This is a genomic window from Paenibacillus sp. J2R1T-4 (assembly GCF_059692235.1).
Map to the genome: position 1 here is coordinate 1 of NZ_JCAUBA010000018.1, position 115,343 is coordinate 115,343.

Genomic DNA, 115,343 nt, shown 5'->3' on the forward strand with positions numbered 1-115,343 from the left:
ACGAATACTAATCGGTCGAGGGCTTATCCAATACACTCATACCCGAGTGACAAGCACAACAAACACGGCTCGTTACCGTTATTCGCATCCAGTTTTCAGGGTACAACCCTGAATGTAAGATCTGCCTCATCGTTTGGTGACGATGGCGGAGGGGAACCACGCGTTCCCATCCCGAACACGACCGTTAAGCCCTCCAGCGCCGATGGTACTTGGACCGCAGGGTCCTGGGAGAGTAGGACGTTGCCAAGCGCAATAAGAAGCCAAAATGATCTCCGAATATCAATTCGGGTGAACATTTTGGTTTTTTTAATAACTTATGCTCCATGTATGGGATACTACAAGCAAGGTATTGCGCCGACTTCTTTTATGGAATGATTGGAAGAAACCCGTTCTGCCTTGACATCAAAAAAGCCATTTTGTTACTATGGCAATAATATATTTTTGGATATACCACTCTAAATAGATGCAGGGGGACTTATTCGTGTGGGAAACTAAGTTTGTGAAAGAGGGATTAACGTTCGACGATGTCTTGTTAATTCCCCGGAAGTCTGAGGTTTTCGGTCCGAAGGAAGTTGACGTATCGACCAAGCTGTCTAATCAGCTCAAGCTCAATATACCTTTAATTAGCTCCGCCATGGATACCGTTACAGAAGCTAAGCTTGCCATCTCGATCGCAAGAGAAGGCGGGATCGGCATTATTCATAAGAATATGTCCATTGCCCAACAGGCGGAAGAAGTGGACCGTGTTAAACGATCCGAGAGTGGTGTAATTACGAATCCATTTTCCCTAACTGCTGAACATCATGTGTATGACGCTGAAGAGCTTATGGGCAAATATCGCATCTCTGGGGTGCCTATCGTAGATAAAGACAACAAATTGGTCGGGATTCTGACCAATCGTGATCTCAGATTTGTGCATGATTATTCCATTAAAATCAAAGAAGTGATGACGAAGGACAATCTAGTCACCGCACCTGTAGGTACAACGCTTGCTGAAGCTGAGGTGCTTCTGCAGAAACACAAGATTGAGAAGCTGCCTCTTGTAGACGAGAATAACAATCTGAAGGGCCTCATCACGATCAAGGATATCGAGAAGGCTATACAATTCCCTAACGCAGCCAAGGACAAGCAAGGAAGACTATTGGTAGGCGCAGCCCTCGGAGCTTCTAAAGATGCCTTAGAACGTGCTACAGCGCTTGTGAATGTTGGTGCAGATCTGGTTGTGGTGGATTCCGCACATGGTCATCATATTAACATCCTGGAAACGGTACGCAAGCTTAGAAAGCAATTCCCGGATTTGATCATCGTTGCAGGGAACGTAGCTACTGGAGACGGTACTCGTGATCTTATCGAGGCTGGAGCATCTATTGTCAAGGTAGGGATGGGACCTGGTTCTATCTGCACAACACGTGTCATCGCAGGGATTGGTGTGCCACAGATCACAGCGATTTATGATTGTGCTACAGTGGCGAAGAAATACGGAGTTCCAATCATTGCTGACGGCGGAGTAAAGTACTCAGGTGATCTTACTAAGGCTATTGCCGCTGGTGCAGACGCCATTATGATTGGGAGCTTGTTCGCAGGGACAGAAGAAAGTCCTGGAGAATCAGAAATTTTCCAAGGACGTCAATATAAGGTTTATCGCGGGATGGGTTCGATTGGCGCTATGAAGGACGGGAGTAAGGACCGCTACTTCCAGGAAAATGAATCCAAGCTTGTCCCAGAAGGCATTGAAGGCCGTGTCGCTTATAAAGGACCATTGAAGGATACGATACACCAGCTGGTGGGCGGATTAATTCAAGGGATGGGGTATTGCGGGACTCGTTCACTTGAAGAGCTTAAGAACGATACGCAATTCATCCGTATTACCGGTGCCGGTCTCAGGGAGAGCCATCCACATGATGTGCAAATTACAAAAGAAGCACCGAATTATTCGTTGTAATTACAAAAAGACTATCTCAATTCTTGAATCAAGAGTTGGGACAGTCTTTTTTACTCGTTCATAGATCCTAAGACTTTCGTCCTAACGCTACAATTTGTAAATTGTGTCATGGACGTTTTCAACTTTTGCCCTACTATCTACGTATGTTACAATGAGAGAATAGAAGATTAGATGAGGAGTTGGGAACAGAGTGTCAGTTGGAAACAAGAAAAAGAAGTGGTTTGGTTGGGTTGGAAGCAGTGTACTTGGACTTCATATGTTGCAATTATTTCTATATGCCCCTGTGGCGCAAGCTGCCGACCCAGTAGATTTGAAGTTGGACGGTAAAGCAGCGATTGTAATGGAGGCCTCGACCGGACAGGTGCTATATGATTTTAATGCAGATGAGCTTCTCCCTCCTGCTAGTATGTCCAAGATGATGACTGAGTACATTGTGATGGAGACCATCAAGGCAGGTAAAATCAAATGGGATGATGTAGTTACGACTAGCCGATATGCAGCGGATGTAATCGGGTCCGGTAATTTATTAGCGTTCCAAGAGAAATCGACCGTCAAGGATTTATTCGGAGCGATGTCCATCTATTCGGGTAATGATGCTACAGTTGCCTTAGCTGAATTTGTTGCAGGTACGGAAGAGAATTTCGTCAAGATGATGAATGATACGGCTAAGAAGCTGGGCTTTAACCCTAAATCGCAGTTTATTAATTCCACAGGGTTATCAAGGGCAGATCTGGGCAAATATCAACCAACCAACACAACTGGAGAAACCATGATCACGGCAAGAGATGCAGCAACTCTGGCCTATCATATCCTTAATGAACATAAGGAAGTATTAGAATTCTCAAGTATTCCAGCCAAAAAATTCCGGGAAAGTGATAAAGAGCCGATGATCAACTGGAACTGGATGCTTGAAGGGAATAAGGACAGCGTGAACTTCAAAAAATTTGTATACCCTGGGTTGGATGGTCTGAAAACGGGTCATACAATTGAAGCTGGTTATTGTTTTACAGGAACTGCTGTGAAGGGCGGAATGCGGCTAATAACAGTCATCATGAGTGCTTCTTCGATGGAGCAACGGTTCTTAGAGACACGTAAGCTGTTGGATTATGGATTCAATAACTTCGAAATGAAGCCGGTTCTCGCGGCCAAGAGTGAAATAGAATCGCTTAAAACCGTTCATATTAAAAAGGGTGTAAAGACACAGGTTCCTGTTGTAACCGAGAACAATGTGGATTTCGTTGTGAAGAAAGGCGAAACCCCTCAGATCGAGGTCACTGCAGCCCCTAATGAGGAAGTGAAAGCAGCACCGATTCATACTGGGGATGCCCTTGGAAAAGTGACGGTGAAATATGCAGGAATGGAGAAACAAGTGAACTTGGTTGCCTCTCAAGATATGGAAAAGGGTAGCTGGTTTAGGTTGTTTTTCCGAGCGATCAAAAACTTTTTTGGAGATATTTTCTCAGGGATTGCGAATGGATTGAAGAACGTCTTCTAAAAGTATTGTGAAAAAGGGAAGCTTGCTGTACAATGACTTTTTAGAGCATACTGACACTATTCTAAGCATAGATCTACCAATGGATCAGGAGGGTATTAGCAATGGAAACAGGAACATGGGGCGTCAAAAAAGGGATGGCCGAAATGCAAAAGGGTGGCGTCATTATGGACGTCATGAGCGCGGAGCAAGCTAAGATCGCGGAGGCTGCCGGAGCGTCTGCTGTAATGGCATTAGAGCGCGTACCATCAGAAATCCGAGCGCATGGCGGAGTTGCCCGTATGGCAGATCCGACCATTCTTGAGCAAGTTATGAAGGTAGTAAGTATCCCGGTTATGGCCAAAGCTCGTATTGGTCATTACGTGGAAGCGCGTGTATTGGAAGCACTAGGAGCAGACTACATCGATGAGAGTGAAGTATTGACTCCGGCCGATGATATTTTCCATATTAGCAAAAAAGAATTCACGGTACCTTTCGTATGCGGAGCCAAAGATCTAGGCGAAGCTCTTCGTCGTATCAGTGAAGGCGCAGCTATGCTTCGCACGAAGGGTGAGCCAGGAACGGGTAATGTAGTAGAAGCAGTTCGCCACCTTCGCATTATCAATGGTCAAATCCGCAGAATCCAGAGCCTTTCCAAGGACGAGCTGTATAACGAGTCCAAAGTGTTAGCTGCTCCTTATGAGCTTGTTCTATATGTACACGAGAATGGGAAGCTTCCAGTTGTTAACTTTGCGGCAGGCGGCGTAGCAACTCCATCCGATGCAGCATTAATGATGCATCTGGGTGCAGATGGTGTGTTCGTAGGATCTGGTATCTTCACATCCGAACACCCAGAGAAATTCGCCAAGGCGATCGTGCAAGCGACAACGCATTATACGGATTACGCATTGATTGCTGAAGTGTCCAAGAACTTGGGAACGGCAATGAAAGGGATCGAAATCTCCACGCTGAATGCTTCTGAGCGTATGCAAGACCGCGGAAGGTAAGCAAGAGGAAAGAAGGGTTTTACGATGAAGATTGGCGTTCTTGCGCTGCAGGGCGCTGTTGCCGAGCATATTCGAATGATCGAATTGGCAGGGGCCGAAGGCGTTATTGTGAAGAGAACGGAGCAACTTAAAGAATTGGATGGGCTTATTCTTCCAGGAGGAGAGAGCACCACAATTGGAAAGCTCATGCAGGATTACGGATTCATTGAGGCACTTCAGACGTTCTCGGATGAAGGCAAGCCATTATTCGGGACATGTGCAGGCTTGATTGTGTTAGCCGACCAAATTGAAGGACAAGAGCAATCTCATCTTGGCGTAATGAATATGACCGTACAGCGTAATGCATTTGGCAGACAACGTGAAAGCTTTGAGACGACTTTAGCGATTAAAGGGATCTCAGAAGGCGTACGAGCTGTATTCATTCGGGCACCGTTGATCAAATCGGTAGGTGAATCTGTAGACATCCTGTCAGAATACAAGGGAGAAATCGTTGCGGCGAGACAGGGCAACCTTCTTGCGGTATCCTTTCACCCAGAGCTTACGGATGACTTTCAGTTACATCAATATTTCGTTACGATGGTTGAACAATCCCAAGCCTCATCTGTTCAAGGATAAGAGCTGGCTGAGTAGGCACCTGAATCGGCATAGTCCGCTCAGGTGCTTCTTTGTTGAATATTTATCAAGAGTATAGTACATTATATTCCATACACTATGTCCCTTACGGGAGGGGTTTTTTTGTTTGACGTCAAGCTGCTAAGAAGTGACAGAGCTAGAGTAGAAGAGGCTCTGAGCCACAGAGGCAAGAATTATGAAGAGTTGAGCTTATTTGAAGGTGTGGACACAAGAAGAAGAGAACTGCTTCAACAATCCGACCAGCTGAAGAATAGACGGAATACCGTTTCTCAAGAAGTTGCGCGTCTCAAGAAAAGCGGTGATAATGCTGAAGCGCTTATTATCGAAATGCGTGATGTCTCGGATACGATCAAACAGCTGGACGATGAAATTCGTGTGTTGGAAGAAGATTTGAACAAAATATTGTTATCGATTCCGAACATGCCCCACTCATCTGTACCGATTGGCCGTTCCGAAGAAGACAATATAGAGCTACGCCAATGGGGCGAAGTCCCTGTTCTCTCTTTTGAACCGAAGCCGCATTGGGAGATTGCACACGCTCTGGGTATTCTTGATTTCGAAGCTGCCGCCAAAGTAACGGGATCGCGCTTCGTATTCTATAAAGGGTATGGCGCGCGCTTAGAGCGTGCTCTGATGAACTTTATGATGGATCTGCATGCAGATCAGCATGGCTATGAAGAAATGCTTCCTCCTTACCTTGTGAACCGCGACAGCTTAACAGGGACCGGACAACTGCCCAAGTTCGAAGAGGATGTATTCAAGGTGAACGGAACGGAATATTTTCTGATTCCAACTGCAGAGGTGCCTGTAACGAACTATCACCGAGATGAGATTATGAATGGGGAAGAGCTGCCTAAGAATTATGTAGCGTTCAGCGCATGCTTCCGCTCGGAGGCAGGTTCTGCAGGAAGAGACACACGGGGTTTGATTCGCCAACATCAATTCAACAAGATTGAGTTAGTCAAGTTATGTAAGCCAGAAGAGTCGTATGCTGAGTTAGAGCAATTAACTCAAAACGCGGAAAAAGTGCTTCAGCTATTGAAGCTTCCATACCGCCTGCTCAGTTTGTGTACAGGGGATATTGGATTCTCATCTGCAAAGACGTATGATCTCGAAGTATGGTTGCCAAGCGGGGATTCGTATCGCGAAATCTCTTCCTGCAGTAATTTCGAGGATTTCCAAGCGAGACGCGCGAATATTCGCTTCCGCCGAGATGCCAAAGCTAAACCGGAATTCGTACATACGTTAAATGGTTCTGGTCTGGCTATTGGAAGAACGGTAGCGGCGATTCTGGAGAATTATCAACAAGCCGATGGCAGTGTACGTATTCCAGACGTTCTTCGCCCTTATATGAACGGTCTAGAATCCATTCCTGCACGATAGATCTTATAATTTTTGGTCAGCTCTTGTAAGCGGGCGCCGGCTGTGGTACAATGCTTTTTGTCACTATAGACAACAACGTCTTAGTGACAGCTTGGAGAGGTGGTCGAGTGGTTTAAGGCTCTGGTCTTGAAAACCAGCGAAGGGGAAACTCTTCCGTGGGTTCGAATCCCACCCTCTCCGTATAGATAGGACGACAAAACGACCTTAGGGTCGTTTTTTTGTATATCTGCCACATGTAGCAATTAGTTGTTACGGCTATGAGCGTTCATGGCTTATTTTGTGCTTCTCCTCATGGAATAAAACCTTTCCTCTAGCGGCATTTTAAAGTTGGAGGAGGTGGTTATAGAATGAGTAGTTCGGATACGTTGACGGTGGATCAGGAGAAGTTAAGAGAGGCATGGAGTAATACTCTGCCCGCTGTAATGAATAATTCTGATCAAGTGGAAGTTCATTCCGGACCAGCAGAGCAGGAGCTCCGAATCCACATCGCTTCAGCAGGACGCACCAAATATTCACTGGATTTCAGTGTCATTTATGTGGATTCCCGCGAAGTTAAAGTGGAGCTAGTCGACGTCCAGAAGGATGATCAATCCGTGGATGAGCATACAGAGATGGTTCAAGACCTCGTCCAGCAATATGTTAGATATCTTCATGAATGTGCACAAAATCTGCAAAGAATAACCCATAAGTAACTTTTCGGAGGGATCTAGAGATGGGCAAAAATAAGGCCAAGGATAAAAACCTGGCCAACGTAGTTAAGGATTTGGAGCGGACGCCAGTAAACAGCCATCAAGCCCAGCAATGGCAGCAAGATACAAACGATCGAAGACACCAAGATGCTCTTAATCACGATGAAGAGTAAATCACGATCACAATCCATTACGCTTAGGGAGGTACTTCTGCATGTCTAAACCAACTGCACAGCCTGTTGATACTCCATACACAAAGCAGCCTAGGAAGCAACGTAACCAGGCCATGCAAGAACCGCTTTCGGGCTCCAAAAAAACGAAGCAAGCTAACCATAGCCGCCATAATAACGGAGAAGGTTAAAAATGGTAGAATAATTACCTCAGCTAAGCGGCATCATACTAAGGACGGTGTGAAGAGAGGTGTGGTTCCGTTGAATGCTTTCAGCAGAATGTTCACTTTATGATCAACTACCTCTTTACAGAAAGTCGAGGGGATGTGCCAAAGACACTTTAGTGTTCTACAAACACATTAAGATTGTTGGCTGACAGCAATCATCCAAGGTTACTGAAGAAATAGGTTAGGTAGATCGTCTATCATCCACCGTCAAAAAAGGACCCGTGAGGGTCCTTTTTGTTGTGTGTCATTCGTTAATTTAACGTTTAACAACGGCTCTTAACAAACTGTGCAATGATTTTGGCTAACGACTCCGGTGCCTCCATCATGCTCATATGACCGGCTTGTTCGATGCGAGCTTGTGTAATATGAGGAGCTTGTACGGAGAAGGTTTTCTCGGCTGGAATAATCTGATCCTCACCGCCAGCGACGAGCAGAATAGGAAGCCCCGCATCGCGCAGCACCTTATTCCGGTCTGGACGATCACGCATCGCTTCAGCCGTATGAATCGCACCTTCAGGCTTTGTTGCATACCCGATCTCTAGTGCCGTCTGGACTAATCCAGCCATCAATTCTAAATGATCAGGAGCGAATAGCTTAGGGATCAAGCCGTCAATAAAAGGTTCCATGCCTTTTTCTTTGATTGTCTCGATCGCTTTATTACGGTTGGCCTTGCCTTGATCATCATCAGGCCGGGCTGTGGAATGAACAAGCCCAAAGCCGGAAATAAGCTCTGGATATTTCTCAGCAAATGCTAGCGCTACATAACCGCCGAGGGAATGACCAAGCAGAACCGGTTTATCCAGTTCTAGGCGCTGTATAAGGGCAACTAGATCATCCGCCATCATCTCGACCGTATAACGTACATCAGGGGCCTCTGAACGCCCGTGACCGCGGAGGTCGGGGGCTATGACTCGATAATCTGAATTGAGAAGCTCACTAGTTTTTGTCCAATACACGGAACTGCCGCAAAAACCATGTACCAGGACTAACGGACGTCCGGCTCCACTATCCTCATAAGCAAGCTGAATTTGAGAGGTCATATGTCGTCATCCTTCCTTTTACCGAATTATCTCTTAGTATGCCTTTAATACGAATAGAAAGCAAAAAATCCCCTTCGTAAAGGAGATGACGGAGTTAATCCTATGATACATAAAAATGGCGACCCCGAGATGACTCGAACATCCGACCTAACGTTTAGGAAACGTTTGCTCTATCCACTGAGCTACGGGGCCGCAGCAAGAAACATTATAGCATATTTTGCAGAAGGGATACAGCGGTTATATTTTACGAAGAAAAAACGTCTCTCTGGATGAGATATACGCGAAAAAATAAGTAAAAAGACCTAATTTTTGGCCTGTGGCAAATGATCTGGGACAAATTAAATAAATATTTTACCTTTCCTAGCTAAAATAGGTGTCAAAGTACACATATTTTCTGTAAAATAATACACAGAGCTTACAAGCCCATTATGGGATAATGAAATAGATATAGATATATAGGATGTTGACAACACCCCCCAGTAAGGAGAAAGGACTACTACCAATGCGCCTAATTCCAACACATATGTGTGTGCCCGGCATGAGATTAGGCAAACCGATCTTTAGCAGCGAGGGACAAATCCTAGTCGGCTACCAGTACCAGCTTACGCAGAATGTGATTAACAAATTGCAAAAGATGGGCATAGAGTACCTTCATATTGAGGACACTCAAACCGATGATATAATCATTGAGGATTTAATCAAGGAAGAGACTCGAGTCAATCTCAGATCTACGCTGCTTCATATACTTGATCGCGTTGCCAGCACAAGCTACGATCCAAGGACCTCTAACGGCCAATTGTATAAACTATGCTCCAAAAGTGTCAGTATGGTTGTGGACGATTTACAACACCATGAAACGATTATGTTAATGAACATGAATGTGTTTCAATCCAATGCCTACGAGCAGCATTACATCCAGAAGTCGATGAATATATGTGTATATGCGACTAAGTTCGGGATGTTAGAAGGCTATTCAGGAGAGGAACTGGACTCATTCAGCCTTGGCGCGCTCCTCCACGACATTGGCAATCTCAAAGTACCGAGAGAAATATTGACCAAGCAAGCTACTTTATCCCCTGCAGAGTACGCCGAAATCAAAAAGCATACGGAGTACGGCTTCAAGCTTCTGAAGGAAGAGGCAGGCATTCCTATTGAAGTTGCCCACTGTGCGATGCAGCATCATGAACGTATCAATGGGACCGGTTATCCGCATGGTCTGAAGGGTGATGAGATCCATCCTTATGCTCAATGGATCGGGTTATTCGACACGTATGATTCTCTAACACACCCAAGGGCGCATCGTGAAGCCATGCTTCCGCATCAAGCTATTGAGATTCTATATGGCGGTGCCGGCACATTATTCGATATTCACAAGGTCAGACAATTCCGCAACAGAGTAGCTTTGTTCCCGATTGGACTAAGTGTGGAGTTAAATTCTGGTGAGACGGGAATTGTGTCTAAGGTGAATAACGATTTCAAGCATAGACCAGTCATCCGCGTTTTGCGCAATCCTTATGGAGAACCGCTTAAGCAGCCCTATGAGATTGATTTATCCAAGCATTTGAACATAATGATTTTCCGTGTAGGAGAAGCAGTCAGCAACAAGTAGTGGCTTCTTCAGAAAAGGTGAGTAGGGATGAAAGATATTGTGACGTTAGTTCGTAACGTCCCGCTGTTCCAGCATTTGAAAGACGAGGAGCTAGTGATGATCTCCTCGCTCTTCATGGAGCGCAAATATAAGAAGAATTCCATTATATTCTTCGAGGGTGATACAGGAGACGAGCTGTTCCTGGTCAAGAGCGGAACCGTGAAAATTTATCGCATCGATAATTCAAAGCAAATAATTCTTACTTTGTTTCGGATGGGCGATTTTTTCGGCGAGATGTCGCTTGTGCAAAAGGGAGTGACTCGCTCTGCCAATGCAGAAACGTTAGAGCCGAGCGTCATTTATACACTCAGCCGATCTATGTTCTTCGAATGTATGGAGCGTGCTCCTGCGCTTTGCATGAAGCTGTTGGAAGTGACGATGAATCGCTTGCGCAAGGCGAATGAACAAATACATGATTTGACGTTTCTAGACGTGAGGACCCGTATTCTGAAGACGGTATATCAATTGTCATTGGACTATGGGGAGCTGAAGCAGGGTCAGACGCAAATTGCCGTGAAGTTAACCCATCAAGAGCTTGCAAACATGGTAGGGACGGTTCGTGAATCCGTAACGAAGGTGCTTCAGGAGCTCCAGGAAGAAGGCACGATTTCTGTAGATCACAAAATGATCACGATCATCGATATGCCAAAATTGAAGAAAAAAGTGCCATCATGAAGAGAGTCGTAAGCAAATGCGATTCTCTTCTTTTGGTGTATTTGTGCTAGAATGGGAAAGAGAAATCATTCTGGTGCATCGGATTAGGATGCCTACATGAAGGAGGGCTTCAGAAATGGAGTACCGAAATCTAGGACGCTCAGGATTAAAGGTTAGTGAAATCAGCCTCGGCAGTTGGTTAACTTACGGCGGCTATGTGGAGAACCAGAAGGCAATAGATATTATACATAGAGCTTATGAGGCCGGCGTTAATTTCTACGATACGGCGAATGCGTATATGCGTGGAGAGGCTGAGAAGGTTGTTGGTGAAGCACTGAAGGGTTATGCCCGTGAATCGGTTGTCCTGGCTACCAAGGTGTGGGGACAAATGGGGGATGGACCAAACGATAGAGGGTTGTCGAGAAAACACATAATGGAGCAATGTGATGCAAGCTTGAAGCGGCTAGGCATGGATTATATTGATCTGTATTATTGCCACAGCTTCGACCCGGTCACACCGATGCAGGAGACACTTCGGGCGATGGATGATCTGGTTCGACAAGGAAAAGTGTTGTACGTGGGTGTCAGCAATTGGAGTGCGGCACAGATGACGGAAGCAGCGCATCTGGCTGATCGGTTCTTGCTGGACCGCATTGTCGCTAGCCAGCCTCCCTACAGCATGCTGAAGCGAGATATTGAACAAGAGATCCTGCCTGTATGTGAGAAGCTCGGGATTGGTCAAGTCGTATATTCACCACTTGCTCAGGGTGTGTTGTCAGGCAAGTACAAGTCGATGACGGATGTGCCGAAGGGCAGCCGTAGAGATACGGAACGGGGCAGTCAAATTATTGGCAGGTATCTTACGGAGCCCAACTTGGAGAAGGTTAGCCAGCTGCAGGAGATCGCGGTTAACGCGGAGCTGAGCATGACGCAGTTGGCTCTTGCATGGGTGCTGACACAGCCGGGTGTATCTAGTGCCATTATTGGCGCGAGCTCGCCCGAGCAATTGGAAGAGAACGTGAAGGCGTCCGGCGTGAAGCTCACGCAGGAACAGCTGGAGCGGATTAATGCTATTCTGGCATAGTGGTTGGATTGATGACAAGAGAAAGAGCCGTCGCCTCAGTGGGATGGCTCTTTGTTGTAATAAGAAGTCCAGTTCGGTTAACCCTTTCCCCTTAGACTGCGGAAGAACTGGGTCAGCAGCTGAGCACACTCCGCTTGCATCACACCATGGATTACATCAACACGATGGTTGAACCGATCATCTTGAAGGAGATTCATCAGGGTACCTGCGCAACCAGCCTTCGGATCCGTTGTCCCGTATACGACCTGTTTGACACGAGATTGAACGAGCGCCCCCGCACACATCGGACACGGCTCCAAGGTGACATATAATGTGCAATCGAGAAGACGCCAAGCTCCTAATCGTTCACTAGCGTCACGAATGGCTATCATCTCAGCATGTGCGGTAGGATCGAAGGTCGTCTCTCGCAAGTTGTGGCCTCTCCCTACAATCTCCCCGTTACGCACGATCACCGCGCCAATCGGTACTTCGCGCTCAGCTTCGGCTTTACGAGCTTCAGCTATAGCTTCCAACATCCATTTGTTATGCTCGTCCATATCCATAATAATAATCCTATCTCCGTTTATATGTCAGATTGAGCCGGAACCTGTACCCGAACATTTATTCTTGTTGTTAACATGCTGTGGATAAACCTGTTGACAACTTACTTTTGAATGTCGATAACTGATATCCACATGGGGATAACTTACTCCGGCTATTGGTGATTCCCGTTGTTTTTTCTAATTTTAGTAGAAGCGATTAGGAATAGCAAGGGTATCGATGTCATTTGAACTTATAGAGTGGTGGGTGGCTATGGAGGAATGGCGTGGATTTAGAGACATGGACCTTATTTGGGGGTAAGTGCTATTGAAATGTGGATGAATGGAGTAAACTCGGGATAACTTTTGTGATTTCGGGGATAGAATGTGGATAAGTCACTCATTTAACATGGTAAGGGTGTAAAAGTGCCTCGTGCCTGTTGATATGTGGGATGGTTAGAAAATCGAGTTGCTCTGGTGAGAGATGACATTCAGGTGGTTCTACTGTATAATGTATAAGTTAAGCTAAGAATCTAAGGAGTGTGTATATAGATGGCTTTATCATGCGGTGTTGTTGGGCTTCCGAACGTAGGGAAATCCACTTTATTCAATGCAATAACTCAGGCAGGGGCCGAAATGGCCAATTACCCGTTCTGTACAATCGACCCGAATGTTGGGGTTGTAGAAGTGCCGGATGATCGATTGACGAAGCTGACGGAGATCGTTGTTCCTCATAAAGTTGTACCCACAGCATTCGAATTCGTAGACATTGCAGGTCTGGTTAAAGGGGCGAGCAAAGGGGAAGGCTTGGGAAATAAGTTCCTGGCTCATATCCGTGAAGTAGATGCAATCGTCCATGTCGTGCGCTGTTTTCAAGACGATAATATTACGCATGTGTCGGGCAAGGTAGATCCGATAGGAGATATCACAACGATTAATCTGGAGCTTATTCTGGCGGATATTGATTCCGTGGACAAAAAGATTGATCGCTCCCGCAAAAACATGAAGGGCGGCGACAAGAAGGTTGCTCAAGAGGTTGAGTGCCTGGAGCGTATAAAAGAAGCTCTGTACTCAGACCAGCCTGCTCGATCAGTCGAACTGACAGCTGACGAAAAGCTGTTAATTCGTGATCTTCATTTGTTAACGATGAAGCCTGTGTTGTATGCAGCCAATGTGAGTGAAGCGGAAGCAGCCAATGCTGAAGACAATCCTTACGTGAAGCAAGTACGGGAGTTCGCTGCACTCGAGGGAGCAGAAGTAGTCCCGATTAGCGCAAAAGTAGAGTCCGAAATTGCGGAGCTGGAAGGCGAAGACAAAGAGATGTTCCTCGAAGAGCTTGGGCTGACAGAATCCGGCTTGAACCGTTTGATTCGTGCGGCATACAAGCTGCTGGGCTTGTACACTTACTTTACAGCTGGCGTGCAAGAGGTTCGCGCTTGGACCATTCGCAAAGGGATGAAGGCACCGCAAGCTGCGGGAGTGATTCATACCGATTTCGAAAAAGGATTTATCCGTGCAGAAGTGGTCTCTTACGATGACTTGGTTAATAGCGGCTCGATGAACGCAGCCAAGGAGAAGGGTCAGCTTCGTCTGGAAGGAAAAGAGTATGAAGTGAAAGATGGAGATGTCATGCATTTCCGTTTCAACGTATAAATAGAGTAGGGAACCAATTAACAGGAGGTGGTAATGATGCTGGACCGTTTGCAAGCACTGGCCGATCGGTATGAGAAATTGAGCGAGCTGCTCTGTGATCCCGATATTGCCAATGATTCAAAGCGGCTTCGTGAATATTCAAAGGAACAATCCGATCTGCAAGAGCCCTATGAGGCTATGACGGAATATAAAAGCGTGATGGAGCAGTACGAAGCGGCTAAGGTGATGCAGAATGAGAAGCTAGACGACGAAATGCGCGAGCTAGTGAAAATGGAGCTCGAAGAGCTGACAGAGCGTAAGGAAGAGCTGGAAGAGCGAATTCGCGTTCTAATGCTCCCTAAGGACCCGAACGACGACAAGAATGTAATTGTGGAAATTCGTGGAGCCGCTGGCGGGGATGAAGCAGCGTTATTCGCAGCGGATTTGTACCGCATGTATACCCGATACGCGGATGCTCAGGGCTGGAAGACCGAAATTCTTGAGGCGAACCTGAACGATCTGGGCGGCTTCAAGGAAATTATATTCATGATCTCGGGCAAGGGCGCATACAGCAAGATGAAATACGAGAGTGGAGCGCACCGCGTCCAACGCATTCCAGTAACGGAGTCGGGCGGTCGTATTCATACTTCGACGTCGACCGTTGTTGTCATGCCGGAAGCCGAAGAAGTAGAGATCGACATTAAGGATTCCGATATTCGGGTTGACACATTCTGTTCGAGCGGAGCGGGTGGGCAGTCTGTTAACACGACGAAATCTGCGGTGCGTGTGACCCATGTGCCAACAGGTATTGTAGCGACTTGCCAAGACGGCAAATCGCAGAACTCTAATAAAGATAAAGCTCTGCAAGTTCTTCGTGCGCGGATATACGACATGATGAAGCAAGAGGAAGATGCGAAGTACGGAACGGAGCGGAAGAGCAAGGTGGGCACTGGAGACCGGAGTGAACGGATTCGGACATACAATTATCCGCAAAGTCGGGTAACGGATCATCGGATCGGACTTACACTGCACAAGTTGGATCAGGTATTGAACGGCGACATGGGGGAGATTATCTCCACACTTACGATAGAAGCCCAATCCGAGCTAATGGACAAAGGGGAATAAGGTTATGTCCACCATACGTGAAGCCTACTTGGAGGCTTCTTCTTTTTTGCAGCAGCAGGCTGTGACGGATCATGCTCTCGTGGCAGAGCTGTTACTCGGCCACACGCTAGGCTTGAGTCGTACCGAGTTATTCCTCAGCTGGTCGGATACTTTTCCAGAGGACAAAAGAGACAAATGGAATGCATACTTGCAACGAAAAGCCGATGGAGAGCCCGTACAATATATAATGGGTGAGCAGGAATTCTATGGGCTTACGTTCCACGTGGAACGATCTGTACTTATTCCGCGGCCGGAGACCGAGCTGCTTGTAGAGCAGATCGTACAGATCGGCAGGCAGATATGGCCTGTTGGGACGCCGGTAGTCGCGGCCGATATTGGCACAGGCAGCGGTGCGATCGCTGTGACCTTGGCTGTCCAGTGTCCTTCGTGGCAACTGCACGCGGTTGATCTGTCGGCTGAAGCGCTTGAGGTAGCCCGGGGCAATGCAGCAAGCAATGGAGTGGCGGAGCGAGTCGCATTCTCTCAAGGGGACTTATTGGAACCTTTCTTGGCTGAAGAAGAAGGGAGTCAGCATCACCTGCAGAATTCTCCGGATATAGTGGTGTCCAACCCTCCCTATATTGAGACGGACGCGATTGCCGGACTAGAAGTGCAGGTGCGCTGCTACGAGCCAGTGCTGGCGTTAGATGGAGGTCCTGATGGATTAATCCTTTACCGTCGGTTAGCCGAGCAGCTTAGCCGGCTTAAGCCAGTATCCCCGCGTCTAGTAGGGCTGGAGGTTGGACAAGGGCAAGCGCAGGATGTTGCGGCTATGCTTCGGGAGAAAGGCTTATGGGAGGATATCCGAATCATTCAGGATCTGGCTGGGATAGAGCGGCATGTGATAGCGATTCGGTGGTAAATGAGACGCTCTTACAGAGAATGAATAGAGCTGAGAGTGTGTTGCTAGATTCATAGAAAAAATAATAGATTCGTAGGTTTAACTCCTTTCCCTCCTGGCCATACTTGGACTAGGTAAGAGAAAGGGGTTTTCTTTTATGGTCAAGCGCATATCATTCCGTCCTTATTTATTCGTAGCTTTCGCAATTATGGTGATGATGTTTTGTTGGGAGTCTAACCGAATTCAAGCTGCACTCTTGGATTCTTCTATACCGGAAGATGCTATACGGATCCGCATTCTGGCTAACTCCGATTCACCGCAGGATCAATGGATCAAGCGTGAAGTGCAGAATGAGGTTGTTCAAGAAATCAGTACATGGGTAATGGATCCCAATGGATTAGAAGAAGCCCGTGCTACTATAGCGGCGAACATCCCGGCACTTGCAAGCCTGGTTGAAGAGGTGCTAGTAAACAATGGGTATACCATGGAATACAAAGTTGAATTAGGTCAAGTGTCTTTTCCTGCGAAACAATTCGGTAATAAAATATATCCTGCAGGGGAGTACGAGGCATTGCGAATTGTTTTGGGCAGCGGAGAAGGGCAGAACTGGTGGTGTGTGTTGTTTCCCCCGCTATGCTTCGTAGGTGTGAAGGCTAAATCAGCGGAAGCAAGTGCAGCAGCGCCTGTGCCAGCAGCAAATGGGAAGAATACGGCAAATAAAACGGTGGAAAAAACAAGTACACCAAACGTGAAGACCGCTTCTGTGGCTGCAGTCAAAGGGAACGAGAGTACAAACACGGCAAGTAAAGCGAAAACAGGTACAGCCACTGTAGTAAGCGGGAAAGCCGTTGCAGATGCAGGGGCCATAATCGATGGTAACGCCGCTCCTAAAGCGGAAGTGAAATTCTTCTTATGGGAAGTAACTAAGAAAATAACCATGAAGGTGAAAAGCTTGTTTGCTTAAGTCAAGATGACAGCTTATTCATGAAGCGATATACTAATGGGATTAGCTATTACTTGATGAGTAAGGATGTATCGCGAACTATGACGAAATATTGGACCGTTGATCCGGAAGGAATAACCGGACAATCTACAGATTTATACAAGATAGAGGAAGCGGGTAGACTACTCGCAGCAGGCGAGATTGTAGCGTTTCCGACTGAGACGGTGTATGGTCTGGGGGCGGACGCGACGAACTCGGCAGCGGTAGAGGCCGTGTTCGTGGCCAAAGGCCGCCCCTCCGACAATCCGCTCATCGTGCACATCGCGGATTGGGAGCAGTTGGACGGGCTCGTCGCCGAAGTCAGCGACGCCGCCCGCCGCTTGATGGCCCGGTTCTGGCCCGGGCCGCTCACGCTCGTGCTGCCGGCGCGGCCCGGCGCCGTGTCACCCCGTGTCACGGCCGGTCTCGCGACCGTGGCCGTGCGGATGCCTGCCCACCCGGTGGCGCAGGCGCTCATTCGGGCGGCGGGCTGCCCCGTGGCGGCTCCGAGCGGGAACCGCTCGGGGCGCCCCAGCCCGACATTGGCGGCGCACGTCCGCGAGGACTTGGACGGGCGCATCGCGGGGCTGGTCGACGGCGGGCCGACCGGCGTAGGGCTCGAGTCGACCGTCGTCGAGGTCGTCGGCGATCGCGTGCATGTGCTCCGGCCAGGCGGTGTGACCGCGGACCAATTGCGTGCAGCGGTGCCCGATTGCACCGTGGAGGATTACGGTGTCGAGCCTGATCCTGATCCTGTTACATCTATTCCGAAATCCCCCGGAATCAAATATACCCATTACGCCCCTAGAGGTGAAATGACGGTTGTCAGGCGGCAGGAGGATTATTCGCCGCAACTATCTTCTTCTTCACAAAAAGATCCAGTTCGAGAGTGGATTCAATCTCAGGTAAACGAAGCGCGTATTCGAGGGGAACGAACAGGTGTTCTGTCCATGCAAGAACGAGCTTCTCACTACGATGCGGATCTGGTTATTGGCTGTGGAGGACCTGACGATTTGGAAACAGCAGCGCATCTCTTGTACGCAGCACTGCGCCAATTCGATGAGCAGGGGATTACCTCGATATGGGCGGAAGCTTATCCTATCGATGGAATTGGAACCGCATTGATGAACCGAATGGTGAAGGCAGCCGGAGGGCGAGTGGTCACCGTATCCCATTAAAAGCTTGGCCAGATTTTCGAACATGTTTCCCCCTTTGTCCGCATATGTTGTTTAGGAACATAGGACAGGACCTTTGGGGGAGATTGCATGCAAGTTGTTACCGCTTCTGCTGCCGCAGGGCAGCTATTAACGATACTCATGATGGCCGTTGCGCTGGGCATGGATGCATTCTCATTGGGGATCGGCATTGGGCTCAAGGGAATACGGTTTTTGCATATTCTTAGAATAAGTTTCGTAATCGCCTTGTTCCATGTTATCATGCCATTGACGGGAATGTTCATGGGGCAATACGTAAGCACGATACTCGGAGATGTAGCTATGTTGGCCGGAGGAGGGTTGCTCCTTCTTTTAGGTGTACACATGGTGTACACCTCATTCAGCAATAAGGATACGGTCGTTATTGATTATCGCTCCATATGGGGGGTTCTCTTATTTTCACTTAGTGTGAGTATCGATTCCTTATCGGTTGGGGTATCACTTGGTCTTTTTGCCACAGATATTATTATGACGGTACTGCTGTTCGGTCTGTTTGGCGGTGTAATGTCCGTTCTGGGCTTACTGGTTGGAAGGAATGCTGGCAAATGGGCGGGACAGTACGGAGAAGCACTTGGCGGCATTATACTGATTGCTTTCGGAATCCGATTTCTAATATAAAGGGGAGAGAATCATGCGCGAGCAGCATATTTTATTCGTTTGCACCGGTAATACATGCCGCAGTCCGATGGCAGAAGGGTTATTCCGGCGAATGGCGGAGCAGGAGGGGCATTCGTGGCAAGTTCGCTCAGCAGGAGTGTCTGCTTTCGGGGGGTCACCCATATCAACACATTCGTCTACTATCCTGAGGAATAAAGGAGCCAAGGCCAAAGGGCAGTCCGACTTATTGACAGGTGACAAGATAGAATGGGCCGATCTTATTCTAACGATGACCTCATCCCATAAACAATTGGTTATGCGCCAGTTTCCGGACACGGTGGATAAAGTATTTACGCTCAAAGAATACGTTCAAGATGATCCCCGTGTATTAAGTTTAATGGCAGAGCGAGGAGAATTGGAGTCCGAGCTGCAGATTAAGCAAGTCTTGTCTCAACAAATAAGCAATGAGGATCTACGCAGGCTGGACATGCTGGAGCGCCAGTTACCAGATCCGGATATCGCCGATCCGTTCGGCGGTTCGTTACAGGATTACGAAGCTTGTGCCTTAGAAATTGAACAAGCTCTCAGGATCCTGCTTCTTAAGCTGCAAAAACAATTGTAATGCTTCATAGCAGATTTGTGCCCACACTTTTAGGTTTACTCATCAACAAAGAGGAAGCAACCCGCTTCCTCTCCCACTAAAAGACTTGTTTAATCCCTCACTTATTCAGCATGGACACGGCACGCTCCACAATTCGATTCCCCGTATCTCCAGGTATTCTGCTATTACTCGTAATACGAGGCTCGTAGCCCCCATTATTGATAGCCTCTTGGGGACATATGTATCCCACAACATGGCCGCTGCATAATTCATTGACCATTGTGAATGGAGCTTGCGATTGGGCTTTGATCTGCAGTCCGAATTCAACGAATAGTTCTGCAGGAACTCCTACGAGGGCAACGGGACCAAGCTTGAATGTTTGGACCTCAACATCCGCCTGAGTCTCACAATCAAGCGAATTCAGAAGCTCAGCGGCAAAAGCCTTGTCTATATTGGTTACTGAATCACTCTGCATAATGTCGCGGGCATCCAATACTTCTTCAGCTGCAGGGCGGCGGTAATCGATTGTGAAATATTGCTGATCCGTTTCGATCTCTAAAGTCTCTTCTGTCGAGATTTTTTCTCTCACCTTAATGACTTCCCCTGCTAGAATACGGCCCATCATCTTATAGTAATTTGGTTTTCTCCTCATTTTACCACTTACATCCAGATGGTTAATATTGCCGCTAGCCCCCATAAAGAACAGACTGACTAAGGAATCTCCGTAAGTCCCCTTAAGCACAGCACTTAGCTCACCTGGGAAGTCAGCGCAAAATTCCGTTCCTCCAACGGTATCTGTATGGCAAGTATAATTACTTATAATTCCAATGGGATTACCGGCAGCGTCATCCATTCGCACAACCAACAGTTCGGTGTCAATAGGGCCCTCAGGCTTTACGATCTCGGGGTTCAAAATACCCGGATTGGTCTTTAAGCTTCCGTCCTTCATCCAGAATCGTCGGTTAAAGGCGATGTCCCCCTCTTGCCCAATGCCGCAACCTATACGGGCCTCTTGCCGTGCATGATAGGCCGTGATGATCGCCTCCGTGGCACGCTCTGCGAGAAACTCCAAATAACCCTGATCCGCCGACAGGAAGGTGGTAGTGAATACGGGGCCCCCTGTATGCGTATGAGTCGCCGCAATCATGATCGCAGCACCGGCTATACCTACAGCCTCTTGGACTCTTCTTCTAACTTCATCCGTCACATAAGGATGGACGAATAAACTATCCAGAACGAGCAGCGCCAGAACTTTTCCTTCCGATTCAATCACACATGCTTTCGCAAACAGTCTGTCCTTGATACCTGTAGCCTTTCGGTCTTCAAAGTAACCGGGAATCGTACTTCCAAGCGTCGGAGTAATATCGATTTCGAACATGCCGCATTTCATATGTATCCTCATCCTTTCTTTTCCTAGAATGAACCCAGCCTATATTCATAATAGTCGGTTCTGGTGCCAAATTCTTTGTCATATCGATCACATATTTTGCACTTTTTGGTTAAGGCTGAATATGATGTCCATGTCTTTACACCGATTCACGAATGCGGTATGATGGAAGCAAGATGTTGGACTCGATGTAACTGGCGACAAGCGGGGATTACCCCAATGGAGCATCGAGACATACGGCCGGTCGCCTGGGCAAGAGCAACGAACGTTTTCGGACGGTCGGTTTGCTCTTTTTTTCATCTTAGCCTTCCTTTCGGTTATACTAGTACCATAAAGTCTAAGTTGAAATAACTTTGCTCTCGCAAAGCATGAAGGAGACACGAGTCCTATGAAAATCGCTATTGGAGCAGACCACGCTGGTTTCCGGTTGAAAGACGAAGTGATCGAGTTCCTGAAGAAGGAAGGGCATGAAGTCGAGGATTTTGGTTGCCATTGTGCAGATTCCATTGACTATCCTGACTACGCTTTACCCGTATGTGAACAAGTCGTAGAAGGCACAGCAGACCGAGGCATTCTCATTTGCGGTACTGGGATTGGGATGTCGATCGCAGCGAACAAGGTAAAAGGTATTCGTTGCGCACTCGTGCATGATCTATTCTCGGCCAAAGCTACAAGAGAGCATAATAACTCCAATGTGTTGGCTATGGGGGAGCGGGTAATCGGTCCGGGTGTTGCTATTGAAATCATAAAAGTATGGTTGGACACAGCTTTCTCTGAAGGACCCCGCCATATTAACCGCATCCAGAAAATCAAAAACTTGGAAGATCGTTCGGTATGATTACTCAACAAGTGGAGCAGGTATTACGCGAGCTTGTACAGGCGGGCGGTATCGGTCTGGGGCAAATAGTCGTAATAGGCACCAGCACAAGTGAAGTCGTGGGCCAGCATATTGGAACAGCAGGAACGGAAGATGTGGCGCAGGCGATTTTCCACGCTGTCGAGAACGTCCGTCAAGAGGTTGGGTTCCAGCCCGCCTATCAATGCTGCGAGCATCTGAATCGCGCACTAGTGATTGAGCGTGATCTGTTTCACTTGCACCCTACGCTTGAGGAAGTGTCGGCCGTGCCGGTTAGACAAGCGGGAGGATCCATGGCTGCTTATGCTTTTCGCCATTTGTCTAATCCATGTTTGGTCGAATCGATTCAAGCGCATGCAGGTCTTGATATCGGGGACACGTTCATCGGGATGCATCTCCGTCGTGTAGCCGTTCCAGTCCGACCCTCGATCCGTACAATCGGACAGGCGCATGTTACGATGGCTTATACCCGGCCGAGATTGATCGGTGGAGTGCGAGCTGTATATATAGTCGAACAAGAAGTTTAATTATACACATTCATCATACTGTGGGAGGAATTATTGAAATGGAAAATTTACGCAAATCGGATCCGAAAATTCTAGAAGCGATTCAACTGGAGAGAGGCCGCCAGCAAGATAAAATCGAGCTTATTGCCTCTGAGAACTTTGTTAGCGAAGCTGTCATGGAGGCCATGGGCACTGTATTGACGAATAAATATGCGGAAGGCTACCCGGGAAAACGTTATTATGGCGGCTGTGAATATGTAGACATCGTAGAGACCATTGCTCGTGATCGTGCAAAAGAGCTATTCGGTGCAGAGCATGCGAACGTACAGCCTCACTCCGGCGCGCAAGCGAATTTAGCCGTATATTTGGCCGCTCTTAATCCGGGAGATACGGTTCTGGGTATGAACTTGGCTCACGGTGGTCACTTGACACACGGAAGTCCGGTCAATGCATCAGGATTGCTATACAACTTCGTGGCTTACGGTGTTAACGAGAAGGATTTCCGCATTGATTATGATGAAGTCCGCAAGCTTGCATTCAAGCACAAGCCAAGAATGATCGTAGCGGGCGCAAGTGCGTATCCGCGTATTATTGATTTTGCAACGCTTGGCCAAATTGCAAATGATGTTGGCGCGTTATTCATGGTTGACATGGCGCATATCGCTGGATTGGTAGCTTCTGGTCTTCATCCAAGCCCGGTTCCTCATGCTCATTTTGTTACTACAACTACACACAAGACGCTTCGCGGCCCTCGCGGAGGTATGATTCTATGCCGCAAATCCTGGGCGCAAGCGATCGATAAAGCCGTATTCCCTGGAACACAGGGCGGACCTCTAATGCATGTGATCGCCGCGAAGGCTGTCGCTTTCGGTGAGGCGCTTCAACCTGAATTTGCGACTTACAGCCGCAATGTAATAAGCAATGCGCAAGTGCTTGCAGAAGCGTTGGCAGCGGAAGGGTTGAATGTTGTATCCGGCGGCACGGACAATCACCTGATGATGGTCGACCTCCGCAACATCAACATCAGCGGTAAAGATGCGGAGCATGTACTTGATGAAATAGGCGTCACGGTGAACAAGAATGCCATTCCATTCGATCCAACAAGCCCGTTCGTAACAAGCGGAATCCGCATTGGTACCCCTGCAGCGACAAGCCGCGGTTTTGATGCGGAGGCTATGAAGCAAATTGCCAAGATTATTGGCATGACGCTTAAGAATCCGAAGGATGAGGCTATTCTTAACGAAGCTCGCGGCTTGGTGAAACAATTGACTAGCCGATTCCCTATGTACGAGAACCTTGGGTATTAAGTTTTTGCAGCACTAGAGGGCAGCTAACGCTGACCCTCTTTTTTTGATAAAAGGTTGTCGTGTAAATGTATCGTGCAACGCATAAAATACAATGCTATAATAGGACGGTATTTGCCTTCAACGTAGTTAAAGTCTATGCTTACGAAGAAACGTTACCTCGGTAAAGCTGTAGGAGGATTCCCCATGAGTAAAGTTTACGTATGTGACCATCCCTTAATTCAACACAAGCTCACATACATACGAGATGAGAACACGACCACCAAAGATTTCCGTGAGTTAGTGGATGAAGTGGCTACATTGATGGCCTACGAAATAACTAGAAATATTCCTTTAGAGCTTGTGAAAGTAAAAACACCAGTAAGTGTGGCGGAGTGCCGCATCATCTCCGGACGCATGCTGGGTTTGATTCCTATTCTGCGCGCGGGACTCGGTATGGTGGATGGAATCTTGAAGCTGATTCCTGCTGCCAAGGTCGGCCATGTTGGATTGTATCGGGATCCAGAAACCTTACAGCCTGTTGAATATTACGTCAAGCTTCCTATTGATGTGGAAGAGCGTGAGCTGATCGTGATAGATCCGATGCTCGCTACTGGCGGCTCTGCTATAGCAGCCATCGATGCCTTGAAGGGCCGGCAATGCAATCAGATTAAACTGATGTGTTTAATTGCAGCACCTGAAGGGATTGAAGCTGTTCAGCAAGCACATCCCGATGTGGATATTTATGTCGCGGCTATTGATGATTACTTGGATGATCACGGTTATATCGTTCCAGGACTGGGCGATGCTGGAGACAGGCTTTTTGGTACCAAATAAATAAAAGTTGGAAGCTCATGGGAAAAGGAGAATTGGATAATGAAACGCCTTAAAATCATGACTATATTCGGGACAAGACCAGAAGCCGTCAAGATGGCTCCGCTCATTCTCGAATTGGAGAAACATACTGAGCATATAGAGTCACTGGTCTGTGTGACCGCTCAACACCGCGAGATGCTGGATCAGGTTTTGGACATTTTTAAGATTAAGCCCGATTTCGATCTCGATGTAATGAAACCAGGCCAAACGTTAAACGAAGTCACCATTCGTGTGCTGCAGGGCTTGGAGCCGGTCTTTATAGAGGCCAAACCAGACCTCATTCTGGTGCATGGGGACACATTAACCTCGTTTGTTGCCAGCTACGCTGCTTTTCTTCAACAAATAGCAGTTGGCCACGTAGAGGCTGGACTGCGCACGTGGAATAAATATTCTCCGTATCCCGAAGAGATGAACAGACAATTAACCGGTGTGCTCGCTGATCTTCATTTTGCGCCTACAGACTGGTCCGCTGGTAATCTTAGAAGAGAGAACAAGTCGGATGCTGCCATTTACATAACAGGCAATACGGTGACGGATGTAGCCCAATATACAGTATCGGAAGGTTACTCTCATCCTGTGCTGGACTGGGTCGGTGATAGACGTCTGATTCTTATGACTGCGCATAGACGTGAGAATCAGGGAGAACCTCATCAGAATATTTTCCGAGCAGTCAAACGGTTAGCGGAAGAATTCGAAGATGTCGCCATTGTATACCCGGTTCATCCAAGCCCTGCAGTCAAAGGTCCAGCCCATGAGATGTTAGGCGGTCACCCAAGAATTAAGCTCGTAGAACCGCTTGATTTAGTAGAAATGTACAACTTCTTCCCGCGCACTCACTTGATCCTGACGGATTCTGGAGGTATTCAGGAGGAGGCCCCATCGTTCGGGATCCCGGTATTAGTGCTTCGAGATACAACGGAACGCCCGGAAGGGGTAGGCGCCGGAACGTTAGAGCTTGTGGGTACGGATGAAGAACTGATCTACAACCGAGCCAAGGCACTTCTTACTGATGAAGCAGCGTATACTCGTATGAGTAAAGCCACCAACCCCTACGGAGATGGGCAAGCATCAGGACGAATTGTACAAGGCATCTTGCACCACTTTGGCCGGATTAACGAGAAACCGGAGCCGTTCACAACCTAGTTGTGAAAAGAATGTTAACTCCTGTCGATAAACCAAACAGTTCTACTGTACGCTGTTTGCTTCCAAAATCCCGAGAGGCGTTGTGCCACAAGGAAAGTTAGGCAAACCGTTCACATAATGTTTGAATTTATTAGAATTGACAAACATTGTCCCGCTTCGATACAATAAGTGAGGATTGTGAGGTCTCTCATCTTGGGGAAACGATATATTTCCATCGGAGGAGGCAGGGACATTGAGTAAGCCCCGTTCACAAGATAATCCATGGAAAGCTGTCGGGCTGGTTAGCGCTATTGGCGTGGAACTGGTCGTTTGCATGCTGGTCGGTTTTTTTGGCGGCCGTTATTTAAGCGATTTGCAAGGCGGGCAGACCATATGGATTGTCGTCGGCATTATGGCAGGCTTTCTTGTCGGAGTAGCTGGCATCTATTACTTACTTAGATTTTACACGGAGGGCTCTGATTCGAATGGATGACTTCACGGCCCATCTGAAAGCGGTACAAAAGTTTACCCTGTTTTGGTTGTCCTTTTGTTTCTTCTCTTGGGTAGTTCTACCTGATTATAGGGATTATTCCATGGGCCTCATTGTGGGGTCGGCTGTCAGTTGGATGAATGCCCAGTACCTGGCATTGAAACTCCGCCAATTGACAAAGGCTGTAGTGGAGAAGACGAATCGCAAGGTGAATCTCGGCTTCATTACAAGGGCTTCCACTTCTTTGCTTGCTATCGTGGTAGCGGCGAAGAACCCGGAACAAATCGCATTGTCCACAACTCTTGCAGGATTATTTATCGTGCAATTGGCAACACTCCTACTGGGTATTGTTTCTAATGTCAGGAGGAAGTAAGTCATATTTCTGCGGAAAGGGGTGAAAATTACTGCATGCATCATTCGGTTATTGTAACATTGGGTGGGATTAAATTTGACTTGACTACGCTCTTCATGGTCACGCTCACTTGTCTCATCGTCTTCATTCTTGCCATCCTTGGAACGCGTAAGCTTTCTGTAACTAAACCAGGCAAGATGCAAAACTTTATAGAGTGGATTGTAGAATTCGTTCAAGGTCTGATCGGCAGCACTATGGATGTGAAAAAAGGACAAGCATTTCTTATGCTTGGCATTACCCTGATCATGTTCATCTTCGTTGGGAATATGTTAGGCCTTCCGTTCCCGATTATCACGGAGCACGAGAGCACCTTCTCCTTCCTGGGACAAGAAGTAGTTACACAAGCTAATCTTAATGACGCTCACGATAAGGGCGATCACGGTGTTGGCCTCGTCTGGTGGAAATCACCTACTGCTGACGCTTCAGTGACAATGGGTCTCGCGCTCATGATTATCGTGCTGACTCACTACTTAGGATTAATCAAGAACACCAAGCAATACTTGCATCACTATATTGAGCCGCACTGGGCGTTTTTCCCGCTAGCGGTTATCAAGGAAGTTTCCAAGCTTCTTACGCTCGGCTTGCGTCTATTCGGTAACATTTATGCGGGTGAGGTATTAATCACGGTTATCCTCATGGCAGGCGTTGCCGGAATTCTACCGCTGATTGTATGGCAAGGATTCAGTATGTTTGTCGGGGCCATTCAGGCGTTCGTCTTTACAATCCTGACTATGGTGTACATTTCCCAGAATCTCAAGCACGAAGAGCACCATCATTAAGTAATGGCTTTAGGCCTACCGCTAAGAGCGGTACGTTCATATAGCAACAAAAAAATTGGTAACCTATTTGAGGAGGAACATTAAAATGGAATTTCTTGCAGCAGCAATTGCAATTGGTCTTGGCGCATTGGGCGCAGGTATTGGTAACGGTTTGATCGTAGGTCGCGCACTTGAAGGTATTTCCCGTCAACCTGAGCTTCGCGGTACTTTGCAAACAACTATGTTTATCGGTATTGGTCTAGTAGAAGCATTGCCAGTTATCTCCCTCGTATTTGCATTGCTTTACACTTTCGTACTTTAATACAGGACGTGGCGGGGAAGGTTGCGGCTTCCGCGCCTTCATTTTGCCGCCACAACACCGCTCAGAAGGGAGTGACCCGAGTTGACTTTTTTATGGACATCGTTTGTATATTCAATCGCAGCTTTCTTGGTCTTAATGTGGCTGCTTAAGAAGTTTGCGTTTGGTCCCTTATTCGGGATGATGGAGAAGCGTCAAGCGCTAATTCATGAACAAATATCAACAGCTGAGAAGAACCGCGCTGAATCCGAGCGTCTGGTGAATGAACAGAAACAAGCCATCCAAGCGGCTCGCAAGGATGCTTATGATTTGATCGAACAAGCTAAAGTAACGAGTACTCGTCAGGCTGACGATATTCTTGCTCAAGCTAGAGAAGAAGCTTCCCGTATCAAGAATGAGGCTTTGAACGACATTGAGAACGAAAAGAACAAAGCGATCGCAGCACTGCGCAGTCAAGTTAGCGCTATGTCCGTTATGATTGCTTCCAAGATTATTGATAAGCAAGTAGATGAGAAGTCCCAGCAAGAACTGATTGACCAATACCTGAAAGAGGTAGGGGGCAATGTATGAGCAGGGAAACGATCGTAGCCAAACGTTACGCGAAGGCGCTATTTGAAGTCGCCTTAGGCCAAGGCAGCGTAGCGCAGGTGGAGGAAGAGCTCAAGGGAATCCTGCAAGTGATTCGTGAGAACGCCGACTACGGGAAACTGCTTGAACATCCGAACATCTCCACCGACGTCAAGATGCAGCTTCTAAAGGAAGCATTTGAGGGTAAAGTGTCAGCAGCGGTGCTTAACACTATGCAGCTGCTCGTGGAAAGAAGAAGAGAATCCGTACTTGAGGATCTTGTAGATAGTTATGTAAAGGTTGCGAATGAGTCATTGGGTCAAGCTAACGCTACCGTGTACAGCGCATACCCGCTGACAGAAGCAGAATCGCAACAGATCACTAATCGGTTTGGTCAATTGACAGGCAAACGAATCCGCGTTTCAAATGTGGTTGACGCCAGCCTGCTCGGAGGAATCCAAGTCCGCATAGGTGATCGACTCTATGATGGCAGCTTATCCGGTAAGCTTCAACGTTTGGAGAAAGCTTTGAAGCAAGCTTAAGCGTTCACTATGTAAGTAATAGGCTATATTTGTAGAAATGCATGTTGTATAAGGACTAAGTTAGGGGTGAATTTCGTTGAGTATCAGACCTGAAGAAATCAGCACTCTGATTAAAAAGCAAATCGAACAGTTCAAGTCCGACATTCAAGTCGTTGATGTAGGTACTGTAATTCAAGTAGGCGACGGGATCGCTCGTGCTCACGGCCTGGAGAACGTTATGGCGGGCGAGTTGCTTGAATTCGCAAATGGCGTAGTAGGTATGGCTCTTAACCTTGAAGAAGATAATGTCGGTATTGTTATCTTGGGACCTTACACGGACATTCGTGAAGGCGACCAAGTTAAACGTACAGGCAGAATCATGGAAGTTCCGGTAGGCGAAGCTTTGTTGGGCCGTGTAGTAAATGCTCTAGGACTTCCAGTTGACGGCAAAGGTCCAATTAACACAACTTCGTTCCGACCAGTAGAAAGTAATGCACCAGGTGTTATCGATCGTAAATCGGTTCATGAGCCTATGCAAACAGGTATCAAAGCGATCGATGCCATGGTGCCGATTGGCCGTGGTCAACGTGAGCTTATTATCGGTGACCGTCAAACAGGTAAAACATCGATTGCGCTTGACACCATCATTAACCAAAAAGGCAACGGAGTAATCTGTATCTATGTTGCCATCGGACAAAAGCAGTCTACAGTTGCGAACGTAGTAGAAACATTACGTCGTCAAGGCGCAATGGAGTATACCATTGTAGTAACTGCAGGTGCTTCCGAGCCGTCTCCTTTGTTGTTCCTGGCTCCTTATGCTGGCGCAGCAATGGGTGAATACTTCATGTTCAAGGGTCAACATGCGTTGATCATTTATGATGACTTGTCGAAGCAAGCTGCTGCATACCGTGAGTTGTCCTTGCTGCTAAGACGTCCTCCAGGACGCGAAGCTTATCCGGGTGACGTTTTCTACTTGCACTCCCGTTTGCTTGAGCGCGCTGCGAAGCTGAACGATGAACTGGGTGGCGGTTCTTTGACTGCATTGCCGTTCATTGAGACTCAAGCTTCCGACGTATCCGCTTATATTCCTACGAACGTGATTTCGATCACGGACGGACAGATTTTCTTGGAATCTGACTTGTTCAACTCCGGACAACGCCCAGCGATCAACGTTGGTATTTCCGTATCCCGTGTAGGGGGTTCCGCACAAATCAAAGCAATGAAGAAGGTTGCTGGATCTTTGAAGCTGGACTTGGCTCAATACCGTGAGTTAGCCGCATTTGCACAATTCGGTTCTGACTTGGATAAGAGCACACAAGCTCGTCTGAGTCGCGGTGAGCGTACGCTTGAAATTCTGAAGCAACCGAACAACCAACCTTTGCCGGTTGAGAAGCAAGTACTAAGTATTTATACGGTAGTTAGAGGACATTTGGATGACATTCCAGTTCAAGACGTTCTGCGTTTTGACCGCGAGTTCCTTGCTTTCGTGGATGCTAATTATCCGCAGGTATATGCTTCGATCCGGGATACCAAAGATCTACAGCCAGATAATGAAAAAGCGTTGGTGGAAGCGATCGGCAAGTTCAAAAAGGGATTTGCTCCATCAGCTTAACCGATAAAACGGTTTGTATAGGCGGATGTTACTTAAGCATCCGCTTCTTGCAAGCTTGCGTACTGCTTACGAAGTTAACTTTCCTATCGGGAAAGTTCGGAGGTGAAATGCATGGCAAAAGGAATGCGCGATATTAAACGCCAAATTAAGAGCGTTCAAAATACGAAGCAAATTACTAAGGCAATGGAAATGGTAGCGGCAGCTAAATTAAGACGCTCCCAGGAAGCTGCAACAGCAGCTCGTCCATATGCTGAGAAGATTCAAGAGGTTGTAAGCAGCATTGCTTCAGGCACCAAGGGGATTAAGAATCCTATTCTTGTCTCTCGTGAGATTAAGAAAACCGGCTACCTCGTTATTACATCGGATCGGGGTCTGGCTGGAGGGTACAACTCCAATCTATTGCGTAAATTAGTGTTGACCATTCGCGAAAACCATAAATCAAGCAATGAGTATGAGATTATGGTGGTAGGGCGTAGAGGTCGGGATTTTTTTAAGAAACGCAATATGCCTGTGCTAGATGAGGTAACTGGTTTATCGGATGCACCTAAGTTTTCGGATATTAAAGAGCTCGCTTCCAGAGCGGTTACTAACTACACTTTAGGTGTTTACGATCAGTTGTATATCGTCTATAACAAATTCCACAATGCCATATCTCAAGAACCTGTCTTAAATAGACTTTTACCGTTGGAAGTAGAAGGAAGCTCAGCTGCGACTGGTGCTAACTATGAGTACGAGCCATCCCCGGAAGAAGTACTGGATGTTTTGCTGCCGAAATATGCAGAAACTTTAATATTCAGTGCTTTACTGGAAGGTAAGGCGAGTGAATTCGGCGCCAGAATGACAGCTATGGGGAATGCTACCAAAAACGCGAATGAAATGGTATCACGGTTGACTTTAGTTTATAACCGTGCACGCCAAGCTTCCATTACGCAGGAAATTTCGGAGATTGTGGCTGGAGCGAGTGCTCAGTCGTAAAGCATGCTTTCGAAATAACTTTTCTTCAAAAAGTTGTAGGAGGAAACAAGATGAATAAAGGACGCGTGTTGCAGGTAACGGGACCTGTTGTCGATATCGAATTCGAAAAAGGTAACCTGCCGAAAATTTTTAATGCGGTCAAAATCGAGAAACAATCGGAAGGTCCAAGCGAGCCTACAATCAACCTTACTGTTGAAGTAGCCACTCACTTAGGCGATAACGTAGCGCGTTGTATTGCTATGTCGTCTACGGATGGTTTGGTGCGAGGCACAGAAGCGGTTGATACTGGCGTTCCAATCAGCGTTCCAGTAGGCGCAGCAACACTTGGCCGCGTATTTAACGTATTGGGTCAACCCATTGATAACGCTGGTGAGGTAGTATCCGAAACGGTGAACCCAATCCACAGACAAGCTCCTGCATTCGATGAATTATCTGTTCAAGCGGAAATACTTGAAACAGGGATCAAGGTTGTAGACTTGCTAGCGCCATACGCAAAGGGTGGTAAAATCGGACTCTTCGGCGGTGCGGGTGTAGGTAAAACCGTATTGATTCAAGAGTTGATCAACAACATTGCACAAGAGCACGGCGGGATCTCCGTATTCGCAGGTGTTGGTGAGAGAACTCGTGAAGGAAATGACTTGTACCACGAGATGAAAGATTCAGGCGTTATCAGCAAGACGGCAATGGTGTTCGGTCAAATGAACGAGCCTCCTGGAGCGCGTGCTCGCGTTGCCTTGACTGGTCTTACAATGGCTGAGTACTTCCGTGATACAGAAGGTAAAGACGTTCTCTTGTTCGTAGATAACATCTTCCGCTTTACACAAGCCGGTTCCGAGGTTTCGGCCTTGTTGGGCCGTATGCCATCGGCGGTTGGTTACCAACCAACGCTTGCTACGGAAATGGGTGGTCTGCAAGAACGTATTACCTCCACCAAGAAGGGTTCTGTTACATCCATTCAAGCGATTTATGTTCCTGCGGATGACTACACGGATCCAGCTCCAGCAACAACGTTTGCTCACTTGGACGCTACTACTAACCTAGAGCGTAAAATTTCCGAGATGGGGATCTATCCTGCGGTTGACCCGTTGGCTTCAAGCTCACGCTTGCTGCAACCGGACATCGTAGGGGAAGAGCACTATAACGTTGCTCAAGGCGTTAAACGGATTTTGCAGCGTTACAAGGAATTGCAAGATATTATCGCGATTCTTGGTATGGACGAATTGTCGGATGACGATAAAATTATCGTTAGCCGTGCCCGTAAAATTCAACGTTACTTGTCCCAAGCGTTCCACGTTGCTGAGCAATTCAACGGGTTCCCAGGACAATACGTTCCAGTTAAAGAAACCGTTCGTTCCTTCAAGGAAATCTTGGAAGGCAAACATGATGATTTGCCTGAAGCAGCTTTCTTGTTCGTAGGTGCGATCGAAGAAGCGGTTGAAAAAGCTAAAAGCATGAAGTAATAGGAACTGTGCCGGTCAAGGACGTTTAGACATAGACTTTTTGACCGGCAAGATCCGTGTAGGCTTACGATGAAGCTTTCTTACCGAAAGCTCTCAGGAGGTATTGGCGTGAGTACTTTTTTATTGGAAGTGGTAACGCCTGAGCGTGTAGTGTATGCCCAGGATGTGAATATGGTCAGTGTAAAAGGTGTATCCGGTGAGCTTGGTATATTACCAAATCACATTCCGTTAGTCACACCGTTGAAGATTGCTCCGATCACGATTAAACGTGGCGGTGCAACGGAGGTTATGGCTGTGAACGGGGGCTTCATGGAGGTTCGGAAGGACAAGGTTGTTATTTTGGCTGAATCCGCAGAACGTCCTGGCGATATTGATATCGAGCGTGCAAGAACGGCTAAAGAGCGCGCAGAGAAACGAATCGCTGGCAAGCAGGATGAAATTGATTTCCGTCGCGCGGAAATGTCTCTGCAAAGAGCAATGAACCGTTTGGACGTCTCCACAAGAAGGTAACAAGCAAAAGCAAAGGATTTCGGTCCTTTGCTTTTTTTGCTTTTTTACAAAGCTTTGTATGATCTACATCATTATGGTAAATGAATAACGGAAGGGACAATTAAAGGACAGGTTGTACTTTCAGTTGTACATAGACGTTTATAGGTGCTTTTGGTATAATTGTGTGGGTGTTTAAAAGAGAAATCAGAACTATTTATAAAGAATGAATAGTACCCTAACCCGAGTTAAGCAACTGCTCCATTGCAGATGGTTAGCTTGAAAGTATGGATCTCTTCACTCAATTGTTTAATGGAGGCGATGGTATGGCGCTGTACACGAACAATTATGTCTTTGTGGCCATTTTTCTTGCGTTGGGAATATTGCTTCCCATTGTGGCGCTGACGGTAGGACGCTGGCTGAGGCCTAATAAGCCAACCGAGCAGAAGCAAACGACATACGAGAGCGGGAATATACCGATCGGCGACAGTCATGTGCGCTTTAACATTCGGTATTATTTGTTTGCCTTAATGTTTGTAATATTTGATGTGGAAACAGTGTTTATGTATCCATGGGCCGTTGCCTACAACCAGCTTGGGTTATTCGCGCTCATTGAAATGCTGATCTTCGTGCTTTTACTAGTTGTTGGACTTATCTATGCTTGGAAGAAGAAGGTGCTGCAATGGACATCAATCTAGAGACAATTAAGCTAGACGATCAGCAAGAGCTGGAGCGTAATGTCCTTACGACTACGCTGGATCAAGTGAAGGGTTGGGCGCGAAGCAGCTCTTTGTGGCCGCTGACGTTCGGTTTGGCTTGCTGTGCGATTGAGATGATGGGTACAGGGGCGGCACATTATGACTTGGACCGATTCGGTGTAATATTCCGGACTTCTCCCCGTCAATCTGATGTCATGATCGTATCGGGAACAGTCACGAAGAAGATGGCTCCTTTACTGCGCCGATTATATGATCAAATGCCGGAACCCAAATGGGTAATCGCAATGGGCTCCTGCGCTACAGCTGGTGGTCCTTATATACGTTCTTATGCTGTAGTGAAGGGCGTAGATCAGATCGTTCCTGTTGATGTCTATATTCCTGGCTGTCCGCCGAATCCGGCGGCTCTTATTTATGGAATTAACAAGCTCCAGGAGAAAATTCGATACGAAGCGAAGACCGGGAAGAAGGTGATCAACCGATGAGCGACGATTCGAATGAAAATAAAGAAGAAAGCGTAACCAATAAACCTGAAAACGCAACTCCTTCCTCAGAAGCTGCTGAGTCTGCTGCGGAAACGAAAGAGGTCAAAGCTCCTGGAGTGGAGGATGCTTCTCCTGCCGATGTTGACCCGGAGAAGGAAGCGAAGCTGAAGGCTGCAGCGGAAGCACGAGCAGCCAGAGCAGCAGCCCGCGCAGCGAGGACTGAGGGGGATGGCGACTCTGCAGGGACTCCTGCAACGGCTTCAGAAGGCGGAGAGGACGCGGAAAAGGAAGCCAAAGCCAAGGCGGCAGCGGAAGCACGAGCGGCTAGAGCAGCGGCACGTGCTGCCAAGACGGAGGGTGGAGGTGAAGGCGATTCTGGCGAGCCCAAAGCACCATCACCGAAGCAACCTGTACTTGATCGCGCTGTTCAGTTGATTAAAGATAACGTCGCCGCGGATGCTGTTGTAGAAGCGGTAATCAACGAAAGAGACCGACATCTTCCCGTTATCACCATTAAGAGTGAGAATTGGGCGGAGACTGCAGCTTTTCTAAAAGAAAATGAAGAGCTGTCGCTGCGATATTTGCGCAATTTGTCTGGCGTAGACTACGAAACCCACATGGAAGTTGTGGTGTACTTAATTTCCCTAGATAAGAAGCAAGACTACTGCTTAAAAATAAAAACGGATCGTAACGAACCGTCAGTTCCTTCCGTAACCCCGATATGGGAAACTGCTAATTGGCAGGAGAGAGAAGTGTATGACCTGCTAGGCATCCATTTCTCCGGTCACCCTGACCTGCGGAGAATTATGATGCCTGACGATTGGGTGGGGCATCCGCTTCGCAAAGACTATGAACCGTTTGATCCGGAGGTGTAACTGTTGATTCGTACTGAAGAATTGCTGCTTAATGTGGGACCACAGCATCCCAGTACACACGGGGTGTTCCGGATTATAGTCAAGCTAGACGGTGAAGTCATAACCGAAGCCACACCTGTAGTTGGATACTTGCACCGGGGAACCGAGAAGCTGGCTGAGGATTTGACCTATACCCAAATCATCCCTTATACGGACCGAATGGACTACGTATCGGCGATGACCAATAACTATGTGCTGGTGCATGCAGTTGAGACCCTAATGCAACTGGAAATTCCGGAGCGCGCGCAATATTTGCGTCTAATCGTAATGGAGCTGCAGCGTGTTGCCAGCCACATGGTATGGTGGGGAACCTATTTGCTCGATATCGGGGCGATGAGTCCGTTTCTATTCGCCTTCCGTGATAGAGAAATCATTATCGATCTGTTCAATGAGCTGTGTGGAGCGCGTCTAACATACAACTACATGCGTGTTGGTGGAGTGAAATGGGATGCGCCGGAAGGCTGGATTGAGAAAGTTCGTAACTTCATCCCTTATATGAGAGAGAAGTTAAAAGAATACGATACCCTAGTATCGGGTAATGAAATTTTTCTTGGTCGTATCAAGGGAGTAGGCCAATATGATGCTCAGACGGCCATTGATTATGGGCTCAGTGGAGCCAATCTGCGTTCTACAGGCGTCAAGTGGGACTTGCGTAAAGACCAACCATACAGCATCTATGATCGCTTTCAATTCGATGTGCCAGTGGGCAAGAATGGGGATTGCTATGATCGCTATTTGGTCCGCTTGGAGGAAATTCATCAATCTCTTCGCATCTTGGAGCAAGCTGTTGAACAATTCCCATCGGATGGCGACATCATGGGTAAAGCTCCTCGTATTCTCCGGGCGCCGGAAGGTGAAGTGTATGTTAGGATCGAATCTCCTCGGGGAGAAATCGGTTGTCATATTGTATCCAAAGGTAAAGACAAGCCATATCGCTTAAAGTTCAGAAGACCTTCTTTCGTTAACCTGCAAATTTTGCCGAAACTGTTAGTCGGTCAATCCATGACAAACTTGATTACGATCCTTGGCGGAATTGACATCGTGCTCGGGGAGGTTGACTGTTAATGTTTGGGATTCTCGAAGAGCAACTGACGTGGACTAACTTCGGCATTATGCTTTCCCTTGGCGTGCTGATGTTATTATTAGTATTAGGCTTTGTTACTTACGCCATTTACTTTGAGCGCAAAGTCATTGGTTGGATGCAATTCCGTATCGGCCCTAACCGTACGGGTCCCTTAGGGTTATTACAGTCGGTTGCAGACGTTCTTAAGCTATTGATCAAGGAAGATACGATACCTCGTCAAGCCGAACGGGAATTGTTCATACTCGCACCGATCATTACGTTTGTACCATCATTCGTGGTTTTGGCCACATTCCCTTTTACGTCTACTTGGCAATTCGCTGATTTGAACGTTGGGATCTTGTATTATGCAGCCTTGTCGAGCATTTCGACGATTGGGATTGTATTAGGCGGCTGGGCGTCCAATAACAAGTACTCTTTGTTAGGCGGTATGCGTTCCGCGGCCCAAATGGTCAGCTATGAGATTCCTCTTGTGATCTCTGTTATCGGTGTAATCATGATGACGGGAAGCTTGAATCTTCGTTTAATCGTTGAAGGTCAGCAAGGTTGGTTCTGGGATTGGAACTTCATTCCGCAAATTCTCGGGTTAGTTGTATTCGTAATTGCTGGTGTTTCGGAGCTGAATCGTACCCCATTTGACCTGCCAGAAGCAGAATCAGAGTTGGTAGCTGGATACCATGTGGAGTACAGTGGATTCCGCTTTGCCTTCTTCATGCTGGCAGAGTATGTGTACGTGTTTGCGATATCCGCATTAACAACTATTTTGTTTTTCGGCGGCTGGTATAGTCCCTTTCCGTTCTTGGACTTCATCCCAGGCATTATCTGGTTCTTGCTGAAATTCTCGTTCTTCGTATTCTTCTTGTTCTGGCTGCGTGCCACCTTACCTCGGGTTCGTGTAGATCAGCTCATGGGGATCGGTTGGAAAGTGCTGCTGCCTTTAGCCTTGGCCAACGTATTTCTGACGGCGATTGTATTGGAGTTCTTACGATGAATTCAATGACGAATGGGGTGAACACCTAATGAAGGGCATTATTAAAGGACTTGGACTTACATTAAAGACGATGACTCAGAAAAAAGTGACCTACGGTTATCCAGACGTTCCTTTGGAGCTGCCTGACCGATTCCGGGGAATCCAATATTTTGATCCTGAGAAATGTATTGTATGTAATCAGTGCGTACGGGTTTGTCCAACCGAATGCATTACGCTAACCGGTAAGAAGAACCCTGACCCGGAGAGTAAGATGAAGCTCGTTATTGAGACCTACGATATTAACTTTGAGATCTGTATTCTATGTGATTTGTGTACAGAGGTTTGTCCAACAGAAGCGATTGTGATGACGAACAATTTCGAGTTGGCCAGCTACAGCCGTGATGAACTGTACAAGGACATGGATTGGCTGCATGATAACAACAAGAATGTCCGCAAAGAGAATAACAACGCGGCTTTGCCTAAAGGGGGAGCGAAGAAGGATGCTGGATAATTTGGTTGATTTCTTCTCCAGCGGGGCCAATATCGGTTTTTTCATTTTCGCATTATTCGCCATAGGCGGAGCGATCTTTATGATCAGCTTTACCAAAGTCGTTCATATGGTCGTTTCGCTTGCGGTTACCTTTATTAGCTTAGCTGGTCTGTACGTGCTGTTGAATGCGGAATTCCTTGCTTTTGTTCAAATCTTGATCTATGCAGGCGCCATCTCGATTCTGATGATATTCGGAATTATGATGACCCAGCACAAGCGAGAGGATGAACCATCCAGTAATCCTGTCCATCAAGTACTGCTTGGGCTTGGTGCATTAATTCTGTTCGGTGTCATTTTCTATGCCATCCAGCAAGCGACATTTCCACAAGCGGATATCCCTCAAGTCCAAGACAACACACTTGAAATCGGGAAGCTACTGTTTAACAAGTATGTGATTCCGTTCGAGCTAGTGTCCGTCCTTTTGACGGTAGCCTTTATTGGAGCCATCGTCTTGGCTAAGCGGGAGGAGGATTAAGCGATGAGCGATACGATTCTGCCTTATTTAACGTTAAGCGCGATCCTGTTCTGTATTGGCCTGTACGGCGCATTATCCAAGAGAAATGCCGTCATTGTGCTTCTGTCCATTGAATTAATGCTCAATGCAGTGAACCTGAACTTGGTTGCTTTCTCCAAAATGGGTGTGAACCCCTCGATGACGGGACAAATTTTCACCTTGTTCAGCATGACAGTAGCGGCTGCAGAAGCAGCGATCGGGATTGCGATTCTCGTGTCTCTCTATCGGAATAAAGGGACGAGTGACGTGACAGAAATGGATATTATGAAGAAATAACTTTGTACTTGCAAGCAAAGCAACTTACCTTGCTTATGCGAAGTAATCTTGCAGATACAAAGGCTAAGTCAATGCTTTCGAAGTGACTTTGCTACGCAAAGTCTAAGTTAATGCTTTCGAAGTGACTTTGCTACGCAAAGTCTTAAGGAGGAAAAAAGCAATGGAATCCTACTCACAATTAGCTTGGCTCATTCCGCTGTTCCCGCTGGCAGCTTTTCTAGTGTTGATTGCCTTCGGCCGTCAGTGGAAAGAGCTTGGTGCCTATGTGGGCATAATCGCGACGCTAGCCTCCTTCGTCCTGTCACTCTTGGTCTGGATTGAACGACTGGGTGACAATGTAAACAACTACTCGTGGAACTCACTCGAGTGGATCAAGGTCGGCGATGTCTCGATCCGCATGGGATTCGAGATCAACAATCTCAACGCGCTAATGTTGCTTATTGTCTCGCTTGTTAGTTTGCTTGTGAACCTGTATTCCAAAGGCTACATGCAAGGTGACGATCGTAAGACTGTATTCTTCAGTTATGTGGCGCTATTTACGTTTGCCATGCTGGGTGTAGTGATTTCAGAAAATTTGCTCGAGCTGTATATTTTCTGGGAGCTTGTAGGATTGGGTTCCTTCCTGTTAATCGGTTTCTGGTACTTTAAACCTGAAGCGCGGGCTGCAGCGAAGAAAGCATTTATCATGACGCGAATTGGGGATGTAGGCTTATTTATCGCCATACTCTTACTATTCTGGTATGTGCCAAGCCATTCTCTTGATTTCACCAGCATTCATAATGCTCTATCCGAACAACAGATTCCTCAGCATATCATTAATTGGATTGCCGTTCTAATCTTCATCGGAGCAATTGGTAAGTCTGGTCAATTCCCGTTACATACCTGGTTGCCTGATGCCATGGAAGGGCCTACTCCAATTAGTGCGCTGATCCATGCTGCGACAATGGTTGCGGCCGGAGTGTATTTGGTGGCGCGAACCTTTGATATCTTCCAGGCATCGCCAATCGCCTTAGATCTGGTCGCCTATGTGGGAGCATTCACAGCCATCTTCGCCGCTACAATCGGGGTTGCACAGAATGACATTAAACGTATACTGGCGTTCTCAACAGTGAGTCAACTCGGTTATATGATGATGGCGTTAGGAATTAGCGCTACCGTTACAGCCGGTATGTTCCACTTGTTTACACATGCGTTTTTCAAAGCTTTGTTATTCCTTGGTGCTGGTAGTGTCATTCATGCTGTACATACTCAGAACATCCACGAGATGGGTGGCCTAAGCCGTAAAATGAAGATTACCACGTGGACATTTGCCATTGGTACGTTGGCACTGTCCGGGATTCCTCCTTTCTCAGGCTTCTGGTCTAAAGATGCCATATTGGCTGAGGCTTTTCATAACGGGCGTTATGGATTGTTCGTGATCGGACTAGTCGCCGCATTCTTCACAGCTTTTTACATGTCCCGATTATTCTTCCTAGTATTTATGGGCAAATCGCGGAATAACACAAATGCACATGAATCTCCATCAGTTATGACTATCCCTCTCGTCATTCTGGCTGTTCTGGCCTTCGGCGCGGGTTTCGTGCAAACACCGTTTAGCGGATGGTTCGGAGAATGGTTGACAGGTCAAGAGGCGGGTCATCACGAAGGAGCAGCACTTGTTATGATACTCTCGACCCTGGTCGGGCTGCTTGGAATTGGACTCGGTTACCTGATGTATGTCAAGAACACTATTTCCAGGGAAATAATTTCTGGGCCTGCACCTTGGTTACTGCAACTCGTTCAACGTAAATATTACATCGACGAAATGTACCAGATCATAATTGTAAAGCCGCTCAAAGGAATAGGTCATGTACTAAATCTGTTCGACGTGTATGTAGTGGACGGTATAGTGAGGTTGTCCGCAGCTGCTGTTACCGGGTTGGGTAGAACCGGTTCACGCTTGCAGAATGGTCAAGTACAAACATACGGCCTTATTACATTACTAGGGCTGTTAATTCTAATGCTGGCGCTTGTCGGAAGGAGGTTCATCTAACATGCTGGATAACTGGCCTATACTATCGATGATCGTCTTCTCCCCAGTGCTCGGTATTCTTGTTCTTCTATTTGTGCCCAAACACAAAGGACGCATGCTGAAGACAATAGCGATTATAACAACGCTTGTGCCTCTTTTGTTATCGGGACTTCTGTATGCTGATTTCAAACAAGATACGGATGAGATGCAGTTCAAGGAAGAAGTGAATTGGATCCAGATTCCTCTTAACAAAGAAGTCGGGGAGATCAGTTCGCTCCAGAGTTTCTATTATGAATTCAATTACACGATGTCGGTTGATGGATTATCTCTTCCTCTTGTGTTCCTCACTGCGCTCGTGACAGCGATGGCTGCATTAGCGTCTGTGCATCTGAAGAAACGGTGGAAGTCATTCTACATTTGGTTTTTGTTGCTTGAGGTAGGGATGTTCGGGGTATTTATGGCCCGGGATCTCTTCATGTTCTTCTTATTCTTCGAGCTGACGCTTATTCCAATGTTTTTCCTCATAGGAATATGGGGGTACATGAATCGAGAGAAAGCAGCGAACAAGTTCCTGATCTATAACGGAATTGGATCGGCGATCATGCTGCTTGCCTTTCTGATTCTTGTGAATACCGCGGGGTTTACGTTAGAACAGACGGAACAAGGAACTAACTTTTTCTATAGTGGCAATGTGGATGTGATTAGTAAAAATTTGTTCCAAGATCCTGAATCCTTCGTTAATGCAACCGAGGAAGTCATTCCGGACAACCCTTTCTATTTGAGTGATACTTTGAAATGGTCCCTGTTCTTCATGCTTCTAATAGCCTTTGGCATTAAGCTGCCGATTTTCCCGTTCCACACGTGGATGTTGAAGGTGCATAAGGAAGCACATCCGGCTGTAGTTATGATTCACTCCGGTATCCTGCTGAAGATGGGTGCTTACGGGCTCATTCGTTATGGGATCTTGCTCTTTCCTGTACAAGCGAAGGATTGGGCAGTGGGCTTAGCCGTGCTCGGGGTTGTGAATATTTTATATGGAGCGATCCTGGCTTTCCGTCAAAAGGACCTGAAGCTGATACTTGCCTACTCCAGTATTAGTCATATGGGAATCGTACTGGTAGGAATCGCCGCATTCAATGAGATCGGGATGCAAGGTGCGATCTTCCAACTCATTTCGCACGGACTGATTTCAGCGCTTATGTTCTTAATTGTTGGGAGCTTATACGAACGCACGCAAACGACCGAAATCAATCAGCTGGGTGGATTATCTGCCTCAATGCCGTTTATTTGCGGGATACTAATGCTTGCGGGAATGGCTTCTCTGGGGCTTCCGCTGTTGTCAGGGTTTGTAAGTGAGTTCTTATCGTTCCTAGGATTGTTCGATACTATGCCAGCGATCACGATCGTGGGTGCACTAGGCATTATTCTTACAGCGGTGTACGTGTTAAGAGGGATTCTCAAAGTGAGCTACGGCCCGATCTCAGAGCCTTTCAAGCAATTGAGGGATGCTCGTCTCATCGAAGCCGTGCCGATGATCACACTGGCCGCTTTCATTATCTTGTTGGGCGTTTACCCGGCGGTACTAAGCCAAACCTTACATTACACCGTAAGCGGGTTCGACCAATGGATTCAAAGTATTGCGAAGGTGGGGGGATAGAACCATGGATCAGCTAGAACGATTACACTTGGCCGACTTGGCCCATCTCGCGCCTGAGCTCACCTTGGTCATCGCCGCGATCATACTATCCTTGTTGGATTTGGTCCTGCCCAAAAAACAGAACCGAAACATTATTGGATGGCTCGCTTTAGTGAGTATTGCAATTTCCATCGTGTTTGTAAGTTTGCAGATCATCGCGATTAATCCGATTGATGAGCTTACGAACAAGATGACCTCTGGCGAACCTATTGAGCTATTAAGCCAGAGCTTCCGAGTAGATGATTTCGGGAACTTATTCAAGCTTCTGCTGCTTGCTGCAACAGGCTTGATTATTCTAATGAGTCTCGGTTCAGTTAAAGAAGAAGAGATTCCGCACAAAGGGGAATTTTATTATTTCTTCCTGCCTGCTGTTCTAGGTGCAATGATTATGGCGTCTTCGGGCGATCTGATCACTTTGTTCATCGGGCTGGAGCTGTTGAGCATTACCTCTTATGTGATGGTAGGCATGCGCAAAAAGGATATGGCTTCAAATGAGGGAGCCTTCAAATACGTCGTATTGGGCGGTATTTCGACGGCCATTATCTTGTACGGAATGTCCTTTCTGTATGGTATCAGCGGCACAACGAATATTATGGAAATTAACATGGCGATTTCCGAAAACTTCAGCGAATTTGAGCCGATCATTTACTTGGCTTTCTTCCTATTGCTCGCTGGATTCGGCTTCAAGATTGCTGCAGCACCTTTCCATACGTGGGCACCGGATGCTTATCAGGGAGCGCCTTCGCCGGTCACCGCTTTTCTGGCTGTCATATCCAAAGCGGCGGGGTTTGCACTCATCTTCAGGGTGCTGTACAACGTCTTTGGCCTAGGTGCCATCCTGCAGACCGATATTCATAGCGATGTATTCCTCGGGGTTGCTGTACTAGCCGCGATTGCAATGATTGTCGGTAATGCGCTCGCACTGCGTCAGAAAAATATGAAACGGTTGTTAGCCTACTCTGGGGTCGCGAATGCCGGATATTTGCTAGTACCGATTTCGTCCCAATACGGGATTGTCCACTACTCCAACTTTTCAGAATTCTTCTTCTACCTGATCGCTTACTTGTTCATGAACATCGGGATGATCGCGGTCTATATGATGGTCAGTGAATCGACCAAGAACGAGGATATTTCTGCTTTTGCTGGGTTGTACTATCGCGCGCCTTATACCGCTGTTGCCGCCGTTATCTTAATTTTGTCTCTGGCGGGGTTACCGGTTACTGGCGGATTCTTTGGAAAGCTGTATATCATGCTAGGCACTTTGCAGGTTCACAAGTACTGGTTAGCCGCAATTCTGATCGGAACAAGTGTGATTTCATTCTACTACTACTTTGGAATCATACGACAAATGTTCATGCGCGCCACGTATCACGAGTCTGAATTCGAGTCTAAAGTTCCGGCTCAAATTACGGTATGGATCTGTGCAGCTGCTACACTAGCATTAGGGGTATTTCCTCATATTGTGCTGGGGTGGATTGAGAATATTTTCAGCCTGCCATATGACTTTTTTATCCGATAAGAATGCCGATGTTTTCGCAGGAAGAGGGCTCTCCGATTAAGGAGAGCCTTTTGTGTTTAATCATTATTACCTAGCTTTCTAGATATAAGTTTATAATAGTTACATTTTGGTTACATATGCTTTAACTATGAGACTTTGAGAAGAAACTTTGTTACAATAGATAGGATGCAACAGGAAGACCATTATTTTTTCAGCAAGGAACCCCTTAAATGGCACACAATAATCGAGTATTTCTGCAGATGGGTCTCCTAGTACTCTTTCTTCTTCTATTATTTAGCTTTACCTCACTACGAGACTATTCAAATTATAGAGGATCTTCATCTCCTTCCCTAGCTTCGACTGATGAGTCTGCTTTAGAAGGGAAGTCTTCCACATGGCTGATTAAATGGAAAGACCAACCTGACGCTGATTTTGCTGCATGGAGCCAAGTAATCCGTACAAACCCTGAATCTGGCACGATTGTGGCTCGACCGGCGCCCGGTGTCAGCGAATCCGAGTGGGTTCACCACTGGAGTCATTCGGAGTCCGTACAATACATAACGGATAATCAATCCTTTGAGATATTCGCAGCGATAACCCCTAACGATCCATTTGTGAGTCGGCAGATGTATCTGGAGCAGATTCATGCTTCCGAGGCATGGGCGCAAGTATCCGCTAATGATTCGATAGTTATTGCACTGGTTGATACAGGGGTTGATCTGGATCATCCCGATCTGAAAGGAAACTTGGTCCCGGGTAAAAATTTAATACAGCGTAATCAACCTCCAAGAGACGATAATGGACATGGAACCAAAGTAGCGGGTGTCATTGCTGCTTCTGGGAATAATAACAAAGGCATCAGCGGTTTGTTATGGAAAGCCAAGATTATGCCGATTAAGGCATTAGAGAAGAACGGCAAAGGTGATGAGGATAAGCTAGGGGAAGGAATTCGTTATGCGGTTGACCATGGAGCCAAAATTGTTGTGTTATCCGTGGGACTGCTTCGCAACGATCCATTCCTCATGGAGACGGTCAAATACGCGGAGGATATGGGTGTCTTGTTAGTGGCGGCAACCGGAAACGATGATGGAGCCTTGGTACGCTATCCTGCTGCCTATCCTAGCGTCCTGGCTGTAGGCGGAGTTCGCATCCATAATCAAGTAGAGCCTCGCTCCAGCTACGGGACAGAGCTCGATTTGGTAGCGCCGTGGTCCGTGTATACGACCGCTATGTTCGGCAGGTATGAATATGAGGAAGGCTCCTCGATGGCTGCGCCTCAGGTTGCAGCAGCAGCAGCACTCGCCTGGACTCGCAATCCTTCCTTGAAGGTACATGAAATACGCAATTTACTGCGTCAGACAGCCGAGGATATCGGGCAGCCCGGATGGGATATGTATACCGGTTATGGATTGCTCCGTGTAGATCGAGCAGTGTCTCAACTCTATGTGAACGATATGTACGAACCGAATGACAATCAAGCGCAGGCCAAGTCTTTTCCGCTTAATTCCATGCTAATGGGTGAGCTTAGGGATGGGCTGGATGCTGATTGGTTTATGCTTGAGGCTCCTTATGAGGGAAGTATTCGATTTGAGATAAACTCAAGTAATCCGGTTCCTGTGAACACAAGATGGGTTCATTATTCAATCGATCATCCTGAAGGCATTCCTTACACCATAAACGCTGGGAGCAGCTTGGAAGTGGATGTAAGTAAAGGGGGGCACCTGTTCTTGCTAATACAGGATACTCCCGCCTCGAAGATAGCATGGACATATCGAATCACTAATACATTTCACATTGGAAGCGACCCGTTCGAAGACAATGACCGTTCATACAAAGCCTACAAGATGGCTCCTCGGAATCAATCGATAACGGGCACATTTCACAAAGAAGGCGATCAGGACTGGTTCTCCATGACATTAGAGCAATCTGGGATTGTTAATCTCAGGCTGACATCAGACACGAATCGAATGGATTTAATACTTAGGGTGCAGCAAAGAGGAGGCAACCTCATGACCATTGATCAGAATGGGGATGGGGAATCCGAATCTTATAGGCTGGAGGCGTTCGCTGAGACCTATTATTTTCTGGTTGACAAAACGAATAGTCAGCAGGTTAATGGTACTTACACATTAGAAGTTCAGTATGAAGGTCGTGTATTGGATGCAAACGAGCCAAATGACAAGTCATTTCAAGCAACCTTGCTTGGTAATGAGTACGAGTTAGAGGGTGTCATTGACCGAAGTGATTCGTTAGAGGATATTGATTGGTTTAAACTTCAGGTAACGGAAGAGAGCTTATTGCAGCTGCACCTAAGGGACATTCCTACCAATCGAAGGATGAATATGGTCCTTCATAATGCCTCGTTAACTTATGTTACCTCTGTTGAGAATAGGCTCGGGGAGACACAAATTGATTTGGTTCACCCGATCTCTCCAGGGACGTATTATGTGAAGCTTAGTGCCGATGCTAATTACAGAGAACAGGTATATCGAATTTCGGCGAAGATTGATTCTCTGATAAGTGGGTATATAGATATAGCTGGCCATTGGGCGCAGCAGGCGATGGAAGAGCTGAGCAGCAGTCAGATTATTTCAGGTTATGGGGACTATACCTTTCGTCCGGAGCGACTCGTTACCCGAGCTGAGGCTGTGAGCATGTTAGTTCGCGCTTTCGGGTATACCAAGCATAAGGCGATCGTATTTGCAGATTTACCCAATACCTTCTGGGCTTATGACGCTATCTCACTTGGAGCGCAGGCCGGAATAATCCAGGGCTACCCCGATAATACGGTGCGGCCTGATCAACCGCTTACTCGTATTGAAATGGCTGTCTTGTTTGCCAATGCTATGAAGATCAGCGGGAAACAGCGTGGCAATCAACCTTTTGAAGATGTTGGGACGGATCACTGGGCAACCCCCATCCTTAAGCAGATGAAGGCTGAAGGGTGGATAACGGGATTCGAGGATGGCACCTATCGACCAGACCAATGGAGTACGAGGGCAGAATTTGCAGTGATGTTAACACGTGTTTTGTCGAGGTAAGAGGAAAAGGAGCAACAAGGGATGGATGTAATGGATCGTGTAGAAAATTCGCTTGCTTTATCAGGATTAACTTATATCACGATTGTGCTGATATCCATCTTCGTCTCTTGGTGGAGCTTGCAGCAGTTTCGATTCGATTTGTTTCTGAAGCAGCCGAAGAGCGCTCCAGCCAAGGTTTTGCAAATCCTTCTCTCCATTGTGCTCGGGTATGAGGTGGCAAGATTCGTCATCGATTACTTTAATTGGTCTCAGCTTCTCCGAGGGATGTTTTAACTTGTCGAATAACATCCTTTTTTGTTGTCAACAATGGTAATAGGATAATAAACTTTTTTGGCTACCGTTCTAAAAGACGTTTGGTCTGCGAAGACTGTAACGGTAGAAAAGCGTACCAAGGAAGCAATTAACAGTTGTTTGAGCTTTTGGCACGATGCTACACTGTACGTTGGGTGTTTGAAGGTAAAAGGGGTAAACCAAAAAATATGGAACTCGCGGAGGGGGATCTAGATGAGCGTAATTATCGTCCGCGGAGGTAAGCGATTATTCGGGAAAGTGAAAGTTAGCGGTGCAAAAAACGCAGTTCTCCCTATTATCGCTGCCTCGATCTTAGGTTCGGAGGGTGAGAGCATCATTCAGGATGCCCCTCCACTAGACGATGTAATGACGATTAGCCAAGTACTTAAAAGCTTAGGTGTTCAAATCACCTATAAAGATGAAGTCATTCGAGTGAATGCCGAACATATTACAGCTTGTGAAGCACCTTACGAATGGATTCGAAAAATGAGAGCCTCTTTTCTAGTTATGGGGCCATTGTTAGCTCGTAAAGGGTATGCGCGAATTTCTTTACCTGGGGGTTGCGCGATAGGAACTCGTCCCATTGATCAGCATTTGAAAGGCTTTGAAGCGCTAGGTGCTGAGATTAATTTAGGGCAAGGGTATATAGAAGCGCGGGTTAAAGGGCGGTTGAAAGGAGCCAAAATATATCTGGATGTGGCGAGTGTTGGAGCTACTGAGAATATAATGATGGCAGCAACACTTGCAGAAGGCACCACAACGATCGAGAACGCAGCGCGCGAACCGGAAATTGTGGATTTAGCGAATTACTTAAACGCAATGGGTGCTCGGGTTCGCGGAGCGGGAACGGGTCTTATCCGAATCGAAGGTGTAGAGAATCTAAGGGGCGTCGTACATACGGTTATCCCTGATCGCATTGAAGCAGGTACTTACATGATTGCGGCGGCTATATCGGGAAGTCAGGTTTATATTGAAGGGGCCATTGGCGATCACCTTCGACCGGTTATATCCAAGCTGCAGGAGATGGGTGTGAGTGTCGTTGAGGATGAGAACGGTATTACCGTTCGTGCAGATAAGACGCTGCGTGCGGTTGATGTGAAGACTTTACCTTATCCTGGGTTCCCTACTGACATGCAGTCGCAAATGATGGCACTTCTGATGGTATCTGACGGGACGGGATTGGTCACGGAGACCGTGTTCGAGAATCGCTTCATGCATGTAGAGCAGTTCAAGAACATGCAGGCCCAGATCAAAGTAGATGGGAGAACTGCAGTAGTCAGCGGCAATGTGAAGCTCAAAGGCGCCAAGGTGTGCGCTACCGATCTTCGCGCAGGAGCGGCATTGATCTTGGCGGCGCTTGTCGCAGACGGGGAGACGGAAATTTCCGGCGTGCACCATATTGACCGCGGATACGTTAACATCACTGATAAGCTGCGTCTTCTAGGAGCGGACATTAAGCGTTACGAAGAGGCCGTCGTGGAACAAGTGGAACAACCGACTAAGGATAAGGATGCAGATCTACCTATATTCTCGATCCATCCACAACCAAGCTGGGCATAAAATACTGTCATCGAACGTACATGGGATACGTACGATGGCAGTTTTTTTTGCGTCCAGAGGAACTCGCTCTCTTATTATCTCGAGTCTCTCGATTGGGGTTCTAGCTCGTCCTTTCATCTCATAGACTGGTGTATGGCAACAGAGATGACAAAGGAAGAGACAAGGAGAGCCAGGATGAACAAACAATTAGCTAGATTGGGCAAAACCGCAGCCCCGTTAGTTGCGATCGCGCTGGGGTCGTTTCTTGTGGTCGCTATTCTGATCCCTGCCATTCTAGTAGATCGCACTCCTGCAAGTGAACGGTCGATTGGGCGTATATCAACGGGAACCACGGATACCGCGAACCGTTCAATCCTCACAGAGCAGGATACAACGATTCTAGTGCCTGTCTATCGAAGCGCTGCCGCGCGAATTGAGCAAGTACCGCTAGAGACCTATGTACGAGGTGTGGTAGCGGGCGAAATGCCGGCAGAGTTCGAAGTTGAGGCTCTGAAGGCACAGGCTCTTGCTGCTCGCACATACATTACGAAACGGTTGATAGAGCAAGATACGAGTCAGGTTCCTGTAAGCGGAGCGATCGTAACCGATACAACGGCCCATCAAGTTTACTATTCGGAGGAAGATCTCAAACGTTTATGGGGCGCAGATAGCTTTAAGGTGCGAATAGAGAAACTGAATCAGGCTGTGAACGAGACTCAGAATCAAATCCTCACATACAAAGGACAAGTTATTCTCGCTGCGTTTTTTTCAACGAGCAACGGGTACACAGAGAATTCGGAAGATTATTGGGCTAACTATATTCCCTATCTACGCAGTGTTGCGAGTCCGTGGGATAAGAAATGGTCCCCCAAATATGAACAAAAGGTTACTTTGAAAGGGAGCGAGGTCTATAAGAGCTTAGGTCTACCCTCCTCTGTCCCGGTTACGACTGGGAATTCCAGTATACGCATATTGGAAACTAGCGACGGTCAAAGAATTAAGAGGTTGCAGATCGCAGGCAAGTCATTTACAGGCCGTGATGTAAGAGAGAAATTGGGACTGGCGTCCTCGCAATTCATATGGAAGGTGAAAGGAAAGGATATAGAGATTACCACCTATGGTTATGGGCATGGGGTTGGAATGAGCCAATGGGGCGCACAGGGCATGGCGAAAGAAGGCTACTCGGCCGAACAAATTGTAAAGCATTACTATCAAGGAATAGAGATTCAACCTGCATCTTCTATCTTGAAAAAATGAAAGGGTAACATTACTAGAAAAAATCTATCACCTTACGTATAAAACCTATCGATCTGGTCAGAATGGTTATTGAGGTGATAACCAATGAGTGAACAAAACAAAGAAACTCAGGTCAAACAGAGCGCTCCGAAAACCAATACCGGAGCCGAAACGGTCAAACTTTCCACATGGAAGAGGTTAACCGCGAAGAAGTGGGTATTTCCTGCAACTTACATGGCAGCGGCGGCAATTATACTAACCTTAATGTGGGTGTACCAGGATTCGGGTAGCAAGTCGTTATCCGAAGAGACAACCGGATTGGAAGTTAACAAACCATCCCAAACCGACGTCTCTAAGAATCCTGATGCACTTGCAGTAGGGGTAAGCGCCGAAGCCATGCAGTGGCCCGTACAGAACAAAGCCGATGTTGATGTGCTCATGAGCTTCTATGACAGTAAGGCTTCTAGTGAAGTCAGACAAGCCGCAATGGTAGAGTATGGGGATACGCTTACGCCTCATATGGGTGTAGATTTGGGACGCAGTGACGATAAACCGTTTGAAGTGCTCGCTGCAGGCAGTGGGAAGGTTACAAGAATTGAGAATGATGCTTTGGTAGGTCAATTAGTAGAGATCACGCACAGCAATGGAACGGTTAGTATTTACCAAAGCTTGGCGGATGTCAAAGTGACCAAAGATGCACAAGTCAAGAAAGGCGATATTATCGCTTCATCCGGACGCAGTGAGCTCGAGAAGGATCTGGGCTACCACATTCACTTCGAGGTTCGTCAAGACGGCACTCCAGTTAACCCGGATTTGTTACTCGGTCAGAAGTAAAATAGTTCGATTAGTCCAAGCAGAGGAATCTTTCCCTCTGCTTTTTTGTTTGTTCCATGATTGAAAAATTAGATTGTCCCATAAAATAATTTGTACGCATGAGCTTGTCACTCTTGGAAACAAAGAATATATGGCCCTGCCCCTCATATAATGTACCAAACTAACTCGAGCAGGGAGGCGAGGGGAGTGCACGATTACATCAAAGAGCGCACGATCAAAATCGGGCGCAGTCTTGTGGAAACGAGACAGACAGTTCGCACGATAGCCAAGGAATTTGGAGTTTCCAAGAGTACGGTGCATAAAGATTTGACAGAACGGCTGCCCGAGATCAATCCGGAACTGGCCAATCAGGTGAAACTTATTTTGGAGTATCACAAATCCATTCGCCACTTAAGAGGAGGAGAAGCGACTAAGGTCAAGTACAAGAGGACACGTTCACCAAAGACTTCCGATCATCTGGTGACAGCCCGCTAGGTCCTGCTCCTACCCTGTGATCATTAACCTCCCCACTAGTTGTAGCACCTCCTCGTGAATTCGGATTATTTCAAAAAGAGGAATTTTGCAAAAGCTGTCGAATTAGATATACTTATTATCTATATACGGATGTCGTTGTGGCGGATGGATTTCAGGGAGGATTTGTTCATGTTTACCAAAGATATTGGGATTGATTTAGGCACGGCCAATGTGCTCATTCATGTCAAAGGGCGCGGAGTTGTGTTGGATGAACCTTCCGTTGTCGCTATTGAGAGCGAATCCAAGCGAGTACTTGCTGTTGGTGATGAAGCCCGCCGCATGGTGGGACGAACGCCAGGCAATATCATAGCGATCCGCCCTTTGAGGGATGGGGTTATTGCCGATTTTGAGATAACAGAGATGATGCTGAAGCATTTTATACAGAAGGTAGGCGGTAAGCGGTGGTACTCGCACCCTCGAATTCTGATTTGTGCGCCCACGAACATCACCTCCGTTGAACAGAAGGCGATTCGCGAGGCTGCTGAACGGAGCGGAGCGAGAGAAGTATTTATGGAAGAAGAGCCGAAGGCTGCTGCCATCGGAGCTGGCATGGATATATTCCAACCTTATGGAAACATGGTCGTTGATATTGGCGGAGGGACCACAGATGTTGCCGTTTTATCCATGGGCGACATCGTGACCTCCTCTTCTATCAAGGTTGCAGGCGATACGTTCGATGCTGCGATCATGAAGTATATTAAAGGAAGGTACAAGCTTCTAATCGGGGAAAGAACTTCAGAAGATATCAAGCTGAGAATCGGAACGGTCTACACGGAAGCGCGTAACGAGGAGATGGACATACGCGGTCGCGATATGGTAACAGGCTTGCCGCAGACCGTCACAATCCGCTCCAATGAAGTGAAGGAAGCTTTATGGGAATCGGTCACTTCAATTGTACAAGCTGCCAAGATTGTGCTTGAACGAACTCCTCCTGAGTTGTCCGCAGACATCATTGACCGAGGCGTTATCTTAACAGGCGGCGGGGCTTTGCTGCACGGAATTGACCAATTACTTGCCGATGAGTTGAAAGTTCCTGTATTGATTGCTGAGGACCCTATGCACTGTGTTGTGAAGGGAACGGGCCTCATGTTGGACAACCTGGATAAAGTCACTAGAAAAAAACTCGGCTAATCAGCCGATAACTATAGTATTAAGCTGAACGTGAGCTTGGCTATTGAATTAAGATCCTGGAGGGATCCCTTTGCTAAGAGGAATGTATACCGCAACCGCGGGAATGTTGTCGCAGCAACGTAAGCATGATACGGTTACGAATAATATCTCGAACGTCAACACCCCTGGCTTCAAGCAGAGCCGGATGGTGTCTCGTTCCTTTCCGGAGATGCTTATCGCTCTGCAGGAAGGCGATTCGACGGGAGCGCCGCGTGTCAATTTGAGTCGTCTGAATACGGGTGTACTTGCGGAAGAAGCGCTCACCGTGAACGTTCAAGGCGACTTGAGAGAGACGGGTAATCCGTTTGATTTTGCTGTTATTTCAGACATTCTTGTAGAGGGACTCCAGTTCGACAATGGCAAGACCATTACGGCTGATGGACAACGGGTGTTTCAACCGCAAGCTTTCTTAACAGTATTGAACGCTAATAATGAACAGCGCTTTACCCGGAACGGGAAATTCACTGTTGACCCTCTGGGACAAGTTGTTACCGCGGAAGGATTCCGAGTAGCCGGGCAAGACGGGCAACCGATCCTCTTAATAAATCCCGATACGGGAGTGCCCATAAGTAACGTAACCATTAACAACCGAGGTCAAATCCTTGACTCCGTCAACGGTATGCCTATTCTGGATGCGAATGGACAGCCTATGGCGTTGTTATTAACGAGGGTCGAGGAGCCCATGAGGTTAGTTGCAGAAGGCAGCGGGATTCTACGCAATGATGAGCAGCTTCCTTCTCTGACAGCTCCTGTCAATCCGAATGACCAGGTGGAAGTGCGCCAAGGGTTCCTAGAACGTTCCAATGTTGATCCCACTCAGGCGACTGTCGATATCATGACTGCCTCACGGATGTATGAGGCCAATCAGAAGATGGTTCAATACTACGATCGCAGTCTGGAAAAAGCAGTGAATGAAGTCGGCCGTGTATAAGAATGGATAGCTAAGCTGTTCATGCTTACATAACTACGAGTAAGGGAGGTTTTTAAAAACCAATGAATCCTTCAATGATCAATTCTTTAGTGTCTTTGAAAGGCCTTCAGCAGAAGTTAGATATCATCGCCAATAATATGGCTAATATTAATACAACCGGTTTTAAGCGCATGGAGGCAACCTTCCATGATGTGCTGACTACCACCATGCAACAGCCTGCTACCTTTCAACAGGTGGGTCGGGTATCTCCGCTTGGGTTAACGCAAGGTTGGGGAGCTAAGCTCAGCTCGGTTCAAACTCAGATGTCTCAAGGTACCATGAAAGCAACAGATCTGCAGACAGATCTCGCAATTGAAGGAGACGCTTTGTTCGAGATCGCCATACCCACACAAGATGCTGACGGTCAAGCGGGGGAGCGTCCAGCATGGACAAGAGATGGCACGTTCTCGCTTAACAGCCGTCTAGGAGATCCGGACAATGTGTATTTGACAACCAAACACGGATATTCTGTACTGGATACTAACAATCAGCCTGTTCGAATCCCCAATTATCATAAAATTAAGATTGAAGAAGACGGCAACATCCTGGCATATAGCGAGCTGGAGCCTGGCACACCTGCAATTCCAATGGGACGTCTGAAGCTGGTGCAGATGGTTCGCCCACAAGTGCTGCAACAGTTAGGGGAGAACCTGTTTACATTACCCAATGCGATTGATCCTGCGCTCGGCGAAGTCGTGAGAGTGGTTGGAACAGATCCGAACAATCCAGAGGCGGATAAATTGGCGGTACGACAAGGCTTCGTAGAGCAATCCAACGTAATCCTGGCGGATGAAACGACAGAGTTGATGTTAACGCAACGTGCATTCCAGCTGAATGCCAAGGCACTGGTTTCGGCGGATAATCTGATGGCGCTCACGAATTCCCTTCGGAGCTGACGACCTATTTTGAACCAATCATCGAAAAAGCAAGAAGGCGCTCGTCCACCGTCGAACACATCAGGTAAGCCATCGCCTACACAACCGACCAAGACAACGCCGAACGAAGCTCAGCCAGAAGCTAAATCTAAGTCCGCTCGCAAACCCTTACCGCCTTGGGTCAGAATAACTTTAAGAATAGCAAGAATTATGCTAGTCCCGATGCTTTGTGTGGCTGCTCTTATTGTTGGCGTAGTGTTTGGCTACGTATATATAGGGGGCAGAGATTCTGCAGATGTGTGGAATTTGGAGACATGGAAGCATCTGTTCGAGTTAGTGTTCGCGAAATAACAGGACTCCCGGGTAAAGGGAGTTTTATTTTTTGTATAAGAACGGTATAATGTATGGATGATAGTACGAATGAGGGAGAGCGATGTGATTGAATCTTCCGAACTTGCTTACGGTATGTCGGTTCATCTTAATTCCGATCTATATTTGTTTCTATAGCCTTGGACATATCAAGACTGCTTTTGCCATTGTCGTTCTGGCAGGGGTTACCGATGTGTTGGATGGCTATTTGGCGCGTAAACGTGGACAGATCACACAACTCGGGATTATGTTAGACCCCTTGGCGGATAAGTGCATGATGCTTACAGTTGTTCTTTCTCTACTGCTCACAGGAAGAATTCCATGGCCAGCGGCAGTGGCTATGTTCATTCGAGAAGCAGGAATGATTGCGAGTTCAGCGTTTTTTCATTTTCGCGGGAAACGAACGGTACCCGCCAATACAATGGGCAAGGTAGCTACGGTCCTGTTTTATTTTGCTTTTCTATTCGTCTTTTTTGATCATTCCTTAGGCATTTTTGTCTTGTGGGCCGCAGTAGGGTTGTCTTTCGTGGCTTCGTTCATCTATATTTTCCTATTCAAATCGCTTAACCCCAAATCGCCGCCGCTACCACAATCGGAATTAAATCCATGACCCTTCTCAGCATAGGAAAAAGAGCATAACGAAGACCGTCGTGGCCTTGCCGCCATGCTCCTTATATGAACCTTATACGCCTGCAGACGGTAAGGGACAGTATTTAGTTTGAGTACATTAGAGATCTTTTATACACGACTGGGTCAAACAAAATCCACAAAAAACACAGTTATTTAAAAGGAGAATGATTTTATGTTAGACGTGAACCAGATTCAAGAGATTATCCCGCACCGATTCCCGTTTCTATTAATAGACCGCATTCTAGAGGTTGAAGAAGGAGTTCGGGCGGTAGGTGTTAAGAATGTTACGATGAATGAACCCCATTTTGCCGGTCACTTCCCGGGTCATCCTGTTATGCCTGGGGTATTAATAGTAGAAGCATTGGCTCAAGTAGGAGCCGTGGCTATTCTCAAGATGGAAGTCAATCGAGGCAAACTAGCTTTCTTCGCGGGAATCGATGAGTTTCGGTTTCGCGGTCAAGTGGTACCAGGTGACACCTTGACGTTAGAAGTGAATATAACTCGATTAAAAGGAACGATTGGAAAAGGGCATGCGGTAGCCAAAGTGGGCGATCGGGTTGTGGCTGAAGGCGGATTGATGTTTGCTTTGAGCAACCGAGCCTAATTTTCTATTCCACAGACATAAGGAGATGGGATGAGATGAGTACTGCACATACACGTTACCAGGAATGGCTCAATGATGCTGACGTTGACGAGATAACCAAACAGGAATTGAAGTCGCTTGAGAGTAAAACAGCTGAGATCGAAGACCGATTTTATCGGGATTTGGAATTTGGGACAGGAGGGCTTCGGGGCGTAATTGGAGCTGGTACTAACCGGATCAATCGGTATACTGTGGCCAGAGCCACCCAAGCATTAGCGCAGTTTGTGCTTGAAGAGCAAGGCTCTGCTGCTGCTGGATCGGTTCCGTCTGTGGCTATTGCATTCGATTCGCGTAATCAATCACCGGAGTTCGCTATGGAAGCTGCGCAAGTGCTTGCGGGGAATGGTATTCGCGCCTATGTATTCGAGTCGTTGAGACCTACTCCAGAGCTATCCTTTGCAGTTAGGGAGCTTGGGGCCACGGCGGGAATCGTCATCACAGCTAGTCATAATCCGCCTGAATATAATGGGTACAAAGTGTACGGCGCGGACGGAGGGCAGCTTGTCCCGGAGAGCGCAGAACGCGTGCTAGCACACATTCAGGCCATCTCAGGGATTGGGCAGGTGAAGCGTCTTTCCAAGGAAGAGGCCGATGCGAAGGCTCTGATTACGACAGTGGGCCCTCAGTTGGATGAGCTTTATCTGAAGGCAGTCACATCCGTTAGTCTCCATCCAGAGGTGGTGAAAGCCATTTCGGATGATTTTCATATTGTGTACACCCCCTTGCATGGAGCAGGTAATATATCCGTACGGCAGGCGTTAGCAGCTATTGGCTTCGATCATGTACATGTAGTGCCTGAGCAGGAGGAGCCGGATCCTAATTTCTCTACTGTACGATCTCCTAATCCAGAAGAAAAGGAAGCTTTTACACTCGCTCTTGAGCTAGCTAAGCAAGTTAATGCAGACATTATAATAGGCACCGATCCTGATTGCGACCGTGTGGGTGCTGTTGTTTTGAACAATGAGGGCGAGTACGTGGTGTTGACGGGCAACCAATCCGGCGCCATTCTGACTCATTATTTATTAAGCGGGTTACAAGAAAAAGGGGAATTGCCAGCTAACGGGGTAGTGATCAAAACGATTGTCACCAGTGAGATGGGCGCTGTCATTGCGGCTTCTTATGGAATCCCAACCTTGAATACATTAACAGGCTTCAAATACATTGGTGCTAAGATGACCGAATTCGATGCTACAGGTTCTCATCGTTTCTTATTCGGCTATGAGGAGAGCTACGGTTATCTCGCCGGGAATTATTGCCGCGACAAGGATGCGGTGCTTGCCTCTATGCTACTCTGTGAAGCAGCTGCCTATTACAAGAGCAAAGGTCAGACACTGTATGAAGTGCTGCAAGACCTATATGCGGTACATGGAGCGTTCAAGGAAGCGCTAGAGTCACGGACGATGAAAGGTATTGACGGGGTAGCAGCCATTCAAGGCATTATGACGGATTGGCGCGGGAATGCGCCTGAGCAAATAGCAGGTATCCCCGTTACTTCTGTAAAAGACTATGCCGAAGGAATAGAAGGTTTGCCGCGTGAGAACGTATTGAAATATACATTGGCTGATCAATCGTGGTTCTGTCTGCGTCCTTCCGGCACGGAACCTAAGATCAAAATATACTTTTCCGTCTGTGGAACGAGCGAGCAAGACTCCAATGCAAAACTAGAGCGTTTGCGAACCGCAGTCATGTCCCGAATAGACAAATAACAGTCATAACAATTGCAGCTTACAAGAAAGTTAGGAGTGGACCGTATTGTTTGAAAGATATATAAGGATCAACGAACGAATGACAAAGTGGCTGTGGCTGCTTGTTATTATTGGGTTGCTAGCTTCGCTTCCGTTAGCTTACAAAAGAGTGCAGACAGAACGATCAACTAAAAATGTAGAGATCGTGTTCGATTATCGCGATCTTCTTGAAGCTTCTCAATACAAGCCGAACTCACAAGCCTATATCCAACAGCAGCTAAAACTGCTTAAGGAAGCTGGAGTAGGCTCGATGGCTGTGTATGAAGCGACCCTTGAGGAGCTCAAAAATAGCCGCAGCATTCAATTATTCACAGCGAATGAGTATGCGGGCTTGACCGGAAAGCTGGCGGGAACAGCAGATAATCACACTTATCTGCTGTTCACTAGCGAAGCTGCAAGAACCAAGCTTCAGGGCATGATTGAGAAAGTGTATCGCCAACGTTTAAATGTCGATGTTAGCACGTGGAGTTATAACAATCAGACAGGGCTGATTATCGCACTCCCTTATGAGGAAGCGAATACGAAGCCATTGCCGCCAGATCCGATTACACTGGATATGCTGCATAATCAGCATCAATTCCAGATTGTAGCTCGACTTTCCAATCGGATGCAGCCTTTTACAACGGGAGAGCTGGATGCTACATTAAAGAACCTAAGCAGCTACGGTGTGAAGCGTATCGTGTTTGACGGTGTAGCGGTGACCGGTTACGACGAGGAAAAAGAAAAGTCGAATATAGCGCATGTCATCGATTTGATGAACAAGTATCAGATCGGTACGGGCGCCATTGAACGTTTGAAGGCTCCACAGAGCGGATTTACGGTTTCTTTTGTCAACAAACTCCAAGGGAATGCCGTTCGAGTCTTCCCGTTGTTCGAGACAGAAGCCAATCTGAAGCCGGACAAGATTGCAGATAAGCTCGTACTGGCGGTAAAAGATCGCGACATTCGCATGATATTTCTAAATACAAAAGCAGCAAAAGACACTGAGAAGGGGTTCATGAATGACTATATGACCTCCATTATCGAGAGTCTTACAGGTCCTCAAGGTGCAGTTGAAAGGATTGAGAAAGCCGGATATCAGATCGGTGAAGCTCATGCTTTTGTAGAGTATGGAAAGTCCTTGAATTGGCTCAAGCTGTTGTTGTTGGCAGGTGGAACGGCGCTGATTGCTTTAACAATAGGCTACTTCGTTAGGTCTTTGGTTACGGTAGTGTTTGTATTGGGAATCGTGGGCGTTTTTGGGTTATATGGATTAAGCTCATCGATCGCATTGCAAGCAACCGCTTTTGGGGTCGGTGTATGCGCGCCTACTTGGGCAACCTTGTCCGCCATTCGATCTCTTGATCGACGCCGATTAAAGGGAGCAGCTCCAAGTGCTGTGAAGGCTCTGGTTATTTTCTTAAGAACGACGGTGCTTACCTTAGTTGGAATCGCCTATGTGGTAGGCTTGCTAAGCGGGCTTTCCTATTATCTCGTGCTCGAACAATTCCGCGGCGTTGCTTTATTGCATATGCTTCCGATTGTTCTGGTAGGACTTTATGTTCTCCTGTTCAATGAACAAAATGGCCTAAGAGGGGCAATCAAACGGGCACGCGTTATTTTGTCAGCGAAGATTAGTATCTTGTGGGTTACATTGGCTGGCGTGATGGTGCTGGGATTATGGTATTATCTGTCGCGTACGGGGAATGAGGGACAAGCCTCTGAGTTGGAAAAAGTTTTCCGTGCGGTGCTTGAAGATACATTAGGTGTCCGCCCTCGGACGAAAGAATTTTTATTCGCGCATCCCTTGTTCATCCTTGGAGCATACTTGTTAATGAAATATAAACATGCAGCCTATTTATTTGCTGGTGCGGTTATGGGTCAATTGTCACTTGTCGATACATTTGCTCATCTGCACACGCCTCTCTATATCTCACTAACTCGGATCACGTACGGGGTATTGATTGGTTTGGTCATAGGGATCGTATATATTGCAGTATGGGAATTGCTGGCTAGGAGTTGGAAACGATGGTCTCCTTACCTGTACTCAGAATAGCGATTTCCGGTTATTACGGATTTAACAATAGCGGTGACGAAGCCGTTCTGCAATCGATCCTTCTTGCTCTGGAATCGGAAGGCCAGACTCAAGGTGTTCAGGTTGAACCCGTAGTCCTATCCGCTAATCCGGAGTGGACCGAGAAGACCTATGGTGTTCGTGCTGTTCATAGGATGAAGCTTGGAGCTGTGGTGTCCGAGCTTCGTCAATGCAATGCGTTAATTAGCGGTGGCGGCAGCTTGCTGCAGGATGCAACAGGTTCCTTGACGATTCCATACTATTTGGGGATCCTCCAAATCGCGCAATGGTTAAGAAAGCCGACTTTTATATATGCTCAAGGAATTGGGCCGGTGTACCGACGTATGTATGACCCTTTCATTCGAACCATATTTAAGAAGTGCAACTATATATCGGTTCGAGACCGAGAGTCTGCTGATTTATTAATGCGCATGGGAGTCCCTGGAGAACGAGTAGATATCGTTCCTGATCCGGTGATGGGATTAAGCTTGAAATCTACTTTTATCCGAGCCGTGAAGGATGTCGAAGAGGTACCGATTATCGGGATATCGGTGCGCTTCTGGAACAAGAATCGCGAGGAATTGACTGCACTGGCTGAGTCACTTCGCGAAATTCGTAAGAAACGGGATGTAATCCTGCGATTTCTGCCGTTTCACTTGCCATCCGATGAGGAGGCATCCCGTTATGTAATGGACCTACTTTCTTCGGATCAAGATACAGGAGCGGGAAGAGATCGGCTGCAGTTAATTAGCGGGATAACCCATCCTCAGGATATGCTCGCCGAGGTGGCCACCTGTGATGTGTTAATAGGGATGAGGTTGCATTCGTTAATTTATGCAGCCTCACAAAGCGTACCTCTATTAGGAATTTCCTACGATCCGAAGATCAATCAGTTTTTGAATCGCTTGGACATAGACGCATCGGCCTCCACCTCTTTGGATGGACTTGAATTTAATTCTGGGTTAGTCGAGAACGAATTGCTTGGATTGTTAGAAAACACAGCGGAGTGGAGATTGCAGAAGAGCCAGTCCATCGAACGATTGAGACAAGAAGCGCAGCGCCCAGCGCAACAAATTATCGCAGCATTGCGTCATAAAGGATGATTCCGCACATGAAGTTTCCTACCGTTAATATATTTGGCGTTCCTTTCTCTAAGATGAACATGATCGATACCGCTCAGTACCTCACTGAAGCTGTGAAGAGCCGGCAACAACCGCATCATGTCATCACAGCTAATCCGATTATGGTGATGACGGCTGTGCAAGATCCGGCCTACTTGAGCATGATGAAGCGAGCAGAATTGATCGTACCGGATGGAACGGGTGTCGTGTGGGCTGCTTCATATATTGGCAATCCAGTGGCCGAACGCGTTCCAGGAATCGAGCTTATTCATAAGTTATTCGATATTGGAGAACAGTATGGTTGGAAGGTTTATTTGGTTGGCACTGCACCAGATGTGATTCAAGAAGCGGCAAGACGGCTTACTATACAATATCCGAAGCTTCAGATCGTGGGTGTTCGAGATGGATACTTCGGACCCAATCAGGATGCAGAGGTAGTTGCGGATATACGGCGCGCTGCACCAGACCTTCTCTTAGTAGGTCGCTCTGTAGAAGGGCAAGAACCTTGGATCGATAAATACAAGCATGAAATGCAGGTTCCAGTCGTGATCGGTGTAGGAGGAAGCTTTGACGTCATTTCCGGTCGATCCAAGCGTGCACCTGTATTGTTTCAGAAGTTAAGAGCAGAATGGCTTTTCCGATTAATAAAAGAACCCAAACGGTACAAAAGAATGCTTGCGTTGCCGAAATTCGCAGTGAAAGTGATTCGCGAAAAAGAGAAAGTGCAGAAACCTAGATAATCAGCGAGAAATTTGCCTGAAAACCGCTTATTTACCCAATTTTAGCTGTGGTGTTTCTGTTCAGCAGGGAGTATAATGTGTCCGTTGGCCTTCTTGCCCATGCGAGGCACGGATTCTCACCTTTACAACTAACAGAATATACAGGGGGTGTAAGAAGACAAATGGAGTTTCTATACGGTATTGGGTTTCTGGCAGCGTGTTTATTGGCTGTATGTATGACCCCGCTCGTGAAACGATTTGCCTTCTTCGTCGGCGCTGTGGATAAACCTAATCAACGAAAAGTACATACGCGCATTATGCCGCGTTTGGGTGGATTAGCCATTTTCCTTGCATTTGTTGGAGCTTTCTTCGTCATTGCTCCAGCCGTTGACGATTATAATGTAAAAGTAGCTTCTGCCTTATTGATCGGCGGTGCGATTATTGTGCTGGTCGGGGCTTTAGACGATAGATTTGATTTGTCTCCTCGAGTGAAATTAGCCGCAGAGATTATTGCAGCATTCGTTATTGTATTTTATGGGGATATCCAGATTGATCTGCTCAATGTTCCATTCGGAGATTCTTTTGAGACGAGCTGGCTTAGTATTCCGCTTACGATCCTATGGATTGTCGGTGTCACAAATGCCGTGAATTTGATCGATGGTCTCGATGGTTTGGCAGGCGGTGTTTCGGCTATTGCCACAGGTACCATTCTCGTAATGGCCATTATTATGGGCAATCCGACTGTTATCGTACTTAGCGTGCTGTTGCTTGGCAGTATCATTGGGTTTTTATTTTATAACTTCCATCCGGCCAAGATCTTTATGGGTGATTCCGGTGCTTTGTTCCTAGGGTTCAGCTTGGCTACTCTCTCAGTATTAGGATTCAAGCAAGCTACAGTCGTTTCATTTATTGTACCTTTATTGATTCTAGGGGTTCCGCTTTCGGATACGTTCTTCGCCATCGTGCGCCGGAAAGTGAACAAGCTTCCTATTTCGGTTGCTGACAAGAATCATCTTCATCATTGTTTGTTGCAATTCGGATTTAGCCATCGCAAAACGGTTCTAATCATATACGCCATTTCTTTGTTTTTCGGAGTATGCGCGATTCTGCTGTCTCAGTCTTCATTATGGGTAACGATTATTCTTGTAGTATTTATTTTACTGGTCATGCAGTTGGGTGCAGAAGTGATCGGAATTGTATCCAAAGGAAAGAGACCGATTATTAATTTCTTTCTGAGGGTCCGCGCGAAAAGCACATCTAAATAAATAGCACTTATTAGTCTAAGAAACCAGTCCCGTTGCGGATTGGTTTTTTTGCATGGGCGCAATTTCACCTCATCTCTAAAATTTTAACCTAAAACGACCGATAACAACTATACGTGAAACTTTTGGTTCAGGCTCGACGTCTACATGTACAGCCATGTAAATATTTGGAGAGGAGTTAAATAATGTAGATCTGAGATCCTGTTCAAATAAATGAACTTAAGCTTTATTATCCCATTCTTAATTTAAGAATTTTTATTACATAAGGAGGAACCGTTTTGAAAAAGTCTTACCGTAAATGGACAAGTGTCCTAGTGATCATGTCCATGCTTCTCAGTCTGTTGCCTGCGATGTCAGCCTTTGCAGCAACCTCGCGAATTACCATTACCGGGTTCTATATCTCGGAATCGCAGCCGGATCTTAGCAATTCGCTTGTTCCCAGGCTGACGAGTAATCCGATCAGCGTTCCGGCTACTATCGAGAATATCAGTGATAATCAGATCCAAAGTCTTTACTTCGAAATCACGAATGTGAGCATGGGCGGCCAGCCTGTAGCTGATACGACCAATAAAGCACAGAAGACCTCACAATTTGACATTGTGTTTAATAATGTGCAGTTGACTGAAGGGCTAAACAAGATAACAATCAAACTGGGCGATTCAAGTGTCGTTTCTTCAGCGCCAGCTTGGGTGTTCTATACGCCAACCACCAACATAGAGAGCTTTAACATCAATGGAGTTCCGTTTGAAGACGGAAAGATGTATCCGGAGAATCCGGGACAGTCTACATTAGTTAATATCTCTGGCAGAGCTCCTAATGCGACAGAGGTAAAAGCGTACCTCGATGGAGATTCAACGCCGAAGAATGCTTTCTTCAGCGGCGGTGAATACTTCTTCCTTGCCGATGATATTAACAAGCCTAGTTCTACAGCTACTTTCCGCCTGCGCCCAGGAGACAATCCAATGACGATTATGGCGGTGAATAATTCGAAGACGTATGAGATCCAAAAGAACTTGATCTATGATAACGGAAAGCCGTTCGCTTTTAATGCCAGGATCGGGGAGCTGGATGGGGCAGGGAATCCAGTTGTTGATGGGTCTGGAAATGTTGTTCCACCTCAGGAATTAATCAAGACACCTACCGTTACGAAGCCAAAAGCGAACATTTCTGCGTACCTGAAGAATGATTTGACCGCTCTAGGCGATCTCCAATACAAATTTGTTGAAGTCATGATTGGCGGTCAGAAGTACGGACCGTATAATTTGGATGGAGCAAATGCTGCGCCGAAAGTGTTCTCTATGCATCCGAGTGTGATTTATAATGGCTACACCCATACGGATATATTCGTTACAGGTCAGGCCTTGTCAACCAGATCTTTGCTTACGGTTACGTCAAAGACAGGAGCAGCTGTTGATTTACATCCAGATGCCGACAAAATATCAGCAGTGCCGATAGCAGTTAATAGTGCGAAAACAGTTGCGGTTTATCGAATCGCATCAGGATTATTAACAAATGCAGGGAGTCCATATGGATTAGAAGTCAGGGATGGCAATCGTGCGATACATGACCAGTCCTATTCAGTGGGAGTGAGTGTGGCGACGGGCATTGTTCCGCCTGCAACTACTTCATCCGTAATACCGTTGCCCGTAATAAGTACTTTTGGAGTACCGGATCCATCGACTGATTTTGCCAAAGCGGGCAGTCTACCTACATCTGCCGGTTTTACTGTAGATATTGCTTCTGGCAACTATGGCCTGCAAGTAACAGATACTTTGAACCGATCGATCGCTTCCGTAACCGGAACCATTGCGGGATCCGTTGTTTCTTTCCAGATTCCTATTATTCAGACAGAGGGAATGTACAAGTATAAGATTACTTATAACGGCTTCCCGGTTTCAGAACGGGCATTTACTATTGGCAAGAAGGATCCGGCATCTCCGAATGTTCTGGTGAACGGACCTGTTGTGTTGAACAACGCCAGCGCTATTCCTGCATTTACAGCACTCGCCCCTGCGGATGGACTTAATCCGACAACGATCTATTTCAGTGGGGTGAACTTGGGGACCAGTAAAGCAGATATCCAGAATGCCAGACTGGTGGATCAGGCAATCCCGGGAGTCGCACCAGATATTCCGCTTACAGTCATAGATGTAAAAGATACAAGCATTCTTTTCAGGGTTTCTAATCAATCTGCTCTGGTTTTGAATAATAATTACAAGCTTGCTTTTGACAAAGTGCTTCGTTATCCTGACGGATCGGCTGGTTCAATTGCGAATTTCGCTAGCGGAGGAACAGTTTCAGATTCCGTTTACGCTGCTGCTGCAGCCGGAACAACGGCAATCACAAGTATAACCATTCCACAAATGCTTCCTTCCGATGTAGGTACTTCAACGATAACCGTTAACGGAGTTGGCATCACGGATAGTACGAAGCTTACATTAGCAGTGACGAACGACGACGGCACTAATCAGCGTAATGCGAACGTACTCTCTACTAATCCAGGGGGGACACAAGCAACAGGAAACTTCACATCTATTCCTGGTCTGATTGCAGGCACTTATTTAATGAAGGTTCTGTACAACAATGAGCTGCTCGCGCAGTATCCTTTCGTAGTAGCTGATCCGGCAGCATCAGGATTATCTGAAGTTGGAACGGATGTTATTGTAACAGGGACGAATTTAGGTAGAGACTTGAATCTGCTGAAACTCCGTTTTGCCCCTGTTACTAACCCGGACAATTTTGTAGATCAGACAGCTTCAGCAATTGATGCTGGAAGACGGGCAGTATTTACTAGGCCTCCAACACTTGCCAATGGGTCTTATTCCGTCTCGCTGATGTACAATGATTCAGCTATTGGCAATCCATTCGATTATAGTGTTAATGCAGTAGCCGCATCACTTAATGAAGTGGCAGCTTGGTCAAAGACGAACCGGTATAAGGTATTCGATTTCTCCGCCAAGCTTGATATCCCTACGGATAAAGTCCAAGTAGTTGAATTCCGATTCTTCAACTCGTCGAATGACAACATTCCACCATCTACTTTTACATTTAATTATGTGGATCCTACATTACCGTATATTGAGTCGGTGAAACGATCGGATGGAATGACGTTAATTGAAGGCGGACGGAATGATATTACGGAAATGCCGTCGACTCTATCGGTTATTACGGATACAAAGACAAAAAGGGTAAACGTCTATTTGGGGAATTATACAACTAACTCTCCTGTTACTACCACATTGGTGAACCCGATTACAGATCCGATCAGCGGAAAGTATGTTTTCACGTATTCGATACCGAATAATATATCAAACGGAGTAACAAAGGTTACCTTTATTCCATCTACGGATCCTCCACCAGATCCTGTCCCTGCGGATTATATAGGAACAAAAGCAGGTGAGAATTATTCTGGACGAAGGCAGTACGACTTAACCGTGTCTAACACACCTTATCTGATTGTAAACAACATTTATGATGGAAGAGTTGTGAAGAATCCTAATCTAGAGATTACTTGTAGGAAACCGACAGAATCAATTGCAACAGGAAGCTGTATCTCTGGGCGGCTAGTGAATATTCCGCTTCCGTTTGGTGCGACAAACTCGTATACGGTGGATGTTATAGTTAATGAGAGTAATACAAACATCCTTCATGCTGAAGAAGTATTCAAGACGTTCTACGTCCAAGTAGGCAATTTCCGCGAAGGGAAGAATACAATCAAGTTCAATGTGAAAAGAAACGGAGCAATCATTACTTCAAGCGAGTATGAGGTATTTGTATTCAGTACAGATGCACCTGAATTCCTTTCCATTAAACCAGTAGAAACGTCAGATATTGTGAAGTATGTTCCAGGCAAACAGGTAGAAACTTATTCGACTAGTGAAACCTCCGTTGCATTTTCAGGTCAGTTTGCTAATTCAAGCGAGATTAAGTTAACCGTAAGGACGAAGGATGAGAATGGAGTTCCTGTTGTGAAATACGACCGAAGATACAACAACTTCTCAGCTGCCGAACCGCTAAGCAACAATCCTAACTATTTCAGTTTATTGAACAGTCCTTCAGCTGGACAGTTCCGAACCATCCCGATTACTTTGGCAACCAAGGGAGAAACGATCTTCGAATTCTCGATTTCGAACGCATCTGGCATCACTGTAACACGCACAATCACGATAAGCCGTGAGCCATTAGCCTTCGTCATCAAGTATCCGATTCTTATTACGAACGAGAAGGGCGAGCTTCAAGCTAATATTAATAGCAATTATGTTGAAGTGGAGATGGAGGCCGAAGGCGCGGATAGTGTTGTATTCGGTAAAGAGCTAGCGGTTCAACGTGAAGTATTCGATGAGAATGGGATTAAACGCAAGCGATTCTTCTACGAAATAGACGAGTTAAAGGCGGGCAAGAACAGTATTAGGTTCACGGTACACCGAGGAACCCAGCAGTCTACAGCAACGTTTATATTGTTTAATGTAGATACACCGGTTGAGGGAGCTCAATTCAAAACAGCTCTGAAAAACTCCATCACTGCTTTTGATGGTCAGGCTAAACTCACATTCCCGAGAGGAACAAACTTTAGCCGTAACGATCAAAGCTCAGTGAACCAGTTCCTTACTGCCGATCGTAAGATTTTGTTCGGGATTGCCAACCAAACCGATGGCCGTGTAGACAAATTCAAGCATCCTACATCAGCAGACGGACAGATCGGCAATCGCAACATCCCGATCATTACAACGACGGGTCAGCAAGTCCTTAGTGAACCAACAGGTAAATTCCGCCCGGCCGGACCGCTGTTATGGATTGATGCTGGCAGCATTCGTAAGAATGAGACAGATATGGTTAAAGCATTAAACGGAGGCGGTCGTCTGCCTTATGATAATGAAGCTTTTTATGCGAGAAGTAAGGATGATCAAGTTATCCCTACAGAACGTGGTACGCTTACCTTGAAATACGATTCCAATATCCGAGATGATGCATGGAAGTATATCTCGGTCTATCACTTTGATATATACGAGGACTATACAGGGACAACACAGTGGAGATGGAAGAACCTTGGAGGCGTAATTAAAACAGCGGATAACACCATCACCGTACCTTTTGATACGTTCGGCTATTATCAAGTGATGTACATGGGGAACAGCTTTGATGACGTAACGGGTCACCCATGGGCCAGGAATGAGTTGGATACTCTTTATGCCAAAGGGTTAATGCTGAATAAGGAAGCAACGGCATTCGTGCCGAACGATGCTATCACTCGCGGTGAGTTCGCAACGATGCTTGTTAAGATTTTCGATATTCCATTACAGTATACTGAGACTCCTACATTCTCTGACGTGCCTCGTGTGAACATCTTAACCAGGCTGTACGATTATAAGTATATTGAAACAGCCGCTCGAGCAGGTATTGTCAGGGGAGCAGCCCTGGGGCGTTTCCTGCCAGACAGTGCTGTCACACGTCAGGATGCAGCGGTTATGATAGCCAGAGCTGCTGATTTGAAGCTGTCACCTGACTCTACATTAGATAAGGTGCTAGATAATTTACAGAAAGCCTTCACGGACGGAGAGCAGATCGATATCTATGCTAGAACCTCTGTGGAAGCTGTATTCAAAGCTGGATTGATCGAAGGAAAAGAGAACGTACTGCAGCAAGGTCAAAAGAAAGCTACAGTGCGTTTTGATCCGCTTAATACCTTCACAAGAGCAGAGGCTGCGGTAGTAGCTATGCGCGTGTTGCAGCAACAGAAAAAAGTACCTAAATGATAGCCATACAGCTGCCGGTTTCGTAGCCGGCAGCTGTATTTATTAGACATACGAATTGGAAAATACTTAATAATGACGATAGTGATAGATGGTTGTATACTAAGCACGTAGACATAAAGTATGACACACATAAGAACTCTGATCAGAACTTGAAGCGCACGGTATACATAAGAAAAAAGTTTTTTTAAAAACGCGCAACTTTTTTCCGTCCTCTGCGTTTAATTAAGTGAAACAAAGCAAATGCAAGAAGAAAACAAAGAGACACTTGGGTAAATTTCACAAATTTCTCTTTACGGTAGATATTCACCATTGTATAATGTTATAGTGGTGTCACTGTCTCTAGTTTTCTATCTATTTTTGTTTACTAGTTTCTGTGACTACGAGTTACAGACTTTTTATAGTAAATCGCGCTCAACTCTGGGAAGGGGGTGAATCAATCGATGAGTGAAACGGGCTTGAACTTAGAACAGCAATTAAACACATTGAAGGTTAATCGAGGAGGAGACAAAAAGGTTATGAAGAAAAGTTTATCCGTTCTTGTAGCAGGTGCAATGGTTTCATCCATGCTTGCTTCCGCAGTATACGCAGCAGAAACTCCATTGGACACACAAGCAAAATATGATGCTCTAGTAGCAGCAGGTATCTTCGACGGTACTAATAATGGTGCAGAGCTTAACGCGGGCATGACTCGTGAGCAACTAGCTAAGATCGTTGCACTATTAAAGAAATTCCCATTACCTACAGTAACAGCAACTGGTTACACTGACGTAGCAGCTGACCGTTGGTCCGCTGAAGAAATCGCAGCTGTATCCAAAGCTACTCCATTCATCATGGACGGAACAGCTCCTGGTGTCTTCAATCCAGAAGGTACTGTAACAATTGAGCAACTAGCAACCGTATTGGTTCGCGCACTGGATCTTAAAGTAGATACTAGCGCAGTTGTAAGTGGTACAGTGTCCGATTGGGCAAAAGCTAATGTAGCAACTGTTGTAAAGCTCGGCTTGTTGGAAGCTAAAACAGACTACACTACAGACGCAGCTCGTTCCGTTCTTGTAGACGCTACTTATGCTGCTGTAACTGAGCTTGCAGCTCCTAAGGTTACTGAAGCTGTTGCAGTTGACAGCAAGAAAGTAAAAGTAACATTCAGCGATGCTGGTGTAGTTGAGAAAACTCTTGACACTGCTCTGGTAACAGGCACAGCAACTGATGTCAAAGTTACTTACAAAGATCGTGAGTACACAGTTAGTGTAACTTACAAGGCACCAACAGCAGCATTATCAGTAGCTGGTGCTAAGAAACTTAAAGTAGAGTTTGGTTCTGAAGTTGACGCTACGAAGGTATCTTTCGTAGTTAAGAACGGAACCAACCCAGTTAACACATCTGCAATTGCTTTTGCAGACGACAAGAAGTCAGCTACTTTGACATTTGCACTTCCGCTTCCTAAAGCAGACTACACTGTATCTGTAATAGGATTAACTACTGAAGCAATTGACCTTAAAGTATCCGTAGCTGCTGAAGTAGTTAGCAAAATTGAATTCAAGTCTGACAAAGCTTCTTTCGCTAGAACTGTAGCAACAGGGCTTCCAGATTTGACTTCTGTAAATGCCGGCTATAAAGTGCTTAACCAGTATGGTGAAGACATTACAGCTGCAAAAGACGGAGAATTAACTTTTACAGCAGGTAAAGGTACTCCTACTCATGCGACTGCAGGTACTCTGAACTTGGCACTAGGTAGTGGTTCTTTTGCAAAAGATGAGAAGATTGCAGTTAGTGTAATTCACGCTGGATCTAATGTATTCGCATCTACGGTACTGACAGTTGCTGATATGGCTCAAGTTGCAACACTAGAAATTTCGCAACTTTACAATGCTGACAAAAAAGTACTAGATGTAACACAAACTCCTGGAAACTTTAAGCTGTTTGTTGTTGCTAAAGATCAATACGGAAATGCAGTTTCTGCTGGAAACATTGCTAATGATGTTATTGTGACTGCATCAAACCCTGCTGTTGCTAACTTTGCAAGCACAGGCACAACACCTGTTGTACCAACTTTTGTTGGAGAAACAATTGATGGAACTGCGAGAACAACACTTGCTCTTGCTGGCACATTAACTGCTGGTACATCTACAATCTCAATTATTTCTAAAACAACTGGAGCTGTTGCAAAATTCGACGTTGTTGTAAAAGACAGAGCGAAAATTGACACACTAACAGTAAGCGCACCATCGTTAGCAGTAGCTGGTGAAAAATTCCAAGTTCCTTTTTCTGCAATTGATCAATTCGGCGCAGAGATTACAGCTGTCGGTACACTAAATGTTCCAGGGACTTCATACATTTCTCTATCTGCAACTGATGGCGCATCAGGAACACTTCCTACAGCATTTAAGCTAGATGCAGTTAAAGGTACACCGGTACTGGAAGTTGATGCTTCAACCCTGACAGCTGCTAAAACAATTGTATTAACTGCTGTTACTGCTACAAACAAAGTGAGCCAAACAACAATTAGTGTTCAAGCTCCAGCAGTACCTACAGTAATCACTAGCACTTCAGCAGCAATTAACATGGCAGTTGGCGCAGCTGTTAACTTGACGACCAGTAACATTGTTGTACAAGATCAATACAGCCGTGCAGTAACAATGTCATCTTTCCTGGGGACAGCTAGTAATAAATATAGAATTAACGTAGGCACATCAGATGCTACTAAAGCTTCTGTATCAACTGCAACTTATTTAGATGGAACAAACACTTATGTAACATTGAATGGGTTAGCTAAAGGTACTTCTACATTAACCCTGAAATTACAAGCAGGTGATGGTTCAGCAGATAAAGCAAATTCGGCTCTTACTGTGTCTGCAAATGTAGTTGCTAAAGCAGATATCGCTTCTTATGAAGTAGCTGACATTGCTAAACTTTACGACACTGGTAGCGCAACACCTGCACTTGCTGATCCAACAGTTACAACGTGGGAAAAGGCTGTTACAGTTAATGGTGTGTTGGCAGATGGCACTAAAGTAGCAATTCCTACAAGCTACTACACAGTAAACGTAACTGCAGGTCAAGGTTTGTCTGCAATAACAACTGTTACAAATAATGTATACTCCACGAAAATGCATGCACAAGGAGTAACATACGACACTGGCAAGACTGAGAAAGAATTGACTGCAGTAGTCGTTGTGAGTGGTGCAACTGGACCGCAAGTAGTAACTAAGACTATCGTTGCTTCCAAAGAAACACCAATTGCAACTACACTATCTGTTGTAGCAGCTGCTGGTGCAACATTAGAAAGTGCAAACGTACTATCTATTCCATTAGCTAGCTTCAATGCATTTACAAATCTTTCCACTCAGTTTGCTCAACTTGTAGTTAAAACAGTTGATCAATATGGTGCGGAATTGACAGGTGCTACACAAATTTTAGAACCTACACATGCAGTATATGTAACTAACCTTCCATCAACAAGAACAATCCAAGGTGTAGATACTGTTACTGGTCAATACAACGTAGCTTCTGCTAACGCAGCGGTAGCGACTGCTAACTTTGCTGTAGGTGATACGTTCAACGTAACAGCAGTATCTGCTGGTAAGACTATTTCCTTCAAAGTAATCATCAAGTAATAGCTTAACCAGTAGAAAGCCGAGACCTAGTCTCGGCTTTTTTTCTTGCCTAATCTAGCTAAACTTAGCTATCATAGAGAGAGATTGCTAGACAAGGAGGACAACAAGGCCATATGCGTACGAACAGATTAAAACTACTTTATATACCTATCCTGCTAGGGGGAGCCATTTGGCTAGGGTCTGTCATCGTTTCTAACGCTGACGGAGGCACTACATCGGCCCAACCAGGATCTGTCGATGATCCAGTTATTACGAAGAGTTACTTCGATCAGCAGATTAATCAAAAGATCGCAGAAGCAATAGCAAAGCAGCAACCAACAACACCATCCCAAACCCCTTCACCTACACCGCCACCTACGACAGGAGGAGGTGGGGCGGACTCAGCTCTGGAAGTTGTTCAGTTGCCGCCAGGAAAGACGCTCTACGCAGGAGCCGGGACAGAGCTAATCGTCCGCACAGGCAAGACTATTGCCGTTAGCAGTGACGATAACGGTATCCCAGATGTAACGGCTGGGAAAGATATCGCTGCGGGACAAGCGATCGAAACCAATCACTTGCTCATCTTCCCAAGAGAAGGTCGCGGAGTTAAACCGGATCCCAAAAATGCAGGGGACATCTTTATTATGGTACGAGGAAGTTATATTATACCTTAAGCTATATAATTATCCGTTTTTGACAACAAGATTGACGTTTGAGGATATCAAGCATTGCCATACTAAAAGTACACCAACAAGGGAGGTACTACACGATATGGCGAGAAGAAATCAAAAGCTTGTTCCAGGATGCGAAAAGGCAATTGATCAAATGAAATATGAAATTGCTGCAGAGTTGGGATTGATGGGGGCAGCTCAAGCGGGCTCATCAGATGTAGAATTTGCAAATGAGCTTGGATCAGCTGGCGGAGGTTATGTGGATTGGGGCAACCTTCCATCGAGGTATGCAGGAGCAGTTGGAGGGAGCATTACTCAACGTTTGGTTCAAATCGCACAACAGCAATCCATGCAATCTTAACCCTACTACGAAGCATTCGTTTGTTGACACCTGTCGACAAATCAAGTATCATTTTATGTTGAAGGTCATGCTTTCTAATGCAACCTTTTCCAATCGGAAAAGGTTGATTTTATGAGTAAATGTAATTATAGGACTTATATATTTTAAGATTCAGGAGGTTGATTCATTATGGCGGTACAAAAAGGAAAACGTTTATTTACATCAGAATCAGTTACGGAAGGGCATCCTGATAAAATATGCGATCAAATCTCGGATGCGGTATTGGATGCGTTTCTTGAAAACGATCCAAACGCACGTGTTGCCTGTGAAGTATCTGTAGCCACTGGGCTAGTTCTGGTAATTGGGGAAATTAGCAGCAGTTCAGAATACGTAGATATTCCTGCAATCGTTCGTAAAACGATTAAGGAGATCGGGTACACGCGCGCGAAGTATGGTTTTGACGCTTCCACTTGTGCCGTCTTGACTTCCTTGAATGAGCAGTCTGCTGACATTGCAATGGGTGTGGACAAGGCATTAGAAGCCAGAGAAGGAACTATGACGGACGAACAAATCGAATCATTAGGCGCTGGTGACCAAGGCCTTATGTTTGGTTTTGCTGTTAATGAGACTCCAGAACTGATGCCATTGCCTATCGCGCTAGCACATCGCTTGGCACGCCGCTTATCTGAAGTTCGTAAGAACGGCACTCTGCCATACTTGCGTCCAGATGGTAAAACTCAAGTAACAGTAGAATACTTAGACGACAAACCAGTTCGCGTTGACGCGATCGTTGTATCGACTCAACATGCGGAAGAGATCACTTTGGAGCAAATCCAGAACGATATTAAGGAACATGTAATTAAACCAGTCGTTCCTGCTGAATGGTTAGATGCTGCAACGAACTATTTCATTAATCCAACAGGCCGTTTTGTAATTGGTGGTCCTCAAGGGGATGCTGGTCTAACGGGCCGTAAAATTATCGTAGATACTTATGGCGGTTATGCTCGTCACGGTGGCGGAGCTTTCTCAGGAAAGGATCCGACAAAGGTTGACCGTTCTGCAGCCTATGCTGCTCGTTATGTAGCTAAGAACATTGTTGCAGCTGGTCTTGCTGAGAAAGTTGAAATTCAACTGGCTTATGCAATTGGTGTAGCTCGTCCAGTTTCTATTGCTGTTGATACATTTGGTACAGGAACAGTTAGCGAAGAGAAGTTGGTTGAAGTTATTCGCAATAACTTCGATTTGCGTCCAGCCGGTATCATCAAGGAATTGCAATTACGCAATCCGATCTACCGTCAAACTGCGGCTTATGGCCATTTTGGACGTACGGATATTGATGTACCTTGGGAGCGCACGGACAAAGTAGAACAACTGCGCAAGCAAGCGTTAGTATAAGTAAATTTAAACGAATGAATCGGAAGCACCGATCCTGATCCAGGGGTTGGTGCTTTTTTGTTCCCCCAAAACGAACATCACTCACGAAGGATTATAAAAATGATACAAGTTGCAACTTCAATTTGTCGTAACTTTTTCTCGAGATTAAGAGTCTATACTAGAAGATAGAGAGAAAAGAAAGAATAGGAATGGAGAGAGAAAACGGAGATGGCAGTCTTTCAACAAGTCGTAACCACAGAAGAAACACAAGCTAAGAGGAACAAAAGCGCGGGTAAAGGACGTAGATTCGCTCCTTTACTCGTAGCAACAATGCTATTCCAATCCATAATTGGAGCATCCTCAACAGGGGCAGCGAGTCCAGCAGACTCCCCAATCCAGCTACTAAGTGAATCAGCTATTACATATGGCGCGACTCTCAGAAGCTATGAATATCGATTTGATCGTAACAATGTGCCTGTAAAGGTGAACGCGGATGTGATACAGATTGATCTGCAGAATCCAATGGTGCGCCTCGACACAATGGCAGGAACGAACGGACAATTCACAAAGAAGCAAACGGTACGTCAGATGGCAAATGAAACAGGCGCGGTTGCAGCAGTAAACGGGGATTTCTATAATACCCAAGCCGAGGGTGTACCCATGGGACCGCAGGTGATGAACGGGAAGTTATTAGCGACGCCTCCTTTTCTGCCAGGATTCTATTCGTTTGCGCTGACTAAGGACAACAAGCCTATTGTCGATTTGTTCACGTTTCAAGGGAAAATAACGGCTAAGGATGGGGCATCTTACGAGCTCGGAGGCATTAACAAAACGTATTACTGGTACGAAGAAGACGGAGTACATGAAGCTGGCAAGCATACGATGATCGACGGTCTTTTCATGTATACGAATGCCTGGGGCCAATCTGACCGCTCCAATGATGGTGTTACGGTACCAACCGAAATACTAGTTCGTAACGGCGTGATAGAGCAAATTGCTCGTAGTAGTGTGTTGAACATCATTGCTCCAGTAGATGGCTACATACTGCGTGCTTCTGGAAAAGCAGATGAATTCGTACAGAAGCATCTGAAGGTAGGAGATCGCCTTACTGCCAACTATAAAGTGACCGGTCAAGATCCTACTATGAACTATGATGCGGCTAATTTCAAAATGATGGTTGGCGGTCATACGATTCTAGTAGATAATGGGCAGCCAGCGGCTTTTTCGAGAAATGTGTCGGATATTGGCGGATACAGATCAAGAACGGCTATTGGATACTCTCAGGATCAAAGATATGCTTTTCTAATAACGGCAGATAATTCAGGCGACAGTAAAGGATTAAGCATGACCGAGCTTCAACAATTTATGATAAAAGTAGGGGTATGGAAAGGCCTTAATCTAGATGGCGGCGGCTCCACTCAGATGGTGTCCAGGCCATTAGGAGAGCAGCAAACCGTATTAACAAATGACCTGGAATATGGCGGAACCTATGAACGAAGAGTGGTAAATGGCGTTGGAGTGTACTCCATGGCGCCTAAAGGAGAAGTTAGAGAAATAAAAGTGAGCGGTGCAACGAGTTTATTTATCGGAGAAAAAGCTTCCTACAACCTTAAAGCAATTGATGGATATTTCAATCCGATGGATATGACCGGGGCGCCAACCGTTTGGAGCACATCCCAACCAATAGGTTCTTTTCAAGGAAATACATTTACTGCCCTACAACCAGGCAAGACGACTTTAACCGTCAAATCGGGACAAGCTTCGCAAAGTATCGACATTGAAGTCCTTGGACGCGATCAGATAGCTAGCCTACAGCCACAACCGTCATCACAAGTGCTGCTGCCTAATTCGATCTACAAGCTTCCTGTAACGGCTACTACGAAACAAGGTGCAACACGAACCGTGCCGCCTGAGCTTATTCAATGGGAAATGGTCGGCTTCAAAGGTAAGATAGAAGGAGATAAGTTAACCGTACAATCTATTGATCCAGGGACGAAGCAGGGACGACTTTTTGCTAGATATGATGGGTTCACTTCTATGATTTCTATGCCGCTTGGACAGATGCAGTCCCTGCTGGATTTTGAGAACAATCTTACACCAGTAACGTTCCAGAGCTATCCGACAGAGGTCGTTGGAGGTACGAAACGTGTCTCTATCCCAGGATTGCCTTCGGGAGCATATGCCCTGTCGTTAAGCTATGATTTCACAAAAGGAACAGGTACAAAGGCAGCATACGCCATGTTAGGCGCAAATGGGGTGGCCGTTCCAGGGCAGCCGCAAACATTATCCGTAAAAGTGAAGGGTGATAACAGCTTTAACTGGGTGAGGGCGGAAGTAGCAGATGCCAAGGGTGAGATTAAACGTATTGATCTAACCCAATATGTAAACTGGAGCGACTGGAAGACATTGACTGCAGATTTAAGTCCGTATGGGATAGCTTATCCGATGACGCTGAAAAGACTCTACATCACTAATCCAGCACAAGGACAAGATGAGCGTGCGTTAACTGGGGAAATCATTTTTGACGACATTTCTTTCCAATACGCACCAAACGTACCGACAAATTTAAACAAAGTTAAGCTGTCGATTAATAATAGAACTCTTATAGTAAACGATAAGCCGATTATGCTAGATCAAGCACCAGTTATTTATAAGGACAATACAATGGTTCCGGTAAGGTTTGTGGTTGAAGCTATGGGTGGAGAAATAGGCTGGAGTGATCCTGATCGTAGAGTTTCCATTCTAAAAGATAACCATTATGCCGAGCTGTGGTTGGATAATGCAGATCTAATCATAGACGGAAAGGTAGTGACAGCTGAGGTTGCTCCTATGCTAATGAATGAGCGAACAATGGTCCCCCTGAGACTTTTGTCCGAGAAGATGGGCTGGAAGGTGGGCTGGGACCCAGTGACTTATTCGGTTACACTGGAATAATTTAGTTCCAACATATCAAGTCAAAAGAGCTACAAATATGGTAGTATTAAAAATAGTGTACAATACACTTGCTAGGTAATAAGAATTACAGATGGATTGATATAGGCCATAAATGGAAAGAGGGGTTCTGGTTCAGTTGCAATATGATACCATCGACAAGGTAATTAAAAACGCCATAGGAGTCATGGAGTCTAGCAAGTACCAGATCTTTGAGATTTGCGAAAGTGCCCGCTCCGAATGGGACGCGCTGAATAAGGAACTGCAGCTGGTGAAAGATGAAGCCTCCCAGATGATCGATCAAGTGGATCGGTTGGAAATGGAATACAAGCGGGCAAGGATCCGACTTACGGAAGTAAGTCGGGATTTTCACCGTTTCAAGGAAGAGGATATCCGAGTAGCATACGAGGCAGCCACGCAATTGCAATTGCAGCTTACTATCTCCCGAGAGAAAGAGTATCAACTGCGAGCCAGACGCGATGAACTTCAGAAGCGAATTAAGAACGTAGACCGCACCATCGAACGAGCTGAGGCGCTGGTGCTGCAGATGAACGTTGTGCTGGAGTATTTGTCTGGAGACCTGAATCAGGTAACACGAATACTGGAATCGGCGAAGAACAGGCAGCTTGTCGGATTAAAAATTATTGTCGCTCAAGAAGAAGAGCGCAAGCGGATTGCCCGCGAGATTCATGATGGTCCGGCTCAGGCAATGGCTAATATTGTTCTTCGATCTGAGATTGCCGAGAGAATGCTGCTGCGAAGTGAGTTCGCCGCAGTGAAGGAAGAGCTTTCAGATCTGAAGTCGCAGGTACGAATGGGGTTAGAAGAGGTCCGCAAAATTATTTTTAACCTACGTCCGATGGCGCTTGATGATCTTGGGCTTATCCCTACGGTACGTAAGTACATACAAGACTTTGAAGATCGAACACGAGTCCGGATCAAATTCGATGTTGTGGGATTAGAGAAGCGACTGCCGTCAGCTATGGAGGTTGCTGTATTCCGACTGGTGCAAGAAGGCTTGTCGAATGTCCTGAAGCATGCTAAGGCAAGTTATGTCTTTGTGGAAATTACGTTTCAGAATCAAATGGTCAAGGTAATGATGCAAGACAATGGTGTCGGGTTTAATTTAGAGCGATTGGAGATGCAAATTACGAAGGGTAATGCGCATTTTGGAATTATGGGGATGCGCGAGCGAATCGAGCTGCTCGAAGGCAGAATGGATATTGAGACCGCTTTGAATGCCGGCACCAAACTTGTCATGCTAATACCAATAAGCTTAGAACCCAGGGAGGATTGAAGCTATGGAAGCAAGCCGCACGGTCAATATCGTTATTGCGGATGACCATCAGTTATTACGTGAAGGCGTAAAGCGTATTCTGAACATGGAAATTGATTTCGAAGTCATCGGGGAATGCGGAGATGGGATTCAAGTAGTGGAGTTATGTAATGACCTTCGTCCCGATGTAGTATTGATGGATATCAACATGCCAATCGAGAACGGAGTCGTGGCTACAGAGCGGCTGAAGGAATTTTTTCCTGAGATTAAAGTGATTATTCTGTCCATACATGATGATGAGAGTTATGTGTTCGAAACCCTGCGCAAAGGAGCTTCCGGGTACTTGCTGAAGGACATGGAGGCAGAGTCGCTAATTAACGCTATTCGGTCAGTAGTTGCAGGACATGCTTATATTCATCCCAAAGTGACGGGTAAGTTGATCAACCAGTTGAGACGGATGACTTACTTGGATACGGTTGGAGTGGCTGGCGGAGATCATGGTCCTAAAGAAGCTGGTGTCAAATACATCCATCAGCCGAATAGCCCGCTTACTCGTAGAGAGGCCGAAGTCCTTCGTTTGTTAGCGGAGGGAAAAAGCAATAAGTCGATTGGGGAAATACTATTCATCAGCGAGAAAACGGTTAAGAACCATGTGAGCAGTATTTTGCAAAAGATGGAAGTGGAAGACCGGACACAAGCCGTTATTATAGCGATTAAAAATGGTTGGGTGACTTTGTAAAGAGTACGGAAACAATTTAGACGGATCCAAAGAATGGACCGGCATAGCAGGAACCATAGACAGCTTAGCAGCATATACTTCATGTAAGGGAGGTGCCGCTATGATTGTCGGATTGCTTTTGATTGTTGGAAGCTATGGTTCGGCTGTTGCTTTGGTCCATTTGTGTTATTCATTGGCTCGGTGGAACCGTAGAAAGCCTCTGACTTATTTGCTGATTGTGAAAAATAATGAGCTTCATGTGGAGTGGTACTTGCGCTCCTTGTTATTGTTCTCCTGGTTAAAAGGAAGAAATGTAAGGGTGCTTCTGCTCGATGAGGGTTCGACTGATGATACACTTACAATTGCAAATCGGATGGCGGGAGATCGTCCAGATGAAATGCAAGTAATGCGGCTGGAAAATCCCGACTTACTAGATGATATTATTGCTTGTTATGAGCAAGAAGAAGTGGTATTGGTCCGATTAAGCAACGAACCTGATCTGCAAAAGATTCCGTTAGCACATTAAGTAATCGCTTACAAAGGAGGCAGGAATGAAGGCGGTTGTATATGCTATTCTCCGTCCCAAACAATGGAGCTGGGAAGTAACATTGGACATTCGCATCGACTATGCATTCTGGTTCGAGCAATACGGTGGCACAGTATCCATCGTGGTGTTGGAGCCGTCCATGTCGCTAGGACAAGCCCATGAAGTGAAAAGAGTATTGAATAGGGAAGGTCGCTTGTTCAAGGATGAACAGGCCCTTCTGCATTTGCTGAAAGAAAAGGTGGGGAAGGATGAGAGAATGTTAAAGGTGATAACGGATCTGAGGGCTATCACCATTAAGTATGAAGAGTATGTGAGGAGGGTGAATGAGGAGGTCAGTCGTAGGAAGCAGTATGATGTAGATGATGCGGTGGAGCAGCAGGAAGGGGGGAGGAATAGGGCAGCCGAAATCACAACAAGCCCGTGGAGCGGTGTAAGGTCAAGCATTATTGCTCCTGAACTGCAATTGGACATGCTTGAGCAGATGGAAGCAGAGCTTCAGGGTCGGTCGCTGACTCGAGAGGAATTCGCAGGGTTGCTGCAGCATGCAGGGCTCGAGCCTATCGTGGAGCACCAGGGCGGTTATTTGCAGGCCGCTTATTTGCGCGGCCGAGTGGCACTTGTGACCGGGCTCGAGCGGGTGGAGCGAGAGCTGCGTTGGTGGTTGCCTGCGCTGAAGCAGCGCGAGGCGCAGTATAGGTGCCGCCGCTGCGGGAGCGGAATGTCGCGGATGTACGCGACAGATTGTCCGCACTGCGGCGGGCCGTGTTTGTACTGCGAAGCGTGCCTCACGATGGGGCGGCAGCAGCAATGCTCGCTGCTGATACGCGGGCTTGCCGCGCAGCGCAGCGCGGGGCCGCAGGCTGCGCGGGCACGAAGCGCGAGTACGCCCGCGCAGTTCCCGCCGCAGGGCGGGCCACCCCCAGTTGCCGATGCCATCATCGGCAACTGGGGGCTCAGCCCCGCCCAAGGGGCGGCGGTGCGCGCGGCGCTCGCGTTCCTAGCGTCGCCGCCGCCAAATGCAGCCGATGCCCCGCCCAGATCATTCCTGATCTGGGCGGTAACCGGCGCAGGCAAGACCGAGATGATCTTCCCGCTCATCGAAGCAGAGCTCGCCCGCGGCGGCACGGTTCTCATGGCCACGCCGCGGCGTGACGTCGTCCTGGAGCTCCGCCCCCGCTTGCAGCGGGCGTTCCCGGATCGGACGATCGTCACGCTCTATGGCGGCAGTGAGGACCGCTGGAATCGCGGTGACATTACACTTGCCACAACGCATCAACTCATGCGTTTTCATCGAGCGTTCGATCTAATCATTATTGATGAGCTCGATGCATTTCCATACCACAACAATCCTGAGCTGCAATATGCAGCAGGACAAGTTTGCAAACCTCAAGGCACTTATATTTTTCTATCGGCTACCCCGCCTACTCCTATGCAACGTGCCGTCAAACGAAATCAATTACCTCATGTTCGAGTACCTGTTCGGTTTCACCGTCATCCGCTCCCAGTCCCCAGGCTCCTCATCACGAACCGTAAAAATCCACTGCCTACTAATTTGAGACGAGCGCTTGAAGTTTCTATTCACCGCGGCGCCCAACTGTTTGTTTTTGTTCCAAAAATCAAAGAAATCGATAATATAGTAACGCATCTGACATCCCTTTTTCCTAATCTACAAGGATTCATTGACGGTACTTCCTCCCAGGATCCAGATCGCGCAGAAAAAGTTATACAATTTCGTGACGGTCGTATTCGCATCCTTGTTACAACCACGATACTAGAAAGAGGAGTAACAGTGCCCAAGACAGATGTAATTATTTTACGAGCCGAGTCCGCTTTATTCGATGAAGCTTCTCTTGTTCAAATGGCCGGCAGAGCAGGGAGATCCAAGGATGATCCGAATGGGATTGTATACTTCGTATCCGCCGCGAAGACGAATGCGCAAGCCGGGGCGATTCAACAAATTCGGCTTATGAATCGTCTTGCCCGCAAGAAGGGCTTCTTGTTGACCTAGAATTCTATTCTTTTTCATACAGGGGGATGATGATATGAACCTGAACAATAACTTAGTGAAATCTTGGTTCCAACTGTGCAGAGCGGGTGTGCGGTCTATAGAGACCTTACTTCAAACGAGTTCAGAAAGCTGCGGCTATTGTGGCGGACCTGTTTTATCCAACAGCTTCAATCAAGAAATTCAACACTTATGCGCACGTTGTTATGGACAAGTCCAGTGGATTAATAACATACAATGTGAGATTTGCGGCCGAGGAGAACGATGTGATGATTGCCGCAGAAGGTTGGATGCTTATTTTGTAGCTAGTCGAAGCTCCGTTCGTTATTCCGAGCAAATAAGACCTTGGCTGGCCAGATTCAAGTATCGTGGAGATGAACGGTTGAAATTGATGCTGACCAATATGTTAGAGCGTACTTTTTTGCAGCATTATCACCATCGCACGGGAACTTTAGGGGTAAATGTAGATCTATTGACCTATGTCCCGATTAGCTCAGAACGTTTGGCAGAGAGAGGGTTTAATCAATCTCAGTTATTAGCCGAAGAACTAGGCAGACGTGTAAGGGTTCCAGTTGAACCTTTGTTAATCAGAACGAAACATACCGGCAAACAAAGCTATAAAAGCAGAGCGGAACGTCTAGAAGATATGAAACAAGCTTTTGACATCCGACTGGATACCCAAAAACGAATATTAACTAAAACGGACTTTCGACCGATAACTATATTAATGATAGATGATGTTTATACAACGGGAAGCACACTTAATCAATGCGCGAAGGTCATAAGCACACATTTACACGCTAAGTTATACGGCCTTACATGGGCCAGATAAAGCATAAGGGGTGTACAAATTCTAAGGGCCACATAGAATAGAATAAAAGGGGTTTTGATGATGGGAATGAATCTGGACAATTGTCCCCAATGCGGTAAAATTTACGTTAAGAATCCTTATAACATATGCCCTAATTGCATGAGAGCCATCGAGGATCAATATCAGCTTTGCGTGCAATACTTGCGTAAGAACAGAGCTTGCAGTATGCAGGAGTTAAGTACGGGGACGGGCGTAAGTGTCAAACAAATCACGAAGTTTATTCGTGAGGGGAGGATAACCAATCGCGAAGCTACTAATGTCAAAATGGCTTGTGAGGTATGCGGCGATGGGATTATGGAAGGCACCATATGCGACAACTGCAGAATGAAGCTTAACAACGATATCAACCATCTCAAGCAAGATGCGCTGCGCAAAGAAGAGATGGAGAGGAAGAATACGAGTACGTTCCAGATCAAAGACCGCAATGATGACAAAAAACGACTTTAATCGGCTAAAGAACTAATCATAGATTTACCACTAAATACCCACTGTAAAACTCTAAACATTCAAGCCGATCCGTCCGATAAACTAGATAATGATAAAGGTTCCGCAATGAATGATAAGGAACTGGAACGGAGTGATTCTAATGAAAATCAATGGTATATACTCGGCAGGCGGACCGAACCCTTACAACCGCAATCAGGAGACGAGATCGAATAATTCGAAAGCGGCCAAAGAAAATCAAAGAGACGAAGTCCGAATATCCTCCGAAGCTCAAGAGCTGTTAGAGGCTCAAGCTAGTAGTGATACATCGCGTTTACAGAAGATTCAGGAGCTTAAGCAGTCCGTTTCTACAGGGACATACCATGTAGAGGCTAACCAAATTGCGGAGAAGCTCTTACCTTACTTGAAGTCATAAACCGCATGAGGTGAAGGTTCCTTTGGAAACGATACTAAAAGCCATGGATGAGATGATCGACGTACATCGGGTCTTAATTGGGCTCGGCACGGAGAAGAAGTCGGTCATCGTGGCGAACGAAGTCGATCGACTATCTCAGATCACGCACAAGGAGAACAAGCTGATTAAGCTTGTCGGAGATCTGGAAGCACTTCGCATTCAGGCCGTGAATGCCTATCTGCGGGGAAGAGGTCTGTTTCCTGCCGGAGCGGTTAGTGTAAGCGACCTATCCAAGCTCGTCGTGAAGCTGGAAGAGAAGCAAGCACTCGGTTCTCGTCAACAAGCGCTGATCAGTCTAATTCAAGAGTTGAAGTCGATTCACGAACTGAACAAACAATTAATTACCCAATCCCTAGCCTATATTGATTATTCACTGGATTTAATTTCAGCAGCACCAGATCAAGAACCGACTTATCAGCATCCGCTTCATGATCAAGCTCAGTTGCAACGAATTCGTATGTTTGATAGAAAAGCTTAACAGCCATACATGGCCGTTTTCAACGGATATACTTGTTAGTTTGAAAGGGGAAGGCATATGGGTTCCACGTTTACCGGCATAGAAATATCCAAGCGCAGCTTGTTCTCCCATCAGGCCGCATTAACTACAACAGGACATAATATTTCCAATTCCAATACGAAGGGTTACACGCGTCAAATCGTGAATCTTGTCGCCGCAAGACCGCTTGAAGCAGTAGGGCTTATGCGCACGACTGTTGCAGGCCAAAGTGGCCAAGGTGTAGAGTTCTCGAGCATTACTAGAATCAGGGAAAGTTACCTTGATGCTCAATTCTTGAACGAGAACAAGTCGTTGGGGCAATGGACGATCCGAAGCGATGCACTCGAGAAGCTGGAGAAGATTGTCAACGAACCTTCCGATACCGGGATACGACAGACGATTGAAGGCTTCTGGAATGCGTGGCAAGAGCTGACTAAGTATCCGGATAGCCGAACCAATCGGGTATTGGTCAAAGAACGGACCATTGCGTTAACCGACTCGCTTAATAGTACGGCAGTGAAGCTTAATGAGCTTGCCTCCGATCTGACGGAGAATATCAAAGTTAGAGCGCAACAAATGGACACTATTCTTGGTGGAGTTGCCAAGTTGAATGAAGAGATTTATCGGGTAGAAGGGTTGGGCAATGATGCTAATGATTTACGCGACCAGCGGGATTTGTTAGTGGACGAGTTGTCCGGATACATTAATGTCACGATCATAGAAGATACTCGGGGCTATAATATCAGTATGGGCTCGACTGCTCTTGTAACCGGAAATTCCAAGGATGTAGAGATGACACAGAGTTTTCTGGAAAGCTCCTTCGGAACCAACCTTCAGAACGGTGAAGTGGCGGGAATGATATTTTCAAGAGATCAGTTGGTAACCTCATACAAGGAAGACTTGAATGCCATGGTTCGCTCCATAGTCCAAGGCGAAGTCGAAATCACGCTCCCTGCGAACACAATATTGCCTAGCGGAGTGACAGTGACCGATGCGAATGGAACGGAATTTAGCGGAACTTTGACGAGTGATACAACCGTTGTGGTTAACGGTTTGAATGGGCTGCACCAGCTGGGCTATACGCTAAACGATACTCCTGGCCAACCGTTCTTTCAGATTACCGCAGGCAAGGAAGCAGAGACGATCAAGCTGAACCCGGACATTCTCGACAATGTGTTCCTAATCGCGGCTTCAAACCGGACGTTCGTGGATGAAGCCGGGAATACCAAGGTAGTCAAAGGCAGTAACGAGATGGCCTTGCTGATAGCAGGGCTGAAGAATAAGAAATTCGAGTACAAAGAAGGGCAGAGCGGGACCGTTGATGATTACTTCCGATCGATAATTGGCGAGCTTGGCGTTCAAGGACAGGAAGCGCACCGTCAGCTGGAGAATCAGAAGGCACTCGTCGAACACGTGGAATCCAGACGCCAATCCGTTAGTGGAGTCTCAATGGATGAAGAGATGACTAACATGATCAAATTCCAACATGCTTACAATGCAGCAGCTAGAGCAATGACCACCTGTGACGAGATTTTGGATAAGGTCATTAACGGGATGGGTGTCGTTGGACGATAAGTTGGACCATGGAAAGGGGGAATAGACCTTGACTCGCGTCACACAGAACATGATGAATTCGCAGTTGCTGCGTAATCTTAACTATAATATGAACAATATGAAGAATCTGCAGAATCAATTGTCAACAGGACGCAGAATTAACCAGCCTTCCGATGACCCGGTTGGAATCAGCTTTGCCATGCGGTACCGCACCGAGCTTGGCGCCACGGATCAATTCGTAAGCAACGTAGACTCGGCCCTATCCTGGCTGGATTATACGGATACGACCTTGAATCAATTGGGCAATGTCATGCATCGGGTTCGTGAGCTGTCCGTACAAGGAGCCAACGGTACTAACGATGATAATGCTATGTTGGCACTAAAGCAGGAAATGATTCAATTGAAGAATCAAGCACTTGATATCGCAAATACTGAATTTAATGGCAAATATGTGTTTAACGGGCAAATGACAGACAGACCGCCTTACCCTGATGAAGACAATTTACTTGTGGAAACAGACCCAGGTATTATTAATTTGGAGATTGGTGCGGGAGTAACGCTCGGTATTAATAAGACAGGCACCGAGGTATTCGGCAAGGCAGACGCAGAGGATAACGTATTTAAGCTGTTTGACGATATCATGGGCTTCTTGGATGAAAGTGATTATACAGGATTATCGGATACAATCGACACGATCCAGACTAGACTAGACTCTATTCTGGAGATTAGATCTGATATTGGGGCCAAGACGAACCGTATTGAGCTGGCTCTTGGTCGTCTTGAGGACATTGGCATCAATCTTCAATCCCTTCAATCCAAGACGGAAGACGCCGATATTGCAGAGGTCATTACCAATTTAAAAACGTACGAGAATGTGTATCAGGCCTCACTTTCCACCGGTGCCAAGCTCATCCGCCCCAGTCTGATTGATTTTCTCCAGTAGGGAGTAGAAAAAAGCATGAATGTGCCTGTTATAACCATTCGTCAGCAACACGCTCGATTGTACGTTGATGCAGATATCGGACAATATAGCATCCAACAGCCGAGACCGACCTTCGATATGAAGACTGTTCCATCTGAATTGAATATCCAGCAGCCTCGGGGGGACTTGCAAATCGATCAGAGCAAAGCCTGGGATGCGTTAGCCTTGGGTAATAACCTCGAAACCATGCATCGTATTTATTCTCAGGCTAAGGATATCGCGCTTCAGGGAATAGCTAAGATTGTGGAGAAAGGCAACCAATTTGCAGCGATCCATAACGGTAACGATGCGATTGCTGACAATGCGGAAGCTTCTGTAGGCGAATTTCAGGAAATGGCCTTCGCTGGACCAGCTTCTGTTGATAACGTTGACATTACTTTCACTCCGCGTTGGCCAATAATAGAAGCTTCGTTGGGACGAATCGAAAATAACAGCAAGGTAAACAAACCGATCATTGATTATCAATTGGGGAAATTGGACATTCACATGCAACAGTATCCAAAGATAGAGATGATCCCGCCACAGATTGATATGAGGGTATAGCTGTAGACATGGTCTATGGCTATTTTTTTGTTAGCGATACAAATATTATTATTTTGGGAGGGATTACCTTGGTTACGGTGGCAACGAGAGATTTTGGGCAGCTTGAAATGAATGAACAGAATATAGTTGTATTCCCTGAAGGATTACCGGGATTTGAAAACAACAAGCAGTTTTTATTGATTAGACCCGATGAACATACACCATTCTCAGTCCTGCAATCGATCGAAATGAGCGAATTGGCATTTATCATTACGAGTCCTTTTTTGTTTAACAAGCAGTATGAATTTCAGTTAACGGATAAGGTTATTGAGGATCTGGAGGTTAAGAGCGATCAAGACATATCCGTGTGGGTTATTGTAACTTTAACGGAGAATATAGCCGAAGCAACCATGAATTTGCTTGCTCCAATTGTGATCAACCAACCAAAGAAACTTGCAAAACAAATCATCTTGCACCGTTCGGAATACAAGACCAAACACAAATTGCTGTTTACGGACCATGCAGAAGCAGTAGCTGAGAGGGAGTGAGAGCATGCTTGTGCTAACCCGCAAGAAGGGCGAGTCCATTATGATTGGCGATCAGATTGAAGTGGTCGTACTTGGAGCTGAAGGCGACACCTTGAAGCTCGGTATAACGGCCCCTAAAGATGTCGAAGTATATCGGAAAGAAATATACAACATGATCCGGGCATCCAATCAGGAGGCAACCCAGCGTAAGGTAGATTGGAAGGATATAGGAGAAGCATTTAGAAATAAGGAGTAATTTTATGTGAAATGAATAAATGCAAAAAATAGCTCTTCATTTCTAACCTCCAAAATTCGATATAAATATTATGACTTTCTAACCGGAGTGGCCACCCGGTTGGAGAGATCAACAAAACCACATGGATGTGGAAACGAAACTTCAAGGAGGAAGTAAAGAAATGAGAATTAATCACAACATTGCGGCGCTGAATACATACCGTCAGCTGACCGTGAACCAAGGGCAAGGCGGCAAGTCGATCGAGAAGTTATCTTCAGGTCTTCGTATCAACCGTGCAGGCGATGACGCAGCGGGTCTTGCGATTTCCGAGAAGATGAGAGCACAAATTCGCGGTTTGGAACAAGCACAACGGAACTCGTCTGATGCGATCTCCATGATCCAAACAACAGAAGGTGCACTTAACGAATCTCACTCGATTCTGCAACGTATGCGTGAGTTGGCTGTACAAGCATCAAATGACACGAACGTGAACATCGACCGTGAAGAGATCCAGAAGGAAATGAACCAATTGACTTCCGAGATCAACCGGATCGGTAACACCACTGAGTTCAATACCCAGTCGTTGTTGAAAGGTAAGAATGCGGCTGTTACGACGACTGCTGCAGCACAAAAAACAGTTACTGCAGGTGTCGTTGGCGTTCCTGTTGGTGAGATTTCTGGGCTTGAGACAGGTGCGAATAGCGTGAAAGCTTCTGAGTCCTCAACTTCCGTGCAAGGTTCATCTGCCAAAGTGACAGGTTCTGTATCAGGAGTTGTTGAAAACACAGCAAGTGTTGCTGGGAAGAATGCGACAATTACACTTTCCAACGGTGTAACAATTCAGTCAGAAGACTTTACAACAGCATTGAACGGAAGAAAAGTAGAAATCAAGCAAAACGCAGTAGCCGATACAGACACAACTGTAAATTATGACTCCGTTACTCAGACTTATACGTTCCAAGTAGGTTCTCGCTCCGATGGCTCTTCATTAGCCACTAATCGCGGCGAATTGATGAATCAATTGGATGCAGTAATTAAGGCCTCTTCTGATGCAGAAGTTCAGAAATTAACAGTAAATGTATCTGATTTAGCTCAGAGCGTAACTGATGTTAAAGCATCTGGTACGTTGGCGAATGGCAGAGCTGAAGTAACAGGTTCTTACGAAATCGCAATTAGCGATAAGTTCGAAGAAGCTGGCGATACAGTTACTATTGAAGGACAGAAGTTCACTGCTGTACTTTCTGGTGCAGATGCAACAAAAGGTGAATTTAATGTTGGCAATAGCAGTGCAGCTGCATTAACAGGCGGGAAGCAAGTAATTGCTCTTGCTGATTCTACACCTGCAGCAGCAGCAGCGGCAGTATTTAATTCAGGTGCTTTTACACCATTAACAGTAGGTCAATCAGGAACTTTTTCCTTTAATGGAGTAACAATTAATTTCGCAGCAGCTATTAATCCTGCTGGTGGAGCGGATGATACAACAACCACAAATGTAACAGCTAATTCAGCGACAATAACATTAGACGTTAATGGTGCTGATGGCGCTGATACAGCAAATGAACAAGCAACACATCTAATTGCAGCATTGAACGCTATTAAAACAGCTGGAGGTGCATCTAGCGCGCTTGCTGACTTTACGATAGCTGGCACCGGTGCAGGCATCACATTTACAGCAGGTTCGACCACTGCGAAGTATAATCAATTAGAAATTACTAAATCCGGAAACGTAGCTATAGCTAATACAGGGTCTGCTCAGCTTACAACATTCGGTGCAGCTTCTACAGCATTAAGCGCGGATACTTCTGTATCCTTCACTGTTGATGGTAAAGAGTATAAGTTAGATAAAGCATTATTAGATACACATGTTGATGGAACTTTTGATGCGGATGCAGCAGCTCTTCTTGCAGTAGACGCAGACGGGGTGGCATTATCTACAGTAGCATCTGCAACTACAAATGGTGCCGGTAAGTTGGTGGTAACCTCCAATACATCTGGTCAGACCAGCGAAGTTGAATTCAAAATTAACACGACTGTGGATGAAGATCGCTATTTACTTCAAAGCGCGTTCGGTATTAGAGACAACAGTTCTGCTCAAAAAACAGCTCAAGCGGCGAGCCTACAAACAGCTATTGCAGCAAATGATAAGTTAAACGGCAGATTCACTGCAACAGCATCGGAAGGACGTATTACTTTAACTGAAAATGCTACAAAAGCAACAGGTTCAGCACTGAATGAAGCAGTAGTGACAGGTTCAGGCAAGAATGATGGATTGTCATTTACCAATGCTGGTGGTCAGAACTTGAAGAAAGTTACGATTGTTCAATCTGCAGCCCAAACAGCTGCAAAAGCTAGTACTGCTGCTATTAATACAGCTGTATTCTCTGCAGGTTCTGTAGGTACAGAACTAAATGGAGTTAACATCAAATTTGCTTCAGATCTAACAACAGGTACATCGTCCAACTCATGGGATGCCGATACGAAGACATTAACGATTTCGGGAGATATCAATAATGCAACTGCAGCCTTAACAGAAATCAAAAAAGGTCTGATTACAGCTGGATTTAATGAAACAAATGTGAATGCTATGTCTGTTACAAATGGTGGTGTTGCAGTTGATACAGACCTACAAGGCCAAACAATAACTTTCGGTGCTACCAGTGCTACAGCAGGTAAAATCGGTATCGCTGACGCAGACACAATGGCTGTTGAGAATAACAATGGTGAGTTGAAAATTTATCTTGCCAGCTCCACAGCTAGCAAGAATACTTCTGCGAAAATTGAGAAAGCAATCCAGGATCTTGGAACTTCTCAATATGCAGACGGCTTAGATTTCTCCAAATTTACTGTTAAAGCAACAGGCGATTGGGATACCAACACTACAGGAAACTCCATTATTAAATCCGAGGGTACTTTTGTAGGCGGTACTGAAGAAGTTAAAGGATCTTACGATTTCAAATTGGAGAAAGCCTTTGTTGAAGGCGATACTGTCGTAATCAAAGGACAAACGTTCAAAGCTGTTGCGAAGGACGCTCTTGCAAGCAAAGGTGAATTTAATATTGCTGGTGGCGACATTGTTGCACAAGCGGCTGGTTTGGCTGATGCGATCAGTACGAACGCCACGTTGAAGAACACTTACAAAGCTCAAGCAGCTAGCGACAAGATTACAATTACCGAAATCACCGGTACTGGAACAGATCTTAAAGCTACTGAAATGAGCGTAAGAGCAGCCGGCACACAAGGTGAATTCGCCGCTACAATTTCGGAGCAACTGACAGACGGAGCTGCATTGGTTGTTGACAATGTAGAGATCAAAGTTTCTAGCAAAAACACTCACGTAGGGTATGCGGATGGTACGGCTGTTAAAGCAACTAACCCTGAAGCCCAATCCCAAGCCCTGGCTGATGCAATCAATAAAAACGCTTCATTGAACAACAAATACACTGCATCTGTTAACGACGGTGGAGAGCTTGTCCTGAAACAGAAGGAAGGACAAGAATCAACAACAGCACCTGTTGTGCAAACGAAGAACTCGCCGAAGGGTGATTTCACTGCTTCGTTCCAAGTTGGTGCGAACAGTGGTCAAAGCATGACAATCACAGTTGGCGATATGCGTTCTGCAGCTCTGGGTGTCAGCGGCGATGGCTCGGTCGAAACAGTGGCTGCTAAGAACGGAACAGTTGCATCCTACGTAAAAATTGCTAATGTTACAGACGGAACTACGAACAAGAATTCTGAGTTTGCATTGGACATTACGAGCAGTGAGAAAGCTTCTGCTGCTGTCAGTGTAATCAACGATGCGATCGAAGTAGTCTCCTCGCAGCGTTCCCAGTTGGGTGCGTTCCAGAACCGTTTGGAGCACACGATCAACAACCTGGGTGCTTCTTCCGAAAACTTGGTTGCTTCTGAGTCCCGTATTCGTGATGTGGATATGGCTAAAGAAATGATGGAGTTCACCAAGCAAAACATCTTGTCACAGGCTGCTCAAGCAATGCTTGCTCAAGCCAACCAACAACCGCAAGGAGTTCTTCAATTGCTCCGTTAATCTTAGTTGGTTACAGGGAGACTCTAGCTGGTCTAGGGTCTCCTTTTTTTCTAATATGGATGTCACTCCCCAAATTTATTAAAGCGAGGAATTGTATATGGATCAAAACCGTGAAATCATCGATAAGACACTTGAATTGTTGGATACCGGGCATGAAGGCTTGGAGCAAATCACTCACCAGTTGGAAAATGGATTATACGAGTCATCTATTCAATTGTTTTGTGACTTCAGTGGGGCTGTACACCAAGTGAGCCGTACTTTGGAATTGTTGTCAGATAGGATGGACCTGGATCGGGCAGTAGATTGCGAGAATGATTTAATCGAGAGCATGGGGAAAGTAACATCGGCCTATGAAGAGCGGGCATACCATGAACTGGATTCCATGTATCGGAACTTCGTCATCCCCCGCTATCGGGAATTGAAGTTATCCATCCATGAATCGTTTCGCCCATATATTGTCGTATAAAGGGGGATTCCTATATGAATACAATAAAAACAAAAAAGCGATTGCAGCTAGTTCCCCGTTATATGCAGCAGTTTCAGTGCATCGGCTCATTCTGTGAGGATAGCTGTTGTGTGGGTTGGCAAGTGACAATCGATGAGCCAACATATAAGAAGTACGTTAAAGTCCGCGATGAACAATTGACTTCTGTAATCGACAAGAGTGTAACCCGCAATCGTAGCAATCCTTCAGAAAGCAATTATGCCAAAATCCGTATGGAATCCAATGGGAATTGTCCATTTCTGAATGAGTCGAAGCTTTGTGGCATTCAGACCAAATTGGGTGAAGAGTATTTGTCGAATACGTGTTCTCAATTCCCACGGATCAATAATGAAATTAATGGAACTTTGGAACGGTCGGGCACTACTTCTTGTCCGGAAATAGCTAGATTGGTTTTGTTGAACCCAGATGGAATCGAGTTTGACGAAGTTGAAGGTGAGGTAGACAGCCGAGTTCATCTTTCAAAGAAGATAAACACGGAGAGTGTGGAAAATCTGAAGCGCAATCAGAAGTACTTCTGGGAGATGCGTATTTTTACAATCCGACTGCTTCAGAACCGCGCTTATTCATTACCAGATCGGCTTATTCTGTTGGGTATGTTCTTGCAGAAAATTCGCGATTCTAGTTCCAGTGATCAAGTACATCAAATTCCGCAAATAATAGAGGAATACACTCTAATAGTCAATAACGGAATACTGAAAGAAGAGCTCAATAACGTCCCGGCACAAGTAGCGATCCAGCTTGTTCTTGCAAAGGAAATCCTGGATCAGCGGTTTTCATTGGGCGTTAACAGCAATCGATATAAGACCTGTGTAGGGCAATTCCTTTATGGCTTGGAATATACGAGTGACACTACGGTTGAAGAAGTAACAGAGCGTTACAAGGAAGCATACGAAAGCTACTACTCTCCTTTCATGAAAGAACATGAATACATGCTAGAGAATTACCTGGTAAACTATGCTTATAAGAATCTATTTCCTTTTAATGAGAAGGAAGTGTTCGATTCATACGTAATGATGGTGATCCATTTCGCTATGATTAAGTTACTGCTAATCGGGATGTCCCGTCATCATAAAGCGATCAGCGAACAGTTGGTCGTGGAACTCATTCAGTCCTTTTCGAGAACAGTGGAGCACAGTAACGCTTACTTATACAAAATCCAGCAAGCGCTGAAAGAGAATCAATTCACGTCATTGGCCTATATGGCTATTTTGCTTAAGAATTAACCATGTTGTCTGTTGGCAACCCCCAAAAGTGACGTAAATGACAACTCAAGACGAGATTAAAAATTATTATAAGATGAGTGTTGAGTCTCCTGTCAATGCCTATAAAAAATATAGGGCAAGAAGCCGATACATGTATTATTAAGCTTGATGGAATGGGGGTTCTTAAGGATGGATAGCTCGAATTTTCCTATTGGAGGAGCAGGGGGACAGCCTAGAATTGAACCGACACCTGGGGCAGACGCAGCGAACCTTGTTTCAAAGTCCAAAGCAGAAGCTCCAGTACCCGCGCCAGTTATTCACAATGCAAAAGAAATGAAGCAGGCCGAGAATAAGGGTGCTCACATTACCATAAGTGAAGAGCAGCTTATTCGAGCAATTGAGAAAGCGATCAAGCAGATGCAAGGACCCAATACGATGCTTGATTTCTCAGTTCATGAGAAAACGAAGCAGATTATGGTGAAGGTATTGAACAAAGATTCGGGCGAGATCATTCGTGAAATTCCGGCAGAAAAGAATCTCGATTTTGTTGCTAAGCTATGGGAGATGGCCGGCATATTAATCGATGAGCGAAGGTAAGGGAGGGAACACAGCATGGCTACAAGAATAAGCGGACTCGCGACTGGCATGGATATTGACACGATGGTCAATAAACTTATGTCGGCAGAGCGGGCCCCTATGGACAAATTGAGTCAGCAGAAGCAATCAACGGAGTGGAAGCGTGACAGTTACCGTGAAGTATATAACCAGTTTCTTAGCTTTAAGAACAGCGCCTTCGATATGAAGCTGCAGTCTAATTATTTGGCTAAGCTGGCAACATCACAGGATGATACCTTCCTGACGGCCACCGCTACCTCTGCGGCTGTAGAAGGTAATCATGACATTAAGGTCACTCAGCTTGCCAAGTCGGCTACGCTCCATTCTGACTCCGCCCTTGGGGTGCGTAATAAGTCCGCGTTGATGTCCCAGATCGGGTTGGGCGCAGAGGCGATCTTAACAGTCGCCGGTGAAAAAGGTGTCACTGCGATACAAGTGAAACCAGGTGATAAAATCTCTGATGTTGTTGCCAACATTAACAACAAAGCTAGGCACACCGGTGTTACCGCCAGTTATGACGAAACATTGGACCGGTTCTTCTTGACGAATGTTGTGACGGGAAACGACTCTAAGATTGAAGTGAAAAGTACGAATGCTGCGCTGCTGAATACTGTCCTTAAGCTCCCTGGGGCTGTAAATGAGGCTGGTAAGGGACAGACCGTCACGGCAGCCAAAGCTTATACAGGCGGTGTGTTGGAGACTGTCATTAAGAAGGATCCCGAGAATAAGAATCCGATACCTGATCAGAAGCTCCGTCTTATTTACAATAATATGACCTATGACTTTGTCATCAAAGAGAAGACATCCATCGGAGATTTAATCGACAGCATCAACAGCTCGGATCTGGGTAAACTCGGCATATCCGCTCAGTTGGATTCAGACAATAAGCTGAAGCTGTTTAATCCCGATGACGACAAATCGATCGAATTTCAAGAAATTTTCGCAGGCTCTACTCAGGATGATGTCAAATTATTAGAGGAACTCGGAATATTGACTAGTGCTGGAACTGCATCACTTACACTGGCATCCAACTTAGATTATTCCAAAGTGGTGGCATCCGGTGTTAACGCTAATGTTGAATATAACGGTATTCCCGTATCCTATAAGACCAACAGTTTTGAAATTAACGGAGTCAGCTTCACTGCCAGGAAGGTATCCAGCACACCCGTAAAGGTTTCTATCTCAAATGATACGGAATCGGTCTTTGGGGCAATTAAATCGTTCGTCGATGAATACAATGACTTGATTGATGCCGTCAATAAGAAGACAAGCGAGACCCGCTACCGCGAGTACAAACCGCTGACGGAAGCACAACGCAAGGATATGAAAGATGAGGAGATCAAACGCTGGGAAGAGAGAGCTAAGAGCGGCTTGCTCAAGGGTGACGCTATCTTGAATAGTACGCTTCAGGGCATGCGCAATTCGTTAAACAATGCTGTCAGTGGGCTACCTGCGAATAACGTAAACCAGATGCTTCAGCTCGGAATTAAGACTGGTGGTTATGCGGATCAAGGCAAGCTTCACATTGACGAGACTAAGCTGAGAAAGGCGATTGCAGAACAACCCGAACAAATCATGGCCTTATTCACAGCGGACGATAAAGACAAGAATTCAGAAGCTGCTGACGGATTAGCCGTACGTTTGTACGATCGCGCAGAACGAGTGCTGAATCAGTTGAAGGAAACAGCCGGCACGGCAAGCAGCGGATCGCAAGATTACCTGCAAGGCAAGGAGATGGACGATTTAGATAGCCGAATCAGAGCCATGACTAAGAGGTTGACCGACGTCGAAGATCGATACTACAGGCAATTCACAGCAATGGAGAAATACATTAATCAATTGAACTCTCAGAGTGCTTGGTTAGCTCAACAATTTTCAGGGCAATAACGGAGAGGGGCTCTATTAGATGTACCAACAACAGGCGCAACAAAACAAATATTTCGAAAACTCCATTCAGACTGCTTCCAAGGAACAATTGCTGGTTATGCTATACAACGGCGCTATCCGATTTTGCAAAGCCGGCATTGATGCTATGAAGCGGCAGCAGTATGATGAAGTGCATACTAATCTAGTCAAAGCACAGAATATTATATCGGAATTCGTTATCACATTAGATCGTAATTCCCCTGTTGCAGATCAACTATTGCAGCTATATGATTACTTTATTCATCTCCTTGTCACAGCCAATGCCAACAAGGACCCAGCTCCAGTCGAAGAAGTGTTAGGTTATCTGACAGAAATGAAAGATACTTGGGTAGAAGCAGCCAAATTGATGAAAACCGCTTCAGGAGTCCCAAATGTCTAGTGAATGGACATGGTTATATGAAGAAACCAAGTCTATCGCTTTGAAAATCTCTACAATTAGTTATGAAGAGTTGTTGGAATACCTTGAGCGAAGAGAAACGATAATGTCTCGTCTGCAAGAGTACGAATCCGTTCCCATGGACTCGATACCAAGCAATTTTAATTTGTTGGAATTCAATCAGTGGAATCAGGTCATTATGGAGAAGCTGATCGAGTTGAAGAATGAAGCCAATGATAAGCTTGCTGAGATCTCCACCAAGAGGAATATAAAAACAAGTTACGAGACCTATTCTACTCAGACCAGTTACTTTTTTGATTCCAAAAAATAGAACGAGACCCGAAACCTTCTGCCTGGATTACAAGTAGAAGGTTATTTGTATTTATGACTTGTGAATTAGTATCAAATGCGAAAAATATCGGATTAATCAAATAATTTCCCGTTCACAGAGACCCATTTATGAGCTAATAGTTCTCAGGGCATGTGTGTAAGTCGGATAAGAGCCTGTGGACAGTGTGGATAACTCTGTGAATAACTAATGAAAACAAGCTTTCATATTGTGAATGTATTGTAAATAGCCAAATTTTCTCGCAATTCTGTTAGCTAACTGGGACACAAGAATCAAATGGACAGGATGTCTGTAGTTTGCATTGACAGCTTGAAGTTAGCGGTGATATATTCGAATTGTGGGGTATATAACCCCAGCTACATGAAGACGAAGGGAATGTTCTGCATGCAAGGTAAAGTGAAATGGTTCAACGCAGAAAAAGGTTACGGTTTCATCGAGCGTGAAGACGGAGGAGACGTATTCGTACACTTCTCAGCAATCCAATCCGATGGCTTCAAGACATTGGAAGAAGGTCAAGCGGTCGAATTCGACATCGTAGAAGGCGCACGCGGACCACAAGCAGCTAACGTCGTTAAAATCTAATCATTCGGCGTGAACCGCTGTCTAATAGATGGTTAATGATGAACACGGTAGCTCACACACCTCGGATATCCGGGGTGTTTTATTTTGCCGTCATTAAAATGTCAGAATATTAACAAAATTTTGAATTATTATTAAGTTTTTTTGAAGAGTACTCTTAAATATGATATAATGTAGTTGTAAGTACGAAAGGAGCTGTTGAACATATGAATTTTAACATTCGTGGTCAAAACATTCTTCTTACTGACGCGCTTAAGGATTATGCAACAAAGAAAATCGGCAGGCTCGAACGGTATTTTGAAGCTCCCCCATCAACTGATGTTCAAGTCACATTGAGTGTATCCAAAACTCTTCAGACCGTGGAGGTAACCATCCCGCTGACTGGCATTCTGCTTCGAGCAGAAGAGAAGAGCGAAGATATGTATGCTTCGATTGATCTGGTGACTGAGAAGCTCGAACGTCAGATACGCAAACACAAAACCAAGGCCAACCGCAAGTTTCGTCAAAACGGAGGAATTCGTACTTTATTCTCGGAAGGATACGAAGGATCAACAGCTACTGCTGTACGACATTTTGAAGACGAGGACGAACTTGAGCTTGTACGTACCAAACGATTTAACCTGAAACCCATGGACATTGAAGAAGCGATTCTTCAGATGAATATGGTTGGACATAACTTTTTTGTATTCGCTAATGCAGAGTCGGAGCAAGTTAACGTAGTGTACAAACGCAACGATGGCAAATATGGCTTAATTGAACCCAACGCCTAACGCTAACGCCTAGCTCCACACTCCGCATTATCATCCACACATAATCTGGGAAGTCTGATTCCGAAACGGATCGGACTTTCTTTGCGTATATAAACGTATAAAATATGGATTGTTGCCACACTCTCTGCAAACTGATACAATTTATGCAAACCGTTTTTCCTTCTCATTATTATGTTGATGAACACAAGCAAGAAAAAGATATATATTGCAGCGAAAGGGGTCTGACCCATGTTAGGACTCGTTAAAAAAATATTCGGTGATTCCAATGAACGCGAAGTAAAGCGTCTTATGAAGGTCGCGGACTACATCAACGAAATGGAGCCAACGTACAAGGCGCTGTCGGACGAGCAGTTAAGTGCAAAGACGATAGAATTCCGGGAACGTTTAGAGAAAGGCGAGACGCTTGAGGATTTATTGCCTGAAGCTTTTGCAACCGTTCGTGAAGCATCCTGGCGGGCACTAGGTAAACGTCATTTCGATGTGCAATTAGTCGGCGGAATGGTTCTTCATGACGGTCGAATTGCAGAGATGAAGACAGGTGAAGGGAAGACGTTGGTAGGTACGCTTCCTGTTTACTTGAATGCATTGTTAGGCAAAGGCGTACATGTCGTAACTGTGAATGATTACTTGGCGCAACGGGATAGTGCAGAGATGGGTAAAATCTACTCTTTCCTTGGCATGACCGTTGGTGTCAACTTGAACAGTCTTTCCCATGAAGCCAAACAAGCTGCCTATGCTTGCGATGTTACTTACGGGACGAACAATGAGTTCGGCTTCGATTACCTGCGTGATAATATGGTGTTATACAAAGAACAAATGGTGCAACGTCCGTTGTACTATGCGGTCATCGATGAAGTCGACTCCATCCTGGTGGATGAAGCACGGACCCCGCTTATTATTTCAGGACAAGCTGCTAAATCAACGGACTTGTATTATGATGCGGATCGTTTTGTGAGTCGATTGAATGATGAAGAGGACTATACCGTTGATATTAAGGTGAGGTCAGTCAATCTGACAGAAGCCGGTATAGCCAAAGCAGAGAAAGCATTCGGCTTCGAGAACTTATTCGATCACCAGAATATAACGATCAACCACCATATTACACAGGCGCTCAAGGCTCATGCAATTATGAAGCGTGATGTGGATTACGTCGTGCAAGACGAAGAAGTTATCATTGTAGATGAGTTCACAGGTCGTCTGATGGTAGGTCGGAGATACAGCGATGGTCTCCATCAAGCGATTGAAGCGAAGGAACAACTGAAGGTTCAGAACGAGAGCATGACGCTCGCTACGATTACTCTGCAGAACTACTTCCGGATGTATCGCAAATTGGCTGGTATGACCGGTACGGCCAAGACAGAGGAAGAAGAGTTCAAGAAGATCTATGGTCTGGAAGTTGTCACAATCCCTACGAACCGTACAATGATCCGGGACGATATGGCGGATGTCGTCTACAAGAGCGAGAACGGTAAGTTCAAAGCCGTTGTAGAAGTAATCGTTGAGCGCCACAAGAAGAATCAACCTGTGCTTGTCGGTACAGTCTCCATTGAGAATTCGGAGAAGTTGTCAGAAATGCTGAAGGCTAAACGAATTCAACATAAGGTTCTTAATGCCAAGTACCATGCGGAAGAAGCGGAAATCGTCTCGCGCGCGGGTCAACCAGGTGCGGTTACAATTGCAACTAACATGGCTGGTCGTGGTACGGATATTGTGTTAGGTGAAGGTGTAGCTGATGTTGGCGGTCTGCATATTATAGGTACAGAGCGGCATGAGAGCAGACGGATCGACAATCAGCTGCGTGGACGTTCTGGTCGTCAAGGCGACCCGGGGTCGACACAGTTCTACTTGTCGATGCAGGATGAGCTTATGCGTCGGTTCGGTTCTGAGAATATTATGGGCATGATGGACAAGATCGGATTCGAAGAAGATCAGCCGATTGAGAGCAAGCTCATCACTCGTGCGATAGAATCTGCTCAGAAGCGCGTCGAAGGCAATAACTTTGACATGCGGAAAGTCGTACTTCAGTACGATGACGTTATGAATCAGCAACGGGAAATTATTTATAAGCAGCGCCGCGAAGTGTTGGCATCGGATAACATCAAGGAAATTGCGCTCGGTATGATTATGCCGGTCGTAGAACGTATTGTGAATGCCCACTGTCCAGAAGACCAAGTCCCGGAAGAGTGGGATTTAGAGGCTATTGCTGAATATGCTAACTCGACTTTCTTGCAAGAAGGTCAGTTGACTAAGGATGCGCTATGGGGCAAAGAAAAGGAAGATATGATCGAAGAAATCCAGAAACTGGTACGAGATCTATATGACGAGCGTGAAGTAAACATAACGCCAGAAATGATGCGTGAATTCGAGAAGGTCGTCGTCCTTCGTGCCGTAGATAGCAAATGGATGGATCACATAGACGCCATGGAGCAGCTGCGCCAAGGGATTCACCTTCGTGCTTACGGTGGAACAGATCCTCTGCGTGAATATCAGTTCGAAGGCTTCGCGATGTTCCAGGAAATGATCGAGAATATTCAAGAAGAAGTAGCCAAATATATTATGAAAGCACATGTTGAATCCAACTTGGAGCGTCAAGTTGTGGCCGAAGGTCAAGCAGTGGATCACAAAATTGCTGCTGAAGGCAACCGACCAACTGTTCGTGACGATAAGGTAGGACGTAATGATCCTTGTCCTTGCGGCAGCGGCAAGAAGTTCAAACAATGTCATGGCAAGCTGGCTTAATCCGCATCACAGATAACAGCAATGGACCAGCCCCCTCCATAGGGGGCTTCGTGCATTACAAGGTCCTTAGCATACTAATCGCGAGAGGTGAAGTGAACAGATGTTAGATCCGGAATTCAAACAAGATTTACGGGAAGTGGCAAAGCGTATTCAAGACCTTAGGGGGTCTCTTTGACTTAGATCTGAAGCTGGAGCAGATTGCTAATTTTGAAGTGAAGATGGGTGCTCCCGATTTCTGGGATGATAACGAGAAGGCGCAACAAACGATCAGTGAGATGAACGCTGTGAAGTCGGTCGTAGATGAGTTTCTTGAGATGTCTACCGAATATGAAGATATTGAGCTAATGCTGGAGTTGGCGGAGGAAGAATCCGATGAAGCTATGGCTGCAGATCTGGGGAAGTCCATTAAAGTGCTGTTCAGTAAGCTGGAAGGCTTTCAACTGAAGCTGTTGCTTAGTCAACCCTATGATAAGCTCAATGCGATACTGGAGCTGCATCCAGGCGCAGGAGGAACCGAGTCGCAGGATTGGGCGGATATGCTGCTCCGCATGTACAAACGCTACTCGGAGAAGCAAGGCTTCAAGGTGGAGGTGCTCGACTATCTTCCAGGTGATGAAGCCGGGGTTAAGAGTGTAACACTTCTAATCAAAGGCTATAACGCTTACGGATACTTGAAGGCGGAGAAAGGCGTGCACCGTTTGGTTCGGATTTCACCATTCGATGCCTCAGGCCGTCGTCATACTTCATTCGTCTCCTGCGACGTCGTGCCAGAGATTGAGGACGATGTCGAAGTGGATATTCGCACGGAGGATTTGAAGATTGATACTTACCGAGCAAGCGGCGCAGGCGGTCAGCATATTAATACAACTGATTCCGCGGTTCGGATTACCCATACACCATCCGGCATCGTTGTAACTTGTCAGACGGAAAGGTCCCAGATTAAGAACCGTGAGCGGGCTATGAAGATGTTGCGTTCCAAGCTCTATGAGAAAAAGATTGAAGAGCAGCTGAAGCATTTGGCTGAGATTCGCGGGGATCAATCCGATATCGCTTGGGGCAGTCAAATTCGCTCCTATGTCTTCCATCCCTACAGCATGGTTAAGGACCATCGTACACTAGCGGAGACGGGTAACGTTCAGGCCGTTATGGACGGGGAGATCAATCCATTCATCGACGCTTTCCTGCGATTGCAGATTAATAACGAACGACCATCATAAATAGCAGACCAAAAGATTATCCTACATACAGAGTGTATATGGATAATCTTTTTATATTACAGAAAGTCGGGTGAGGCTAGTGAAGGTAGATCGTCGTCGAAGAAAACCGCTGATACGATTAGGAAGTCCGCTTCATCAGGTGTATGAATACGGCTTATTACTTGCTGGAAGCTTTCTGATTGCACTTAGCTTTAACTTGTTTCTGAATCCGAATCAGATTGCTTCTGGCGGTGTTGCCGGGATATCAACGATCTTGCAGCATCTGTTTGATATTGAGCCCGCCGTTGTTCAATGGTTATTGAACATTCCTCTATTCATTCTGGGTCTCTTATTATTAGGCGGACAGTTCGGTTTAAAGACAGCTGTAGGGTCGGTCGTGTTTCCGTTCTTCGTGCTGCTTACCCGCGACTGGGGCCCGTTGACGGAGAATGTAATTCTCGCTACGATATACGGGGGGATTGGAGTGGGTGCTGGACTCGGAATTGTATTTCGCGGCCGTGCCTCCACAGGCGGCTTGGATCTAGCGGCTCAATTACTCCATAAATACACCGGCATCGGGTATGGACTCGCGATTGCGCTCTTCGACGGGATTGTTATTATTACCGCAGGATTCATTTTTACGCCAGAAAAAGCTTTATTAGCGCTCATCGGGCTCTATGTTACTACTAAGACCATCGACGTCGTGCAGCTAGGCTTCAAATACTCGAAGGTGGCGTTCGTTATTACCCGTGAAACAGAGGCCATTCGTCAAGCCATTCTGTATGATTTGGACCGTGGATTAACCCAGCTAGCGGCACATGGGGGGTTTACGGGGGAAGAAAGGCCTGTGCTTATGGTAGTCGTTAGTCAGACAGAGGTAACCAGGTTGAAAGCGTTGGTGAAGTCGATCGACCCGGCTGCCTTTATTATTTTGGCGGATGCAACAGAAGTGCTTGGAGAAGGGTTTAAGCAGCAATTTTCTCATTGAATTAATATTCTATCAGACGTATAATAATACATATCTTTGGAACAAGAGCGAATGCAAGGATTGAATTAAGGTTGTAGGAGGGTATCGAAAATGAACACAAAGATTAGAGTCGCTATCATCGGCTCCACCGGTTATGGCGGTGTTGAACTTATTCGGTTACTACTGAGTCATCCAAATGTTGAAATTGGCTCTGTTATCTCATCGTCCAGCGCAGGTGCACCTATCGCGGACGGCTATCCCCATTTGTCCCAAATCGTAACTGACAAGCTGGATGGCATTGATGTGGATCTGATCAAACGCAAAGCGGATGTCGTATTTCTTGCAGCACCGCATGGAGTAAGCACGGAGTTAACGCCGAAACTGTTGGATGCTGGATTGAAGGTAATTGATGTATCGGGTGACTACAGGTTGAAGTCAGGCGAGGTTTACGAGAAATGGTATAAACATAAGCCTGCTGATCCTGCCTATTTGGCAAAAGCGGTGTACGGCCTTGCCGAAGTATTCGGCGATGACAGCAAAGGGGCGGACTTGATCGCCAATCCGGGATGTTTTCCAACTGCTACTACGTTAGGGCTAGTGCCTCTCGTGAATGCTGGCTGGATCGACAACCGTTCTATCATCGTGGATGCTAAGACGGGTGTATCCGGTGCGGGCCGCGGGCTCGGACTAACGTACCACTATTCTGAGATCAACGAGAACTTGCTGGCTTACAAAGTGAACCGTCACCAGCATACGCCGGAGATTGAGCAGGTGCTAGGACGTGTCAGCGGAGAAGAGGTTATAATTTCGTTCACGACACATCTCGTGCCTATGACTAGAGGGATTCTGGCCACGATCTATGCGGGCTTGAATCAGAAGCGTACAGATGAGGAAGTGCTCGAGCTGTTCCGACACTATTATGAAGGACGCCAGTTCGTGCGTATTCGGGACAAAGGCAAATGGCCGGCAACCAAAGAGGTGCTAGGCTCGAATTATTGCGATATCGGAGTTTCGGTGGATGAGCGTACGAACCGTGTAACGGTAGTATCAGTCATAGACAATCTGGTAAAAGGCGCGGCTGGTCAAGCGGTGCAGAACTTGAACCTGATGATGGGATGGGACGAAACGACCGGGTTGTTATTTTCGCCGGTCTATCCATAAAGGTGTATAAGTAAATAAGGGACAGGTGATGGGGAGAAATGTCACAGCAAGCTCAATTTGGAGTAGTGGAGAACGGGTCGGTTACAACACCGAAGGGATTTCGTGCAGGCGGTCTGCACTGTGGATTGAAAAAAACGAAGCGCAATGACCTGGGAGTTATCGTGTGTGATGTGCCTGCAGAAGCAGCAGGTGTGTATACGTTGAATGCTTTTCAAGCAGCGCCGCTAAAAGTCACGCAAGAGAGTGTGGCTGTAGAAGGCAAGCTGCAAGTCATGTTGGTCAATAGCGGCAACGCCAATGCTTGCACGGGGAAACAGGGCGAGGACGATGCTCGCACTATGCGTTCAGGAGCAGCAGCTGCATTTGGTGTACCCGAGCATTATGTTGGGGTAACCTCTACAGGTGTTATTGGTGAGCTGCTGAAGATGGATCGTGTGAATCCAGGAATTGAAGGGCTTCCTGCTGTTACAACTGCTGATGATGAGGGCGGAGAAGCATTTTGCCAGGCTATCCTGACTACGGATCTTGTGAAAAAAATGATCTGCGTTCGTGTTTCAGTGAATGGGAAAACCATTCATGTTGCTGGAGCGGCCAAAGGCTCAGGCATGATTCATCCGAATATGGCAACTATGCTAGGTTTCATTACTACTGATGCAGCCATCTCCTCGGCGAATTTGCAAAAGCTGCTCAATCGTTCCACGGATATGACGTTTAACATGATAACCGTTGATGGCGATACTAGCACGAACGATATGGTCGTTGCGATGGCGAGCGGACTTGCGGGCAACGATCCTCTGGATGCTGAGCATCCTGATTGGGAAGCTTTCTCCGACGCATTTCGGTATGTAGGAGAATACTTGGCGAAGGCGATCGCACGAGACGGTGAAGGGGCAACGAAGCTGATCGAAGTAACGGTCGCTGGGGCTGCATCGGAAGAAGCAGCAAGAGCGATTGCGAAGACCGTTATCGGTTCGAGTCTCGTGAAGTCTGCTTGTTTCGGAGCGGACGCGAACTGGGGGCGCATTATTGCAGCCGTAGGACGTGCAGGTCAGCCAGTGAACACCGAGACCGTTGATATTCGATTGGGCGATATCCAAGTGCTGGAACAATCTCGCCCGATCCCGTTCGACGATGAGAAGGCTACCGAATATTTGAAAGGTGAGCTCGTGCTCATTCATGTGAACCTGAACATGGGTAGTGCGGCAGCGACAGCTTGGGGTTGCGATCTTACGTATGACTACGTGCGGATCAATGCGGCATACCGGACTTAATGTAAAGGGGAATGGACCATCTTATGAAGAAAACATGTTTTGTTATGAAATGTGGCGGAAGCACACTAGCCGCGCTGCCGGATTCATTCTTCCATGATTTGCGTCTCCTGCAGGCAGATGGCATGGTTCCTGTAATCGTGCATGGCGGAGGACCGGCGATCTCAGACATGTTAGGCAAGCTTGGGATTGAGTCGGAATTCGTAGGCGGACTTCGCAAGACGAATGAAGCTACGCTTGATGTTGTGGAGATGGTGTTAGCAGGACAGATCAACAAAGAAATCGTACGTCGGATCCAGCTGTCAGGGGGAAAAGCGCTCGGCTTATCGGGTGAGGATGGTCATTTAATTCATGCCGAGCCGGTTGCGAATGCGAGCGAGATCGGTTTTGTAGGCGATGTAACCCATGTTAATGGTGCACTTGTGCAGGGCATCGTTGATCTTGGCTATATGCCGGTTATTGCTCCGATTGGTCTCGACAGTGAAGGACAGCGATATAACATAAATGCGGATACAGCAGCAGGGGCTGTTGCCTCCCACATTGGGGCAGCCCGAATGATCGTTGTCACCGATGTTCCAGGTATTATGAAAGAGATAGACGGAGTGAAGCAAGTCCTTCCTATCGTCACGGTAGCGGAAACCGAGGAAATGATCGCGAACGGAGTTATTTATGGCGGGATGATCCCTAAGGTTAGAGCGGCCACTCAGTGCATCCAGGGCGATGTGCAAGAAGTCGTGATCGTGAACGGCAGCGAGCCGGGAGTATTAAGCAAGGTGCTTAACGGCGATCCCATTGGGACGCGGATTACACGGGGAACGGAGTGAGCAGCCATGAGTGAGAAAACACAATCGCAACAGCAGACAGGGAGCACTAGTACTAGCGCGTTGTTTCCGACCTATGCAAGATTTCCAATCACAATGGTACGGGGCGAGGGCAGCAAGCTGTGGGATGATCAAGGGAAGGAATATATTGATTTTGCTAGCGGAATTGCAGTAACGAATCTCGGCCATACCCCTAAGCGGGTTAGAGATCGTCTTGTCGAGCAGCTCGATCAGCTCTGGCATGTCAGTAATTTGTTCCACATTCCGAATCAGGAGGAATTGGCTCAGCTTTTGACAGCTAATAGCTTCGCCGATGCCGTCTTCTTCTGTAACAGCGGAGCGGAAGCGAATGAAGCGGCAATCAAGATTGCGCGTCGATATAATTCCAAGATTCTAGGAACGAACCGCTATGAAGTCATCACCTTTCATTCCTCCTTCCATGGACGGACGTTGGCTACTTTGACCGCGACTGGACAGGATAAGGTAAAAGAAGGCTTCCATCCGCTGCCACAAGGGTTCGTGTCAGCTCCATATAACGATGTAGAAGCGTTGAAATCATACATTACCGAGAATACATGTGCGATTATGCTTGAATTCGTCCAAGGTGAGGGCGGGGTCATTCCGGCTTCCCCAGCATTCATCCAGGAGGTTGTGAGACTGTGTGATGAGCATAATTTGCTTTTGATTGCAGATGAGATTCAGACAGGGATGGGCCGGACAGGCAAACTATTCGCTTACGAGCATTATGGCGTGGAGCCGGATATTATGACGTTGGCCAAAGGCTTAGGCAGCGGTTTCCCGATTGGAGCTATGTTGGGCAAAGCGAAGCTGCGCGAGGCGTTCTCGGCAGGAAGCCACGGGACGACATTCGGGGGCACCCCGATCGCTACAGCTGCTGGGATTGCAACGCTTGAGACGATGCTGGAAGAGAAGCTGGCCGACTGTGCAGCACAGAAAGGCGCTTATATCCAATCTCAGCTGAACGAGAAGCTCGCAGGCAACCCTTTAGTGAAGACGGTTCGCGGACTTGGCCTTCTGATTGGGATTGATTGCACGGTTCCTGTGGCCGATGCGGTTACGAAGATGCATAATCAAGGCTTAATTGTAATCAGCGCTGGCCCGAATGTGATCCGACTGCTGCCTAACTTCCTTGTGAGTGTAGAAGAGGCTGACCAAGCAGTGGCTATCATTACAAATGTGCTGGCTGATCAAGCAGCCGTTACAGAAGGAACTGCGGCGAATAAATAAAGAAAGTAGGGATTGCGATGACTGCAACATTGAATGAACTGGCCACCAGCTTGAAAGGGAGAGACTTTCTTGCCTTGGTTGATTATACAGCTGAAGAAATTCGTTATTTGATTGATTTGGCCATCGATATGAAGAAGAGACATAAGGCCGGTGAGATCATTCAACCGCTTAAAGGAAAGACGCTGGGGATGATTTTCGAGAAATCCTCGACGCGTACCCGTGTTTCATTCGAAGTAGGAATGTACCAGCTTGGAGGTCATGCCCTCTTCTTAAGCAAAAACGACCTGCAGCTTGGACGAGGCGAATCTGTATGGGATACGGCTCAGGTGATGTCGAGATATTTGGATGGAATTATGATCCGCACTTTTGCTCACCGCAACGTGATTGAGCTTGCCCGAGGCGCAACCGTGCCGGTCATTAATGGACTAACGGATTTGACTCATCCTTGTCAGGCGCTGGCAGACTATCAGACGATTTTGGAGAAAAAAGGACGCCTGCAAGGGCTCAAAATCGCCTATATCGGCGACGGAAATAATATGGTACACTCCTTAATGATGGGCGGCGCCAAGCTTGGCTTGCACGTAGCGGTAGCGTCTCCTAAGGGCTATGAGCCCGACGAAGAAGTGTACACGATCTCCAAAGAGAATGCTGCAGCAGCAGGAGGGTCCGTATTCGTAACTCACGATCCCAAGGAAGCGATTGCTGATGCTGATGTGGTCTACACGGACGTATGGGCAAGCATGGGCTTTGAGGAAGAGCAGGAGAAGCGGGTAGTTGCTTTCCGCGACTTTCAAGTGAACGAAGCTCTAGCGAAGTATGCTAAAAAGGACTACTTATTCATGCACTGCTTGCCAGCACATCGCGGCGAAGAAGTAAGTGAAGGTGTAATCGATGGCGAGAATTCCATCATTATTGATCAAGCAGAAAACCGTCTGCACGCCCAAAAGGCGATAATGGCCGCTATTATGTAAATTATCACAGTATCGTACAACTAAAGCATTCAAACATAGATTCATGGTAAAGGGGAAACGAACATGGCTAAGGAAAAAATCGTACTCGCGTATTCCGGCGGGCTGGACACTTCCGTCATCCTCACTTGGTTGAAGGAGACTTATGACGCGGAAATTATTGCTTTCACGGCTGATATTGGTCAAGGAGATGAGCTGGACGGGTTAGAAGAGAAAGCTCTCCGCACAGGGGCGTCCAAAGTTTACATCGACGACCTCCGCGAGGAGTTCGCCCGTGACTTCATCAACCCTATGTTCTCGGCAGCGGCCTTGTATGAGGGGCAATATTTGCTCGGCACGAGTATCGCTCGCCCACTTATTGCTAAGCGTATGGTTGAGATTGCTCGCGCTGAAGGAGCGACTTACATTGCACATGGCGCAACCGGTAAAGGAAACGATCAGGTTCGTTTCGAGCTTACAGCAGCGGCCCTCGCTCCTGAGATCTCCGTTATCGCGCCTTGGCGTGATGAGGTGTTCCGTGAGCAGTTCCCGGGACGCGCAGAAATGATAGCTTATGCAGAGAAGCACGGCATCAATGTAACAGCTAGTGCGGCCAAGCCTTATTCGACAGACCGCAACCTGCTTCACATCAGTTTCGAGAGCGGCATGCTTGAGGATCCATGGTTCGATGCAGCGGCGGATTCTAACCGTGACATGTACGTCTTGAGTGTGGATCCGCAGGATGCGCCTGATCAAGCTGAATATATCGAGTTGGAGTTTGAGAAGGGCATTTGCGTTGCTATTAACGGTCAACGGATGATTCCGCTGCAAATTATGGAGACACTGAACGAAATTGGCGGCAAGCATGGGATTGGCCGTGTTGATATGGTCGAGAATCGTTTCGTTGGGATGAAGAGCCGCGGAGTCTATGAAACACCAGGCGGGACCATTCTGTTCACGGCGCATCGCAAGATGGAATCGCTGACGATGGACCGTGAAGTTATGCACTTGCGTGACGGATTGATTCCACGATATGCATCGCTTGTATATAACGGTTTCTGGTTCGCACCAGAGCGTTTGGCCATTCAGGCGCTGGTAGCAGAGAGCCAGAAGAACGTTACGGGAACCGTTCGCTTGAAGCTGTATAAAGGGAACGTAATGGGCGCGGGCGTACAAAGCCCAGTGAGCTTATACAACCCTCATATTGCAACGATGGAAGCCGACCCTACTCAAGCCTACAATCAGAACGATGCAACAGGCTTTATTCGTCTGAATGCATTGCGGTTGAAAGTAGCTTCCGGTGTAGAACAGAGCGCGAAGAAGGAATAGCCGTCAGAGAGTAACAATAGTCGCAAACATTGGGATGGGCCGCGCATAGCGGCCTGTTTTCGAGATAAGGTAAGGGATAGAGAAGAAAGTTAGCAGAACGAAGGAGTGGAGAATTGTGTCCAAGCTGTGGGGTGGGCGGTTCACCAAAAAAACCGATCAATTAGTGGAAGAATATACAGCTTCCATTATGTTCGACAAGGAGCTAGCGGAAGAAGATATTCAAGGAAGTCTGGCGCATGTAACCATGTTAGGGAAGCAAGGGATCCTGCCTCTGGATGATGTGGAGAAGATCAAAGATGGATTGCACCGGGTGATGAACAAAATTCGCCGCAAGGAGATGGAATTCTCCATAAGCGATGAAGATATTCATATGAACATCGAGAAGGCTCTGATTGACGATGTGGGACCTGTGGGCGGCAAGCTGCATACGGGAAGAAGCCGTAATGATCAGGTGGCTACGGACATGCATCTGTACTTGGGCAAACGTGTTGTTGAGTTCGTGGGATTGTTGACCAAGCTGCAGGAAGCGCTGCTTACACAAGCCAAAGCCAACCTCGAGACCATTGTTCCGGGCTATACGCATCTACAACGGGCACAGCCGATTCTATTTGCTCATCATCTGATGGCTTATGTCTCCATGCTCGGGCGTGATGCCGAGCGGCTGCAGGATAGCTACAAGCGCATCAACATACTGCCGCTGGGAGCGGGGGCGTTGGCAGGAACAACATTCCCGATTGACCGTCACTTTGTAGCGAAGCAGCTTGGGTTCGAGCGCGTATATGAGAATAGTCTGGATGCGGTAAGTGATCGTGATTTTATCGTCGAATTCTTGTCGAATGCTTCCATGATTATGATGCATTTGTCGCGATTTTGCGAAGAGCTGGTATTGTGGTCGAGTACGGAGTTTCAGTTCGTGGAGCTAGATGATGCGTTCTGTACAGGAAGCAGCATCATGCCGCAGAAGAAAAATCCGGATGTAGCAGAGCTGGTGCGCGGTAAGACGGGACGGGTGTATGGGAATCTCGTGGGCATGCTGACGGTGTTGAAGTCGTTGCCGCTTGCCTATAACAAAGATATGCAGGAAGACAAAGAAGGCATGTTCGATACGGTTCGTACGTTGCAAGGAGCTTTGCAGCTGTTCGCACCAATGATTGCCACGATGAAGGTGAACAAGGAGCGAATGCGGCAAGCGGTTAACCAGGACTTCTCCAACGCGACCGATATCGCTGATTTCTTGGTGAACAAAGGACTGCCGTTCCGCCAAGCTCATGAAGTCATCGGGAAAACAGTGCTGTATTGTATCCAGAACAAAAAGTATTTGCTGGATTTGACTCTAGAGGAATTCAAACAGTTCTCCCCGCTGTTCGATGACGCCATCTATAAAGTGCTTCAACCAGAGCAAGTCGTAAACGCGCGTAATGTGTACGGCGGGACGGCATCTAATCAAGTAGCGGAGGCTATTAGCCGTGCGGAGTTAGAGCTGCAAAAGACGCAGGCTTGGGTAGATGAGTATTTGGAGAAGATTAAGTAAAGTTGGTCGGTTCATTGGAACCGGTGCGATTAATAAGGACAGCCCTAATGACGTTTTGTATTGCGTCTTGGGGCTGTCTATTTTACTTGGTTAAAGTTTTACTACGCCTACAAACCTATTGTGATAAAAAGCCCGGCAAAGAGCGAAAAGTCGGCCCGCTGATACCATCTTCGAGCATGTTGCGTTTCTCTTTCGGCTGCTCTGTTTTGGGATTCGCCGGAGGTGTATCTGGCTTGTTGCGAGCAACAAGGGTGGGTTGAGGCTGATAAGTGTCTTTGGATACTAGTTCCCTCGCGACTTCTTTGCCGTTCTGTTTGCGGATGCGATAGGTTTCAACAACATAACCGACCTTTCCTTCCTGAAGAAGCTCTTGTTGGCCGTTGCTTAAAGTGGGATTCACCACGACTTTAACTGGTGGAGCTATCGTTTGGACTGTATTGGAGACGATTTCATAGGAAAGCGATTCGGACATACGCCCGAAAAGCTTAACGGTGATACCCGTTTCCGTGATATCGGTTCTAATTAACAGGTGGCTGCCGGTATTGTTGCGGAAGCGGAAGTTGATCCAACCATCCGCAAACGTAGCATCTTGGCCTAGTGGAACGTAGCTGACAGGGAGCGAGTGGTTGCGTCTTTCTGTAATTTGCAGTCCGGCGCGGAGAACTGCATTATATAGCGTTGTCGAGACTTGGCAGATGCCTCCCCCGATGCCAGGGACAAGCTTTCCGTTCAGAATGACAGGCGCTTCTTTGAAGCCGAATTGTTTCTGAGTCTGGCGGATGATCTCGCTGTAATCGAATTCTTCGTCCGGTTTAAGAATCTTGTCATGAACGATCTGGGCGGTTGAGCGAATATTGTGTTTGCGGCCCTCACCACTTGTGGGGAAAAAAGTGGAGAATTCAGCGATTTTGCGGTCGATGCCCTCTGTTTTCAAGGTATCTACAGTTATGGTAGGTGCAATCGTTTGAATGGGTAGAACAATGATGGTTGGTTCGGACAGTTGCTTGGATTCTGGTGCAAGCTTGAGAAAAGCGGCAGTCGAGCTGTGCAGCCCAGTCGGCTGCGGCGCGGCTGTGAGGGCGCGGAACAGCCGCTCTGCCACCGAGCCGAGCTCGGTGATGAGCGCGTCAGCGTCCACTTGGACCGCTGACTTGCCCGGGATGTAGCCGACCTTGTCGTCGGCTGTAATCACGCGGCGCGCCTCTTGCGGGCGCGCTTGCAGCAGCTGCGGCCACAGCGCGCCGATTGCGCGCAGCGGGGCCGTGCTGCTGACGCGCAGCGCAAGCGGCGCGTGCATGCCGCGCATGCTTATGCGGGCCTGAGCCCGCTTAAGCATGGAGCCGCGGAACAGCCGCCTCGCGGCCGCGTCCAGCTGCGCGGTGTCCACACTTACGCCTAGCTCGGCTAGGCTGAACGTGGACCTACCCGCTGCCGCCGCCGAACCCGTCGCCGAACCCGCCGCTGCTCCCGTCTCTCCCGCCGAACCCGCCGAACCCGCCGAACCCGCCGAACCCGCCGATCCCGCAACCCCGCTCCGAGCCGTAGTCGTTGAGCTGGTCTCGATCCCCTCCGGCAGCTCGAAGCGGATGCGGCTCTGAAGCAGAGCCTCTACGCGGAGCTCCAGCTCCTTGCGGAAGTCTGCTTCACGCATACCAGCTATCTTCAACTCGCCCCATAGAAATCCATGGGGGAAGGTGCCTTGCTTCGTATAAATCGCCAGGGCTGCCCAAACGACTCCCCAAACGATAATGGCAAATAGTAAAACTTTGTTCCATTTCAGGACTGACCCCATCATAACAATCGACTCCCTGCCCCCGAATCCGAGTAAATTCCGACTGCCTGTACCCTCTGCTATTCCCATATGTATGCGCGAGTTCGTCCATCTAGTTCCACACAAATTCCCCTTTATTCCCTGAAAAAGTATGAATTTCTTGAAACATCTTGCAACATTGTGTTGAAATTAACCAAAACTTAGAGGATTTGAGTCATTTATGTCGAACTCATAAGGGCTAACTATTCACAGGATGTGATGCAATGATTGAAATGCAGGATGTTTGGAAGACATATGCTGACGGGACTCACGCCCTTCGAGGAGTCAGTGTAAAGATAGATGCGAATGAATTCGTATATGTAGTCGGTCCTTCCGGTGCCGGTAAATCTACGTTTATGAAGTTAATATATCGCGAAGAACGGCCGACCAAAGGCCATATTTTCGTAAATGGGTTTAACTTGGAACGGTTGAAACAAAGAAAGATTCCCTATGTAAGACGTAATATTGGGGTTATATTTCAAGATTTCAAGCTGCTTCCCAAGATGACCGTGTACGAAAATGTCGCTTTTGCTATGGAAGTTGTCGAAGCTCCTAAGAAATTAATTAAGAAACGCACCCTAGATGTGCTGGAGCTCGTTCGATTGCGTGGGAAAATGGCCTCTTATCCGAATCAATTATCCGGGGGGGAACAGCAGCGTATCGCGATTGCGCGAGCCATTGTCAACAATCCGTCGGTCATTATAGCAGATGAACCTACCGGTAATCTCGATCCGGACACCTCTTGGGAGATTATGAAGATCCTTGAGGAAATCAACTTTCGCGGAGCAACGATCGTCATGGCAACCCACAACCGAGAAATCGTCAACAGCATGCGCAAAAGGGTATTGGCTGTCGAGCACGGGTTAATCGCGCGTGACGAGGTGAGAGGGGAATACGGCTATGAAGATTAGAACCTTCGTCCGTCATCTCCGAGAGGGTGTTCGCAATGTTGTCCGTAACGGTTGGATGACCTTTGCTTCTATTGGAGCGATCTCGATCTCTTTATTTATATTAGGTGTGTTCCTTATTCTAGCCATGAATGTGAACTATTTGGCTACTCAGATAGAGAGTCAGGTTGAGATCCGAGTCTATCTGGAAGTCAATACACCAGGGGATCAGGTCAATGCAGTCCGTACCCAAATTGCAGCTATTCCTGAAGTTGGTGTCATTACGTACGTGTCCAAGGAGGACGGCATCAAGATTCTGAGAGAGAAGCTGGGGGAAGACGGGCGTGATTTGTTAGACGGCTTCGACGGCGAGAATAATCCCCTGAATGACTCTTTTACTGTAGAGGTTACAGACCCTCATGTTGTTAGCACAGTAGCAGAGCAGATTGGGGCGATTAACAGAGGCAAGGATCCTCAGCCGATTTATAAGGTTAGTTACGGTAAAGGAACGGTTGAGACGCTTTTCAAAATAACAGAGATTGTGCGAAATGTAGGCCTCGTTTTTGTAGCCTTACTGGCGTTTACGGCGATGTTCCTCATCTCTAACACCATCAAGATCACTATAGTTGCAAGGCGCAAAGAAATCGGCATCATGAAGCTGGTTGGCGCAACTAACGGGTTTATTCGCTGGCCTTTCTTTATTGAGGGTGGATTGCTCGGTTTGTTTGGTTCCCTAATCCCGGTCGTCATCCTGCTCTACGGTTATATGGAGCTCTACAATTACACAAAGCTAGAGCTCGGGTTAATGTTAATTAAGCTTATTCCAATTGAAGATTTGTTTTGGTCCGTAACGGGCTTGCTTCTTGGGATCGGCGTTATTATCGGAGTCTGGGGAACGTTATTGTCCGTTCGTAAATTTCTGCGTGTGTAGTT

General features: G+C 46.6%; 104 protein-coding genes, 2 tRNA genes, 1 rRNA gene, 2 pseudogenes and 1 riboswitch. Of the genes and pseudogenes, 104 read left to right on the forward strand and 5 right to left on the reverse strand.

All coding sequences use genetic code 11. The annotated features are described in order from the left end of the window. Window positions 1-132 precede the first annotated feature (132 nt). The 10 genes from rrf (at window position 133) to AC58QD_RS24485 (ending at window position 7,486) form a co-directional block, all read left to right on the forward strand. Window positions 133-249, forward strand: a 5S ribosomal RNA gene (gene rrf, locus AC58QD_RS24440). 232 nt (window positions 250-481) lie between these two features. Beyond that, entirely contained in the window at window positions 482-1,942 is a 1,461-nt protein-coding gene (gene guaB / locus AC58QD_RS24445; protein WP_497337636.1) for an IMP dehydrogenase, read from the forward strand. 190 nt (window positions 1,943-2,132) lie between these two features. Continuing rightward, window positions 2,133-3,437 carry a D-alanyl-D-alanine carboxypeptidase family protein gene (locus AC58QD_RS24450; protein ID WP_497337637.1) on the forward strand — a complete coding sequence of 435 codons (1,305 nt, stop codon included), beginning with the start codon at window positions 2,133-2,135 and terminating at the stop codon, window positions 3,435-3,437. A 101-nt stretch (window positions 3,438-3,538) separates the two neighbouring features. Continuing rightward, complete coding sequence (gene pdxS, locus AC58QD_RS24455) at window positions 3,539-4,420, forward strand: pyridoxal 5'-phosphate synthase lyase subunit PdxS (RefSeq protein WP_497337638.1); 882 nt, start codon at window positions 3,539-3,541, stop codon at window positions 4,418-4,420. Between the two features lie 24 nt (window positions 4,421-4,444). Continuing rightward, window positions 4,445-5,035 (forward strand): pyridoxal 5'-phosphate synthase glutaminase subunit PdxT, encoded by a 591-nt coding sequence (gene pdxT / locus AC58QD_RS24460; protein ID WP_497337639.1) that lies wholly within the window; start codon window positions 4,445-4,447, stop codon window positions 5,033-5,035. A 120-nt stretch (window positions 5,036-5,155) separates the two neighbouring features. Next, on the forward strand, window positions 5,156-6,436 hold the full coding sequence (serS, locus tag AC58QD_RS24465; protein WP_497337640.1) for a serine--tRNA ligase: 1,281 nt from the start codon (window positions 5,156-5,158) through the stop codon (window positions 6,434-6,436). A gap of 93 nt (window positions 6,437-6,529) precedes the next feature. Next, window positions 6,530-6,616, forward strand: a tRNA-Ser gene (locus AC58QD_RS24470). A 167-nt stretch (window positions 6,617-6,783) separates the two neighbouring features. Further along, window positions 6,784-7,128: a hypothetical protein gene (locus AC58QD_RS24475; RefSeq protein ID WP_497337641.1), complete on the forward strand. Its 345-nt coding sequence runs from the start codon at window positions 6,784-6,786 to the stop codon at window positions 7,126-7,128. A gap of 20 nt (window positions 7,129-7,148) precedes the next feature. Beyond that, a complete protein-coding gene (locus AC58QD_RS24480; protein WP_497337642.1) occupies window positions 7,149-7,298 on the forward strand; it encodes a hypothetical protein in 150 nt (49 codons plus the stop codon). Window positions 7,299-7,339: 41 nt separating this feature from the next. After that, window positions 7,340-7,486, forward strand: coding sequence for a small acid-soluble spore protein P (locus AC58QD_RS24485; protein ID WP_497337644.1), 147 nt, complete (start codon window positions 7,340-7,342; stop codon window positions 7,484-7,486). 299 nt (window positions 7,487-7,785) lie between these two features. Here the strand turns inward: AC58QD_RS24485 and AC58QD_RS24490 are convergent, their stop codons facing one another. Both AC58QD_RS24490 and AC58QD_RS24495 read right to left on the reverse strand, forming a co-directional pair. Continuing rightward, a complete protein-coding gene (locus AC58QD_RS24490; protein WP_497337645.1) occupies window positions 7,786-8,562 on the reverse strand; it encodes an alpha/beta fold hydrolase in 777 nt (258 codons plus the stop codon). A 116-nt stretch (window positions 8,563-8,678) separates the two neighbouring features. Continuing rightward, window positions 8,679-8,754 (reverse strand) — tRNA-Arg (locus tag AC58QD_RS24495). Window positions 8,755-9,100: 346 nt separating this feature from the next. On the opposite strand from AC58QD_RS24495, the gene AC58QD_RS24500 reads away from it, so the two are divergent. The 3 genes from AC58QD_RS24500 (at window position 9,101) to AC58QD_RS24510 (ending at window position 11,948) form a co-directional block, all read left to right on the forward strand. Then, window positions 9,101-10,171 carry an HD-GYP domain-containing protein gene (locus tag AC58QD_RS24500; RefSeq protein WP_497337646.1) on the forward strand — a complete coding sequence of 357 codons (1,071 nt, stop codon included), beginning with the start codon at window positions 9,101-9,103 and terminating at the stop codon, window positions 10,169-10,171. 27 nt (window positions 10,172-10,198) lie between these two features. Further along, the gene (locus tag AC58QD_RS24505; RefSeq protein WP_497337647.1) at window positions 10,199-10,885 is read left to right on the forward strand and encodes a Crp/Fnr family transcriptional regulator; all 687 of its coding nucleotides are present in this window, start codon (window positions 10,199-10,201) and stop codon (window positions 10,883-10,885) included. Between the two features lie 115 nt (window positions 10,886-11,000). Further along, on the forward strand, window positions 11,001-11,948 hold the full coding sequence (locus AC58QD_RS24510; RefSeq protein WP_497337648.1) for an aldo/keto reductase family protein: 948 nt from the start codon (window positions 11,001-11,003) through the stop codon (window positions 11,946-11,948). Window positions 11,949-12,025: 77 nt separating this feature from the next. Here the strand turns inward: AC58QD_RS24510 and tadA are convergent, their stop codons facing one another. Then, window positions 12,026-12,484 carry a tRNA adenosine(34) deaminase TadA gene (gene tadA, locus AC58QD_RS24515; RefSeq protein WP_497337768.1) on the reverse strand — a complete coding sequence of 153 codons (459 nt, stop codon included), beginning with the start codon at window positions 12,482-12,484 and terminating at the stop codon, window positions 12,026-12,028. Between the two features lie 534 nt (window positions 12,485-13,018). On the opposite strand from tadA, the gene ychF reads away from it, so the two are divergent. The 7 genes from ychF (at window position 13,019) to AC58QD_RS24550 (ending at window position 19,518) form a co-directional block, all read left to right on the forward strand. Then, the gene (gene ychF / locus AC58QD_RS24520; protein ID WP_497337649.1) at window positions 13,019-14,119 is read left to right on the forward strand and encodes a redox-regulated ATPase YchF; all 1,101 of its coding nucleotides are present in this window, start codon (window positions 13,019-13,021) and stop codon (window positions 14,117-14,119) included. 36 nt (window positions 14,120-14,155) lie between these two features. Beyond that, window positions 14,156-15,223: a peptide chain release factor 1 gene (gene prfA / locus AC58QD_RS24525; protein ID WP_497337769.1), complete on the forward strand. Its 1,068-nt coding sequence runs from the start codon at window positions 14,156-14,158 to the stop codon at window positions 15,221-15,223. A gap of 4 nt (window positions 15,224-15,227) precedes the next feature. Then, window positions 15,228-16,124 (forward strand): peptide chain release factor N(5)-glutamine methyltransferase, encoded by an 897-nt coding sequence (gene prmC / locus AC58QD_RS24530; RefSeq protein ID WP_497337650.1) that lies wholly within the window; start codon window positions 15,228-15,230, stop codon window positions 16,122-16,124. 136 nt (window positions 16,125-16,260) lie between these two features. After that, window positions 16,261-17,067, forward strand: a complete 807-nt coding sequence (gene spoIIR / locus AC58QD_RS24535) for a stage II sporulation protein R (protein ID WP_497337651.1) — start codon at window positions 16,261-16,263, stop codon at window positions 17,065-17,067. Window positions 17,068-17,147: 80 nt separating this feature from the next. Further along, window positions 17,148-18,263: an L-threonylcarbamoyladenylate synthase gene (locus AC58QD_RS24540; RefSeq protein WP_497337770.1), complete on the forward strand. Its 1,116-nt coding sequence runs from the start codon at window positions 17,148-17,150 to the stop codon at window positions 18,261-18,263. A gap of 87 nt (window positions 18,264-18,350) precedes the next feature. Further along, window positions 18,351-18,917 (forward strand): manganese efflux pump MntP, encoded by a 567-nt coding sequence (locus AC58QD_RS24545; RefSeq protein ID WP_497337652.1) that lies wholly within the window; start codon window positions 18,351-18,353, stop codon window positions 18,915-18,917. Between the two features lie 13 nt (window positions 18,918-18,930). Next, complete coding sequence (locus AC58QD_RS24550; protein WP_497337653.1) at window positions 18,931-19,518, forward strand: low molecular weight protein arginine phosphatase; 588 nt, start codon at window positions 18,931-18,933, stop codon at window positions 19,516-19,518. 97 nt (window positions 19,519-19,615) lie between these two features. Here AC58QD_RS24550 and AC58QD_RS24555 read toward each other — a convergent pair whose 3' ends face one another. After that, window positions 19,616-20,887 carry a neutral/alkaline non-lysosomal ceramidase N-terminal domain-containing protein gene (locus AC58QD_RS24555; RefSeq protein WP_497337654.1) on the reverse strand — a complete coding sequence of 424 codons (1,272 nt, stop codon included), beginning with the start codon at window positions 20,885-20,887 and terminating at the stop codon, window positions 19,616-19,618. Between the two features lie 177 nt (window positions 20,888-21,064). Continuing rightward, window positions 21,065-21,145: riboswitch (ZMP/ZTP riboswitch) on the forward strand. Window positions 21,146-21,272: 127 nt separating this feature from the next. Between AC58QD_RS24555 and rpiB the strand changes: the two genes are divergently transcribed. The 82 genes and pseudogenes from rpiB to argH all read left to right on the forward strand — a co-directional run bounded on the left by rpiB (window position 21,273) and on the right by argH (window position 111,713). Beyond that, a complete protein-coding gene (gene rpiB / locus AC58QD_RS24560; RefSeq protein ID WP_497337655.1) occupies window positions 21,273-21,722 on the forward strand; it encodes a ribose 5-phosphate isomerase B in 450 nt (149 codons plus the stop codon). Next, window positions 21,719-22,267: a TIGR01440 family protein gene (locus AC58QD_RS24565; RefSeq protein ID WP_497337656.1), complete on the forward strand. Its 549-nt coding sequence runs from the start codon at window positions 21,719-21,721 to the stop codon at window positions 22,265-22,267. Before rpiB ends, AC58QD_RS24565 begins: the two co-directional genes overlap by 4 nt. 38 nt (window positions 22,268-22,305) lie before the next feature. Beyond that, window positions 22,306-23,553 carry a serine hydroxymethyltransferase gene (gene glyA / locus AC58QD_RS24570; protein WP_497337657.1) on the forward strand — a complete coding sequence of 416 codons (1,248 nt, stop codon included), beginning with the start codon at window positions 22,306-22,308 and terminating at the stop codon, window positions 23,551-23,553. 183 nt (window positions 23,554-23,736) lie between these two features. Continuing rightward, window positions 23,737-24,366 (forward strand): uracil phosphoribosyltransferase, encoded by a 630-nt coding sequence (gene upp / locus AC58QD_RS24575; RefSeq protein WP_497337658.1) that lies wholly within the window; start codon window positions 23,737-23,739, stop codon window positions 24,364-24,366. A 39-nt stretch (window positions 24,367-24,405) separates the two neighbouring features. Continuing rightward, a complete protein-coding gene (gene wecB, locus AC58QD_RS24580; RefSeq protein WP_497337659.1) occupies window positions 24,406-25,548 on the forward strand; it encodes a non-hydrolyzing UDP-N-acetylglucosamine 2-epimerase in 1,143 nt (380 codons plus the stop codon). Between the two features lie 232 nt (window positions 25,549-25,780). After that, a complete protein-coding gene (locus AC58QD_RS24585; RefSeq protein ID WP_497337660.1) occupies window positions 25,781-26,020 on the forward strand; it encodes an AtpZ/AtpI family protein in 240 nt (79 codons plus the stop codon). After that, window positions 26,013-26,390: an ATP synthase subunit I gene (locus tag AC58QD_RS24590; protein ID WP_497337661.1), complete on the forward strand. Its 378-nt coding sequence runs from the start codon at window positions 26,013-26,015 to the stop codon at window positions 26,388-26,390. Before AC58QD_RS24585 ends, AC58QD_RS24590 begins: the two co-directional genes overlap by 8 nt. A 35-nt stretch (window positions 26,391-26,425) precedes the next feature. Beyond that, entirely contained in the window at window positions 26,426-27,208 is a 783-nt protein-coding gene (gene atpB, locus AC58QD_RS24595; protein WP_497337662.1) for a F0F1 ATP synthase subunit A, read from the forward strand. An 85-nt stretch (window positions 27,209-27,293) separates the two neighbouring features. After that, complete coding sequence (atpE, locus tag AC58QD_RS24600; RefSeq protein ID WP_497337663.1) at window positions 27,294-27,509, forward strand: F0F1 ATP synthase subunit C; 216 nt, start codon at window positions 27,294-27,296, stop codon at window positions 27,507-27,509. Window positions 27,510-27,590: 81 nt separating this feature from the next. Beyond that, on the forward strand, window positions 27,591-28,076 hold the full coding sequence (atpF, locus tag AC58QD_RS24605; protein WP_497337664.1) for a F0F1 ATP synthase subunit B: 486 nt from the start codon (window positions 27,591-27,593) through the stop codon (window positions 28,074-28,076). Further along, window positions 28,073-28,615, forward strand: coding sequence for a F0F1 ATP synthase subunit delta (locus AC58QD_RS24610; RefSeq protein ID WP_497337665.1), 543 nt, complete (start codon window positions 28,073-28,075; stop codon window positions 28,613-28,615). The genes atpF and AC58QD_RS24610 overlap by 4 nt, the downstream gene beginning before the upstream one ends. A gap of 76 nt (window positions 28,616-28,691) precedes the next feature. Continuing rightward, a complete protein-coding gene (atpA, locus tag AC58QD_RS24615) occupies window positions 28,692-30,206 on the forward strand; it encodes a F0F1 ATP synthase subunit alpha (RefSeq protein WP_497337666.1) in 1,515 nt (504 codons plus the stop codon). Window positions 30,207-30,317: 111 nt separating this feature from the next. After that, window positions 30,318-31,181 (forward strand): ATP synthase F1 subunit gamma, encoded by an 864-nt coding sequence (gene atpG, locus AC58QD_RS24620; protein ID WP_497337667.1) that lies wholly within the window; start codon window positions 30,318-30,320, stop codon window positions 31,179-31,181. Between the two features lie 50 nt (window positions 31,182-31,231). Then, window positions 31,232-32,641, forward strand: a complete 1,410-nt coding sequence (atpD, locus tag AC58QD_RS24625) for a F0F1 ATP synthase subunit beta (protein ID WP_497337668.1) — start codon at window positions 31,232-31,234, stop codon at window positions 32,639-32,641. 108 nt (window positions 32,642-32,749) lie between these two features. After that, window positions 32,750-33,151, forward strand: a complete 402-nt coding sequence (locus AC58QD_RS24630) for a F0F1 ATP synthase subunit epsilon (RefSeq protein WP_497337669.1) — start codon at window positions 32,750-32,752, stop codon at window positions 33,149-33,151. A 302-nt stretch (window positions 33,152-33,453) separates the two neighbouring features. After that, window positions 33,454-33,825 (forward strand): NADH-quinone oxidoreductase subunit A, encoded by a 372-nt coding sequence (locus AC58QD_RS24635; RefSeq protein WP_497337670.1) that lies wholly within the window; start codon window positions 33,454-33,456, stop codon window positions 33,823-33,825. Next, window positions 33,810-34,328, forward strand: coding sequence for a NuoB/complex I 20 kDa subunit family protein (locus tag AC58QD_RS24640; protein WP_497337671.1), 519 nt, complete (start codon window positions 33,810-33,812; stop codon window positions 34,326-34,328). Before AC58QD_RS24635 ends, AC58QD_RS24640 begins: the two co-directional genes overlap by 16 nt. After that, entirely contained in the window at window positions 34,325-35,203 is an 879-nt protein-coding gene (locus AC58QD_RS24645; protein ID WP_497337672.1) for an NADH-quinone oxidoreductase subunit C, read from the forward strand. Before AC58QD_RS24640 ends, AC58QD_RS24645 begins: the two co-directional genes overlap by 4 nt. Before the next feature lie 3 nt (window positions 35,204-35,206). Next, window positions 35,207-36,307 (forward strand): NADH-quinone oxidoreductase subunit D, encoded by a 1,101-nt coding sequence (locus AC58QD_RS24650; RefSeq protein ID WP_497337673.1) that lies wholly within the window; start codon window positions 35,207-35,209, stop codon window positions 36,305-36,307. Continuing rightward, entirely contained in the window at window positions 36,307-37,314 is a 1,008-nt protein-coding gene (gene nuoH, locus AC58QD_RS24655; RefSeq protein ID WP_497337674.1) for an NADH-quinone oxidoreductase subunit NuoH, read from the forward strand. The genes AC58QD_RS24650 and nuoH overlap by 1 nt, the downstream gene beginning before the upstream one ends. Window positions 37,315-37,342: 28 nt before the next feature. Beyond that, window positions 37,343-37,804 (forward strand): NADH-quinone oxidoreductase subunit NuoI, encoded by a 462-nt coding sequence (gene nuoI / locus AC58QD_RS24660; protein ID WP_497337675.1) that lies wholly within the window; start codon window positions 37,343-37,345, stop codon window positions 37,802-37,804. Then, a complete protein-coding gene (locus AC58QD_RS24665) occupies window positions 37,794-38,318 on the forward strand; it encodes an NADH-quinone oxidoreductase subunit J (protein ID WP_497337676.1) in 525 nt (174 codons plus the stop codon). The genes nuoI and AC58QD_RS24665 overlap by 11 nt, the downstream gene beginning before the upstream one ends. Before the next feature lie 3 nt (window positions 38,319-38,321). After that, window positions 38,322-38,633 carry an NADH-quinone oxidoreductase subunit NuoK gene (nuoK, locus tag AC58QD_RS24670; RefSeq protein ID WP_497337677.1) on the forward strand — a complete coding sequence of 104 codons (312 nt, stop codon included), beginning with the start codon at window positions 38,322-38,324 and terminating at the stop codon, window positions 38,631-38,633. 160 nt (window positions 38,634-38,793) lie between these two features. Next, window positions 38,794-40,665 carry an NADH-quinone oxidoreductase subunit L gene (gene nuoL / locus AC58QD_RS24675; protein WP_497337678.1) on the forward strand — a complete coding sequence of 624 codons (1,872 nt, stop codon included), beginning with the start codon at window positions 38,794-38,796 and terminating at the stop codon, window positions 40,663-40,665. A gap of 1 nt (window position 40,666) precedes the next feature. Then, window positions 40,667-42,301: a complex I subunit 4 family protein gene (locus AC58QD_RS24680; protein ID WP_497337679.1), complete on the forward strand. Its 1,635-nt coding sequence runs from the start codon at window positions 40,667-40,669 to the stop codon at window positions 42,299-42,301. Window positions 42,302-42,305: 4 nt separating this feature from the next. Beyond that, window positions 42,306-43,859, forward strand: a complete 1,554-nt coding sequence (locus AC58QD_RS24685) for an NADH-quinone oxidoreductase subunit N (protein ID WP_497337680.1) — start codon at window positions 42,306-42,308, stop codon at window positions 43,857-43,859. A gap of 209 nt (window positions 43,860-44,068) precedes the next feature. Next, window positions 44,069-46,879 (forward strand): S8 family serine peptidase, encoded by a 2,811-nt coding sequence (locus AC58QD_RS24690; protein ID WP_497337681.1) that lies wholly within the window; start codon window positions 44,069-44,071, stop codon window positions 46,877-46,879. Window positions 46,880-46,900: 21 nt separating this feature from the next. After that, window positions 46,901-47,152: a DUF1146 family protein gene (locus tag AC58QD_RS24695; protein ID WP_497337682.1), complete on the forward strand. Its 252-nt coding sequence runs from the start codon at window positions 46,901-46,903 to the stop codon at window positions 47,150-47,152. 231 nt (window positions 47,153-47,383) lie between these two features. Then, the gene (murA, locus tag AC58QD_RS24700; RefSeq protein WP_497337683.1) at window positions 47,384-48,730 is read left to right on the forward strand and encodes a UDP-N-acetylglucosamine 1-carboxyvinyltransferase; all 1,347 of its coding nucleotides are present in this window, start codon (window positions 47,384-47,386) and stop codon (window positions 48,728-48,730) included. A gap of 174 nt (window positions 48,731-48,904) precedes the next feature. Next, window positions 48,905-49,966: a stage II sporulation protein D gene (gene spoIID / locus AC58QD_RS24705; protein ID WP_497337684.1), complete on the forward strand. Its 1,062-nt coding sequence runs from the start codon at window positions 48,905-48,907 to the stop codon at window positions 49,964-49,966. 84 nt (window positions 49,967-50,050) lie between these two features. Continuing rightward, window positions 50,051-50,779, forward strand: a complete 729-nt coding sequence (locus AC58QD_RS24710; RefSeq protein WP_497337685.1) for a peptidoglycan DD-metalloendopeptidase family protein — start codon at window positions 50,051-50,053, stop codon at window positions 50,777-50,779. Window positions 50,780-50,965: 186 nt separating this feature from the next. After that, window positions 50,966-51,253 carry a sporulation transcriptional regulator SpoIIID gene (gene spoIIID / locus AC58QD_RS24715; RefSeq protein ID WP_477541864.1) on the forward strand — a complete coding sequence of 96 codons (288 nt, stop codon included), beginning with the start codon at window positions 50,966-50,968 and terminating at the stop codon, window positions 51,251-51,253. A 168-nt stretch (window positions 51,254-51,421) separates the two neighbouring features. Further along, on the forward strand, window positions 51,422-52,423 hold the full coding sequence (locus tag AC58QD_RS24720) for a rod shape-determining protein (RefSeq protein WP_497337686.1): 1,002 nt from the start codon (window positions 51,422-51,424) through the stop codon (window positions 52,421-52,423). Window positions 52,424-52,493: 70 nt separating this feature from the next. Then, complete coding sequence (locus tag AC58QD_RS24725) at window positions 52,494-53,393, forward strand: flagellar hook-basal body protein (RefSeq protein WP_497337687.1); 900 nt, start codon at window positions 52,494-52,496, stop codon at window positions 53,391-53,393. A 62-nt stretch (window positions 53,394-53,455) separates the two neighbouring features. Beyond that, on the forward strand, window positions 53,456-54,328 hold the full coding sequence (locus tag AC58QD_RS24730; protein WP_497337688.1) for a flagellar hook-basal body protein: 873 nt from the start codon (window positions 53,456-53,458) through the stop codon (window positions 54,326-54,328). 9 nt (window positions 54,329-54,337) lie between these two features. Then, window positions 54,338-54,658, forward strand: coding sequence for a DNA-directed RNA polymerase subunit beta (locus AC58QD_RS24735; RefSeq protein WP_497337689.1), 321 nt, complete (start codon window positions 54,338-54,340; stop codon window positions 54,656-54,658). Between the two features lie 88 nt (window positions 54,659-54,746). Further along, entirely contained in the window at window positions 54,747-55,286 is a 540-nt protein-coding gene (locus AC58QD_RS24740; protein WP_497337690.1) for a CDP-alcohol phosphatidyltransferase family protein, read from the forward strand. A gap of 192 nt (window positions 55,287-55,478) precedes the next feature. Continuing rightward, window positions 55,479-55,910, forward strand: a complete 432-nt coding sequence (gene fabZ / locus AC58QD_RS24745) for a 3-hydroxyacyl-ACP dehydratase FabZ (protein ID WP_497337691.1) — start codon at window positions 55,479-55,481, stop codon at window positions 55,908-55,910. Window positions 55,911-55,945: 35 nt separating this feature from the next. After that, window positions 55,946-57,655: a phospho-sugar mutase gene (locus tag AC58QD_RS24750; protein ID WP_497337692.1), complete on the forward strand. Its 1,710-nt coding sequence runs from the start codon at window positions 55,946-55,948 to the stop codon at window positions 57,653-57,655. 79 nt (window positions 57,656-57,734) lie between these two features. Beyond that, complete coding sequence (locus tag AC58QD_RS24755) at window positions 57,735-59,729, forward strand: DUF5693 family protein (RefSeq protein WP_497337693.1); 1,995 nt, start codon at window positions 57,735-57,737, stop codon at window positions 59,727-59,729. Beyond that, on the forward strand, window positions 59,702-60,850 hold the full coding sequence (gene csaB, locus AC58QD_RS24760; protein WP_497337694.1) for a polysaccharide pyruvyl transferase CsaB: 1,149 nt from the start codon (window positions 59,702-59,704) through the stop codon (window positions 60,848-60,850). The genes AC58QD_RS24755 and csaB overlap by 28 nt, the downstream gene beginning before the upstream one ends. An 8-nt stretch (window positions 60,851-60,858) precedes the next feature. Then, window positions 60,859-61,608 (forward strand): WecB/TagA/CpsF family glycosyltransferase, encoded by a 750-nt coding sequence (locus AC58QD_RS24765; RefSeq protein WP_497337695.1) that lies wholly within the window; start codon window positions 60,859-60,861, stop codon window positions 61,606-61,608. A 161-nt stretch (window positions 61,609-61,769) separates the two neighbouring features. Continuing rightward, a complete protein-coding gene (locus AC58QD_RS24770; RefSeq protein WP_497337696.1) occupies window positions 61,770-62,852 on the forward strand; it encodes a glycosyltransferase family 4 protein in 1,083 nt (360 codons plus the stop codon). A gap of 275 nt (window positions 62,853-63,127) precedes the next feature. Further along, window positions 63,128-68,602: an S-layer homology domain-containing protein gene (locus AC58QD_RS24775; RefSeq protein ID WP_497337697.1), complete on the forward strand. Its 5,475-nt coding sequence runs from the start codon at window positions 63,128-63,130 to the stop codon at window positions 68,600-68,602. Between the two features lie 440 nt (window positions 68,603-69,042). Continuing rightward, entirely contained in the window at window positions 69,043-72,216 is a 3,174-nt protein-coding gene (locus AC58QD_RS24780) for a hypothetical protein (RefSeq protein WP_497337698.1), read from the forward strand. Window positions 72,217-72,329: 113 nt separating this feature from the next. Continuing rightward, entirely contained in the window at window positions 72,330-72,869 is a 540-nt protein-coding gene (locus AC58QD_RS24785) for a hypothetical protein (RefSeq protein ID WP_497337699.1), read from the forward strand. A gap of 97 nt (window positions 72,870-72,966) precedes the next feature. Then, on the forward strand, window positions 72,967-73,227 hold the full coding sequence (locus tag AC58QD_RS24790) for an alpha/beta-type small acid-soluble spore protein (RefSeq protein ID WP_497337700.1): 261 nt from the start codon (window positions 72,967-72,969) through the stop codon (window positions 73,225-73,227). 168 nt (window positions 73,228-73,395) lie between these two features. Next, on the forward strand, window positions 73,396-74,601 hold the full coding sequence (gene metK, locus AC58QD_RS24795; RefSeq protein ID WP_497337701.1) for a methionine adenosyltransferase: 1,206 nt from the start codon (window positions 73,396-73,398) through the stop codon (window positions 74,599-74,601). 207 nt (window positions 74,602-74,808) lie between these two features. Next, complete coding sequence (locus tag AC58QD_RS24800; RefSeq protein WP_497337702.1) at window positions 74,809-77,514, forward strand: stalk domain-containing protein; 2,706 nt, start codon at window positions 74,809-74,811, stop codon at window positions 77,512-77,514. 136 nt (window positions 77,515-77,650) lie between these two features. Then, complete coding sequence (locus AC58QD_RS24805) at window positions 77,651-78,808, forward strand: sensor histidine kinase (protein WP_497337703.1); 1,158 nt, start codon at window positions 77,651-77,653, stop codon at window positions 78,806-78,808. Window positions 78,809-78,812: 4 nt separating this feature from the next. Continuing rightward, window positions 78,813-79,526: a response regulator gene (locus AC58QD_RS24810; protein ID WP_497337704.1), complete on the forward strand. Its 714-nt coding sequence runs from the start codon at window positions 78,813-78,815 to the stop codon at window positions 79,524-79,526. Between the two features lie 100 nt (window positions 79,527-79,626). Then, window positions 79,627-80,031, forward strand: coding sequence for a hypothetical protein (locus AC58QD_RS24815; protein WP_497337705.1), 405 nt, complete (start codon window positions 79,627-79,629; stop codon window positions 80,029-80,031). A gap of 25 nt (window positions 80,032-80,056) precedes the next feature. Beyond that, on the forward strand, window positions 80,057-82,060 hold the full coding sequence (locus AC58QD_RS24820) for an ATP-dependent helicase ComFA (protein WP_497337706.1): 2,004 nt from the start codon (window positions 80,057-80,059) through the stop codon (window positions 82,058-82,060). A gap of 34 nt (window positions 82,061-82,094) precedes the next feature. Then, window positions 82,095-82,889, forward strand: a complete 795-nt coding sequence (locus AC58QD_RS24825) for a ComFC family protein (protein WP_497337707.1) — start codon at window positions 82,095-82,097, stop codon at window positions 82,887-82,889. Between the two features lie 57 nt (window positions 82,890-82,946). Next, window positions 82,947-83,375 (forward strand): flagellar protein, encoded by a 429-nt coding sequence (locus AC58QD_RS24830; protein WP_497337708.1) that lies wholly within the window; start codon window positions 82,947-82,949, stop codon window positions 83,373-83,375. 139 nt (window positions 83,376-83,514) lie between these two features. Continuing rightward, a complete protein-coding gene (flgM, locus tag AC58QD_RS24835) occupies window positions 83,515-83,787 on the forward strand; it encodes a flagellar biosynthesis anti-sigma factor FlgM (protein ID WP_497337709.1) in 273 nt (90 codons plus the stop codon). A 22-nt stretch (window positions 83,788-83,809) separates the two neighbouring features. Continuing rightward, complete coding sequence (locus AC58QD_RS24840; RefSeq protein WP_497337710.1) at window positions 83,810-84,304, forward strand: flagellar protein FlgN; 495 nt, start codon at window positions 83,810-83,812, stop codon at window positions 84,302-84,304. 57 nt (window positions 84,305-84,361) lie between these two features. Further along, a complete protein-coding gene (flgK, locus tag AC58QD_RS24845) occupies window positions 84,362-85,897 on the forward strand; it encodes a flagellar hook-associated protein FlgK (protein WP_497337711.1) in 1,536 nt (511 codons plus the stop codon). Between the two features lie 28 nt (window positions 85,898-85,925). Beyond that, window positions 85,926-86,819, forward strand: coding sequence for a flagellar hook-associated protein FlgL (gene flgL / locus AC58QD_RS24850; protein WP_497337712.1), 894 nt, complete (start codon window positions 85,926-85,928; stop codon window positions 86,817-86,819). 15 nt (window positions 86,820-86,834) lie between these two features. Beyond that, window positions 86,835-87,401: a DUF6470 family protein gene (locus tag AC58QD_RS24855; RefSeq protein ID WP_497337713.1), complete on the forward strand. Its 567-nt coding sequence runs from the start codon at window positions 86,835-86,837 to the stop codon at window positions 87,399-87,401. Window positions 87,402-87,478: 77 nt separating this feature from the next. Continuing rightward, entirely contained in the window at window positions 87,479-87,928 is a 450-nt protein-coding gene (fliW, locus tag AC58QD_RS24860; protein WP_497337771.1) for a flagellar assembly protein FliW, read from the forward strand. Between the two features lie 4 nt (window positions 87,929-87,932). Beyond that, window positions 87,933-88,163, forward strand: coding sequence for a carbon storage regulator CsrA (gene csrA, locus AC58QD_RS24865; RefSeq protein ID WP_497337714.1), 231 nt, complete (start codon window positions 87,933-87,935; stop codon window positions 88,161-88,163). A gap of 160 nt (window positions 88,164-88,323) precedes the next feature. Continuing rightward, window positions 88,324-88,738 (forward strand): annotated as a pseudogene (locus AC58QD_RS24870) (flagellin N-terminal helical domain-containing protein); the annotation flags it as partial. Between the two features lie 3,176 nt (window positions 88,739-91,914). Then, window positions 91,915-92,184 (forward strand): annotated as a pseudogene (locus AC58QD_RS24875) (flagellin); the annotation flags it as partial. 97 nt (window positions 92,185-92,281) lie between these two features. Further along, window positions 92,282-92,650, forward strand: coding sequence for a DUF8042 domain-containing protein (locus AC58QD_RS24880; protein ID WP_497337715.1), 369 nt, complete (start codon window positions 92,282-92,284; stop codon window positions 92,648-92,650). A 14-nt stretch (window positions 92,651-92,664) separates the two neighbouring features. Continuing rightward, on the forward strand, window positions 92,665-93,912 hold the full coding sequence (gene fliB, locus AC58QD_RS24885; RefSeq protein WP_497337716.1) for a flagellin lysine-N-methylase: 1,248 nt from the start codon (window positions 92,665-92,667) through the stop codon (window positions 93,910-93,912). 168 nt (window positions 93,913-94,080) lie between these two features. After that, window positions 94,081-94,488, forward strand: a complete 408-nt coding sequence (locus AC58QD_RS24890; RefSeq protein ID WP_497337717.1) for a flagellar protein FlaG — start codon at window positions 94,081-94,083, stop codon at window positions 94,486-94,488. A 15-nt stretch (window positions 94,489-94,503) separates the two neighbouring features. Further along, window positions 94,504-96,393, forward strand: a complete 1,890-nt coding sequence (gene fliD / locus AC58QD_RS24895) for a flagellar filament capping protein FliD (RefSeq protein ID WP_497337718.1) — start codon at window positions 94,504-94,506, stop codon at window positions 96,391-96,393. 19 nt (window positions 96,394-96,412) lie between these two features. Further along, entirely contained in the window at window positions 96,413-96,811 is a 399-nt protein-coding gene (fliS, locus tag AC58QD_RS24900; protein ID WP_497337719.1) for a flagellar export chaperone FliS, read from the forward strand. Next, on the forward strand, window positions 96,804-97,139 hold the full coding sequence (locus AC58QD_RS24905; RefSeq protein WP_497337720.1) for a hypothetical protein: 336 nt from the start codon (window positions 96,804-96,806) through the stop codon (window positions 97,137-97,139). The genes fliS and AC58QD_RS24905 overlap by 8 nt, the downstream gene beginning before the upstream one ends. A 402-nt stretch (window positions 97,140-97,541) precedes the next feature. After that, window positions 97,542-97,739 carry a cold shock domain-containing protein gene (locus tag AC58QD_RS24910; protein ID WP_138881805.1) on the forward strand — a complete coding sequence of 66 codons (198 nt, stop codon included), beginning with the start codon at window positions 97,542-97,544 and terminating at the stop codon, window positions 97,737-97,739. A 203-nt stretch (window positions 97,740-97,942) separates the two neighbouring features. Continuing rightward, window positions 97,943-98,506 carry a ribosome hibernation-promoting factor, HPF/YfiA family gene (gene hpf, locus AC58QD_RS24915; RefSeq protein ID WP_497337721.1) on the forward strand — a complete coding sequence of 188 codons (564 nt, stop codon included), beginning with the start codon at window positions 97,943-97,945 and terminating at the stop codon, window positions 98,504-98,506. A 228-nt stretch (window positions 98,507-98,734) separates the two neighbouring features. Next, window positions 98,735-101,245, forward strand: coding sequence for a preprotein translocase subunit SecA (gene secA / locus AC58QD_RS24920; protein ID WP_497337722.1), 2,511 nt, complete (start codon window positions 98,735-98,737; stop codon window positions 101,243-101,245). Window positions 101,246-101,345: 100 nt separating this feature from the next. Next, a protein-coding gene (gene prfB, locus AC58QD_RS24925) for a peptide chain release factor 2 (protein WP_497337724.1) occupies window positions 101,346-102,462 on the forward strand; the annotation gives its coding sequence in 2 pieces (ribosomal slippage) (window positions 101,346-101,417 and window positions 101,419-102,462; 1,116 coding nt in all). Window positions 102,463-102,541: 79 nt separating this feature from the next. Continuing rightward, window positions 102,542-103,429 (forward strand): YitT family protein, encoded by an 888-nt coding sequence (locus tag AC58QD_RS24930; RefSeq protein WP_497337725.1) that lies wholly within the window; start codon window positions 102,542-102,544, stop codon window positions 103,427-103,429. A gap of 90 nt (window positions 103,430-103,519) precedes the next feature. Next, entirely contained in the window at window positions 103,520-104,569 is a 1,050-nt protein-coding gene (gene argC, locus AC58QD_RS24935) for an N-acetyl-gamma-glutamyl-phosphate reductase (protein WP_497337726.1), read from the forward strand. Between the two features lie 38 nt (window positions 104,570-104,607). Beyond that, window positions 104,608-105,840 carry a bifunctional glutamate N-acetyltransferase/amino-acid acetyltransferase ArgJ gene (gene argJ / locus AC58QD_RS24940; protein WP_497337727.1) on the forward strand — a complete coding sequence of 411 codons (1,233 nt, stop codon included), beginning with the start codon at window positions 104,608-104,610 and terminating at the stop codon, window positions 105,838-105,840. Window positions 105,841-105,863: 23 nt separating this feature from the next. Further along, the gene (argB, locus tag AC58QD_RS24945; protein WP_497337728.1) at window positions 105,864-106,661 is read left to right on the forward strand and encodes an acetylglutamate kinase; all 798 of its coding nucleotides are present in this window, start codon (window positions 105,864-105,866) and stop codon (window positions 106,659-106,661) included. 6 nt (window positions 106,662-106,667) lie between these two features. After that, window positions 106,668-107,906: an acetylornithine transaminase gene (gene argD / locus AC58QD_RS24950; protein ID WP_497337729.1), complete on the forward strand. Its 1,239-nt coding sequence runs from the start codon at window positions 106,668-106,670 to the stop codon at window positions 107,904-107,906. A gap of 17 nt (window positions 107,907-107,923) precedes the next feature. Then, window positions 107,924-108,877, forward strand: a complete 954-nt coding sequence (gene argF / locus AC58QD_RS24955) for an ornithine carbamoyltransferase (protein ID WP_497337730.1) — start codon at window positions 107,924-107,926, stop codon at window positions 108,875-108,877. 63 nt (window positions 108,878-108,940) lie between these two features. Next, on the forward strand, window positions 108,941-110,182 hold the full coding sequence (locus tag AC58QD_RS24960) for an argininosuccinate synthase (protein WP_497337732.1): 1,242 nt from the start codon (window positions 108,941-108,943) through the stop codon (window positions 110,180-110,182). A 115-nt stretch (window positions 110,183-110,297) separates the two neighbouring features. Then, window positions 110,298-111,713 (forward strand): argininosuccinate lyase, encoded by a 1,416-nt coding sequence (argH, locus tag AC58QD_RS24965; RefSeq protein ID WP_497337733.1) that lies wholly within the window; start codon window positions 110,298-110,300, stop codon window positions 111,711-111,713. A gap of 115 nt (window positions 111,714-111,828) precedes the next feature. Here argH and AC58QD_RS24970 read toward each other — a convergent pair whose 3' ends face one another. Beyond that, window positions 111,829-113,508, reverse strand: a complete 1,680-nt coding sequence (locus tag AC58QD_RS24970) for a VanW family protein (RefSeq protein ID WP_497337734.1) — start codon at window positions 113,506-113,508, stop codon at window positions 111,829-111,831. 239 nt (window positions 113,509-113,747) lie between these two features. On the opposite strand from AC58QD_RS24970, the gene ftsE reads away from it, so the two are divergent. Together ftsE and ftsX are read left to right on the forward strand one after the other, a co-directional pair. Then, window positions 113,748-114,434: a cell division ATP-binding protein FtsE gene (gene ftsE, locus AC58QD_RS24975; RefSeq protein WP_497337735.1), complete on the forward strand. Its 687-nt coding sequence runs from the start codon at window positions 113,748-113,750 to the stop codon at window positions 114,432-114,434. Then, the gene (gene ftsX / locus AC58QD_RS24980; RefSeq protein WP_497337736.1) at window positions 114,424-115,341 is read left to right on the forward strand and encodes a permease-like cell division protein FtsX; all 918 of its coding nucleotides are present in this window, start codon (window positions 114,424-114,426) and stop codon (window positions 115,339-115,341) included. Before ftsE ends, ftsX begins: the two co-directional genes overlap by 11 nt. The last annotated feature ends 2 nt before the right edge of the window (window positions 115,342-115,343 follow it).

What these genes read in the sequence shown, in the direction of transcription:
- AC58QD_RS24710 (WP_497337685.1), top strand. Translation starts at nt 50,051, where the DNA reads ATGAGTGAACAAAACAAAGAAACTCAGGTCAAACAGAGCGCTCCGAAA.
- AC58QD_RS24855 (WP_497337713.1), top strand. Translation starts at nt 86,835, where the DNA reads ATGAATGTGCCTGTTATAACCATTCGTCAGCAACACGCTCGATTGTAC.
- glyA (WP_497337657.1), top strand. Translation starts at nt 22,306, where the DNA reads ATGGAAAATTTACGCAAATCGGATCCGAAAATTCTAGAAGCGATTCAA.
- AC58QD_RS24825 (WP_497337707.1), top strand. Translation starts at nt 82,095, where the DNA reads ATGAACCTGAACAATAACTTAGTGAAATCTTGGTTCCAACTGTGCAGA.
- AC58QD_RS24790 (WP_497337700.1), top strand. Translation starts at nt 72,967, where the DNA reads ATGGCGAGAAGAAATCAAAAGCTTGTTCCAGGATGCGAAAAGGCAATT.
- AC58QD_RS24540 (WP_497337770.1), top strand. Translation starts at nt 17,148, where the DNA reads ATGACGAAATATTGGACCGTTGATCCGGAAGGAATAACCGGACAATCT.
- nuoH (WP_497337674.1), top strand. Translation starts at nt 36,307, where the DNA reads ATGTTTGGGATTCTCGAAGAGCAACTGACGTGGACTAACTTCGGCATT.
- hpf (WP_497337721.1), top strand. Translation starts at nt 97,943, where the DNA reads ATGAATTTTAACATTCGTGGTCAAAACATTCTTCTTACTGACGCGCTT.
- AC58QD_RS24550 (WP_497337653.1), top strand. Translation starts at nt 18,931, where the DNA reads ATGCGCGAGCAGCATATTTTATTCGTTTGCACCGGTAATACATGCCGC.
- AC58QD_RS24695 (WP_497337682.1), top strand. Translation starts at nt 46,901, where the DNA reads ATGGATGTAATGGATCGTGTAGAAAATTCGCTTGCTTTATCAGGATTA.
- AC58QD_RS24475 (WP_497337641.1), top strand. Translation starts at nt 6,784, where the DNA reads ATGAGTAGTTCGGATACGTTGACGGTGGATCAGGAGAAGTTAAGAGAG.
- argF (WP_497337730.1), top strand. Translation starts at nt 107,924, where the DNA reads ATGACTGCAACATTGAATGAACTGGCCACCAGCTTGAAAGGGAGAGAC.
- murA (WP_497337683.1), top strand. Translation starts at nt 47,384, where the DNA reads ATGAGCGTAATTATCGTCCGCGGAGGTAAGCGATTATTCGGGAAAGTG.
- AC58QD_RS24485 (WP_497337644.1), top strand. Translation starts at nt 7,340, where the DNA reads ATGTCTAAACCAACTGCACAGCCTGTTGATACTCCATACACAAAGCAG.
- upp (WP_497337658.1), top strand. Translation starts at nt 23,737, where the DNA reads ATGAGTAAAGTTTACGTATGTGACCATCCCTTAATTCAACACAAGCTC.
- AC58QD_RS24610 (WP_497337665.1), top strand. Translation starts at nt 28,073, where the DNA reads ATGAGCAGGGAAACGATCGTAGCCAAACGTTACGCGAAGGCGCTATTT.
- AC58QD_RS24510 (WP_497337648.1), top strand. Translation starts at nt 11,001, where the DNA reads ATGGAGTACCGAAATCTAGGACGCTCAGGATTAAAGGTTAGTGAAATC.
- argD (WP_497337729.1), top strand. Translation starts at nt 106,668, where the DNA reads ATGAGTGAGAAAACACAATCGCAACAGCAGACAGGGAGCACTAGTACT.
- prfA (WP_497337769.1), top strand. Translation starts at nt 14,156, where the DNA reads ATGCTGGACCGTTTGCAAGCACTGGCCGATCGGTATGAGAAATTGAGC.
- flgK (WP_497337711.1), top strand. Translation starts at nt 84,362, where the DNA reads ATGGGTTCCACGTTTACCGGCATAGAAATATCCAAGCGCAGCTTGTTC.
- AC58QD_RS24490 (WP_497337645.1), bottom strand. Translation starts at nt 8,562, where the DNA reads ATGACCTCTCAAATTCAGCTTGCTTATGAGGATAGTGGAGCCGGACGT.
- AC58QD_RS24910 (WP_138881805.1), top strand. Translation starts at nt 97,542, where the DNA reads ATGCAAGGTAAAGTGAAATGGTTCAACGCAGAAAAAGGTTACGGTTTC.
- AC58QD_RS24960 (WP_497337732.1), top strand. Translation starts at nt 108,941, where the DNA reads ATGGCTAAGGAAAAAATCGTACTCGCGTATTCCGGCGGGCTGGACACT.
- fliD (WP_497337718.1), top strand. Translation starts at nt 94,504, where the DNA reads ATGGCTACAAGAATAAGCGGACTCGCGACTGGCATGGATATTGACACG.
- spoIID (WP_497337684.1), top strand. Translation starts at nt 48,905, where the DNA reads ATGAACAAACAATTAGCTAGATTGGGCAAAACCGCAGCCCCGTTAGTT.
- AC58QD_RS24730 (WP_497337688.1), top strand. Translation starts at nt 53,456, where the DNA reads ATGAATCCTTCAATGATCAATTCTTTAGTGTCTTTGAAAGGCCTTCAG.
- AC58QD_RS24800 (WP_497337702.1), top strand. Translation starts at nt 74,809, where the DNA reads ATGGCAGTCTTTCAACAAGTCGTAACCACAGAAGAAACACAAGCTAAG.
- AC58QD_RS24680 (WP_497337679.1), top strand. Translation starts at nt 40,667, where the DNA reads ATGCTGGATAACTGGCCTATACTATCGATGATCGTCTTCTCCCCAGTG.
- prmC (WP_497337650.1), top strand. Translation starts at nt 15,228, where the DNA reads ATGTCCACCATACGTGAAGCCTACTTGGAGGCTTCTTCTTTTTTGCAG.
- fabZ (WP_497337691.1), top strand. Translation starts at nt 55,479, where the DNA reads ATGTTAGACGTGAACCAGATTCAAGAGATTATCCCGCACCGATTCCCG.
- AC58QD_RS24500 (WP_497337646.1), top strand. Translation starts at nt 9,101, where the DNA reads ATGAGATTAGGCAAACCGATCTTTAGCAGCGAGGGACAAATCCTAGTC.
- pdxS (WP_497337638.1), top strand. Translation starts at nt 3,539, where the DNA reads ATGGAAACAGGAACATGGGGCGTCAAAAAAGGGATGGCCGAAATGCAA.
- AC58QD_RS24645 (WP_497337672.1), top strand. Translation starts at nt 34,325, where the DNA reads ATGAGCGACGATTCGAATGAAAATAAAGAAGAAAGCGTAACCAATAAA.
- nuoK (WP_497337677.1), top strand. Translation starts at nt 38,322, where the DNA reads ATGAGCGATACGATTCTGCCTTATTTAACGTTAAGCGCGATCCTGTTC.
- AC58QD_RS24590 (WP_497337661.1), top strand. Translation starts at nt 26,013, where the DNA reads ATGGATGACTTCACGGCCCATCTGAAAGCGGTACAAAAGTTTACCCTG.
- AC58QD_RS24720 (WP_497337686.1), top strand. Translation starts at nt 51,422, where the DNA reads ATGTTTACCAAAGATATTGGGATTGATTTAGGCACGGCCAATGTGCTC.
- atpG (WP_497337667.1), top strand. Translation starts at nt 30,318, where the DNA reads ATGGCAAAAGGAATGCGCGATATTAAACGCCAAATTAAGAGCGTTCAA.
- AC58QD_RS24635 (WP_497337670.1), top strand. Translation starts at nt 33,454, where the DNA reads ATGGCGCTGTACACGAACAATTATGTCTTTGTGGCCATTTTTCTTGCG.
- AC58QD_RS24810 (WP_497337704.1), top strand. Translation starts at nt 78,813, where the DNA reads ATGGAAGCAAGCCGCACGGTCAATATCGTTATTGCGGATGACCATCAG.
- AC58QD_RS24815 (WP_497337705.1), top strand. Translation starts at nt 79,627, where the DNA reads ATGATTGTCGGATTGCTTTTGATTGTTGGAAGCTATGGTTCGGCTGTT.
- AC58QD_RS24640 (WP_497337671.1), top strand. Translation starts at nt 33,810, where the DNA reads ATGGACATCAATCTAGAGACAATTAAGCTAGACGATCAGCAAGAGCTG.
- ychF (WP_497337649.1), top strand. Translation starts at nt 13,019, where the DNA reads ATGGCTTTATCATGCGGTGTTGTTGGGCTTCCGAACGTAGGGAAATCC.
- atpD (WP_497337668.1), top strand. Translation starts at nt 31,232, where the DNA reads ATGAATAAAGGACGCGTGTTGCAGGTAACGGGACCTGTTGTCGATATC.
- AC58QD_RS24890 (WP_497337717.1), top strand. Translation starts at nt 94,081, where the DNA reads ATGGATAGCTCGAATTTTCCTATTGGAGGAGCAGGGGGACAGCCTAGA.
- AC58QD_RS24830 (WP_497337708.1), top strand. Translation starts at nt 82,947, where the DNA reads ATGATGGGAATGAATCTGGACAATTGTCCCCAATGCGGTAAAATTTAC.
- AC58QD_RS24685 (WP_497337680.1), top strand. Translation starts at nt 42,306, where the DNA reads ATGGATCAGCTAGAACGATTACACTTGGCCGACTTGGCCCATCTCGCG.
- AC58QD_RS24545 (WP_497337652.1), top strand. Translation starts at nt 18,351, where the DNA reads ATGCAAGTTGTTACCGCTTCTGCTGCCGCAGGGCAGCTATTAACGATA.
- pdxT (WP_497337639.1), top strand. Translation starts at nt 4,445, where the DNA reads ATGAAGATTGGCGTTCTTGCGCTGCAGGGCGCTGTTGCCGAGCATATT.
- argB (WP_497337728.1), top strand. Translation starts at nt 105,864, where the DNA reads ATGAAGAAAACATGTTTTGTTATGAAATGTGGCGGAAGCACACTAGCC.
- metK (WP_497337701.1), top strand. Translation starts at nt 73,396, where the DNA reads ATGGCGGTACAAAAAGGAAAACGTTTATTTACATCAGAATCAGTTACG.
- fliS (WP_497337719.1), top strand. Translation starts at nt 96,413, where the DNA reads ATGTACCAACAACAGGCGCAACAAAACAAATATTTCGAAAACTCCATT.
- AC58QD_RS24880 (WP_497337715.1), top strand. Translation starts at nt 92,282, where the DNA reads ATGGATCAAAACCGTGAAATCATCGATAAGACACTTGAATTGTTGGAT.
- AC58QD_RS24690 (WP_497337681.1), top strand. Translation starts at nt 44,069, where the DNA reads ATGGCACACAATAATCGAGTATTTCTGCAGATGGGTCTCCTAGTACTC.
- AC58QD_RS24970 (WP_497337734.1), bottom strand. Translation starts at nt 113,508, where the DNA reads ATGATGGGGTCAGTCCTGAAATGGAACAAAGTTTTACTATTTGCCATT.
- AC58QD_RS24480 (WP_497337642.1), top strand. Translation starts at nt 7,149, where the DNA reads ATGGGCAAAAATAAGGCCAAGGATAAAAACCTGGCCAACGTAGTTAAG.
- AC58QD_RS24905 (WP_497337720.1), top strand. Translation starts at nt 96,804, where the DNA reads ATGTCTAGTGAATGGACATGGTTATATGAAGAAACCAAGTCTATCGCT.
- ftsX (WP_497337736.1), top strand. Translation starts at nt 114,424, where the DNA reads ATGAAGATTAGAACCTTCGTCCGTCATCTCCGAGAGGGTGTTCGCAAT.
- AC58QD_RS24555 (WP_497337654.1), bottom strand. Translation starts at nt 20,887, where the DNA reads ATGAAATGCGGCATGTTCGAAATCGATATTACTCCGACGCTTGGAAGT.
- fliB (WP_497337716.1), top strand. Translation starts at nt 92,665, where the DNA reads ATGAATACAATAAAAACAAAAAAGCGATTGCAGCTAGTTCCCCGTTAT.
- csaB (WP_497337694.1), top strand. Translation starts at nt 59,702, where the DNA reads ATGGTCTCCTTACCTGTACTCAGAATAGCGATTTCCGGTTATTACGGA.
- atpE (WP_497337663.1), top strand. Translation starts at nt 27,294, where the DNA reads ATGGAATTTCTTGCAGCAGCAATTGCAATTGGTCTTGGCGCATTGGGC.
- flgM (WP_497337709.1), top strand. Translation starts at nt 83,515, where the DNA reads ATGAAAATCAATGGTATATACTCGGCAGGCGGACCGAACCCTTACAAC.
- spoIIR (WP_497337651.1), top strand. Translation starts at nt 16,261, where the DNA reads ATGGTCAAGCGCATATCATTCCGTCCTTATTTATTCGTAGCTTTCGCA.
- AC58QD_RS24765 (WP_497337695.1), top strand. Translation starts at nt 60,859, where the DNA reads ATGAAGTTTCCTACCGTTAATATATTTGGCGTTCCTTTCTCTAAGATG.
- nuoL (WP_497337678.1), top strand. Translation starts at nt 38,794, where the DNA reads ATGGAATCCTACTCACAATTAGCTTGGCTCATTCCGCTGTTCCCGCTG.
- AC58QD_RS24780 (WP_497337698.1), top strand. Translation starts at nt 69,043, where the DNA reads ATGAGTGAAACGGGCTTGAACTTAGAACAGCAATTAAACACATTGAAG.
- argC (WP_497337726.1), top strand. Translation starts at nt 103,520, where the DNA reads ATGAACACAAAGATTAGAGTCGCTATCATCGGCTCCACCGGTTATGGC.
- AC58QD_RS24785 (WP_497337699.1), top strand. Translation starts at nt 72,330, where the DNA reads ATGCGTACGAACAGATTAAAACTACTTTATATACCTATCCTGCTAGGG.
- AC58QD_RS24505 (WP_497337647.1), top strand. Translation starts at nt 10,199, where the DNA reads ATGAAAGATATTGTGACGTTAGTTCGTAACGTCCCGCTGTTCCAGCAT.
- nuoI (WP_497337675.1), top strand. Translation starts at nt 37,343, where the DNA reads ATGAAGGGCATTATTAAAGGACTTGGACTTACATTAAAGACGATGACT.
- argJ (WP_497337727.1), top strand. Translation starts at nt 104,608, where the DNA reads ATGTCACAGCAAGCTCAATTTGGAGTAGTGGAGAACGGGTCGGTTACA.
- rpiB (WP_497337655.1), top strand. Translation starts at nt 21,273, where the DNA reads ATGAAAATCGCTATTGGAGCAGACCACGCTGGTTTCCGGTTGAAAGAC.
- AC58QD_RS24820 (WP_497337706.1), top strand. Translation starts at nt 80,057, where the DNA reads ATGAAGGCGGTTGTATATGCTATTCTCCGTCCCAAACAATGGAGCTGG.
- atpB (WP_497337662.1), top strand. Translation starts at nt 26,426, where the DNA reads ATGCATCATTCGGTTATTGTAACATTGGGTGGGATTAAATTTGACTTG.
- secA (WP_497337722.1), top strand. Translation starts at nt 98,735, where the DNA reads ATGTTAGGACTCGTTAAAAAAATATTCGGTGATTCCAATGAACGCGAA.
- AC58QD_RS24755 (WP_497337693.1), top strand. Translation starts at nt 57,735, where the DNA reads ATGACAAAGTGGCTGTGGCTGCTTGTTATTATTGGGTTGCTAGCTTCG.
- ftsE (WP_497337735.1), top strand. Translation starts at nt 113,748, where the DNA reads ATGATTGAAATGCAGGATGTTTGGAAGACATATGCTGACGGGACTCAC.
- csrA (WP_497337714.1), top strand. Translation starts at nt 87,933, where the DNA reads ATGCTTGTGCTAACCCGCAAGAAGGGCGAGTCCATTATGATTGGCGAT.
- AC58QD_RS24770 (WP_497337696.1), top strand. Translation starts at nt 61,770, where the DNA reads ATGGAGTTTCTATACGGTATTGGGTTTCTGGCAGCGTGTTTATTGGCT.
- AC58QD_RS24665 (WP_497337676.1), top strand. Translation starts at nt 37,794, where the DNA reads ATGCTGGATAATTTGGTTGATTTCTTCTCCAGCGGGGCCAATATCGGT.
- tadA (WP_497337768.1), bottom strand. Translation starts at nt 12,484, where the DNA reads ATGGACGAGCATAACAAATGGATGTTGGAAGCTATAGCTGAAGCTCGT.
- AC58QD_RS24750 (WP_497337692.1), top strand. Translation starts at nt 55,946, where the DNA reads ATGAGTACTGCACATACACGTTACCAGGAATGGCTCAATGATGCTGAC.
- wecB (WP_497337659.1), top strand. Translation starts at nt 24,406, where the DNA reads ATGAAACGCCTTAAAATCATGACTATATTCGGGACAAGACCAGAAGCC.
- AC58QD_RS24565 (WP_497337656.1), top strand. Translation starts at nt 21,719, where the DNA reads ATGATTACTCAACAAGTGGAGCAGGTATTACGCGAGCTTGTACAGGCG.